The organism is Pseudaminobacter soli (ex Zhang et al. 2022) (assembly GCF_014595955.1).
Classification (GTDB): domain Bacteria; phylum Pseudomonadota; class Alphaproteobacteria; order Rhizobiales; family Rhizobiaceae; genus Kumtagia; species Kumtagia pseudosoli.
The window spans coordinates 55,968-167,835 of the sequence record NZ_JABVCF010000007.1 but is presented as its reverse complement, the minus strand read 5'-3'; the positions used below and the strand labels follow the sequence as shown (position 1 = coordinate 167,835).

Genomic DNA, 111,868 nt, shown 5'->3' with positions numbered 1-111,868 from the left:
CAACTCCTCGGTGAGATAGCTGTACATGTGGTAGTTGCGCTTAAAGGGCTCCTGCGTCGCGTCGAGATAAAAGCCGGCCCCGCAGCCGAACTGCCAGTTGTCCTTCTCGTCCGGCACAGTCTCGCCCCGCGGGCTGGTGTCGGGGCAGATCACGATGAGGCCGAGTTCGCTGGCGAGCCGGCGGTACTCGCCTTTCTCCATGACGTTGGCATGGGTGCAGGTAAGCCCCGAGAGGTACCAGAGAACGGGGCGGGGACCCTCATTCGCCTGCGGCGGCACGAAGACCGCAAAGGTCATGTCGCACGCGGTTGTTTCGGACGCATGCGAATAGACGCCCTGCACGCCGCCATGGGACTTCGCGGTGGATACAACCTTCATCAGCCTACCTCTCTGCTCAAATAGGCCCGGCATAGAGGTTGGGGGCGGCCGCCGCAACCCGAAGACAAGCGCCCCGGCCTGGAGCGGGAATCTGGTGCGTCCTTCGAGGCTCGCCTGCCAAGGTGTCCCCCTCCATTCCAACGCTCTGCAGGCTCGCTCCTCAGGATGAGGACCGTTGTGCGAGCAACGCTAACCATCAATGCCGGCGCGGATATACGCGCATCTGAAGATCGGGTCGGGGGAGTGCATGCTTGGGCCACGCTGCCAGACGGTGGTGATTGGCGACTGCAGCCGCCAACCTCCTTTATCCTGAGGTGCTCGCCCCCGGGATGTTTGTGAGCTTCGAAAGACCTCTGCGGGCAAGCCTCGAAGGACGCACCTGTTCATAAGCCTCCGGACATGTCCTGCTACCGCTCCGGATCGATCGCCAGCGCCGAGATCGGCACGATCTCCATACCGCGCTTCCTGGCCTCACTCACCCAGGCCGAGACCGCATCGACGGTCTCGCCGAAGGCGGAGCCGATGCCGATTGCGAAGCCCTTGGCACGCGCGGTGCGCTCGAGCTCATCCAGCTTCTTCATGATCTCGCCGCGTTCCCGATTGGCATCGAGCGTCGCGTCGGCGGCCGCGAAGGGCACCCCGTTCTTCAGTGCCAGCTCCGGCGCGACGCTGCGCGCCGACGAGCCATCGTCAAGGTAGAGCAGGCCGCGCTTGCCGAGGTCGGCGAACAGAGGCTGCATGGCCTCGGCATCCGCGGAGAAGCGGGCGCCCATGAAGTTCATGATGCCGGTGTAATTGGTGGTCCGCGAAAGTGCCCAGTTGAGCTTTCCGACGTTTTCCTGCGCGGACGCTTCGGTTGTGAGCGTGTTTTTGCCGGGGTCCACGTTCGGATAGTCATAGGGCTCGAGCGGCACCTGCATGACGATCTCGTGCCCCTTGCGGCGCGCCGCTTGCATCCAGCGATCGATGCTGTTTCCCTGCGGGGAGAATGCCAGGGTGATTTCTGCCGGCAGCTTCTCGATCGCTGCCTGCGTGCCTGTCTGGGAGATCGCCAGGCCGCCCAGAACGATGGCGACGCGAGCGCCGCGCGCCCCTGACCAAGGCCGGGCATAGACGTCGAACGGCCGCCGGCCGTCGGCCGCGCGGACCGGCAGCGGCCCGGTATCACTCTCCTCGATCAAGTCGCGGTCGGGGAGATGAGCGACCCGGAGGTTCTGTCCGAGAGCCGAGGGATCGCGGATGACGATGGCGCCCTGGCCGGGGTTGTCGCCCGGCTGCACCTTCAGGATTCTTGGCCCGCCGGAAGGCTGGGACGGGGCCTCTGCGGGTGCGTCGCTGGAACCTGCCTCAACAGTTCGAGCCGACGTTGCGTCGCTTTCCGTCCCGTTCTCGGCCGGTTCGACTGTCGCCACTGCGACCGGAGCAGGATGGCGGAACGGCCTTTCGCGCAGCGCGATAGCTGTGGAGCTCCCGAGTATGACGAGCGCGACGACCGTCGAAAGGACCGAGTTAAGAGTGAGATTTAACTTGCGAGAGCCGCGGCCCTTAGTTCCCTGCCCGAGAGGCCGGTCGATCTCCCTATCGTTCAGCGACAAGGCTTGCCCCTCTGCCCGTTTCCCCACTCAGGCAAATTCCGCCGCGCTGAATCGGCGGATACGCTTTGCCGCTCGAGGCGGCGTTTCCGCCGCCTCATTCGCCACTGTTACTGGTTGTTGAGGACGGCCTTGTCCGGGCTCGGCGGGAACGCCGGGTCGGTCTTCACGCCGCGCAGCAGATCGAGCGCATAGTTGAGCTGCACGTCGTCCTTGGCCTCCGGCGGCACATAGGCGGGCGAACCCGAGCCCTCGGAGTTCTCCTCCACGCCCTTGATGTGGCCCTTCAGCTCCGATTCGCCGCGCGACACGTCGGCGCCCTTGAGGTCCTCGGGCAGCGGCTGCTCGACCTTGATGTCCGGCGTGATGCCCTTGCCCTGGATCGATTTGCCGGAGGGCGTGTAGTAGAGCGCCGTGGTCAAGCGCAGCGCACCGCTCTCGCCCAGCGGTATGATGGTCTGCACGGAGCCCTTGCCGAAGGACCGGCTGCCGACAACGGTCGCACGGCGATGGTCCTGCAGCGCGCCGGCCACGATTTCCGAGGCGCTCGCCGAGCCGCCGTTGACCAGCACGATCAGCGGCTTGCCCTGGACATCGTCGCCGGGACGCGCATCGAAGCGCGTCACGTCCTTCGGATCGCGGCCGCGTGTGGAGACGATCTCGCCACGATCGAGGAAGGCGTCGGAGACGCTGACCGCCTGATCGAGCAGGCCGCCGGGATTGAGCCTGAGGTCGAGGACATAGCCCTTCAGCTTGTCGTCCGGCACCGCCTTCTTGATCGCGGCGATGGCGTTCTCGAGATCGTCGTAGGTCTTCTCGGTGAAGGAGGTCACCTTCATGTAGCCGACGTCGTTCTCGACGCGGAACTTCACCGCCTTCACCTTGATCACGTCGCGGACGACGGTGAGGTCGATCGGCTTGTCGGCGCCCTCGCGCAGGATCGTCAGCTTGATCGGCGTGTTGACGAGGCCGCGCATCTTCTCGACTGCCTCGTTGAGGGTCATGCCGCGGACTTCGGTACCGTCGATCTTGGAGATGTAGTCGCCGGCGCGCACACCGGCCTTGGCCGCCGGGGTGTCGTCGATCGGCGTGATTACCTTGACCAACTCATTCTCCATGGTGACCTCGATGCCGAGGCCGCCGAATTCGCCCTTCGTCTGGACGCGCATGTCCTTGGCCGCATCCGGGTTGAGGTAGGACGAATGCGGATCGAGCGAAGTGAGCATGCCATTGATGGCACTCTCGACCAGCGACTTCTCATCGGGGGGCGTCACATACTGGGCGCGCACGCGCTCGAAGATGTCGCCGAAGATGGCGAGTTGCTTGTAGGTGTCGGAACCCGCCGCAATGGCGGCCGTGCCGCCGGAATTGTAAACCAGGCTCATGGCGGACGCACCCATCAGCGCGCCGGCAAACAGAAGCGACAATTTACGAACCATTTCCTGCCCTTCCAGCAACACGTTCCGCCCACCAGGGTGAGGGATCGACGGGTTTTCCATCCTTTCGGAACTCTACATAGAGCTCCGGACCTTTCGCCACAGTGCCAGCCTGGCTGCTCGCCGCCCTGGCCTCGCTCATCGCACCTACCGGCTCACCTGCCATCACGGAACGGCCGAGCGCGACAGTGATTCTGCCCATTCCCGCCAGGACGACATGATAGCCATCGCCAGCGTCGAGGATCAAGAGTTGTCCATATGACCGGAACGGCCCCGCATAGAGCACATTTCCATCGGCAGGAGCCGTGACGATGGCTCCTGATTGTGTCGCAAGCGTGTCTCCCTGCATCACGCCGCCGTTACCGTCCTTGCGCCCGAATCGCCCCTTGAACCTGCCGTTGACGGGCAGCGCCAGTTGGCCCTGAAGAGCCGAGAACGACAGCGAGCCAAGGGCGCGGTTGTTCTCCGGCAGCGCGGCAATCTCCGCCTCGCGCTTGTCCGCCGTCTCTTCGGCGGGCTTCGCCGCCGCGGCCGCGGCGCGGTCCTTGGCTGCCTGATCCTCCAGCGTTGCGATCAGTTCCTTCAGGCTGCCCGCCTTGGCGGCAAGTTCCTCCGCGCGCTTGCGCTCCTGCGCCAGTGCGGCTTCCGTTTCCGCCTGGAACTGCTTCTTGGCCTCCAGCAGCAAAGCGAGACGCTTCTTCTCGGCGAGTTGCTCGGCAACGGAGGCCACCAGACGGCCCTTCTCGGCCTCGATCGAGCCCGTCACCCGCGAGAGTTCGGCCATGTCGGCCATCAGGACCTCGGTCTGCTCACGCAGCTCGGGAACGACGGCGCCCAACAGGATTGCGCTGCGAACCGAAGAGAGCGCGTCCTCCGGTTTCACCAGGATCGCCGGCGGAGGATTCAGCCCCATCCGCTGCAGCGCCGCGAGCACTTCGGCAAGAACGCCCCGCCTTTGCGCAAGGGAGTCGCGTATGGCGTCCCGCTGGCCTTGCAGGACATCCAGCCGGGCGGAGATGTCGTCTATGTCCTCGGACAGCTTCTTCTCGGTCTTGGCCGCCTGGATCAACGCCGCCGTGATCGAAGCGTGGTCGCGCTTGACGCCGGCGATCTCGGCGGACAGCTTTCCGATCCGCTCCTCGGAAAGCTGGACCTCTCGAGTGACGGCCTCGTAGGCGCTTCGGGTGTGATCAAACTCACCCGCGGGATCCTGTGCGTCGGTTGCCTTCGCGCCGGTCGAGACAGCAAGCAGCAGCGCCGCAGCAAAGCTGCGGCTGAGCAGGCCTGCCATGCTTCCGGCCCGTCGTGACATCATCCCCGATAGCTCTTGCACGGTCCAAATACTAGGCAATGGTCGTTAACGAACCATCAACCATAATTGACGCGACCTCTAAACGGCATCTTTGTCCAGAATTTCGCAAGGGTGCCGGACTTACGCACGGTGGTACGGGTGCCCAGAAAGAATCGTCGCGGCTCTGTAGAGTTGCTCAGCCAGCATCACGCGCACGAGTTGGTGCGGCCAGGTGAGCGCACCGAAGGACCAGACCAGTCCCGCCTTGTCGCGCAGGCGCGGGTCGTGCCCGTCCGGCCCGCCGATCGCGAACACGGATGTCCGCTTGCCCTGGTCACGCCATGAGGCGAGATTCTCGGCGAAGGCCTGCGACGTGAGATTGCGTCCGCGCTCGTCGAGCAGCACCAGCACCGCATCGCCAAGCGATGCGCCAGCCAGCCGGTCGGCCTCCTCCCGTATGCGGTCAGGCCCCCTCGCGGCCTGGCTCTCCGGGATTTCGGTCAGGCCGGAGAATTCCAGGCCGACGGCGGGCCCCGCCTTGGCGAAGCGGTCGAGATAGCGTGCGGCCAAATCCTTCTCGGGGCCGGCCTTCATCCGGCCCACGGCATGGATGGCAATCTTCATCATGCTCCGTCCTCCGGCTCACGCCGGTAACGGCGCCACAGCGTCTCAGATCAGTGGATCGTCTCTTCCTCCAGGTCCGGCGCCTGCCACATCTTTTCCAGATTGTAGAACTCGCGGACCTCGGGGCGGAAGATATGCACGATGATGTCGCCCGAATCGATCAGGACCCAGTCCGCGGCGGCGAGGCCCTCTACGCGGGCATTGCCCAAGCCCGCATCCTTCAGCGCCTTCAGCAGTTGGTCTGCCACTGCGGAGACGTGACGATGCGACCGGCCCGACGCCACGACCATATGGTCGCCGAGGCTGGACTTTCCCTGAATATCGATTGAGACGATGTTTTCGGCCTTGGAGTCCTCGAGACTGGCAAGGACTGTTTCGAGGGCGCGGGACACGGAGTCCATTCCGCTCATCCCGGCCGGCGAAGGCATGGGGAATGCCTTCTTCCGTAGTGCTGTTCTCAGCTTCGTTCCTTTCGCGACTAGAACAACGAGTGATCCGCAAATCAGCGGACAAGTCAAAGATAGGCAGAGCTGCGTTAAGGTTTCAAGACATCGCCCTCACCTCTCGTGAACTATCTGCCGCGACACGGGCAGCGGACTTGGAACGCAACACGGCGTCGCGGGTTTCACGCCTTTGAGAACAGGAGGGGTGGCAGGATGGGGAACGAGGTTCAGCGCGCGGTCGCGTTCGTGGGAGACGGTCTCGACACAATCTGGGCTTTGATCATCACCTACTCGCTCTCCGTCGTCGGGGCGATCCTCCTTCTGATCATCGGCTATCTGGCGGCAGGGCTGATCGAACGGGCGATACATGCTGCACTGGGTGGCATCCCGCATTTCGACCGGACCTTGCGCCAGTTCTTCGCCACTGCGGCCCGTTACGGCATCTTGGCGCTGGTGCTGGTCATGGTGCTCGGCCAGTTCGGGGTTCAGACGGCCTCGATCGTCGCGGCCATCGGCGCGGCCGGTCTGGCGATCGGCCTGGCCTTGCAGGGAACCCTTCAGAACATAGCTGCCGGCATCATTCTGCTGGTGCTCAGACCCTTCCAGATCGGCGAGTATGTCGAGGTCGGCGCAGTGGCGGGCGAGATCGAGGAGATCGGACTGTTCGCCACGCGACTGCGTGGTGTGGACGGAATCTACATCCTCGCGCCGAACTCAACCCTCTGGAATCAGCCCGTCCGCAACTTCGACCGCAACGGCCGGCGCCGTAACGACATCGCGGTGACCATCCCGAAGGACATTCCCGCCGCCGATGCGGAACGGATCCTTCTCGATCTCGCCCGCCAGGACGCACGCGTGTTGGCCGAACCACAGCCGAGCGTGCTGTATTCGCAGGTCGGTGGCGCGGCCGCGACGCTCACGCTTCGCTACTGGACGAGGTCGCCGGACTATATCGCCGCGGCGACAGAGCTCAATCAGCGGGTCAGGGCAGCGCTGGAGCGGGGCGCCTTGGCCTTGGCTTAGGAAGGCGTCGCAGGCCTAGTGCGCGGTGTATGCGCCGTCGACGAGATGATAGCTGCCGGTGATGAAGCTTGCCTGGTCCGAGAGCAGAAAGCAGACCAGATTGGCCACTTCCTCGGGGGCTCCGAGCCGGGCCATCGGCTGCATCGCCATCAGGCGGCGGGTCGACGCCTCCTCTGCCTGCTGGGTCCACAGCGGAGTCTCGATCCAGCCGGGGCCGACCGCGTTGATCCGGATTCCGGACCTCGCATATTCCATCGCGGCAGCCTTGGTCAGGCCGACGACCGCATGCTTGGCCGCCGTGTAGGCGGGCGCGGTCGGCAGGCCGACGCTACCGAGAACCGAAGCCATGTTGACGATTGCACCGCCGCCTGCCCGCATGGCAGCGATTTCATGCTTCAAACAGTAGAAGACGCCGTTGAGATTGATGTCCATCAGCCTGTGCCACTCGTCCAGCGGGTAGTCCGCCGTCGCCTTGCGGATGCCGCTGATCCCGGCATTGTTGACGGCAAGGTGCAGCCCTCCCGATTCCTCAACCGCAAATCCGACCAGTTCCTCCACCGCAGCCGGATCGGCGACATCGGCCGCGAAGGGATGGGCCGTGCCTCCCAGCGAACCGATCTCGACGGCGACGCGTTCGGCGGACGCGGGGTCGATGTCGGATACGATTACCGAGGCACCTCGTTGGGCGAGTTGCCTAGCGACGGCGGCGCCGATCCCGGATCCCGCACCCGTCACGATCGCTACTTTTCCTTCGAACTCCGACTTCACGAAATTTTGTCCTTGTAGTTACCAGGCCTGCAAAAATGCGGGGCAGCGGGCCGAAGGCGATGGCCAGGGTATTCGCCGATTGCTAGGTGAACGGGTTAGGGCGAAAAACTGCTCCTGTCACCTCAATGCCGCGAGCGCTGTCGATCTGCGCTCTCGCATACCACCTGGGCAAGAGGCAAGCTTGGCGACCGGGAAGCGATATGTAACATAAAGAACAGCCGGCACGTTTGCCGGATCAGGAGTGGGGACAGCATGAAAAGGTGCAGTATTGCGCGTCGGACCTTCCTGTTGGGTCTCGTCGCCACAAGCGTTTCGGGCTGCGGCTACCCTCTGGCACTTGGAAGCCCCCGCGTTTCCTACACCGTGCGTCGAACCGTCGATCCGAGATACAGGCGGACACGCGTCGCGTATAAGACCGATGAGTCACCGGGAACCATCGTGGTCAACACGGAGGAACGCTATCTCTATGCAGTCGAGCCCGACGGCTGGGCGACGCGATACGGCGTCGGCGTCGGCGAGCAGGGGCTTACGCTCAAGGGCGTAGCCAAGATTGGCAATAAGGCGGAGTGGCCGTCATGGCGGCCGACCGAAAGCATGATGAGGCGTAAGCCGCGTCTTGTGCAATATGCGGACGGCGTGCCCGGCGGCCCGGAGAACCCGCTCGGAGCGCGGGCGCTTTATCTTTATCAGGGCGGACGGGACACCATGTTCCGGCTCCATGGCACAAACGAGCCCTGGACGATCGGAACGGCGGTGTCGAGCGGTTGCGTTCGGTTAACCAACGAGGACATCATCGACCTATATGATCGAACGCCGGTGGGAACCAAAGTGGTGCTCATTTGATTGTAGAACGTTGCCACTTTCTATTGGCAGCCAGCAGAGTATGGGGGAAATCCGCACCGGGTGTCGTTAACCGAATTATAAGTGTGTCCTTCCTGCACTTGGCTTCAGGCACATTCACAGTTAACTTCCGGTTGTCCACTATATTCCGTGGTCACGTGCTTAGATAAACCTATTCCACATCCGGGGAAAGGATTGCTTCATGAGCCGAGTTCTGATTGCAGTAGTTGCCATGGCCGCCGTCGCCAGCCTCAGTGGCTGCGGGACGTGGGACATCGGTAAGGGGAAGGGTAAAGCGCCGCCGCCTGCACCTGTCGTCGAGCAGCCGGTCATCGTCAAGTAAGGCTGACCAAACCACAACGGGGGAAGGGGCGAAATCTCCTCCCCCGTTCGTCCAAGCGATCAGGACGAATTCATGAATATCGACGCCACTAGCGGGGGGCGTGGCGAAGGTGGATTGATTTGTCGGACGGGCTCACTCGAAGTGAAGAGAGCACGCAAATGACATTCAAGGGCGTCCATCGTCTCCTGCTTTTGGTTTTCATGGGACTTGCACTGGCGGGGTGCCAGACCGAAGACACACCGGCCAAGCCGCAATTCGTGTCGACCACTAGCGACAGCAGAAACTCCAACTATTTCATTGAGTTCCGTTCCCGCTATGCGCTCAGCTACGGGCACACCTACGTGGTCTTCGGGCGCACCGACGGATCGGGCCAGATGATCAATCCGGAGGTGGCGGGGCTCCACCCGAAGTCCACGAGCGCTGTCCCCTATGTCATCGGCCACTTCGTTCCCGTCCCGGCCGAGACCGGCTGGAGCGACGGCGATCTCGAGGAACCGTACCGATCGGCAAGCTGGCGCGTGATGCTCAGCCAGGCCGAGTACAACAAGGTCGTCAGGAAGATCCGCGATCTGCAGGCCAACTCGAAATTCTGGCAGGCGGCGCTCTACAACTGCAATGCTTTCACCGGCGACGTCGCCCGCTCGATGGGCTACAGCGTCCCCCCGATTCAGCTCAGGCCGCAGGAGTTCGTCACGAAGCTCCGGGAGATGAACGAAGGTCGCCGCTCGGTTTCACCCAGCCGTGTTCTCACGGCGTCCTAGAGCCGGACACAGTTGATACACTCCGAATTGGTGATACTGATTCGGGGCGAACTGGCCCTCAGGATGTCATGAGACGGGGATGAGCATTTCCACAGCGTTGGCCGCCAAGATCGTCTGGCTGCTCGGCATCGTTGCCTGGTACGTCATCCGCTACCCGTTCGAGCGCCGGGCCAAGCGCGTGCGCGTCGTCACTGACCGTCGCTCGCTGCTCGACAGGGTCGGGCTCGTGTCAGCCGTGCTCGGCATGGCGGTTCTGCCCGCGATCTACGTTTTCACCGGCTTTCCCGATACTGCCGACTATCCGGCCAGATGGTGGGCTGTCGTGCTCGGCGCTGCGATCGTAGTCGCCGGGCTTTGGACCTTTCGCCGGTCGCATAAGGAACTCGGCCGCAACTGGTCCATCACCCTGGAGATCCGCGACGAGCACCGCCTCATCTCCAGCGGGCCCTACGCGCTGGTCCGCCACCCCATGTACACCTCGTTCTTCCTGATCGCTCTCGGCCAGTTGTTTCTCCTGCCGAACTGGTTCGCCGGGCCGATCGGCCTGGTGGGCTTTGCCGTCCTGTTCTTTGTGCGCGTGGCGAAGGAAGAGAGGATGATGCTGGAGACCTTCGGGCCACAGTACACTACCTACATGGGACGAACGAAGCGCCTGATCCCCTACATCTATTGAAGGCTGAAGCATGCGAGGCCGACCTCTGAAGCTCTCGGCGCCCCGGCGCCTCGTCAGCGACCTGATGCACTTTTCGATCGGGATTCCGAGGGTCACCGTGCAGCGCCGGATGAACCTCGGTCCCCTGATCCGCGCCCGGGCGGCCCTGCACCCGCGGCCTTCCTGGACGGTACTTTTCCTCAAGGGATACGGGCTCCTCTCCGCCGCCACCCCGGAACTCCGGCGCGCCTGGGTGAAACTGCCGCGGCCGCAACTCTACGAATATCCGCAGAGCGTCGGCTCGATCGCCTTCGAGCGCGAGCACGAGGGGGAGCAGGCCGTGATGCTCGGGCTCATCAAGGGGCCGGAAGAACACTCCATCCCCGAGCTGTCGGCCTGGGTCGAAAAGATGCGCTCGCGGCCGGTAATGGAGGTGAAGGAGTTCCGCCGCGCTCTGAAGACAGCCCGCCTGCCGGCGCCGCTCAGGCGCGTGATGATGTGGCTCGGCCTCAACATCGGACGGCAGCGGGCGAACTATTTTGGCACGTTCCAGTTCTCCGTCTACTCGGCGCTTGGCGCGGAATCGCTCAATCCGCTCACGCCGCTCACCACCCTCCTCAATTACGGCCCGATGGACGAGGACGGTTACGTGAACGTCCGCATCCTCTACGATCACCGGGTCATGGACGGCGCCAATGTCGCGCGGGCGCTGGGCCGCTTTGAGGACATCCTGAACGGCGAGGTGGCCGAGGAGTTACGCAGCCTCGCCCAGGCCGCCCGTGCCGAAGCGGCGCGGCGGCTCTAGCCTCTTCTCACCGGCCATTTCTTGACTGGCTTGGCCAATCGCTCCACCAGGTTCATGTCCAACCGTCGCCGCCCGGAAATCGCCCGTGAGAGATGAACCGCTTCAATCCCGAGACGCCAGTTCCAGGCCACCAACTCGGCCTGCCACGGTCGTAACCGGCGCGTCCTCGGGCATCGGCAGGGCGCTCGCACAGGTCATCGCGCGCGAAGGCGGCCCCATCGTCCTCATAGGACGGTCGCCCGAGGGGTTGAGCGCTGCGGCCGCGGAGGTACGCAAGGCCGGCGGCGAGCCGTTCGTGCTCGAGCTCGATCTTTCTTTAATCGATGCACCGCAGAAAATCGAAGACTTCGTGGCCGCACACGGCCTCTTTTGCGACGTTCTCGTCAACAGCGCCGGCTATGGCCTGAGAGGCGCGGCCGCGACGCTTCCGATCGAGGATCAACTCGGCATCGTCGACCTCAACATCCGCGCGCTCACCGATCTGACGCTGCGCCTCATTTCGGGAATGGCAGCGCGCAGGCGCGGCGGAGTCATCAACCTGAGTTCCGTGGCAGGCGCGCTGCCCGGGCCGTACATGGCGCTCTACTACGCCAGCAAGGCGTTCGTGCGCTCCTTTTCGCTGGCGCTGCACCAGGAACTGGCGCCGAGCGGCGTGACTGTCACCTGCGTCGCCCCCGGGCCCGTGCGCACCCGGTTTCTGGACCGCGCGGGGGCGGGCACGGCGGGGCTCTTCAGGATCCTGCCCGAACTCGATGCCGATGACGTGGCCGAGCAGGCATGGCGCGGCTTCAAGTCCGGCAAGCGGCTGATCGTCCCGGGAATCTCGGCCAAGCTGACGACGCTCGCCGCATCGCTGATCCCTTCCGCCGCCATGCTGCCGCTGGTCGGGCGGCTGCAACTCAAGGGTGGCGACCCGTGCCCCTGCGGCTCTGGCAAGAAGTTTAGGAAATGTTGCGGGGCGTCCCGATTTCAGCGTCGACGCAGCGCTTCGTGATGGACTCACGATCGTTTTAATTCGCCTTCAGCACTGAGCGACCGCCCCGTGGCTTTTGCTGTTGTCTCGTCTTCCGTGCTGCGTCGGGCGCTGTGCGTTGCATGTGGCGAATAGTTCGGCGATACGGAGATGGAGCGAGCACCACGAATCCACTCGACGGATGCATCCATGGTTCAGGTGAAGAAGGCGGAGGTCCGGGACGCGATTCTAGAAGCGGCAGCTCGGCTCTTTGAAGAGAAGGGCTATGTCGGCACCTCGATCAGCGAGATCGGCCAGACCGCCGGCGTGGCGTCGTCGGGCATCTACATCTACTTCGGCTCCAAGCTCGATCTCTTCTATACGATCTTCAGCCCATGGCTGATGGAACGGCTCGATCGGCTTGACAGGGAGCTGAAGGCGGTCGACGGCCATCGCAACAAGGTGCGCCGGATCGTGGACACGCTCTGGGTCGAAATCCCCAACGAGTCGAATTTCTTCGCCAACAACCTGATGCAGGCCGTCTCAACGGTCACCAAGGCGGATCATTACAATGGCGACCTGCTCGAATGGTGCGAGCAGCGGGTCGCCGGCATGCTGCGAGAGGCGGCGCCGAGGGCCAGCCGGCGCGTGGATTATGTGAGCCTCGCCCACATCCTCTTCATGTCCTTCAACGGCTTTGTCGCTGGAGCCTATCTCGGCGTACGCGGCGACAAGGCGGACCCCGCCATCGAGGCGATGACCGACCTGATCGTGGCTGCGTCGGCCCCGACCCTTGTTCCACTTCGGTCCTGACGGGCGGCTCGCGCCGGCTACACGGCCTCGCTCGAATCGACGACATCCGCCAGCATCGCCATGGCCGCAAAGGATGCCTCCGCGGCCTTTGGATTGGCGGAACCGCAGCAATCCCGCAGCATGGTGACGGCATAGCCGAGGTCGGCTGCATGGCGCACCGTATGTTCCACTGAATACTGCGTGGCCAGCCCCATCACCGCCACCTCGCGAATTCCCCGCTCCTCCAGCATCCTTTCGAGCCCGGTCCCCTGAAATGCATTGTTCCAGCGGTGCGTAAGCAGGACGTCGTCGCGCACCGGCTCGAAACCCTCCATGGCGGCGGCGCCCCAGGAACCTTCCTTTACCGCCCCCAGGGTCTCGACCGCACGAAAAAGCGAGCAGTTCCGGGGCAGGTCCGAATAGTCCGGCGCAAACGCGATATGGACATGCACGATCATCCACCCGCTTGCGCGCGCCTTGGCGATCGTGTCCCGGCAGCGGCTCAGGAAGCTGTCCGCATCGCCCGACGAGCGGTCGACCGCGAATGGAACGCGCCCGTCCGGGTGACAGATGTCGTTCTGGAAGTGAAGCGCGATGAGCGCCCTCGCCATGCGCTCAGCCCTTGTCCGCAAAGTACCTGATCGCGAAATCGATCCACTCCGGCGAATCCCAGTCCGGGTGCTCCGCCCGTACCTGCGGGGCGAGCGTGGCGAGAATCTTGTCCACGCTCTCGCCGGCAGCCGTGCGTTCCGCGACCCGCGTCTTCAGATCGAGAATATAATAACGCACCTGATGCAGGATCTCTGCCCCTCCGACGGAGCCGTGTCCCGGAACGACGATCGCGGGCCTTGTCGCTTCTAGATCCTCAAGCACCCGCGCCCAGTTGTCGGCGTCCAGGTCGGCATCGCCAGGCGGAAACCAGGGGAAGATGGGAAAGATGCGCTCCTCGGCGAGATCGCCGGTGAATACCACTTTGGCGTCGGGCACCGTCACCACCTGATCGCCGCGCGTATGCGCGAGCCCGAAGGTGCTCAATTCGACGACGCGGCCGCCGAGGTCCAGCCGCTTCGTCGCCTCCGCATAGGTTTCGTCGGGATCGACCAGAACAATGTCCTCCAGTGCAGCCGCCACACCCGGCCCGAACGTCCGGAACATGCTGAGATAGGCCTCTCCCTTGGCCGCGAGTTCGTCGCGCTGCGCCGTGTTGTAGAGGATGGTGGCCCTGCCCTTGAATTCCTGCGCACCGAAGCCGTGCTCGGGGTGGAAATGCGTCAGCGTCAGGATAAGGCGGCGGCCAGCGGCAATTCGCACCGCGGCTTCATAGACTCGGCGCCCGTTCTCTGGTCCCATGCCGGTGTCGACGACCAGCACCGCCTCGTCTCCCGTGACGATCCCGATGTTGGGGACCAGAGGGACGCGGCGGTCGGAGATGACGTAGACACCCTTGGCGACCTCGGACATCGCTGACGGGTCGACCATCGGTGCGGGCGGGCTGGAATTGTCGTTCATGCGGTTCCCCGGGTCAGGAGTTGTGGCCGTCGGCGGCCGGTTGCGAGAGTTTCAGCTCTTTGGGTCCACGTGCCCAGGCGAGTTCGCGCCCGCCCGAAATGCCTTTCGGCCTGAAGAGGATGATAGCGAGCATGAGAAGCGCGAGGACGGCGTCCCCGAGCCCGGCAGGCGCCGCGATGACTGTCGTGCCGATCGGGACACCGACCTCGATCTGGCGCAGCAACTCAGTCAGCGCGGTGATGACCAGCGCTCCGCTGACGGCGCCGGTCAGGCTGCCGGTGCCGCCGATGACAAGCATGGCGATGATCAGGAAGGTAAGGTCCAGATAGAAGGTCTCGACCCGGACGGTACCAAGAAAGTGCGCCAGGAGCACGCCGGCGATGCCCGACAGGAAGGCGCTGATCACGAAGGCGAGGAAGCGGTTCCAGACCACGTTGACACCGCTGGCCGCCGCGGCAACCTCATCCTCTCGCGAGGCCCGCAGCAGCAGGCCCGATCGCGATTCCTGGTGGAAGAAGGCGATGACGATCGCGACCACGGCCCAGACCGTGGCCGTCCAGATCCCAACATAGATCGGCAGTCCCATCAGCGAGTTCTGGCCGCCGGTGACCGACGTCCAGTTGCCGAGCACGACGTAGCTTACTACCAGGATCGCAAAGGTCGCGATGCTGGCGGAAATGCCCGATAGCCGCATCAGCGGGAAGCCGGCGACAGCTCCGACGAGGGCGGCCGCCGCACCTCCGGCAAATGCGCCGGCGGCAACCGGCAGTTCGGCAGCCGCTAGGAATGGCGGCAGGTCGGGAAGGAAGACGCCCTTGGCCGCCGGGGCCATGGTCAGGAGGGCCGAGACGTAAGCGCCGATCCCCATGAAGGCGACGTTGCCGAAGGACAGCACACCCGAATTGCCGACGAACACGTAGAGGCCGACGACGGCGACCAGATTGATGAGGCCCTGGGTAATGCGGCGCTGCACGACAGCCGGCGCGAGTTCGGCCGCGCCCGCAACCAGGAGCACGACCGCGACCAGCATCAGCAGCGGCGCCAGACGCGCGACCCTTCCTTCATCCCGGCCTTTCGGAACCGCCATCATCACACCCGCGCTTTTAGACCGGGAGCCGGGATGAGGCCCTGAGGCCTCAGCAGCAGGACCAGCGCCACCGCGACGAACAGGAAGACCTCGCGGAACACGCGAAGCTCGGCAGGCAAGAGCGTCTGCAGGAGTATCGTCGCGGCGCCGACGAGAAATCCTCCCAGTGCTGCGCCCGGCAAGCTGCCCAGCCCGCCGATCACGCTGCCGACAAAGGCGATGACGACGAGTTGCAGGCCCATGCGCGGCTGGACCAGGCCTGTCTGCGCGACGAACAGGCAGGCGACGGCGGCCGCAAGGATGCCGCTCATTGCGAACGCGACGGCAATGACGCGGTTGGCACGGACGCCCAGCACCTGCGCCATGCGGAAGTTCTCGGCCGCCGCCCGCATTTCAAGCCCGAGCTTGGTCGACCGCAGGAACCAGGTCGTCGCGATGAGGAGCGCGCCACTGACGGCGATCGTCACGATCTGCAGCAATTGCAGCCTCACGCCTGCGACCTCGATCTGCCGCGCGAGCTCCGGAAGGAAGTCGACGCCCTTGGGCCTCGATCCGACGAGCATGATCATGGTCTTTTCGATGAAGAAGCTGAGCGCGAAGGAGGCGATCAGCAGTGTCGCGGGATCAGCGTCCCGCAGCGGACGGAACACCACTCTTTCGGTGCCGAGCGCCAGCAGGATGGCGACAACCGCCGCTGCAGCGATGGCGAGCGGCACGGATTGGCTGAAGAGGACCAGGATCGCATAGCCGGCCATCATGATCAGTTGCGCGTGCGCGAAATTGATCAGCCGCATCACGCCGAAGATCAACCCGATCCCCAGCGCAGTGAGTGCATAGAGGCCGCCGACGCTGACGACATCGACCAAGGTTTGCAGCACCCGCTCGATCATGCCGGCGCTCCGCGGTCGGCATAGGCTGCCCCAAAATAGGCTGCGTCGAAATTCGTGTCGGCTGCTATCGCGTCAGGCGCACCGGAAAGCTGGATGGCTCCATGGCCGAATATCGAGACGCGGTCGGCCAGTCCGAAAGCGCGCGTGGCGTTCTGCTCGACCACGAGCAGGGCGACGCCCTGCTGCTTGATGTCGGCGAGAAGTTCGTAGACCCCGTCGACGACCATCGGCGCGAGCCCGAGCGACGGCTCGTCGAGCATGAGCAGTCTCGGACGCGAGAGCATGGCGCGGGCGATCGCAAGCATCTGCTGTTCGCCGCCGGAGAGCTGGCCGGCGTGTTGGCTGCGCCTCTGGCCAAGTATGGGAAAGCGCTGGAAAATCTCGTCGATGTCCGGCGCGATGCGGTCGTCCTTGCGCGGCGTGGCGCCCAGTCTCAGGTTCTCAGCCACGGTCAGGCTGCCGAAGATGTTGCGCCCCTCAGGAACCAGCGCCACGCCTGACCGCACGACGTCGGCAAGGCCGATACGGGCAACGTCCAGACCGTCAAGCACGACCTTGCCAGCGGCAGGCCGCACGAGGCCGGCGATCGCCGAGACGAGGGAGGTCTTCCCAGCCCCATTCGGACCGATGATCGCGACGCATTCGCCCGCGCCGATTTCGAGATCGACGCCCCGCAATGCCGTAATCGGACCGTAACGAACGACCAGTCCCTGCACGCTGACGAGGGCACGGCGGTCGGGTTTGGCCTCCAAGACTGGGCCTGCCCCGATCATCCGAGTTCCTTCCCGCCCAGATATGCGGCACGGACGGCCTGGTCGGCCCTCACGGCCTCGGGCGTGCCGATCGCGATGGTCTTGCCGCTGCCGATGACGTGGACACGATCGCAGAGGCTCATCACCAGCGCCATGTTGTGTTCTATGACCAGGATCCCGCAGCCATAACGATCCCGCAAGGCAAGGATCGTCTGGCGCAGTTCCTCCGCTTCCGCAGCGGCCAAACCCGCCGCCGGCTCGTCGAGCAGCAGGAACCGCGGCTCGAGTGCGAGCGCCCGCGCCAGTCCGGCTCTTCGTTCCTCGCCGTAGCTCAGTGCATTGGCAGGATGGTGGGCCTTGTGGTGGAGGTTGAGTTCCTTCAGCAGGGAGAGCGCCCTCTCCCGGGCCTGCTGCCGTCCCGATCCGCGGCTGACGAAGCCGACCTCGACGTTTTCCGAGAGCGTCATTCCCCTGAACAGGCGCACGGACTGAAAGCTGCGCACGATGCCGCTTCTCGCGAAGCTGCTTGCCGGCGACCCAGCCATGGATCTCTCGCCCAGTCTGAGCGATCCCCTGGCGATGGCCTGGAATCCTGCGAGCACATTCACGAGAGTGGTCTTGCCGGCGCCGTTGGGACCGATCAGGCCAAGCACCTCGCCCGGCGAGATGGCGATCGACACGTCGTCGATCGCCACCAGTCCGCCAAAGCGCACGGTGACGTGCTCGGCCGCAAGGTCCAAAGCCTGTCCCTCCCTGACGAACGGTGCCTCAGAACTCCGGGTATTTTTCCACCGAGAACCTGCCCTCCGCAGCGAACTTCCCGTCCTTGACGCCGATGATCGCCATCGGGCGGGTAGCCTCGATATGTCGTTCGGCCGTCCATGTGGTCGGGCCGACCACCAGCGGTTCCTTGTCGAAGGTGTCCAGGATCGCGGCGACCTTGTCGCCGTCAAGCGATCCAGCCTTGTTCGCCGCGATCGCCCACGCCTGGACTGCCGAGTATCCACGCAGGCCGTAGGACACGTCCGCCTTCTTGCCGAACTTCTTCTCGAACCGCTCGAAGAAGGCATTCACCTCCGCGCTCGGATCGTCGCCGTATTTCGACCCGTAGTTGACGACATAGAAATTGCTGAGGCCCGGCACGCTGCCGATCCAGTAGTCGCCGTCCATGGACTCGCCGGTCAGCACGGCGGCATCAATCCCGGCGGCGCGCATCTGCCGGATGGCGCTCGGACCGCCTGGAGCATAGGAACAGAGGAAGACCAGGTCCGGCTTCTCCGCCAAGCTCGTACTGCGAGTGACCTGCGATGCGATCGAAGGATCGCCATTGAGGAAAGTGTCCTCTCCGAGGAGGGCACCCGCCCCGGCAATTTCCTTCCAGCGCTCGGCGAAGCTGCCGCACAGCGACTTCGTGTAGGAGATCGTGTTGTCGAGTAGGACATAGGCCTTGCGCCAGCCCTTCTCCTTGTAGGCCCACTCGGCCATCAGCGCGCCTTGCGCCTGTCCGGCGTTCGACACCGAATAGGCAAGCGGCCCAATGCCTTTTGCACCGAACTTCGGATCCGATGCCGCCGAGAAGGCAACGACATTCTTCTGCTGGGCAATGAACGCGCCCGGAGCGCCGAAATCGAAGTCGGACGGGAAAAGGATCGCCTTGGCACCCTTGTCGATGACGTCGATCGCCCCGTCGGCCCCCAGCGGGGGTTCCGATTTATTGTCGAATTCGACGATCTCGATCGGCTGGCCCAGCACCCCTCCCGCCGCATTGATGTTTTCGACTGCAAGCTTTGCTCCGGCAATCGTATCGGCGTCGATCGGCTGGAACCAGCCGCTGAAGGACATCACCAGGCCGAAGACAGGCTTGTCAGCCGCTGCTGAAGGCAAGGCAAAAACCATGGCTGCAGCCGAAAAGGCCGCCGCCTTCATCATTCCCGTGGTTTTCATTGTGGGCTCCCATTCCCCTCGATACGCTCGGCGGCACGTTCCTCTCATGCCTTCGGGCGGCGGCGTTCAGCCAAAACGAAACGCTAATCGCTTTTGATCAGGATGCAAGTGCTTCTTCGGCGGCGAAAGGCAAAATCACAGTCACGCAATGCACTCCTCTTTGAGGAAGTGAATTGTTCTGCAGCGATCATCTCAATCCTGCTGTGGCACGGCCCAATTGTCATGATCCGATATCGTCGCCGCTTTCACACAGCATCATCCAGCAAGCTGGCATCGACATAAATGGACCCCAATCCAGGCAACCCGCTACGACAAGACTGCAAGATCCTGGCTCGCCTTCGTCAGTTTCGACTCGGCTAAGATGTGGATGCCTGTGACAACGAACCTAGAAGCCCACATCCCGACCAAGGGCTGAGTTGAAAGCGTGCCGCGAGGGTTTGGCCTGCCGGTCACGGGAACCCACTAAAAACCCGTGCTCTGGATTCTTCCGAACACCACGTTAGTTACATGTGGTGCCGGCAGAGCTGCCGGCTTGAGAAGGAGCCCGACATGGTCGCCGTATCCGATCCAGCGCCCGTGAGATCACTCCACCCGCTTCACGCGATCCTTCTCGCTTTTCCGTTTCCGCTGTTCCTCGGCGCTCTGGTCAGCGACATCACCTACTGGAACACCTTCCAGGTTCAGTGGGCGAATTTCTCCTCATGGCTGATCGCCGGAGGACTGCTGGGCGGCGGCTTTGCCATGCTTTGGGCGCTGATCGACCTGCTACGGTTCCGGACGGGGCGGACCTTCTTATATTTCATCGTGTTGCTGGCCGTGTGGGTGCTCGGCTTCGTCAACGCCCTCGTGCACGCGAAGGATGCCTGGGCGATTATGCCGGAAAGCCTATATCTGTCCTTGGTCACGACGCTCCTTGCGCTCGTTGCGGCATGGATCGGTTATTCGGGCTTCCGCTCATGGAGGTGACCATGATCCGCCCCTTCCTTCTGCTTGTCGCCTGCGCTGCTATCCTCTCCGGCTGCAGCGACGAGGCCGCTTCTCCGCTGCAATTTGGTGCCGACCCGAACCTGCCCGCACCACGGCGAGGCCTCCTGCCCGATATGACGATCGCGCTTCCGGCTGATCGGGGCGAAGAGCTCCCAACGGTGCCGCAGGGGTTCAAGATCCAGCCCATCGCCACCGGTCTCGCGATACCCCGTCAGACGCTGGTCCTTCCGAATGGAGACATACTGGTGGCGGAGGGCTCCGGCGGCAGCGCGCCGGCATTGCGTCCCAAGGATCTCATCGCGAACCGCATCAAGTCGATGGGCAAGACCAATGCGAAAGGCGGCAACCGCTTGACGCTGCTGCGTGACACTGACGGCGATGGAACCTACGAGACGCGGAGCATCTTCGCGGACAATCTCAATGCGCCCTATGGCCTCGCATTCGTGAACGGGGCCATCTACGTGGCCAACCAGGATGCAGTTGTCCGCTTCGATTACCGCGACGGTGAGACCCAGGCGAGCGGACCGCCGGTGAAGGTCACCGACTTGCCCTCGGCGATCAATCATCATTGGACCAAGGCAATGACGGCCAGCGCCGACGGCCGCTTCCTCTACGTAGGCATTGGATCCAACAGCAATATCACCGAACGCGGGATGGACGCGGAGAATGACCGGGCGATGGTGTGGCAGATCGATGCCCAGTCGGGAGCGCACAAGCCTTATGCGACTGGTCTTCGCAATCCCACTGCGCTCGCCATTCAGCCGGGAACCGGCCAACTCTGGGCCGTTGTGAATGAGCGCGACGAGATCGGTCCCAACCTGGTTCCGGACTACCTGACTTCAGTGCGGGAGGGCGCCTTCTACGGTTGGCCTTACAGCTATTGGGGCCAGAACGTCGATCCCCGCGCGCAACCGCAGAATCCCGAAAAGGTGGCCTCCGCGATCCGCCCCGACTACAGCCTCGGCTCGCATGTCGCGGCCCTTGGCCTGGCGTTCTCGGCCCCTGTCATGGGCGCGGATTTTGCGGACGGCGTATTCGTCGGCGAACATGGCAGTTGGAACCGCAACCCGGCTGTCGGCTACAAGGTGGTGTTCGTACCGTTCCGTGACGGCAGGCCCGCTGGCGATCCGATCGATTTCGCCACCGGTTTCCTAACTGAAGATGGCAAGGCGCGCGGACGGCCGGTCGGCGTGACGCTGGACCCGCGCGGCGCGCTGATCGTTGCCGACGATCTGGCAAACACGGTGTGGCGGATATCGGCCAGCCAGCCGGCGTCGGTGTCCGCTACAGGGCAAAGCGAGCCTCCGGAAACCCGCTGACCTTCGCAGGAAAATGAGCTGATCGAGTTGCCCGCTCAGGCGCGCAAGGAGGCCGAGAGAACGGCGGAGACAACACCAAATGCGATTGCCAGGACTCGCCGGAATTTCACCAATCTCCTTCTACGGGTCCGCAGCAATCTCGCTGGGCCTGATCCTGTTTGCAATTATCGCCCCGAAGGCTGCAGCTAGCCTGTTTCAAGGAGCCAACGACTGGATCGTCGCCGAGGCCGGATGGTTTTACATGCTGGCTGTCGGCGGCTTCGTCATCTTTCTCCTGTGGCTGGCCCTGAGCGGATTTGGCAACATCAAGCTGGGTCCCGATGAATCTGTCCCGGACTACACTTTCGGGACCTGGGTGGCCATGCTGTTCAGCGGCGGGATGGGTATCGGCATCGTCTTCTACGGCGTCGCCGAACCGATCACTCACTTTTCCACGCCGCCAGACGCTCCTGCCCGTTCAGCGCAGGCTGCCCGCGATGCGATGGAGATCACCTTCTTCCATTGGGGCGTACATGCCTGGGCGATCTATGCCGTCGTAGGCCTAGCGCTCGCCTATTTTGGCTATCGCAAGCGCGAGCCGCTGGTGATCCGTTCGGCGTTCACGCCGCTCCTGGGAAGCCGGGTGAAGGGACCGATCGGCGATGTGATCGACATCTTCGCCGTGGTCGGAACTCTGGCAGGCTTGGCCACCTCGCTCGGCCTCGGCGTCGCGCAGCTCAACGCCACCGGTTCCTATCTCTTCGGCCTCGAACAGAACCTTGCGACGCAAGTCGTGCTGATTGCCATCGTCACCGCGCTGGCAACGGTCACCGTCGCAACAGGACTGGACAATGGCATCCGGCGCCTCAGCGAGATGATCATCATCGTCTCCTTCGTGCTGATGGGCCTTATCCTGTTTCTTGGCCCGACGCGCTTCCTGCTACAGGCCTTCGTCGAGAATATCGGCCTTTATCTCAACGGCTTCGTTTCGCGTACCTTCCACATCTACGCCTACGAACCGACCGACTGGGTGGGCACCTGGACGCTGTTCTACTGGGGCTGGTGGATTTCCTGGTCGCCATTCGTGGGCATGTTCATCGCGCGCATATCGCGCGGGCGAACCATCCGGCAGTTCCTGTTCGGGGTGCTGTTTGCTCCTGCCGGGTTCAGCTTCATCTGGTTCACCATCTTCGGCGACGTGGCGATCTGGCTCGACCTCCACGTAGCGGACGGCAATATTTCGCGGACGGTGGCCGAGAACATGCCGATCGCACTCTTCACTGTATTCGAATATCTCCCCTGGTCGAACTTGCTGGCATGGATGACCGGCCTGCTGGTCGCCGTCTATTTCGTGACCGCTTCCGATGCCGGCGCCCTGGTGATCGCGATGATCACGTCGGACGGGGATGAGGAGCCGGTGCTGTGGCTGCGTGTCTTCTGGGCGCTCGTCTGTGGGGGGGTGGCAGCCTGCTTGCTGCTGGCGGGCGGGCTCGGCGCGGTGCAGATGGCGGCGGTCATCGCCGCCCTCCCGCTTTCCATTGTCATGGTGCTGATGTGCTACGGCATCTGGAAGGCGCTTTACGATGAGGTCGCGCTCGCAGCCAGCGCGGCCCTGCCGGCCGCCCCACTTGTTTCCCACGAAGGCGTTTATGTCTGGCGGCGGCGGCTGGGCACCATTCTCGGCCACGCGAGTCGCCGGCAAGTCGCCGACTATCTCGACACCACGGTCGCCAAGGCGTTCGATGCCGTGGTGTCGGAACTGAAAAAGCGGAACATCGCGGCAACGATCGACAGACCCGAGGACGGTTTGCGGCTGACGGTGGACCACGGCGAAGCTGCCGACAACTTTGTCTATGAGGTTCGTCCGGTGAGCCAACCCATTCCCGCTTTCGCGCTGGTGGACTCGGCGCGCCCGGCAGGCGAGCGCAACAACTACTTCCGCGCGGAAGTGTTTTTAGCCCGGGGCGGGAAGGGCTACGACATCTATGGATACGATGTCGACCAGGTCATTGCGGACGTGATCAATCATTACGACCGCTTCCGGCACTACCTTTCGGTAACGGGATGATTGCAGTCACGTGCTGCGGGTCGAATTCGACCACACAATGGCTGGCCCCTTGGGCTGCCTCCGCCCACCCCGTCACTCCACTCGCCCTCAGGGAAAAATCAACGCCCAAAGCGAACGCAGAATTGGTTAGAAGCTTGGGACAACGTCAACCCTATGGAAATCCGATCGCCTTAGTCCGCCGACGTAGCGGCCTCGGAATGGTAGAGTTTGTTGTAGGTTTCGCGCAAAACGTTCTTCTGCACCTTGCCCATGGTGTTTCGCGGCAGTTCGTCCACGAAGATCACGCGCTTGGGCTGCTTGTAGCGCGCCAGCGTGTCGGAAAGCGAGGCGACCACGGTTCTTTCATCCAAGTCGGCCCCCTTCTGCCTCACGACGATCGCCGTAACCCCCTCTCCGAAATCGGGATGCGGAAGACCGATCACCGCGCTTTCGACCACGCCCGGCAGTTGATCGATCTCCGTCTCCACCTCCTTCGGATAGATATTGAAGCCGCCGGAAATCACGAGATCCTTTCCGCGGCCGACGATGGTGACGTAGCCGCGGGCATCGATCGTGCCGAGATCGCCGGTGATAAAAAAGCCATCCTCGCGGAACTCGGCCCGGGTTTTCTCGGGCATGCGCCAATAACCTTTGAAGACGTTCGGCCCCCTCACCTCAATCATGCCGGTCTGTCCGGTCGGCATCGTGCTGCCGCCTTCGGGATCGACCACGCGCAATTCCACGCCGGGCAACGGGAGGCCCACCGTGCCGGCGGTGCGCTCGCCGCTATAAGGATTGGAGGTGTTCATGTTTGTTTCGGTCATGCCGTAGCGTTCGAGGATGGCGTGGCCGGTGCGCTCGCGAAAGTCACGATGGGTGTCGGCCAGAAGCGGCGCCGAGCCTGACACGAAGAGCCGCATGCCGGCGGCAATTTCCCGGTCGAGGCCCGGATGCTGAAGCAGCCGGACATAGAATGTGGGCACGCCCATCATGGAGGTCGCTCGACTCATCAGGGAGAGAATCTGCCCGGCATCGAATTTGGGCAGGAAGAACATCGACGCGCCGCTCGTCAGGATGACATTGCCGGCAACGAAGAGCCCATGCGTGTGATAGATCGGCAACGCATGGATCAGCCGGTCGCTCGAAGTGAAGCGCCAATACTCCCTCAGCGTCAGCGCGTTGGAGAGAAGGTTGTCGTGCGACAGCATCGCGCCCTTGGAGCGGCCAGTCGTGCCGGAGGTGTAGAGAATGGCCGCGAGATCATCCGGGCCGCGCGCCACGTCGGCGAATTCCTTATCGGCCTTCGCCGCTTTTTCTGTCAGGGTACCGCCGCCATGCTCGTCCAGCGTTTCAAAGAGCGCGCCGTGGCTTTCGGCGAGTTTCCGAATACCCTCCGCCGCTCGCGGAGAACCGATGACGACGCGCGGTTCCGCATCACCAACAAAATAGTCCAGTTCAGTCAGGGTATAGGCGGTGTTGAGCGGCAGATAGACTAGGCCGGCACGGAGGCACGCGAGATAGAGCATGAAAGCCTGCGGGCTCTTCTCGACCTGAACGGCGACCCGGTCGCCCGGCTTTGCGCCGGGGGCGACCAGCGTGCTGGCGAGTCGGCCAGAAAGCGCGAGCATATCGCCATAGGTCCAGACGCTCCCGTCCGCCGTTTCAATGAGAACCGCACTGTCGGATGTGATTGCAGCGCGGATGGCGCTGAACATGTGATTGCTCATTCAGTCAGTTCCCTAATCAATCTTGCGGTGCCGCCCGCGGACTCCATGGCCGACGTGATCCCCGTTGCGTATACACCGAGAGTGACCTGACGCAGCCAGCCGCGTTCGACGAACATGGTTCGAACGCGTGGAATCGGGTCAGGAAGAACTCTTGGCCTTAACCGGCACCATGCCTCCCGGCATGAAGCTGGCCAGTGCAACATCGAGCATCGCCGGTTTCCTGCCGAGATCCTCTGCCGCCTCACGGCGGGCGAGCGCCGAACGTACGACGCGTGCGCCGACGTAACGGAACGGCTCGCCGGGAAAGCGTTCGGCCCTATAGTCGACGAGGGGCAGGCGCGCATATTCGTCGTCGAGCCCAAGGCTTATCGACGCAAGGATGCGCCCTCCGAGATGCGACGGACCAACGCCATTGCCGGAATAGCCGAATGCGTAGAACACATGTCCCGGACCTTCCAGTCGGCCGAAGATCGGAAGGCCGGTCATCGTCCGGTCGATTGGCCCGGTCCACGACTTAGTCTTCGGAACCGAGCCGAACTCGGGGTAGAACCACTCCAGCGTTCTCGTGACCTCCTTTTCGAAGCGCGACGCGCCCCCGAAGAGGGTTCCGCAATCATTGCCGAACGCGAAAGACCCGCCACCCTTACCGAACACCATCCGGCCATCCAGGGTGTTGCGATAATAGTTGGTGAAGAGCCGTGAATCCGAAATCGCGACACCCGATCGCAGGTTCAGCCGCTCCAGCAATTCCGGACAGGGTTCGGTCGCGACGATGTCGCTTCCGACCACCAATATGAGGCGGTTCAGTTCCCGGAGCAGCCCGCTCCAGGCATTCATCGCAAGTCCCACACGCGCGGCACGCACCATGCCATTTCGTGTGACGACTTCCGTCGTGCTGGCTCGCTCGAGCCGAACCATGGGCGACTGTTCGAAGACGCGTACTCCCTTGGCGATCGCGGCACGTCGCAGGCCCCTGACCAGCCGTGCGGGCTGGACGGTCGCCGAGTTCGGCGCGAAAACACCGCCGATTTGCCGGAGGGAGCCGGTGCGATGTTGTACCTCATCGCGGGGAAGCTCCTCGAACAACGACAGCCCCGCCCTTTCGAGTGCCTCGGTGGTGCTCAGCCAAGATCCGAGTTGTGCATCGTTGCTGGCAGTCCACAGCCAGCCATCGCGCCGATAGTGCGCATCGATGCCGTGCTCTGCGCAGAAGCTGCCCATCTGCGCGACTGAAGCCTCGCCGAGTTCGACGATGCGGCGCGCATCCTGCGTGCCGAACAGTTTCTCAAGCGTGAGGAACTTGGCTGCCCAGGTCAGGACGAAGCCGCCATTGCGGCCGCTTGCACCGCCGCCACAGATGTCGGCCTCGACGACGACGACATCTGTGGACGGATCAAGTGTCTTGATCGCAATTGCCGCCCAGAGTCCGGTGAACCCGCCGCCGACGATGCAGACGTCGCACGACACGTCGCCGCGCAAAACCTCAAGGGTGTCCGCCTCGGCGGCGAGCGCCTCGTCAAGCCAGAGACTACGCATGGAGAGCATTGCTGCGATCTTTGTTTGCCGGATTTGAAAGCCCAGCCGGGACGTGAGGCATGGCAAGCACGCGAAGCTCGACTTCATCGCCGGGACGGATGCCAAGAACCTTGCGCCCGAACTCGTCTAGCGGAATGCTCTCATCGCCGTCGTCGACCAGCTTCACCCAGGCTCGCAACGGCGCGGGATTGCGTCCGTGCAGTTCGACCAGCGTACCTTGGTCGGCACCGAGCGTCCGGGCTTGCTTCTGCGAAAGGCTCAGCATGCGGTGCCGACCGCGGCGCCCCTCATAGGGGTCGGACTCGTCCCCGCGAACCGTCCACTTCAGGCGTGCAGCCGCAATCTCGGCGCGGCGAGCGGTCGTCGCGCTCTGGTCCACCCGACCGTCGCCGCTGAAGACGACGCCATACCGTTCACTGGCGCGCTCCCGGCTGACATAGCCGCCTTCGACGTCGGCGCGGACCTTTTCGGGATCGCGGGTAAGCGGATCGCCGTAGCCGCCGCCGCCGGCCGACTCCATGATGACAATGTCGCCTTCGCGAAGCTTGAGGCCGGTCGTCTTGCCCGGTGTCGCAAGCGGCCGTTCGTCGCTTCCGCGCATGATCGAGGCACGGACCTGATGCGAAGCGTGCGCGCGCGACATGCCGAAGGGCGGGATGACGGCGCGGTCGCTGAGCACGGAGTACTCGGCCTCGGTGTCGAGCAGGCGCAATTCACGGTGCATGCCAAGACCACCGCGGCTGGCGCCCTCGCCTCCCGAATCCCTGCGCAGTTCACAGCGCTCCACTAGGAAGGGAATTGTCGCTTCCAGGTTCTCGACCGTTTCGATCGACCGCACATTTCCGTGGTCGACATTGACGAAAGCGCTCGACCCGTCATGCTCCGCGAAGCCGCCATTTCCGCCCGCCGGCACCTCCAGATAAACGTAGTTGCGGCGATCGGCGCTGTGATAACCGCCCATGTTGTTCGGGAACGACGTGCCGCACAGATCTCCCGACACATGTTTCAGGGCCACCTGTGACAACGCCCCCAGCATTACGGACAGCGAGCGCTTGCGCACTTCGGCATGGGCGCCGGCCGGGGCGTCGGGCTTCACGTCGACGATCGACGCCTCCGGCGCGGTGAAACTGATCGGCCGGAACGAACCGCCGTTGACGGCTCCGCCCGGATCGAGCGTTGCTTTCAGCGCCACGAAGACGCCCGCCCCTGCGACAGCCAGCGACGAGTTGACCGGGCCCGGGACCTGTGGGTTCGAGCCTGCGAAGTCCGCCACGATCTCGTCGCCCCGGATCGACAGCTTGAGTTTCATCAGGACCGGGTCGAGGACGCCCTCGTCGTAATATTCGAGATAGTCCTCGTAGACATAGTCGCCGTCCGGAAGCGCCGAGATCTGATCGCGCATCCTGCGCTCGGCGCGGTCCAGATTGAGGTTGATGCAGGCCTTGACAGTGTCCTTGCCGTACTTCTCGATCATCTTGCGCAAGCGGCCCTCGGCGATGCGGCAGGCGCCGATCTGCGAATTGAGGTCGCCGAGGCGTTCCGACGGGATGCGCATGTTGCAGAGAACGAGGTCGAGCACGCCCTTGTTGAGTTTGCCGCGATCGTAGAGCTTGAGGGGCGGAATGCGCACACCCTCCTGGAAGATGCTCTGCGCAGTGCCCGAATAGCTGCCCGGCGACATGCCGCCGACATCGGCCCAGTGCGTCCGGACGCCTGGGAACATGAACAGCTCGCCGTCGACGAACATCGGCACCAGCACGGTGACGTCGTTGAGATGCGTGCCGCCTCGATAGCTGTCGTTGAAGAGGATGACGTCGCCGGGAGCGAGGTCTCCGCCGAGGTCTTCCATCACGCAGCGCACGCCCCAGGGCATCGGGATGATGTGGCTAGGCAGGTCGTTGTATTGCGCCACAAGCTCGGCATCGATGCTGAACAGAGCGCAGGAGAAGTCGTCGAGTTCGTAGACTGCAGCCGAATAGGAGGTGCGCACCACGTTCGCCCGCATCTCGCGGACGATGGCAATCAGGCCCTCGGTCACGACCTCAAGCGTGATCGGGTCGATCTTGGTCTTGATCTGCATGTCCATGACTATTGCTCCTTGGTGAGGATCATGACGCCCAGGCGATCGACCGAGCCGTTCCACTGCTTCGGGATGACGGTGACGGAGCCGGATTCCTCGACGATTGCCGGGCCGCTGAAGGTCGCGCCGACTGGCAGTTTTGCCCGGTCATAGACCGGCGTCGCCACGAACTCGCCATCGAACAGGACGTCGCGGCGGCTGGTCTCGGCCTGCTCGAAGCTCCCGCCGAGCGTCCATTCCGGCAGGGACGGCTTGGACATCAGGCCGATGACGGCCAGGCGAAAATTGACGATCTCAAGCGGATCATTCTCGGCCGAATGGCCGTAGCGCTGCTCATGCAGCGTGTGGAACGCCTTGGCATAGGCCGCGAGGTCGATGGGGCCGGCAGGCAGTTCGACCGAAAGCTCCCAGGATTGGCCGACATAGCGCATGCCGCAAAAACGGCGCATCTCGACCTTGCCGGCCTCGATCGCTTCGGCCTCAAGCCCGGCCGCGCCCTCTGCTTCCATCTCGGCGAAGATGCGCTCCATCTCCGCGATGTTTTCGTCGGCGAATGCCATCGGATGGGTGCGCACATAGTCGTGGCGCACGTCGGACAGGATGGCGCCGTAAGCTGAGAAATTACCGGGGTTCGGGGGGACGATCACCTTCGGAATCTCGAGCTCCTCGGCGATCGCCACTGCATGCAGGGGACCTGCACCGCCGTAGGCAAGCAACGCGAATTCGCGCGGGTCGTGACCCATGCCGATCGAGATTTCCTTGATGGCGCTGACCATGCGCGCCACCGCGATCCGCACGATGCCTTCGGCAAGCGAGTGCCTGGTCAAGTCCGCCATGCGCGACACCACGGCGTCTATGGCCGCCTCCGCGAGGTCCGGACGCATGCGGACGGAGCCGGCGAGCAGGCCGTTGGGGTCGATACGAGCCATCACCACGTTGGCGTCCGTCACGGTCGGCTCGGTGCCGCCGCGATCGTAGGAGGCGGGGCCGGGCTGTGCGCCGGCGCTCTGGGGGCCGACGCGCAGGATCGGGCCTGCATCCAGCCAGGCGATCGAGCCGCCGCCGGCGCCGACCGTGTTGATCTCGATCTGCGGCGTGCGATTGGGGAAGTCGGAGATGAACTGCTCGTTGGTGACGGGGACCTGCAGATCCTTGAGCAGACAGACGTCCGTGCTCGTGCCGCCCATGTCGTAGGTGATCAGGTTGCGCTCGCCGATCGCCTCGCCGAGCGCGACGGCTGCCGCGACGCCGCCAGCAGGACCCGACAGGATCGTGTTCACAGGGAAACGGGACGCGCGATCGGCCGTGAAGACGCCGCCGTTGGAGGTCATGATGAAGACGGGCTTCTCGTAGCCGCGTTCGTCGAGCGCCTCGTCGAGCGAACTGAGATAGCGGCTGACGCGTGGCCCGGTATAGGCGTTGAGCACGGCCGTCGAATAGCGCTCGTACTCGCGATATTCGGGCAGCACGTCCGCCGAGGTCGTCACGAAGCAGTCCGGCAGCGCGGTCTCGATCGCCTTGGCGATGGTGCGCTCGGGCTCGGGATTGACGTAGCTATGCAGCAGGCAGACGGCGACCGCGCGCGCTTCGGCCTTGCGTAGCGTCTCGATGACGCTGGCTAGTTCCTCCATGTCGATCTCGCGCAGCGTCGAGCCGTCGCGGAGGCTGCGTTGGCTGACCTCCAGGATGCGGCTGCGCGGGACCAGCGGCGCGGCCTTCAGCGTCTTGATGTTGTAGAGGATCGGGCGGTTGGTGCGGGCGATCTCCAGCGTGTCGCGGAAGCCACTGTTCGTCACGACCCAGACATCGGCCCCCTTGCGTTCCAGAACCGTGTTGGTGCCAAGCGTCAGCCCGTGGATGAGCCGCTCGGCGCTGCTCAGTTTGATGCCGAGCTTTTCGAGCGCGTCGAGCACGCCCTGCTGCGGCTTCGAGGGAGTGGTCGGCGCCTTCTCCGATCTCAGTTCGCCGCGCACCGCGTCGTAGGCAACGGCGTCGGTGAAAGTACCCCCTACATCAATTCCAATCCAGCTCATCTTCGTCCGCTCCAGGATGCGTGATCTTGATTAGGTTGCGCGAGTCTCCACGCGCCGTATCGTCGCTGTCTCATTGGGTCGCGTGCTCCATCTGCCGCTCCGGAACGGCCGGAGGCGCATGCAGAACCTTTCCGGGATTCAGGCTGCCCGCGGGATCGACGGCCAGCTTGATGGCGCGCATCAGGTCGATGCCGACCGGCGTCGTGTAGCGCAGCAGCACGTCCCGCTTCAGAAGGCCTATGCCATGCTCGGCGCTGAAGCTGCCGCCGCGCGCCATCACCGCGTCGAAGACGATCTCCTCGATCGCGTGCTGTGCGGCTGCGAACTCAGCCCGATCCATGTCGGCGGCGCAGACGTTGAAATGAATGTTGCCGTCGCCGACATGGCCGAACGCCACGACAGCCGCCGACGGATAGGCAAGTTCCAGCGTCACCTTTGTGCTCTCGATGAAGCCTGGGATCGCGCTGATCGGGACGGAAACGTCGTGTTTGTAGCTCGGGCCGGCGATGCGCTGCGCTTCGACGCAGCCTTCGCGGATGCGCCAGAAGTCCTGGGCGTCGCCAAGGCTGCCCGCTACGACGCCGTCCGCGATGCGGCCGGCTTCGAGGTTCCGCTCCAGCAGGTCCACCAAGAGGTCGCCGAGGCCGACCCGCGTCTGGCTGGACGACAGTTCGAGCAAGACATAGTACGGGTGCGGTTCGGCGAACGGATCGGCCACGCCGGGAACGTGCTGCATCGCCATCGTAAGGCCGATTCGGGGCGTCAGCTCGAAGGCCGTGAGGAATTCCTGGGCATGCTCGCGCGCATCGAGATAGAGCGCGATCACGTCGTCCAGGCTCGCCAGCGCAAGCAGCGCTGTCTCGATCTGACGGCGCGCCGGGAACAGCCGGAGCGTCGCGCCAGTCACGATGCCAAGCGTGCCTTCGGAGCCGATGAACAGCTGCTTGAGATCGTAGCCGGAATTGTTCTTGCGCAAGCCGCGCAGGTCGCTGAACACCGAACCATCGGGCAGCACGGCCTCGATGCCGAGGATGAGCTCGCGCGTGTTGCCATAGCGCAGCACGGCATTTCCGCCGGCATTGGTGGCGATGTTGCCGCCGATCTGGCATGATCCTTCGGCGTTCAGGCTGAGCGGAAAATAGCGATCGGCCTCAGCCGCCGCCGCCTGCACGTTCTGCAGGATCATGCCCGCATCGACGGTCATGGTGTCGTTGGCAGGGTCGACAAGCCGGACCTTGTTCATCCGCTCCAGGCTGACCACGACGTCGCGCCCGTCGGGGCCGGGCGCGGTGCCACCGCATAGGCCGGTGTTGCCGCCATGCGGCACGACCCCGCAGCCGGCATGGGCGCAGGCAGAGACGACAGCCGATACCTCGGCGGTGGTGGCCGGCTTTACGACGGCCGCCACGCTGCCGGTGAAGAGGCCGCGCCCGTCACTCGCATAAGGCGCGGTGTCGGATTGTGACGATAGGCAGTTGCCGGCCCCGACGATGGCGGCCAGCTCTGCTATCAACTCGTCTCCGTTCGCGAACCCCTTAGGCCCGGACATGACTCTCCCCTTTGCCGGACGTGCCGGCATTCAACAGGTCGGGATTGTGGAGTTGCTGTTGCGGTTACACTTCGGACGCTCGAGTCCCGAGGATCGCCTCGATGCAGCGTGCGTGGTACAAGAACGCGGCGTCCTCGTTGACGAAGCCGACAACCTGCAGACCGACCGGCAGGCCGCGCGGGCCCCGCGCAACCGGCAGCGTGATCGCCGGGTTGTGCAGCAGCGTCCAGAGCCGGATGAAGGCGTTGCTGCCTGTGTCGGTGATGTCGGGGGCCTCGCCCAGCGTCGCCGGCGTGATCAGAACGTCCACATCGCGCGCCACGTCGTAGAAGGCGCGGCGGCGCTGGTCGGCGGCCGTGAGGACGCGGCCGTAATCCTCCGCGCTGTAGGTATCCCCCAGGTCGAGATAGGAGATCAGATCCGGGTCGCACTTGTCCAGGTGGTCGCGGCGGATCTCCTTGAACGAACGGGCGAGGTCGTAGGACATGATCACGTCATGTTCCTCGGCGGCGACGTCGAAGTTCTCCGGCATCTTGAGCTCGACCACCTTCACGCCGGCCTTTTCCAGGCGGCGCACATTGTCGTCGAAGACCTGGTGGATGATCGGCTCGCAATCCTCCCAAGGCTTCGGACGCCAGACGCCGACGCGGAAATCCTTGCGCACTGGCGCCGTGGGATCAAAGCGCGGGTCGCTCATGATCTCGCCCATGACCAGCGTCGTGTCCTCGACGGCACGGCTGATGAGGCCGACCGTGTCGAGCGGACGCGAGTAGCGGCGCAGACCGGCATAGGGCAGCGAATCGATGGTCGGCTTGTAGCCGACGACGCCGCAGAAGGTGCCGGGGCGCACGATGGAGCCACCGGTCTGGGTGCCGATCGAGATCGGCGTCATGAAGTCGGCGACCGACGCACACGAGCCGGCGGAGGACGCGCCAGGGGTGCGCGACAGGTCGTGGGGGTTGCGCGCCGGGCCAGGCAGCATGATCGAGTGGCGCGAGACGGTGTTCTTGCCGAGGATGGAGAAACCCATGTTGCGCGCCATGGTGACGACGGCGGCGTCCACAGTCGGCTGGCGGCCAGGGAAGATTTCCGGGTCGCCGAGCTCGGTCGGCATGTCGGCGGTGTCGATGATGTCCTTGATGCCGAGCGGCACGCCGTCGAGCGGACCCTTGCGCGGGCCGCGATCTGCGCGGCGGGCGTTTTCGAGCGCGCGCTCGCCATTGACGAAGACCCAAGCCTTCACGTCGTCATTGCGCTCCTCGATGCGCTCCAGGCAGCCACGCACCCAGGCTTCGAACGTCAGCCGGCCCGAATCGATTTCCTTGAGTGCCTGGACCAGCGTCAACGCGGCGATCTTGGAGGGCGCCGGCCGCTTCGCCTGGATCTTTGTCTGTTGGATGTTCATGAAATCTCCTCCTGTTGGCTCGGCTATGACGCCTGCACTGGTTCGACGGGTTTACTGCCGAGATAGAGTTCGGCCATCTTTTCGTTGGCCAGCAGCGCGCTGCCTGTGTCGGTCAGCACGATCTTGCCGGAATCGAGAATGTATCCGCGATCGCTGAAGGCGAGCGCCTGACGGGCACGCTGCTCGACCATCAGCACCGCAGCGCCGGTTGCCGGGAGCTTGCGCACCTCGGCGAAGACCAATTCGGTCAGCGCCGGGGAAAGGGCGGCGGATGGCTCGTCGAGCAGGATGAGACGCGGTGACGACATAAGCGCGCGGGCGAAGGCGAGTTGCTGGCGCTCGCCGCCGGAAAGATTGCCGGCCTGGGTGCGCCTGCGGCTCGCGAGCGCCGGGAACATGTCGAACATCTCCGCGATGCGCTTCCGGCTGTCGGCGACCTTCTCGACGACCTGCAGGTTCTCCAGGACGGTCAGCGTCGAGAAGATGTTGCGCACCTGGGGAACGTAGGAGATGCCTATGCCCGCCCGCTTCTCGGTCGACAGGGACCTGAGATCGTGGCCGTCGAACTCGATGCGTCCCGACAGGCGCGGCAGGTAGCCCATCACGGCCTTGATGAGGGTCGATTTGCCGGCGCCGTTGGTACCGGCGATGGTAACGATCTCCCGGGCGTCGACATGCATGTTTATGCCGGTGACGATGTCGACGTCGCCATAGCCGCCAGCAACGCCGGAGAGAGTCAGAAGGCTCATATGACCCCTCCCATATAAGCTTCGCGCACACGCGGGTCGGCGAGCACTTCGGATGGCTTGCCTTCGGCGATGATGCGTCCCCGGTCCATGGCGTAGAGCCTGGGAACGAGACGGGAGAGGCTTGCAAGATCGTGCTCGATGATGAGCAGCGTTATGCCGCGCTGGTTCAGTTCGACGATGCGCTGCGACAGTTCCTCGACAAGCACGGGGTTTACGCCCGCGAATGGCTCGTCGAGCATGATGCAGCTCGGTTCGAGCATCAGCAGGCGGCCCAGTTCCAACAGCTTTTTCTGGCCGCCGGAAAGGCTGCCCGCGGGCGTGTCGGCCACCCTCGCGAGATTGAGGAACTGCAGCATCGAATCGGCGCGCTCGGCCAACTCGGCCTCCTGCCGGCGTACACGACCTGGAGTGATGAAGAGCTTAGCCAGGCTCTCGCCCGCCTGGTTTGGCGGCGCAGCCATCAGGTTCTGGAACACGCTGAGCCTGCTGAACTCGCGCGGCACTTGGAACGTCCGACTTAGCCCCTTTTCCACGCGTTTTTCGATCGATAGCGGCAGCATGTCATGGCCGTCGAACTTCACCTCGCCGCTACTCGGCGTGATGTAGCCGGTGATGGCCGAAAACAACGTGCTTTTTCCGGCGCCGTTGGTTCCGATGAGACCGGTCAGCGAACCCTTCGCCAATTCGATGTCCACGCCGTCGAAGGCGGTGAACGCCCCGAATCTCGCCGAGAGGTTTTTTACGGAAAGCAGCGACATCTCATTTCCCCTTGGAGAACTTGTCGGGGAACAGGCCGTTCGGCCGATAAAGGATCGTGCAGATCAGCGCCATGCCTATGATGAAGAAGCGGACGCTGGCGAGTTGCACCTCGGAGACTCCTCCGACGAAATCCCGCATGAATCGCGAGCCTTCCAGGAAGGTGAGCAGGATGATCGTGCCGACGACGATTCCGAGGATGCGGTTCGGACCACCCACGATGATCGCAATCCAGACGTAGAAGGTTATCAGCGGGACGAACTGTTCCGGCGCGATGAAGGTCACGTAGTGGGCCTGGAAGGCACCGGCGAGACCCGCCAGCGCCGAGCCGAGCATCAGCGAGCGCGTCTTGAAGGCGGCCGGATTCTTTCCGAGCGCGCGAACCGCCACCTCATTGTCGCGGATCGAGGCTATGATGCGGCCGAACGGGCTGCGCACGAGATAGGCTATCAGCGCGAAGACGGCTATGTTTACGACCAGAAGCAGAAGCAGAAGGGTCAGATCCCCGGACGATACGCCCGCCCAGTCGTCGAAGACGCGCGGGAGCCCTGGCACTCCGTGAACGCCGCGCGTCAGCCAGTCCTCCTTCATCAGCAGGATACGGACTGTTTCGGAGAACCCCAGCGTGATGATGGCGAGGTAATCGCCGCCGAGACGCAAGGTTATGATGCCGAGCGGGTATGCGAGCGCTCCGGCGAGAAGCATCGCCGCGAGGAAGGAAACCGGAAGCGGCACGCCCTGCAGCGAGAGCAGACCGGATGTATAGGCTCCAATCGCGAAGAACCCGACATAGCCGAAGTTGACGAGACCGGTGAACCCGTACTGGAGCGAGAGCCCGCTTGCCATCAGCATGTAGATCAACACGCTGATCGAGATCGCGATGAGGTAAAATTCCATCGGATCACCTCACCGCTATGATCTTGCCGAACATGCCCTGGGGCCTGATCAGCAGGACCAGAAGGAGCACGACGAAGGCGAGGACAAGCTTGTAGGATGCACCGACGTAGAGTGATGCTATTTCCTGCGATATCCCGAAGAGGATCATGCCGCAGACCGCACCCACAGGGCTGCCGATGCCGCCCAGGATGACGGAGGCGAAGATCGGAAGGATGAGTTCCCATCCGAGTTCGGGAAGCACGACGGCCTTGAAGCCCATCAACATGCCGCCAAGCCCGCAGAACGCGCCGACGATGACGGACAACGTGATCATGACCTCACGCACCCGTATCCCGCTAGCCGCAGCGAGCTCGGGATTGTCGGCGACCGCGCGCATGCGGCGGCCAAACGCCGTGAAATGAAGCATGAAGAACACGGCGGCCAGCGCGAGGACCGCCGTCGCGGCGACGTACAGATCGGTTGGGAGGATGCGTACGCCGCTGAAGTTCCAGGCTCGGACCAGGGGTGCTTCGATGACGTATTGCGACTGTCCTGCAAAGAAGGTGATGACGCTGCGCACGGCAAAGGCGACGCCGATCGATGCGATCAGGCTCGATACAGGTGATCGCTGCGACAACGACCTAAACACCCAGGCGTAGAAGAAGAGCGACAGGAAGGCTGTGGCCGCCGAGGCAATCAGTGCGGCGGCCACCAAGGAAGCCGACATGAAGGACTGGACCAAAATGGCCGTGTAGGCGCCAAATGTCATGTAGTCGCCGACTGCCGCATGCGGAAAGCGTGCGATACCGAACACCAGGGTTACAGCCAGCGCCGGAAGCGCCAGCAGCAATCCCAGGACAATGCCGTTGATCGCCGCGTTGGTTATGTTGATCCAGTCCATTATAGTCCGCCCTCGACGATCAGGACTTGAGCGTCATGACTTCCTGAAGGGCGAGCTTATTGTCCTCGAAGCCGAAGATGCCGAATGCGGGAGTGGTCTGCCCCGCTTCGCCGAACTCCAGCGGAGACGATGCGCCCTCATAGTCGATCTCCTCGCCTCGTTTCAGCGCAGCGAGTCCTTCGGCGAAGGTCGAGACCTTGTTACCTGGCGCATTGGTTACATTGCGGATTTTGGCCGAGATCTCGGTGCCCTTGGCGCTAGCGCCCGCGAGTTCGATCGCCAAGGCCAGCACGATCACCATATCGTAGGCTGCGGTGGCGAACATTTCCGGCTGCCGGCCGGTCCGCGCGACGAATGCCTCGTGGAAAGCCTTGTAAGCTTCAGTGCTGCTTGCCGGTACGTTGGAGATGGTAGTCGCCTGCGCGCTGACTTCCGGGCCGAGGGCATCTGCGACCGCCTGGGTGATGGACCAGCCGGGCGATATGAGTTTGCAATCGTAACCGGACTGGTACCATTCTTTCAGGATGATGGTGACGTCAGGCGTGTACGAGCTGAGTACCAAGATATCGGGGTTCTTCGACAGCGCCCTGTCCAGTTCCGTGCGATAGCTGGTCTGGTTCGGTTCGTAGACGATGAAGTCGGCAACCTCTCCGCCGCCCGCTTCCCACGTCGACCGGAAATTCTCGGCTTGGGCGACCATCGTCGCATTGTTGTACGCCAGCACCGCCGGATTTTTGAAGCCGCGCTTCTTCGCCACCTCGGCGAAGACAGCCCCGATCACCTTGTTCGATGCGTAGAACTGGAAGACGAGATCCTTGTCGTCCAGGGTCTCGAGTTCGGGCGCGCCACAGACATTGAAAGAAGGCACATTGGCGGCGTTGGTGATGGGCAGGGTCGCCAATTGCACCGACGAGGGCCAGATGCCGACGACAGCCTCGACGCGGTTGATCTCGACCAGCTTCTTGACGGCAAGCACGGCAGCGTCTGGCTTGGTCTGATCATCTTCGGCGAACAGTTCGAACTGCCTGCCCGCGGCGCCGCCTGCGGCATTCACCTCGGCGACGGCGATCTGGATCGCTTCCAGCATGCCGGGTCCGTAGGCGCCGCCAGCGCCCGTGATCGAGTTCAGTGCGCCGAGGCGGAACGCTTCTGCCGCGCCGGCAGTGTTGGAGAGTACGGCGCCCGCCGCAACGGCCGCTGCCAACTTGGCGAACTGACGGCGATCGATCCTGTAGCTCATGTCTAATCCTCCATTGTTTGACGCCGCGGCGCCAATTCCCCTCTCTTTGCCAGTGCTGCCTTGCTTTGTTTTATGGGCGGCAGCCCCTGCGGCCAGTCACCTATTGGACAACCCCGCTCACACGTAGGTCCTTGATCTGCTCCGGCGTGAAGCCAAGGTCCTCTAGGACAGCATCGGTATCGCGGCCCATTGTCGGCGCCGCGAGGCGTATGTCTCCCGGCGTCTTCGAAAATTTCGCCGGGATACCGATTACCTTCATCCGGCCAAAGACCGGGTGATCGACTTCCATGACCATGTCGCGCGCGAGATAGTGCGGATCGTTCATCGCCTGGTGGAAGTCGTTGATCGGCCCGCAAGGAACACTGGCGGCAGTGCACAGCTCGATCCAGGTCGCGGCGTCCCGCTTGGCGAATTCCGCCTCGAGGATCGGCTCCAGTTGATCGATATTGTCCATGCGTTCACTATTGGTGAGGAAGCGCGGATCCTCGACCAAGTCAGAGCGCCCGAGAACGTCGCGGCAAAGACGTTCCCAGCTCCGCTGGTTGGCGGCACCGAGCACTAGAAAGCCGTCGCCGGTCTTGAAGGCTTGGTAGGGTGCGTCGAACCTGTGGCGGCTGCCGGTCGCGCGCGGCACGATGCCCTTCGTGAAATACGCCGCGGCTTCCCAGGCAAACCATGGCAGGCCGCATTCGGCCAGCGAGATGTCAATGTGCTGTCCTTCGCCCGTCTGCAGCTGATGGATGCGGGCCGCCAGGATCGAATAGGTCGCGGTGAGCCCGGCGCCCACGTCGTATATGGCGATGCCCGACTTCAACGGGCGGCCGTCCGGCTCCCCCGTGATGCTCATGATCCCGGTAGCACCCTGCGCGACAAGGTCGAAACCGCCCTTCTTGGCATAGGGCCCGGTCTGGCCGTATCCGGAGATCGAGCAGTAGATCAGCCTGCGATTCAACGCGCTCAGCGTCTTGTAGTCGACGCCCAGTCTCTCGGTGACGCCGACACGGAAATTCTCCACGACGACATCCGCCTCGCGCGCCAACTGGTGGACAATCTCGCGACCGCGCTCGGATTTGATGTCGAGGACGACACCCAGCTTGTTGCGGTTGATATGGGCGAAAGAGGCAGATTCGCCGTCGACATAAGGCCCCATCTGTCGGGAGTCGTCGCCGGAGCCCGGCTTTTCGATCTTGACGATCTCGGCGCCCAAGTCGCCCAGCACCATGGTGCAATAGGGTCCCGCCATGATCTGCGAGAGGTCCAGCACCTTGAGGCCTGCAAGCGGTCCGGTTGCCTTCTTCTGCTTGGCAGTCATTCTTGCCCCCATGATTCAGCGACCGACGAAGTTGGGGCGCAGTTTGGCCGCGAAGGATCGGCGGCCGATTTCATAATCTTCGGATTCGAAGCACGCATAGGCTTCGGCAATTTCGCTTTCGTCGAGCTGGCCAGGCTGCTGCAGGCGACGAACGAACTTCTTGTGCCAGCGATTGACCAGCGGGGCCGAGCGCGCGATGCGCTGCGACGCAGCGTCGGCTTCGGCAACCACCGCAGCATCATCGACGACCCGCGTGACGAGCCCTATCCGGAGGGCCTCCTCCGCTCCGAAGATACGACCCTCCAGCAGCATCTCGAGCGTTGCCGTGCGCCCGATGACCGCCATCAGGTCAGCGAGCTCGGCATGGTCGAGGGTGATCCCGATACGGTTCACAGGAATGCCGAAGCGGGCGCTGTTTCCGGCGATGCGAATGTCACAGACCGAAGCAATTTCTAGCCCCCCGCCGACGCACACGCCCTCGATGCAGGCGACTGTCGGATGGCGGAAGTCCCTCAGGGTGCGAACCATCGCAACGGTGAAGTCCGCGTACTCGCGCGCCAGTTCCAAGCCACTGCGGTTGCCGTCGAAGCCGCCAATGTCGCTGCCGGCACAGAAATCTCCATTCGCGCCTTGGACGACAAGGCAACGGACCGCGTCACTTCCATCAAGCTGCTTAAGCGTCGCACCGAAGTCGCGATACATGTCTAGCGTCAGTGCATTCTTCTTGCCTGGATTGCTCATGGTGAGGCGGAAAAGTCCCTCGCCCTCCTCCCTCAAGCTGATGCCAGATGTCTCGCCCACGTTCATTCCATCTTCCTGCTCGTGCAATCGGCGAACCGCAGGCATGCAACCACCCTCGACGGCGGACACACCGTCCTGAACCGGCTCAGTTGGGGGGGCAGCTAGCCTTGATTGCGTTTCAACGAAATTAGTAATTCATAATTATGGACTGTCAACGGCTGGGGCGGAAATTTTTCCCCGCCCGCGGGACATCTGGGCCCTACCTCCCGCCTAACCCATTGTTGCCACACGCCTTAAGGTGGGCTATGACGCTTGATATATAATTATGCATCGCTATATCGGGGGAGAATTTGGTACGCTGCCCTTGAGCTTCGGAGGAACGCAAAATTGGTTGTGAGGTCGAGATCGGCAGGCGCGAACAAGGCGGCTGCAGTTGGTTCAGCCCGCCGCATCAGTCGCGGCACCCTGCATGAAGAGGTTGCGATCCGGCTTCGCGACATGATCCTTGTCGATGAGCTCAGTCCCGGACAGATCATCCCGGAGATGCAGCTCTGCGAGGAGTTTGGCATCTCGCGCACGCCTATGCGCGAGGCTCTCAAGGTCCTTGCGTCGGAGAACCTGGTTGAACTTCTGCCCGGCCGGGGCGCGGTGGTCGTCCAACCCAGCGCAGACGATGTGATGGGCATGCTTTACGCGATCGGCGCAATCGAAGGTGTCGCCGGTCAACTTGCCTGCCAGTTCATCTCGCCGCGGGAATTTGCCGAAATCCAACAGTTGCACGATCGCATGCTCGCCTACCACGCCGCCGGCGACCGGCTCAAATATTTCGATATGAACCAGCGGATCCACAAAAAGATCGTGGCGGCCAGCAAGAATGTCTTTCTGATCGATCTGCATGACAAGCTAAACATGCGCTCACGGCGTATGCGCTACGTAAGCAACTCGCAGCGGCAATGGTGGGATCAGGCGATCCGCGAGCACGAGCAGATCCTGGCAGCCCTGGAGCGACGCGATGCCGAAGCTCTGTCGGAACAACTCCGGGCGCACATGATGGGATCGTGGAAGGACGTGAAGGGCGTGCTGGCGTCGGACGAAGCCAATCCATAGACCCCGTCCGTTTTCACTTCATAATATTGCAGTGACGGGCTGATCTTTCGAAGCGCATATAGTAGATAAAAGCCTTCTTGGTCACCTCTGAGCGCCGACTGAACCCATACTCAGAGAGGATGGATCAGCGGCAGATGCCGCCGGCCTACCTCACAGCCTTACGCGAAGCGCGGCAAGGTGCCCTCGATATAATCGCCAGCTTCAAATGGGTGAAGGGAGTAGAGCCCCAGCCAAACACGGCGGTGGATCGTGCCATTCGCGGAGTGCGCCGCTTGGCAAGCGAAAAATTGTTTCGTCGCTGCAGTTCACCCCCCATTTTCTAATCCCTCACAAGGGCGACACAGGGAGAAGATCGGGCCGATTCTGGGGCTAAGATTTTCCGAATACTGCAGACGCCGTTATCTCACGCACAGTCAGACTGGTGAACTTGTAACCCCGCGGTAAGCGCGACGTATTGGGTGGTCTCAGCCATCTACGATTCCAACCGCCCGGAAAACACAAAAGCCGCAGAGTTCCGCGGCTTTGAAGGACTTTGGACTTTGGAGCGGGCGAAGGGATTCGAACCCTCGACCCCAACCTTGGCAAGGTTGTGCTCTACCCCTGAGCTACACCCGCTCGCGCGGCGCAAGCGCCGCAAGCCGCGCTTATATGGCCGAAGCGCTTGCCGATTGCAACAGGGAAAAACGAGGAAGGTCCATGCCGCCGCGTCAGGGTGGGCGATACGCCTATGCGGTCTTTCGATCCCGCTCCGCTTGCGAACATCTGGCGCGACTGCCCGGTCCTCTCCTCCTACGGCAGTTCGGGTGTGCACCACCGGGCCCATCATTGATCGTCCGGCCTATCAGTATCTCGATGACACTGGCCATAAACGGCCGCGTTGGCGGCGGCGGTCCATTTTGTCGTGTTCTGGTCGTGCCTCTACACTCCATGGCAGTATGGCCGTATCGGAAAGCATACCCAATGCGGCCGGCATGCTCTGCTGTTCCGAAATTCTCCAATCGGGCTGCACCTTTGACATGGACCGCGCCGTTGTGCATTCCGGAGTGGAGCCTCAATTCCACTCCTCCAGCCAATCCGCAGATCTCGAGCATGCCGAAAACCAGAGCCGATCTCTTCGCCTTCCTCGAATCGCTGGGGATCGAGACCACCACCATCGAGCATCCGCCACTGTTCACCGTCGCGGACTCACAGGCGTTGCGCGGCGAGATCGCGGGCGGGCATACCAAGAACCTGTTCCTCAAGGACAAGAAGGACAGCTATTTTCTCCTCACGGTCGAGGAGGATGCGGTGGTCGACCTGAAGCAGATCCATCACCAGATCGGTGCAGCCAGCCGCGTCTCCTTCGGCAAGCCCGAAGCGCTGATGGAGCTTCTTGGAGTGATCCCGGGCGCTGTCTCATTGTTCGGCTTGATCAATGATAGCGAGCAGCGGGTCAGGTTTTTCATCGACGAGGCGCTGATGGCCCATGACGTCGTCAACGCCCACCCTCTGACCAACGATGCGACGACTTCGATCGGCAGCACGGACCTGTTGCGCTTCGTTCGCGCCACCGGGCATGAGCCGACCATCTTGAAACTGTCCGAATGATAGCCACATGCTGGCCTGCCGGTTGCGGCGAATGGCCACGCAAGCAAGCAGCGGAATTGGGTGAGATGAACAGAGACGACAATCCTTTCGCAGGCGCAAGCGGCGGCTACTCGACCAACGTCCAGTACGGCGGAGCCCCGGGCGGCAATGGCGCGGCCGCAGGAAACGCTGAGATCAAGGACGTGACCACGGCGAGTTTCTCGGCCGACGTGCTGCAGGAATCGCGGCGCCAGCCTGTGCTCGTCGATTTCTGGGCGCCCTGGTGCGGCCCGTGCAAACAGCTCGCGCCGGTTCTGGAAAAGGTGGTCGGCGCCTCCGCCGGAAGGGTCAAGCTGGTCAAGATGAACATCGACGACCATCCTGCCGTCGCCGGCCAACTCGGGATCCAGTCCATTCCGGCCGTCATCGCCTTCAAGAACGGCCAGGCCGTCGACGGCTTCATGGGGGCCGTTCCGGAAAGCCAGATCCGCGACTTCATCGACCGAGTGGCGGGCAAAGGTCCGGGCCCGCAGGCCGCCGAAATCCTTACGGCGGCCACCCAGGCCCGCGAAACCGGCGACCTCCAGACGGCCGTAAACCTATACGAGACGGTTCTGGCCGAGCAGCCGGACAATCCGGAGGCGCTCGGAGGCCTGGCTGACCTGCTGCTGGAGGCCGGCGATCGCGCCGGCGCCGAAGAGGTGCTTGCCAGCGTGCCGGAGGACAAGAAGGACGCGCCGCAGGTTGCGGCGGTGCGCACCAAGTTCGCGCTGGCCGACCAGGCCGCCGCCCTGGGCGATCCGGCCGAGTTCGAGCGGCGGCTTGCCGCCGATCCGGACGACCATCAGGCCCGTTTCGATCTCGCCATGATCCAGAACGCCCTTGGCAAGCGCACCGAGGCGGCTGATAACCTTCTCACGATCGTGAAGCAGGACCGCAGCTGGAATGACGATGGAGCGCGGGCGCAGCTTCTGAAGTTCTTCGAGGCCTGGGGCATGATGGACGAAGTCACCTTGGCCACGCGGCGCAAGCTGTCCTCGCTCCTCTTCTCCTGAGCAAATCGGCCTTGCGGATCCAGCCTGCTGCTCCAGATTAGGAGTGGCGCAACGGAGAGATGGATGCAGGCGGGAAACGCCCACTACCGGCGCGCGTCGGACATCCCGACGACCATTCCGGTCTTCCCCTTGGCTGAAGCCCTGCTTCTGCCCGGCGGGCGCATGCCCCTCAACGTGTTCGAGCCGCGGTATCTGCAACTGGTCGACGATGCGCTGAAGAGCGACCGTATCGTCGGAATGGTCCAGCCGGCGCTGGATGGGCGCAAGCGCGACGACGAGGAGCCGGAGCTCTGCGAGGTTGGCTGCATGGGCCGCATCATCTCGCTGGCCGAGACCGGCGACGGCCGCTACCTGATTTCGCTGCAAGGCATCTGCCGCTACCGGATCCTGGAAGAATTGACGGCCAAGACCCCGTTCCGCCAGTGCAAGATCGCGCCTTTCGTGGCGGATCTGGAAGAGGACCGCGGCGCAGGCGAAGTGAACCGGCCCGGCCTGCTCAAGGCGTTTCGCGCTTACCTGCAGGCCAATGATCTCGAGGCCGACTGGGATAGCGTCAGCCGGGCCGACAACGCCATGCTCGTCAATGCGCTGTCGATGATGGCTCCCTATGGCGCGGCCGAGAAGCAGGCGCTGCTGGAAGCTCCCGATCTGAAGACCCGCGCCGAGACCCTGATCGCCATCACCGAGATGACTCTCGCGCGCGACGGCGACGATTTCGGGCCCGGGCTGCAATAGAAGGCGCGCGGGATACATCCCGAGCACCTCGCCGGAGCGCCAGAGATTGCGCTTGAGCCAGATCAAGGAGCCCGTTCCTCGCTCGTGAAATGAACGGTTCCAAGCCGTATCCCAAAGGAAGCGGCCATTCTCGATGAGGAGGCGGCCGATGAAGATCGAAGCGTTCCTTCCGCTCGTCACCTATCCCGAGGCCAATTCCGATGCGGTAGCCGCCAACGCGGCCTCGGTTGCCGGGCTCATCGATGCCGAACTCAACGCCCTTGCGATCGAGGTCGACATCCCGTCGGTCTCAAGCCCGCTCTCTCGATTGCTGACGGATGTGCCGGAGATGATCCGGGATGCGGAGCTCCAAAGCCACGAGCGCGGGGAGCATCTGCTCGCCAGGGTGACCGAGCAGGCGGGCGAAAGGGGGGTACCGGTGACAGTCAGGACCTCCAAGTCGCTCGGAGCCCTGCTCCCGGACGTGGCCACCGAGAATGCCCGCTATTACGATCTCACCATGCTTGGCTGGGAGGCCGGGAACGAGACGTCCAGGATGGTCGCGGAAGCAGCTGTTTTCGGTGCCGGCCGGCCCGTTGTTCTGATGCCGGAATTGACCGGCATCTCGTCGCTTTCCCGGATTGCCGTCGCCTGGGATGGCAGCCGGGTCGCCGCCCGAGCCCTGGCGGATACCGCCGTGTTCCTGAGACAGGCCTCAATCGTGGACGTGCTGACGGTCGTCGATGAGAAGGCGCTCAATGACAAGGACATTTCCGAACGGCTTGCCGAGATTCTTCGTCGGAAGGGGCTCGTCGTGGATACCCATCGCCTCAATTCGGAGGACTGCCCGATCGGGGTCGCTCTCCAGGACCATGCGATCGAGTTGGGCGCGGAATTGCTCGTGATGGGCGCCTATGGTCATTCGCGGCTTCGCCAATTCGTCCTCGGCGGCGCCACCAGGGATGTTCTCGGCGATCTTCGGCTGCCGACGCTGATGTCGCACTGAGGGTCTAGCCTGCCTCGCCGTTCTCTAGCCAGCGCCAAAATGGCGTCACGGCCGTGCCCCTACTGGCTCCTGCGCAGACAAAGCCGCCCGCGAAAGGGAACCGGAGCGATGTCTGAGCGTTGCCTGGAGTTGACCTCGCGGAATGTGGGTGGACATATGGCACAGCAGGAACCTGCGATGACGCGCGACAAGCTCGCTTCGCTACTGAACGAAGATCTGGCTCGTGAGTATCAGGCGATCATCGCGTATGTCGTCTATTCCCAGGTGCTTAAGGGCGCCGAGTACATGAGCATCGCGGATCAACTTCAACAGCACGCCGCCGAGGAGTTGAAGCACGCTCTGACCATATCGCAGCAGATCGACTATCTCGGCGCGATGCCTACGGTGGAGCCGAAACCCGTAAAGGTCTCCGACAGCGCGGAAGAGATGTTGCGCGCAGACCTTCAGAACGAAGCCGATACGATCAAGAACTACCGCGAGCGTGTTCGGCAGTGTGAGGCTATGGGCGAGTTCGCCATAGCCGAGCACATCCGCGAGATCCTGCTTGACGAGCAGGACCATCTGATTGATCTCGCCACCGCTCTTGGCGAGGACGCACCAGACCTAAGCAAATAGTGCTCTCATAGCGGCTAACCCCATGCGACCGCATCAGCGCAGCGCGACGCATGGTGCCGCGCGGCATCATCTCGGCTTGGGTCATAGCTCCAAAATCTGCGCAACGTGCCTGACCAAGTCGTCAGAGCTTAGTTAAGAGCATAGTAGGCCAAAGGATTCTGCGCAGCGCCAGGCGTCCTTGATGCGCATCAAGGCGGCGCACCTACGCCTGGAGAAAGCTGAAATTCAATCCGAGCGATCATCGCCCGCTCGACATTTTTGGCCGCTGGATCAGCCGGCCTCAGCTTCGACCGGGTGAGTGAATCCGGCGAATCGCGGTTTCCGCCAATCCATCCCGGAGAATGACATGGCCATCCTCCCGACCGGTTGTCCGGATTCGCACAGGAAACCGGCCGAACGGACGCTACCCCTCGGTGCTCTGACAGCCTTCGTAGTCTTCTCGATCGTGGGGTCCGGCGTGTTTATTCTCTCCCAGAACATGGACATCGATGCCTGGTGGCTTCCGATCGTGGTGGGCTGGGTAGGGACCGCTGCCGGCATTCTGGCGCTGGTCCTAGTCTATCAGCCCCGCGCCGTACGCCGGGGGGAATGCACTCGAGAGCATGCCCCCGACCAGGGAGGCTCCCGGCAATCCGCGACTTGGAAGGGTCTATGGCGCATCGTTCTGATACTGGCAGCCACCGCCTACGGATGCTTGGCGATCTACGCGGTCGGCCCGGGGTTTCTCCTGATGTGCGCGGTTCTGTCCGTCCCTGGCATACTGTTCTTTATCTGGGCCCGCCGCGAAACCGGGCAGCACGCGATTGGCCCGCTCGAAGCGCTTCTCACGGCAACGATCGTCGTCATCTGCCTTCTCGCGACCTTCCATATGTGGACCGGGGTAGTCAGTCCTCCCTGAGCGAATCCCTGCGATTCCCTGATCTCCGAACCGATTTCTGGGTGCCTGGCATGGTAGGCTGCGGATGCCCCGATTCTTCTAGGGAGTTCGTATGCCCCGCCGCAGCGCCGGCATTCTGGCATTCCGTAGTACGGGTAAGCAGCCCGAAGTCCTGCTCGTCCATCCGGGCGGACCGTTCTGGCGCGTTCGCGACGCCGGCGCTTGGTCGATCCCGAAGGGCGAGCATCTGGAGGCTGAGGAGCCTCAGGTGTCCGCGATCCGTGAGTTCACCGAGGAAACCGGATGGATCCTGCAGTCGGAGTTGATCCCGCTTGGCCAGGTTCGTCAGAGCGGAGGCAAGATCGTGACGGCTTTCGCAGCCGAGGCGGACTTCGACACGAGCACCCTCAACAGCAACCTGTGCGATATCGAATGGCCGCCCCGCAGCGGCCGCTCGGTCACGATCCCCGAGGTTGACCGGGCGGAATGGTTCACCCTGCCGCTCGCGCGGGAGAAGATCATCGCCGGGCAGCTTCCGCTAATCGATCGGCTGCAGGAGATCATCGGTGCGATCCCTCTGCCGGACGACGAGTAGAACCGGACTATTGCATTATCAGAAGTGCACGCCGGTTCGGAACGGCCCGAAACGTATCCCGGCGGCGATGAGATAAGCGGTAGACCACCCGATCATCAGCAGCCCGTTCACGCCTTCCAGCGCCGCCATCATGCGCCAATGCGGTTCCGGCACGACGTCGCCATAGCCGATAGTGGAGAAGGTGACCGCCGAGAAATAGAGGGCGGTCTCGAAATCGGGGAGCACGCCGAGGATACGGTAGGCGATAGCCCAGATCCACACCTGCGCCGACAGCACCATGAACGCGCCGATCGAAACGCTCAGCATGGCAACCACCTTGCTGCGGCGGCCGTGCATGCGGAACCGATCGACCAGCGTCGCCATCACGTGCGTCACCGCGATGAGGCCGAAGGTGTGCACGAGGATCGTCAGGATGATGACGAAGGTTCCGGTGGCGAGATTGACGAGCATGAGCCCTCAGGTGGCCCGGTTACGCTTTCTACGGTCCGGACCTTCGAAAGGCATATCCAAGTGTGGGGTCATTGCCAATCGGGCTGGCGGCCTGCATCAATCCTCAAGCCTGGCCCGCCGCGCCCTCCACGTCGCCGGCGTCTGCGGCTTGACGAAGACGGTGACAAGTTCCGGCACGCGCTTGCGAAGTGCGGCCTCCAGGCGCAGCACGCAGGCTTCGATCTCCGGTGCCGTTGCTGCGTCCTCGAATTCCAGGCTGAGCGCAGCAATGATCTGAGTCGGGCCGAGATGGACGCTGATGACGCCGTTTGCGCTTCGCACGATCGGATCGGCGCCTGCTATGGACAGGATGGTCTGCTGCAGGGCCGGTTCGGCGGCCTCGCCCATGAGCAGCCCCTTGGTTTCGCGCGCCAGCATCGCAGCGGTAAGGGCGAGGATGAGACCAATCCCGACCGACGCGACGCCGTCGAACTCAGGACGTTCGAAATATTGAGCGGCCGCTATTCCGGATGCGGCCACGAAGAGGCCGAGCAGGGCAGCGGTGTCCTCGAACAGGACGGTGAAGACGCTCGGGTCCTTGCTGCGCTCGACGGCCTCGAGATAGCCCAGGCGGCCCTTGGTCGTGCGGAACTCCTTCAGGGCAACGAGCCACGAGAAGCCTTCGAAGAGCATCGAGAGCCCCAGGACCACATAGGTGGCGGTGAAGTTCTCGATCGGCTCAGGCTCGAGGATGTGCAGGACACCTTCGTAGAGCGAGACCCCCGCTCCAAGGGCGAAGACGAGCAGGGCGACGATGAAGCTCCAGAAGTAGACTTCGCGGCCGTGGCCGAAGGGATGCGTCTTGTCCGCCGGCCGTGCGGCGCGGTGCATGCCGTAGAGGAGCAGCCCTCCATTGCCTGTATCGACCAGCGAATGCACGCCTTCCGAGAGCATGGCCGAACTGCCGGTAAAGAACGCCGCGACGAACTTCGTCGCCGCGATCAGCAGATTGCCGGCCAACGCCGCATAGATGACGGTTTTGGATCCGGTTCTGGCTGCCAACGGATCGTCTCCCGATCGACAGCAGCCGAACGACTGAAACGCCTGCCCGTTGCATGGCTCGCGACATTATACCGATGGCCGGACGGCGAACCCCGCACTCAGCTCAGCGGGATGTCGTTGTCATCCTTGCTGCGCTGATAGACGTCGGAGAGTTCGGCGTAGCGCCGCGATATCGTGTCGATGCGGCGTTCCAGTCGCGTTCGGTCCGGCTCCGGCAACTCGCGGACCAGCTTCTGGATCGCATAGCTCCGCCAATAGGCGTTCTCGGCGTTGTAGCCGCCCGGATCGAGGGTGAAGACCTCCTTCAGGATCCGCAGATCGTGGGGAATGGCGAAGCTGTCGCGGGAATCCTCGTGGCTGAAGAGGAAATAGAAATTATCGAACCCTGCCCAGGTGATCGCCGACAGGCACAGCGAGCAAGGCTCGTGGGTGGACAGGAAGATGCAGTCCTTCGTGTCGGGCCGGTCGGCTCTGGTCAGTTCATAGAAGCGCTTCAGGCAGTGCACCTCGCCGTGCCAGAGCGGATTCTCGATCTCGTTGTTGGTCTCGGCCAGCACCAGCGATCGGTCGCCCTTCCTCAGGATCGCGGCCCCGAAGATCTTGTTGCCGGCTGCCACGCCCTGCGCGGTCTTCGGCAGGATGTCGCCTTCGATCACGTCGAAGAGGCGGTCGATGAGAGACGCGTCGGCCATGATGGTCAGCTTTCGGGCAGCCTGACTTCGTACGGCTGCTCGAAGAAGAATTCCTCGAGATTCGTCCCCTGTCCGCCACGATCGACGATGGCAAAATCCTGCGGCTCGCCGATGGGCGTCAGAACGCCGTGCCAGGTGTTGATCGGATAGTTCACGCCCTGGCCGGGACCGGCCAGGAAGGCGTGCGGCTCGCCCGGCCGGCCGTTCTCGTCATGACACACGACGACGAGGAAGGGGCGGGGCTGCAGCGGGATGAAGGCTTGGCTGCCGAAGGGATGGCGCTCGACCATCGTGAGCTTGAGCGGCAACTCGTAGGGCGTGCCGCGCACCGTGGAGATCAGGACGTGACCCTCCGGCCCTGCCGCTTCAGCCTTCGCCTGCGCATGGTAGCGCTCCGCCTTGCCCCCGTTGATCGGGTAGTGATTGTCGCCGCCGATCTCGATGACCTGGCCGAAGGGGACGAAGGCCTCGCGGGAGAGGGGGCGGGCGATGATGACGCGGGTCATCGGGCAATCCCCAGCTTCGGGTGCCTGTTCACGTCCTTGTAGAGCAGATAGCGGAAACGCCCCGGTCCACCGGCGTAGCAGGCCTGCGGGCAGAAGGCGCGCAGCCACATGTAGTCGCCGGCCTGCACCTCCACCCAGTCCTGGTTAAGCCGGTAGACCGCCTTGCCCTCCAGTACGTAGAGCCCGTGTTCCATCACGTGGGTCTCCGGGAAGGGAATGATCCCGCCCGGCTCGAAGGTCACCACCGTGACATGCATGTCGTGGCGCAGGTCGGCGGGATCGACGAAGCGCGTCGTCGCCCAGCGGCCCTCGGTGTCCGGCATCGGCAGCGGCGGGATGTTGTTCTCGTTGGCGAAGATCGGCTCCGGCGCCGCGATGCCCTCCACCGCCTCGTAGGCCTTGCGAATCCAGTGGAAGCGCGCGGTGGCGGCGCTGGCATTGCGCAGGCTCCAGCCGCTGCCTGGCGGCAGGAAGGCATAGCCGCCCGGGGTCAGGCGATGCGCGGCGCCGCCCAATGTCACCGTGACCTCGCCCTCGACGACGAAGAGCACGCCCTCGGCGCCTGCGTCCGGCTCGGGCCGGTCGCTGCCGCCACCCGGCTCGACCTCCATCACATATTGCGAGAAGGTCTCTGCGAAGCCGGAGAGCGGCCGGGCGATGATCCACAACCGGGTCCCGTCCCAATGCGGCAAGTAGCTGGCGACGATGTCGCTGAACTCGCGGCGCGGGATTACCGCATACGCCTCGGTGAAGACCGCACGGTCGGTGATCAGGTCGGTCTGCGGCGGTAGGCCGCCCCTCGGCGCATAATAGCTGCGTTCCACCATCTTGATCGAGTCCATGGGTTTGGCCGCCTATTGCGGCAGGATGTCTTTCAGTCGCAACAGCGCGATGCGCTCGACCTGCTTGCACGCGGTCTCGAATTCGGTCCCGCGATCGTTGGCGATCCGGGTCTCGAACGCGGCGAGGATCTCGTCCTTGGTCCGCCCTTTCACTGCGATGATGAAGGGGAATCCGAATTTTTGGACATAGGCGCTGTTGAACTCGGTGAAGCGCTGGCGCTGCGCATCGGTCAGGGCGTCGAGACCGGCGGACGCTTGTTCCTTGGCCGACTCCGGGGTCAGCCGCTTCGCCTGTGCGAGCTTACCGGCGAGGTCGGGGTGCGCCTTGAGCACGGCGAGCCGCTCGTCCTCGCTGGCCGAGCGGAAGGCGCGGCAGAGCGCATTGTGCACGCCGCCGGCGCTGTCGTGCGCGGGTCCGAGTTCGAGCGCGAAGGCGCGCTCGGCGACCCAGGGCGAGTGCTCGAAGATGCCGCCGAATTTCTGCACGAACGCTTCGCGGTCCATGCGCGACGGCCGCAGCGCTGGTGCGCTGTAGGGATGCGTCTCGCGCCAGTGCCGTGCGATGTCGACACGCCGGGCGAGCCATACGCGCTCATGCGACTTCACATAGTCGATGAACCGCTGGAGCGCCGCGGCGCGCCCAGGCCGGCCAACCAGTCGGCAGTGCAGGCCGATGCTCATCATCGCCGGACGCCCCCGCCGTCCCTCCTGGTAGAGCGTGTCAAAAGAGTCCTTCAGATAGGCGTAGAACTGGTCGCCGGTGTTGAAGCCCTGCGCCGTTGCGAAGCGCATGTCGTTGGCGTCGAGCGTATAGGGGATGACGAGTTGCGGCGGGATCGGATTGCCGTGACCGTCGTGATCGAGCCAGTACGGCAGATCGTCGTCGTAGGTGTCGGAGACGTAGTCGAAGCCTTCTTCGGCCGCGAGCCGCACCGTGTTCGCCGAGGTACGGCCGGTGTACCAGCCGGATGGGCGCTGGCCGGTGACCTCCGCGTGCAGGCGGATCGCCTCCGACATATGGGCGCGCTCTTCCTCCAGGCCGTATTCGCGGTAATCGATCCACTTCAGCCCGTGCGAGGCGATCTCCCAGCCGGCCTCCTGCATGGCGGCGACCTGGTCGGGCGAGCGGGCGAGCGCGGTGGCTACCCCATAGCTGGTGACCGGGACGTTGGCCTCGGTGAACATGCGGTGGAGGCGCCAGAAGCCGGCGCGCGCGCCGTATTCGTAGATCGACTCCATGTTCCAGTGGCGCAGGCCGGGCCAGGGCTGCGCGCCGACGATCTCCGACAGGAAGGCTTCGGAGGCGGCATCGCCGTGAAGCACGCAGTTCTCGCCGCCCTCCTCGTAGTTGACGACGAACTGGACCGCCACGAAGGCGCCGCCCGGCCAGCGGGGATCGGGCGGATTGGCGCCGTATCCGCGCATATCCCTGACGTAACGCTTTGGAGTCATGGTCTGGTCTTGCCGAGCCTCGAGCCGATTGCGGACGGCAGGATAAACGAGGGTGGCGCGCCGCCAATCCCCTTCAAAAATTTGAAAGTCTTTTCGTGGCCTTATGCTTTCGCGCATAATAGCCATGGCCTTTAATCCATTACCGCTGGGCAAACCCTTTCCACAGCGGCAAGTTCGGGAGGAGCGCCGGATGGCGAATGCCGGAAGCGGGCGGCTGACCACACATGTGCTGGATACGGCGATCGGCAAGCCGGCCGCCGGCCTCGCGATCTCGCTCTATCGCATCGAGGGTGAAACGCGCGTCCATTTGAAGAGCGCGATCACAAACGCCGATGGCCGCTGCGACGCGCCACTGCTGGAAGCCGAGTCGTTTGCGCCCGGCGAATATGAGCTGGTGTTCTCGGCGGGCGACTATCTGCGGGCGCGCGGGGCGGAGTTGCCGAACCCTCCATTCCTGGATGTCGTCCCGATCCGCTTCGGGATTTCCGAACACGCGCACTACCACGTGCCGCTGCTTCTCTCGCCTTTCGGCTATTCGACTTACAGGGGGAGTTGAGTGAGCGCCACCGCAATGCCGCAACCCGCTATCCGCTCCGAACTCCGCTTCATCCTGAACGGCGAGGACGTCGCCCTTTCCGATTTGCGGCCGGACGAAACGCTGCTCGACTTCCTGCGGCTCTCCCGCTCGCTGCGCGGCACCAAGGAAGGCTGCGCGGAGGGCGATTGCGGCGCCTGCACGGTGCTGGTCGGGCGCCTCTCGGGCGGGCAGCTCGTTTACGAGACGGTGAATGCCTGCATCCGCTTCATGGGCTCGCTGGACGGAACGCATGTCGTCACCATCGAGCATCTGAAAGGCGCCGACGGCAAGCTGCACCCCGTTCAGCAGGCGATCGTCGATTTCCACGGCTCGCAATGCGGCTTCTGCACGCCCGGCTTCGTGATGTCGCTCTATTCGCTCTGGATGCGCGATCCGCAGCCTTCCGATGCCCGCATCGAGAAGGCCCTGCAGGGCAATCTCTGTCGCTGCACCGGCTACGAGGCGATCATCCGGGCGGCGCGCGCAATCTCGCACTACGGCCAGACGGGGAAGGATCTCTTGGCGACGGAGCGCGAGGCGATCATTGCGCGCCTCTCCGCGCTTCGGGACGGACGCCGCGTCGAGATCGGCGGTGAAGCTGGGCGTCTGGTCGTGCCGGCATCGCTGGACGATTTTGCCAGCCTCTACGAAGCGGAATCGCGAGCGACGATCGTCGCCGGCTCGACCGATGTCGGTCTGTGGGTGACCAAGCAGATGCGCGACATCTCCCCGGTCCTGTTTATCGGCGGCCTCGACGAACTCAAAAGCATTTCGGAGCATGGCAGCGCGATCACCATCGGTGCCGGCGTCACCTACACCGAGGCGTTCTCGTTGCTGGCGAAGCGCATACCGGCGCTCGGGCCGCTGATCGACCGCATCGGCGGCGAGCAGGTGCGCAACATGGGCACGATCGGCGGCAACATCGCCAACGGCTCTCCGATCGGCGACACGCCGCCGCCCTTCATCGCGCTGGGCGCCACGCTGGTGCTGCGCAAGGGCCGCGAGCGGCGGACCATGTCGCTGGAGGATTTTTTCATCGCCTATGGCAAGCAGGACCGCCGACCAGGCGAGTTCGTCGAGAGCGTGACGGTGCCGCTGCCGGAGCCGGACGAGAGGTTCGCGGTCTACAAGGTTACCAAGCGGCGGGACGAGGACATCACCGCCGTGCTCGGCGCCTTCCGGCTTTCACTGGCGGCGGACGGGTCGGTGGCTTCGATCTCGGCCGCGTTCGGCGGCATGGCGGCAACCCCGAAGCGCGCCAGTGCCGTCGAGGCCGCTCTGATCGGCCAGCCGTGGAGTCAGCTTGCAATCGAAAGGGCGGCGGCGGCCTTCGAGAGCGATTTCACGCCGCTCACCGACATGCGCGCCAGCGCCGAGTATAGGATGCTGGTGGCGAAGAACTTGCTGCAACGGTTTTTCCTGGAGACGAGTGGCGCGGAAGCCCAGGTCGGGCGGAGCGAGGCGGCGTAAGATGACCCAGCACACGCCCAACCTGAAGGCCGAAAAAATCGTTGGCGGGGTGGCCGTCGACCAGCGGCACGATTCCGCCCACAAGCATGTGACCGGCGAGGCGATCTATATCGACGACATCCCAGAGCCCGCCGGCACTCTGCATGGCGCGATGGGACTGTCGACAGTCGCTCATGGCGCGATCCGCTCGATCGACCTGTCCGCGGTCAAAACCGCGCCGGGGGTGGTCGCGGTGCTGACGGCCGAGGACATCCCCGGCGAGAACGACATCTCGCCCACCGGCCGCCATGACGAGCCGATCCTTGCTTCCGGCAAGGTGGAGTTCTTCGGCCAGGCGATCTTCTGCGTGATCGCCGAAACGCGAGAAGCGGCCAGACGCGCCTGCCGCCTCGCCCGGATCGTTTATGACGAGCAGCCGGCGATCCTCGACGTCTGGGATCTCGACCCGGCCAAGGACCGGCTTGTCACCCCGCCCCTCGAACTGAAGCGCGGCGATGCTGCGGGAACGATCGCGGCAGCGCCGCACCGTCTCAAGGGCCGCATGCGCGTCGGCGGCCAGGACCATTTCTACCTCGAAGGCCACATCTCGGTCGCCGTGCCCGGCGAGGACGGCGATGTGACCGTGCATTGCTCGACCCAGCACCCGAGCGAGGTGCAGCACATGGTGGCGCATGCGCTTGGCCAGCCCAGCCATTCCGTCACCATCGAGGTGCGGCGCATGGGCGGCGGCTTTGGCGGCAAGGAGACTCAATCCAACCAGTTCGCGGCCCTCGCTGCAGTCGCCGCCAAGCGGCTCGGCCGTGCGGTAAAAATCCGGCTCGACCGCGACGACGACATGACGATGACGGGCAAGCGCCACGATTTCGTCGTCGACTACGAGGCGGGTTTCGACGACGAGGGCAACATCCTTGGGGTCGACCTCACCTATGCCGCGCGCTGCGGCTACTCGTCGGACCTGTCGGGGCCGGTGACCGACCGCGCGCTGTTCCACTGCGACAACACCTATTTCTGGCCCGCTGCGCATGCGCGTTCGGCGCCGCTTTACACCAACACCGTCTCGAACACCGCATTCCGCGGCTTCGGCGGCCCTCAGGGGATGATCGGCGCGGAGCGGCTGATCGACGAGGTAGCGTTCGCGGTCGGCAAGGACCCGCTCGAGATCCGCAAGCGGAATTTCTACGGCACGACAGCCCGCAACGTCACGCCCTACCACCAGACGGTCGAGGACAACATCATCCACCGCATCGTGGCGGAACTGGAGGAGAGCTCCGATTACGCGAAGCGGCGCCGGGAAATCGCCGCGTTCAATGCCGGCAGCCGGGTCATCAAGCGCGGCATCGCGTTGACGCCGGTAAAATTCGGCATCTCCTTCACGGCGACCCACTTCAACCAGGCCGGCGCGCTAGTGCATGTCTATACGGATGGTTCGGTGCACCTGAACCATGGCGGCACCGAGATGGGGCAGGGCCTCAACGTCAAGGTCGCGCAGGTGGTCGCCCATGAGTTCCAGATCGACATCGGCCATGTGAAGATCACCGCCACGACGACCGGCAAGGTGCCGAACACCTCGGCGACGGCCGCCTCCTCCGGCTCGGACCTCAACGGCATGGCGGCGCAGAACGCGGCGCGGCAGATCAAGAAGCGGCTGATCGACTTCGCCGCCGACAAATACAGCGTGCCGCACGACCAGGTGGTGTTCCTGCCCAACCGGGTGCGTATCGGCAACCAGGAGATCCCCTTCGCCGATCTTATCAAGCAGGCATATTTCGCCCGCATCCAGTTGTCGGCGGCCGGTTTCTACAAGACGCCAAAGATCCACTGGAACCGCGACGAGGGCCGCGGCCACCCCTTCTATTATTTCGCCTATGGCGCCTCCTGCTCGGAAGTGTCGATCGACACGCTGACGGGCGAATATGTGGTGGAGCGCGCCGACATCCTGCACGATGCCGGCCGCTCGCTGAACCCGGCGATCGACCTCGGCCAGGTCGAAGGCGGCTTTGTCCAGGGCATGGGCTGGCTGACCACCGAGGAGCTTTGGTGGGACGAGAAGGGCCGGCTGCGCACGCACGCTCCGTCCACCTACAAGATCCCGCTCGCCTCCGACCGTCCGCGCATATTCAACGTGAAGCTGGCCGACTGGCCGGAGAATCGCGAGCCGACGATCCACCGGTCGAAGGCAGTGGGCGAGCCGCCCTTCATGCTGGCCATGTCGGTGCTGCATGCGCTCTCGGACGCCGTCGCAAGCGTGGCGGACCACAGTATCTGCCCGAGGCTCGACGCACCGGCGACGCCGGAGCGGGTGCTGATGGCGGTCGAGAGGTTGAGGCGCGAGGCGGCAGGGGCATAGCGTCTTTCGCGCTCGCGTGCTCCCGCCGTCGTCATGCTATAAGGGCTCGCATGATGTCAGTGATGTGTGCCGCGCCATGACCGGCCGGTTGGCAAAGCTCCGCTCCTTCATCGAATCCGGCCCCACCGCGCTGGTCGAGGTGGCAGAAGCCAAGGGCTCGACGCCACGAGAGCGGGGCACCTGGATGCTGGTCTCAGCCAAAGGCATCTTCGGCACCATTGGCGGCGGCCAACTCGAATTCATGGCGATTGCCCGGGCACGGGAGATGCTGGGGGGCTTGTCCCCCCTCGAGGAGGAGATGTCGCCGCAGGCGACAGAGGCGGTTGGTGCGGCCGCGCGCGACACAACTAAACGGCCGAGAACGGCCGCAACGACCCCTCCCGGCGGCTCCGCCGCCACCCTCCCCTCAAGGGGGAGGGGAGCGCGGCTATCCATCCCCCTCGGCCCGGAGATCGGCCAGTGTTGCGGGGGGTTCGTAGAACTCTCGATCCGACTGGTCGACGAGGATTTAACGTCGGCACTGCTGCAGAAGGCGGCCAAAGAGGAAGCGAAGCTACCGCATGTCTATATTTTCGGCGGCGGCCATGTCGGCCATGCCCTCGGCGCCGCGTTCGCACTGCTGCCGGTGCACGCGACCGTGGTCGAGACGCGGGCCGAAGCGCTGGAGGATATCGCCGGGACGATCCCGACCAGGCTGACGCCGGTGCCGGAGGAGGTCATCCCCGCCGCACCGCCTGGTTCGGCCTTCATCGTGCTCACCCACGATCACGCGCTCGACTTCCTCATAACGGCCGAGGCACTGAAGCGTGAGGATGCGGCCTATGTCGGCATGATCGGGTCGAAGACCAAGAAGGCGACGTTCCGCAGCTGGTATTTCAAGACGGCCGGCGGCACGGAAAGAGCGTTCTCCCGGCTGGTGTCGCCGATCGGCGGCGATGCGGTAAAGGACAAGCGCCCGGCCGTGATCGCGGCACTCGCGGCTGCCGAGGTGATGATCGCGCTGGCTTCGTTTGCCGAGCGAAACGACACGGCTTCGACTGCCGGAGCGCGGCACTAGCACGCGCTGCCGACCGCGCTTGCTCGAAGAAGCTGAGCCCTATTTCCACATGTTCCCGCTCACGCCGAAGTCGACACGAAACCCGCCCGCCGAGTGACCCGGAGGCGGGCAAAAGCCTCGAACGGCAGTCGTCCTCAACCTCATCGGAGCCGCCGAAGCAGCGGAAACTTCAAGTATTTTGGCGAATGTGGGAACTTTGTTCCTTCATTCTGGTTGTGGCGTGCAATGCAGCCTTACGGGAGGTTTTCATGCACGGCATCATCTACTTAGTCGGCCTCGTCGTCATCGTTCTCGCGATTCTCTCACTGCTTGGGCTGCGCTGATCCAGGTGGATCAGTACCCGCCCAACATCAGTCAGGAGCATCCCGATGACACTCGCCGACAATCCATCCGTTACGACTGCGGCCGTCGTGGCCGAAGAGACTCGAAGCTATGTCGACTGGCCCGCGATCTTCGCCGGCACCCTGATCGCGACCGCGATCTCCTTCGTCCTGATCACTTTCGGTTCGGCGCTCGGCCTGTCGCTGACCTCCGCCTACAAGGGCGAGGGCATCTCCCTTCTGGGGTTCGCCATCGCAGCCGCCCTCTGGCTGCTGTGGGTACAGATCTCCAGCTTTTTCGCCGGCGGCTATCTGACCGGCCGCATGCGACGCCGCGTCGGCGATGCGACCGAGCATGAATCCGACATCCGCGACGGCTCGCACGGGCTGGTCGTGTGGGCACTGGGGCTGCTGATCGGGGCGGCAATCGCCTATTCCGGCGTGAGCGGCGCTCTTTCCACTGCAGCCAACGCGGTCGGCTCGGCGGGCGGCGCGGCGGCGAATGCCGCATCGAACGTCGCCGGCCAAGCTCTCGACCAGAATGCGCTTCTGCTCGATCGCCTGGTACGGCCGGGAAATCCGCCGGCAGCGCCAAATGCCCCTGCCGACCAGCAGGCAGGCGCGGAGCGCGACGCACTCGGCCGCATTCTCATGAGCGCGGTCAGCGATCAGGGCATGAACGATGCCGACCGGCAGTATCTCATCCAGACAATCGCGGCCCGGGCTGGCATTCCGCCGGAAGAAGCGCAGAAGCGCGTCGATGAGATCGTCCAGCAGGCGAAAGACCTCGAGGCCAAGGCGCGCGCCGCGGCCGAGCACGCCCGCAAGCTGGCGATGCTGGCGGCCTTCATCACTGCCGCCTCGCTCTTCGTCAGCGGAGCGGCCGCCTATTACGGCGCCACGCTCGGCGGCAACCACCGCGACCGGCAGACGGTGTTCCCCGACTGGTCGGGCCGCTGGCGGCTCTGAAAACTTCGGCTCTGGGGCCAGAACTGCGGGCCGCGATCAGCGGCCCGCAAGGATGTCGCGGATAAGCCGTTGGCAGCGCTCGGCCATGAAGTCGAGCAGAAAGCGCACCTTCGGATCCTGCAGCTTCTTGTGCGGATAGACGGCCGCCAGTTGCACGGGCGAGGGCGGGCTATCGGCCAGGATCACTTTCAGGCGCTGGTCGCGGATGAAGCGCTCCACTTCGAAACGCGGCTTGTTGATGATGCCGCGCCCTGCCAGCGCCCACTCGGTGAGCACATCGCCGTCGTCCGAATCGAACGGCCCCCTCACCTCAAACTTCGCCGGACCGCTTGGGGTGTTCAGCGTCCAGTAATGCTCCCGCACGCCGGGGTAGCGCAGCATCAGGCAGTCATGGCCGTCTTCGACCAGTTGCTGCGGTAGGCTGGGCTCGCCCCGCGCCGCCAGATAATTGGGCGAGGCGACCAGCACGCGCTCGCACTCCATGATGCCGCGCATCCTGAGGCTCGAATCCTCCAGGAGGCCAAGCCGGAAGGCGACGTCGATCCCTTCCTTCATCATGTCGACATTGTGGTCCGACAGGCGCAGCCGCACCTCGATCTGCGGATAGCGGTCGCGGAATTCCGGTATGCCCGAGGCGATAAGGCGCCGGCCGAGCCCGAGCGGGGCGGTGACGCGGATCGTCCCGCGCGGCTGGCCGGACAGGGCACTTACGGCTGCCTCGGCCTCGGCGACGGCGTCCAGTACGCGCTTGGCCCCTTCATAGAACACAGTGCCCTGTTCGGTCGGCATCAACTGACGGGTGGTGCGGTTGAAGAGCCGCACGCCGAGATGCTTTTCGAGCTCCTTGATGCGGTTGGAGGCGACGGCGGGCGAGACCCTCAGGTCGCGCCCGGCGGCCGAGAGATTGCCAAGCTCGACAACTCGGACGAAGACACTCAGATTATCCAGGTAGGCCATTCAGGAACCAGCTTCACCAGCCATCCGAAATCGATGATAGCAGCACATTATTTTCCAGATTTTTTTGAAAGTCATCGTGCATCATTCCCCTTTGCAGGCGCGATGGAAGCCGCGACAATCGCCGCGTGGGCGAGGTGCTGAATGCTGGACGTTGCGATCTTCTGGGAGTGGCTGAGCTTTGCCGTGCGCTGGCTCCACGTCATCACCGCCATCGCCTGGATCGGCTCCTCCTTCTACTTCGTCGCGCTCGATCTCGGGCTGCGCAAGCGGTCGGGCCTTCCCGCCGGCGCGCATGGCGAGGAATGGCAGGTCCACGGCGGCGGCTTCTACCACATCCAAAAATATCTGGTCGCGCCGGCCGAACTGCCGGAGCACCTGACCTGGTTTAAGTGGGAGTCCTACGCCACCTGGATGTCGGGCTTCGCGATGCTGGCGGTCGTCTATTATGCCGGCGCCGACCTCTTCCTGATCGACCGCAACGTGCTCGACGTCTCTGCACCGGCCGCGATCGGCATCTCGATCGCCTCTCTGGCGCTCGGCTGGATCGTGTACGACCAACTCTGCAAGTCGCCGCTGGGCAAGAACGACACGCTTTTGATGATCGTGCTCTATGCGGTCGTGGTGTTCATGGCTTGGGCCTACACGCACCTCTTCACCGGCCGCGCCGCCTTCATCCATCTTGGCGCCTTCACGGCAACGATCATGTCGGCAAACGTCTTCATGATCATCATCCCCAACCAAAAGATTGTTGTGGCCGACCTTATCGCCGACCGCACGCCCGACCCGAAATATGGCCGCATCGCCAAGACGCGCTCGCTGCACAACAACTACCTGACGCTGCCGGTGCTCTTCCTGATGCTGTCGAACCACTATCCGCTGGCGTTCGCGACCGAGTTCAACTGGATCATTGCCTCGCTGGTGTTCATCATCGGCGTGCTGATCCGCCACTATTTCAACACCATGCACGCCGGAAAGGGGGCGCCGAGCTGGACCTGGGCGGCATCCGCCATCCTGTTCGTCATCATCATCTGGCTCTCCACCGTTCCGAAGGTACTGACCGGCGACCAGGCATCCGCGCAACCGAATGCAGGCCATCAGGCGCTCGTGGCGTCAGCACACTTCCCCGCCGTGCGTGACACCGTTCTCGGGCGCTGCGCCATGTGCCATTCGGCCGAACCCTACTATGAAGGCATCTACCTGCCGCCGAAGGGCGTGGTGCTCGACAACGATGGCGAGATGGCCCGCCACGCCCGGGAGATCTACCTGCAGGCCGGCCGCAGCCGCGCCATGCCGCCCGGCAACGTCACCCACATCACGCCGGAAGAGCGCGCGCTGCTGGTGGCGTGGTATGAGGGGGTGGAGAGGTCGAGGTGATCTCGGTTAAGGGGGTGCTTCACCATTCGCAGACGCGGAGCTGCCCATGACTGCCACCCTCCTTCGCGGCCGCATCCTTTCCTTCCTGCGCTGGCCGGAGACGGCCGAGGACATGGCCGCATGCCGCTACGAGGAGGACGGCGGGCTGCTGCTGCGCGACGGCGTGATCGCCGACGCGGGCCCGTTCGATGAAGTGAAAGCGCGGGCGGGTGCAGATGTGCCGGTCATAGACCACCGGCCGCACCTTATCCTGCCGGGTTTCATCGACTGCCATGCGCACATGCCGCAGATGCAGGTGATCGCCTCCTACGGCACGGAGTTGCTCGGCTGGCTCAACACCTACACCTTCCCCGAGGAATCGAAGTTCGTGGACGCGCAGCATGGGCGGCGCATCTCGCGGCTCTTCCTGGACGAGGTGATCCGGCACGGTACGACGACAGTCGTCGCCTACTGTTCGGTGCACGAGCAATCGGCGCAAGCCTTCTTCGCCGAATCGCACGAGCGCAACATGCTCAACATCGCCGGCAAGGTGATGATGGACCGCAACGCGCCCGAGGCGCTCCGCGACACGCCGCAGTCGAGCTATGACGACACCAAGGCACTGATCGCCGAGTGGCACGGACGGGGACGCCAGCACTATGCGGTGACGCCGCGCTTTGCCATCACCTCTACGCCCGAACAGATGGAGATGGCGCAAGCGCTGATGCGCGAGCATCCGGACCTGCACCTGCAGACGCACCTTTCGGAGAACCGCGCCGAGATCGAGTTCACCCAGGAGCTATATCCGTGGTCGCGGGACTACACCGACATCTATGAGCGCTATGGGTTGCTAGGGCCGAAGAGTCTCTTCGGCCACTGCATCCATCTGTCGGAGCGCGAGGCGGACGCCATGTCGGAGACGGGGTCGGTGGCGGTGTTCTGCCCGACCTCCAATCTCTTCCTCGGCTCCGGCCTGTTCGATTACCTCCGCTATCGCCGGCGCCCGAAGCCGCTGCGCATCTCGGTGGCGAGCGACGTCGGCGGCGGCACCAACTACTCCATGCTGCGAACCATGGACGAGGGCTACAAGGTGATCGCGCTCAATGGCGAGAAGCTCAACCCGCTCGCCTCGTTCTGGCAGCTGACGCGCGGCAATGCCGAGGCGCTGTCGCTGTCGCACCGGATCGGCACACTGGAGAAGGGTACCGAGGCCGACATCATCGTGCTCGATTCATCCGCTAACCCCGGCATGCGGCTCAGGATGGAGACGGTGCGGACGCTGGCCGAGGAGCTCTTTTTGCTGCAGACGCTGGGGGACGATCGCGCGGTAGCCGAGGTCTATGTGGCAGGGAAGCCGGCGAAGAGCGTGTTGGGCACGAAGTAGGAAAGGGCCGCGACACATCAGAGATAGGCTTGGGGTGCTGGGCCAAGAGAACCATCCGACTTGACTGCCGCAGTCATTCGCGTAAGCCGCAGCCATGCGCCCCAAGGTGCAAAAACAGGGGATGACCTTGAGCACAGACGCCGACCTCCGCATCATCGCCGAGCAGGAAAAGGAACTCGTCTTCGAGAGCTTTGACGAGGCGACCGCGTTCGAGCTTGGGGCGCTGATCCGCAGCCGGGGGATTGACGAGAAGCTGCCCATCATCATCGACATCCAGTTGTGGGACCGGCCGCTCTTCTATGCCGCGCTGCCTGGCTCCACGGTGAATAACGCCGATTGGGCGCGGCGCAAACGCAATGTCGTCCGGGTGTTCCACAGAAGCACCTATGGGCTGGCGCTCGAAAAGGCGACGCCGGACGGCCTGTTCCCGGCCCGTTACGGCCTCGACCCCGCCGATTATGTGCTCGCCGGTGGCGGTTTTCCGATCCGCGAGAAGGGAGCCGGGGTGATCGGAGCCGTCTGCGTCTCCGGCCTGCCGCAGCGCGACGACCATGCGCTGGTCGTGGCGGCGCTGTGCGAAAAGCTTGGCAAGGACCTTGGCTCGCTTGCCCTGCCGCAAGCCGCGTCCTAACGGACGATCGCAGAAAGTGGATTGATGCTCGATCCGAAAGAATTTCTTGCGTCGCTGTTTCGCGCCGCCGTTGCGGCCGCGGATCCCGAACTGACGATCAGAAAACACCTTCCGAAGAAGCCGAAGGGGCGCACCATCGTTGTCGGCGCCGGAAAGGGATCGGCGCAGATGGCTGCGGCCTTTGAGAAGGCCTGGGACGGGCCGCTCGAAGGTGTGGTCGTGACCCGCTACGGGTTTGGTGCCAAATGCGACCGGATCGAGATCCTAGAAGCCGCCCATCCGGTTCCTGACGAGGCAGGATTGACCGCTTCGACTCGTCTCCTGAAGGCGGTATCCGGGCTGACGGAAGACGACCTCGTCGTCGCGCTCATCTCGGGCGGCGGTTCCGCCCTGCTGCCCTCGCCTCCGCCGGGCCTGATGCTTGCCGATGAGATCGCAGTGAACGAGGCCCTGCTTGCCTCCGGCGCGCCGATCAGCGCCATGAACACGGTGCGCAAGCACGTCTCCGGGATCAAGGGCGGCCGCCTCGCGGCGGCGGCCCACCCGGCGCAGGTGGTCACACTGGTTGTGTCGGACATACCCGGCGACAATCCGGCGATGGTCGCTTCCGGCCCTACGGTTCCCGAGGCGTCGACCCGCGCCGATGCGCTGAAGATCGTCGAGACCTACCGCATGAAGCTTCCGGACGCCGTCATGGCGCACCTGGCTTCCCCGGCCGCCGAGGCGCCCAATCCCGTGGACGAGCGCTTTGCCGGCAACGAGGTGCATGTGATCGCCTCGGCGGCCGTGTCGCTGGAGGCCGCCGCCGAAGAAGCGCGCCGGCAGGGCACGGAGGCGGTGATCCTGTCCGATTCCATGGAGGGCGAGGCGCGCGACGTCGGCGCGGTGCATGCGGCGATCGCCCGCGAGGTCGCGCTTCGCGGCAGGCCGTTCACGCGGCCGGTGCTGATGCTTTCGGGCGGTGAGACGACGGTCACGCTGCGCGGCAAGCCGGGCAAGGGCGGCCGCAACAGCGAGTTCCTTCTGTCCTTCGCGATCGGCATAGACGGCGTCGACGGCGTCCACGCGCTCGCCGCCGACACCGACGGGATCGACGGCAGCGAGGACAATGCCGGCGCCTTCGCCGATGGCGGCAGCGTCGCCACCATGCGTGCGGCCGGCGTTGACGCGAAATCCCTGCTGGCGGGAAACAATGCCTGGACCGCCTTCGAGGCAGCCGGCGGCCTGTTCGCGCCGGGACCGACCGGCACCAACGTGAACGATTTTAGGGCAATCCTCGTTGGCCTGCCGGAAGAGATCAGGCAGCCATCAGCTTCCTGACGCTGATCATGTCGGCGCGGAAGCGGGCGCGCTCGGCCTCCTTGTCGGCCGGCTCGCGGATGCGCAGGATGAAGGACGGGTGGACTGTGATGAACACCCTCAGCCCGTCCTCGCGCTCCAGCACCTGACCGCGCATGCGGGTGATCGGGACCGCCTTGCCGAGCAGCGATTGCGCCGCAGTCGCGCCGAGCGCCACCACCAACTCGGGCTCGATGATCGCCAATTCCTTGTCCATCCACCATCGGCAGGCGCTGATCTCGCCCGCATTGGGCTTGGAATGGATGCGGCGCTTGCCGCGCGGCTCGAACTTGAAGTGTTTCACCGCGTTGGTGACATAGACCTTCGTCCGGTCGACCTCGGCCTCGTCAAGGATTGCATCGAAGACGCGTCCGGCGGGACCGACGAATGGGCGCCCGGCCAGATCCTCCTGGTCCCCCGGCTGCTCGCCGACGAAGATCACGCGCGCGTTCTCTGGGCCTTCGCCAAACACTGTCTGGGTGGCGTTCGCCCAGAGCGGGCAGCGCCGGCATCCCTCCGCCGCAGCGCGCACCGCCGGGATGGTGGTCGCATCAGAGCCGTCGCTGGTGGCAAACGGTAGTTCCGCGTTCCCGCGCCTGGCCCGTACGCCTGCGTGATGTGATGCGGTCGGCATCTTCCATTCCGGTCTGCATGGCCTTCACCATCAACCGGGCGGTGTCGAAGATGTTCCGAGAATCGGCTCACCCTTTCTCCCGTTGCGTCCTCGACGGTCGCTTTGTCGCTCACCCTGTCCCGCGCGCCAGGGCCATCGCTATGGACGCTTTGACGAGCTTGAGCGGCCCTGCCGCCGCTCAGACTTCGTGCAGATATAGGTGGTAGTCGAGTTCGCTCACCGTCCGGGCGACGCGCATGTATTCGGCGCGCTTGATCGCCGTGAAGGTGCTGTGAAGGTCCGGGCCCAGCGCGGCCTTCAGGAATTCCGACGCGCTTGCGGCTTCGATCGCCGAGCGCCAGTCCGCCGGCCCGCTGTCCAGGTGCGGCGCCGTCTCGTAGCCATTACCGGTCGTCTCGGGGCCTGGGTCGAGCTTTTCGTCGAAACCCTTGGCGATCGCGGCAAGCACCGTCGCCGCCACCAAGTAGGGGTTGGTGTCCACGCCCGAGACGCGGTGCTCGATCCTGCGCGCCTTGACGCCGCCCGCCGGAACCCGCAGCGCCACCGAGCGGTTGTTGACGCCCCAGGTCGGCGCCAGCGGCGCATAGGACTGCGCCACGAAGCGCCGCCAGGAGTTCGCGTGCGGGGCGAAGACAAGCATGGATTCCGGCATGGTCGCCGCCATGCCGCCGAGCGCATGGAGCAGCGCTTCGTTCCAGGTCCCTTCCGTCTCCTCGGCGAAGACGTTGCGGCCCGCCTGGTCCGGCATGGAGATGTGGAAGTGCATGCCGGAGCCCGCGTATTTTTCGATGGGCTTGGCCATGAAGCAGGCGGTGACGCCATTCCTGCGGGCCTGCATGCGCACCAGCCGCTTCAGCAAGACGAGATCGTCCGCCGCCCGCACCACGTCGTCGCGGTAGTGCAGCGTCAGCTCGTACTGTCCGGGCGCGTATTCGGAGATCAACGTTTCGGTGGGAATGCTTTGCGCCTTTGCGCCGGCATAGATGTCGGAAAACAGCGGCTCCATGCCGTGCAGATGGTCGACCGAATAGACCTCGGTCTTTCCGCTGTGGCGTCCGTCGAGCACCGCATGAGCCGGCTGGACGCGGCCCTCGGCGTCGCGTTCGTTCTTCAACAGGAAGAATTCGAGCTCGAAGGCGCCAGCGGGCTTTAGGCCGCGCGCCGCAAACGCCTCCACCTGACGCACCAGCGCGTGGCGCGGGTCGGAGCTCATCGGCGTGCCATCGAGATGGTACATGGACAGGAGCACCTGCCCGCGGGCTGGGCTCGTGCCGTGCAGCGGCAAGAGCGTGCCGGGGATCGGCCAGGCGCGCAGGTCGCCGTCGCCGGAATCCCAAATCAGACCGGTCTCGTGGACATCCTCTCCGGTGATGTCGAGGCCGAGGATCGAGATCGGCATATGCCGGCCGCCTTCGTAGATCGCCATCAGTTCGTGCCGGCGGATGATCTTGCCGCGGCCGATGCCGTTCACGTCGGTGAGGACGATGTCGAAGGCCTCGATCTCGGGATGCGCCTCGAGAAATGCGGCGGCTTCTGCTGGGGAGGATCCGGACGGAGAGGTCATGACATCACAACTGAAAGGCGGGTGCTTGTCTCACGCCGCGAGTTCGGCTGCAACCTCGCCGAAGGCGGCGACCAGCCGGTCGACTTGGCCCCCCGTCGTGGCGGGCGAGATCAGCATCATGTTGTGGAACGGCGCGATCAGCACGCCGCGGTTGACCAGCGCGACGTGGATGGCCGCCTCGAGTTCGGGGGCTTGGGCGGCATAGGCCTCGCTGCCGTTGCGCAGCGGCCCGGGCGCACAGATGAACTCGACGCGGGCACCCACCCGCGCGACGTGCCAGGGCAGCGAATGGTGGGCGATCACGTCCAGCAGCCGCGCCTGAAGCCGGACGGCAAGCCCTTCCATGTGCTCGTAGTTCTCCGCGGTCATCACCTTTTCCAGGGTCGCGCGCATCGCCGCGAACTGGAGCGGGTTGGCGGAAAGCGTGGTGCCGATGCCGGAATAGCCCGGCTCCTTGGTCGACAGATAGCGCTCGTAGCGCTCCGCCACCTCGGCGCTGAGGCCCCAGACGCTCGCCGGGACGCCGCCGGCGACCGGCTTGCCCAGCACGAAGATGTCGGGCTCCAGCCCGTGCCTGCGGGTGTAGCCGCCGCGCGCGGTGGAGATGGTGTGCGTCTCGTCGATCAGCAGCAGCGTGCCTGCCGCCCGCGTCACGCGTCTCAGGTCCGCATGAAAACCGTCTTCGGGGAGCACCATGCAGGAGTTGGTGAGAACCGGTTCGGTGATCACGCAAGCGACGTCGCCTCCGCTCAACGCCCGCTCCAGCGCCGGAGTGTCGTTGAACTCCACGACCTCCGTGTTTTCGGTGAGATCGCGGAACTCGCCGGCGAGCCCTGCCTTATTGGCCGGCTGTCCGCTCTTCAGGCGGACGAAGGTCTCGTCGACCGCACCGTGGTAGCAGCCATTGAACACCAGGATCTTTGGCCGACCGGTGACGGCGCGGGCGACCCGCAGCGCGAAGCGATTTGCGTCGCTTGCGGTGGTGGCGATCTGCCAGAAGGGCAGGCCGAAGGTCTCCACCAGAAGGCGGCCCACGGCGGCCGCATCTTCCGTCGGCAGCATGTAGGTGAGCCCGCGCTCGCTCTGGCGCCGGATCGCGGCGACCACCGGCGCGGGCGAGTGCCCGAACATCGAGCCGGTGTCGCCCAAGCAGAAATCGGCAAGAACATTGCCATCAATGTCCGTGATCGTCGCGCCCTTGGCGCACTCCGCCATGATCGGAAAGGGCGTCGGCCAATCGTTCATCCAGTGCATCGGCACGCCGCCTAAAAAACCGGTCAGCCCGCTGCCAAAACTCTTCTCGGATTTAGGACGGGCGGCGCGAAAGGCGGCCGCCTCTCTTTCGCGCAGCCCTGCGATGTGCTCGCGGTGGATGCCGCCCTGAATTGTCGAGACGTTGTCCAAGACCGCCCCCCTCTTTGAAGGTTGTCTAGCCAATGGGGAACGCGGAAGGCAACTGGGGTCGAGGTGCTTCACGCGCTCGCCGCAATTTGCCAGGGACGGCGGTTGACTCCTTCCGACAGCCGGGCTGCGATCGGCCTGAATCAATCGCGGGAATCAGATGCGCATTCCAATTCTGCTGGCGGCAACGCTGGCGACCGCTCCGGTCCAGGCTTCGGGCGGGATCTGGTGCAGCAGCGAGGACGGCCCGGTGAAGATCGAACTGCAGGCGGGCGTGACACACGGGATGGGATTTGCTGTGTTCGATCTACGGGCGACCGCCGAAACCGAGGACAAGAAGGTCCGCGAAGACCTGCGCAACAGCAGCTTCGGCAAGTCGGAGCTTGCGCAATACTGGTTCCGCGATGGCGAGATCCGCGTGGGGTTCTATCGCGAGCAGGCCACCGATCCGTTCGGTTCGGTAGAGGTGGTGATCCGGGCAAACGCCGACGACGAGCCGAGCTACTCGGGAGACTATACCTTTACGGCCTATGACAATGCGGGCGGCAAGGGCGTGGAGGTCGTCCACAAGGGGAAGATCAACTGCGGCGCGGAGTGAGTTCAAAACGCTTCAGCTACGAAAAGCGCGTTCGCTTCGGGGAAGCGCCTCAAACATTTCCGGGCGTCGACATCGCGAGCCTGCAAGGGACGACGCAGGGCGCAATCCGCGCCGAACATATCTTCACGAGCGAGCGAGCCGGCGTTGATCGGTGTCAAGGACCGGGTGCCAACCCGTACTATGCTGTTTCGAGCTCAAATCGAGGAAACCCCAATGCAAGAACAAGAACGATGTAGCTGGGAGCAAGCGGCGACAGCCATGCCGTTCCTGGCAGCCGGTCAGAAGATGGCGATCGCTGCGGCACGGCTGAACGCCCAGGCCCTTAAATCGGTGATGTGGTACCAGATCGAAGTTTTGGGCTTCATGCAGCATCGTTTCGAGCAGAACCTAAAACTCCTGGATGATCTGATCGAGAGTGGCGAGTACAACGATGCCTTCGACGTGTGCTCCGTTTTCGTGGAGAACGCCGCGTGCGAATTCAACAGCGAAGCCGGCAGGATGGCAACGATAGGGTCGCGGCTTGCCGTCGAGACGGCTAGCCGCGTCCGCAAGGAAGCGGACACAAGGATCGAGGACATCATGGCGGCGAGGATCGCCGCTTAACGTGAGAAGTTGTTCGGCCAGTGACAACCAAGAATGCGGGCGATAGGCTGCTTCGCAGTGGAAGGGCCGGAGAGTCACACGCTTACTTGGCCATTAGCGAGAAGTCATGGACCATCAGCAGGAAAAGAACAGGATCGATCCCAAGCTTCTCGAGTTGCTCGTATGCCCGCTGACGAAAGGCAAGCTCACTCTGGACAAGGATCGTGGCGAGTTGGTCTCGCGCGCCGCGAAACTTGCCTATCCGGTGCGGGACGGAATCCCGATCATGCTCCCCTCTGAGGCGCGATCCATCGGCGACGAAGGAACGCCAGGCACATAGTTGCTGGCATGCCCTGACTCGAACTGCGGTGTGTCGGCACATCGTGAACCTTGCACGGGGTAGGTCGTTTAACTCATCGCGCGCCTCCATGAGATTTCATGGCGCTCACTGGAAATTGCGGCCCTTCGGAAGAACCGTGCTTGTGCGGCGGGAGAGCGCCACCAGATCCTGCTCGGCATCTGAAGCCTTGCCCACCAGCCGCGTGGCCCGCGGATGCGAGCCGACCTTTCCAGGTCCGAGCCCGGCCGGCTGCTGGTTTTCTTCCTGCCGCTGTGGGCCGTGGAGCAGCGCCGCCTCCTCGGTCAGCGTTCCGAGCCAGGCCGTCAGGTCCTCTATCCTCTCGGCAACCACGTGAATCACACCGGATGCGGACTGCAGTTTGCCATGCACCCGGACAAACCGCGCGCCGAGGACGATCGGGCGGAAGCGCTCGAACGTCTTCTTCCAGACGATGATGTTGGCGATGCCGGTCTCGTCCTCGATTGTCATGAAGATGACGCCCTTGGCCGAGCCGGGCTGCTGGCGCACCAGAACCAGCCCGGCCACCGAAACCCGGCGGCCCGAGGCGATCTGCTCGAGCGCATTGCAGGGCAGCACGCACTCCTTTGCCAGCCGCTCCCGCAGGAAGGAGACGGGATGCGCCTTGAGCGAAAGGGACAGCGTTCGGTAGTCGTGGATGACGTGTTCGCTGAGCGGCATCGAAGGCAAGCGGGTTTCCGGCTCGTTGTCCGCGAGTTGCAGCGCCGGGCGCTCGAACAGCGGCAGTCGCTCGGCAGCGCTTCCGGCATCGAGGGCACGGACCTCCCATAGGGCGCGGCGCCGATCCAGCCCGAGCGAACGGAAGGCATCGGCGGCGGCGAGACGCTCGACCACGCTGGCCGACAGCCCGCTACGCAGCCAGAGATCGCGCACCGAGGCATAACCCTGTCCCCGTTGGGCAACGAGTCGCTTCATGTCCTTCTCCGACAAGCCCTTGATCTGACGGAAGCCGAGGCGCACCGCATGGCGGCTCCGGATCACGGGACGCATGGTCGCATGGCGCTTCGCCACTCTCGTCGAATCGAAGGTCGCTTCCTCAAGGAGGCAGTCCCAGGCCGAAAAGTTGACGTCCACCGGACGCATATCGAGACCATGTTCGCGGGCATCGCGCACCAGCTGCGCCGGCGCATAAAAACCCATGGGCTGGGAATTGAGGATCGCCGCGCAGAACACGTCCGGATAGAAGGTCTTGAACCAGCAGGAGGCATAGACCAGCAGCGCGAAGGAGGCTGCGTGGCTTTCCGGAAAGCCATACTCGCCGAACCCCTCGATTTGCCGGAAGCAGCGCTCGGCGAAATCGCGCGGATAGTCGCGCGAGACCATGCCTTCGATCAACTCGTCCTGCAGCTTGCTGATGGTGCCGACGCGCCGGAAGGTCGCCATGGCGCGGCGCAGCTTGTCGGCCTTGGCCGGCGAGAAACCGCCCGCCACGATCGCAATACGCATCGCCTGCTCCTGGAAGAGCGGCACGCCGAGAGTCTTCTTGAGGATCGCCTCGAGCTCCGGCTTTACATATTCGGGCTTCTCCTTCTCCTCCCGTCGGCGCAGATAGGGATGCACCATGTCGCCCTGGATCGGCCCGGGGCGCACGATCGCGACTTCGATGACGAGATCGTAGAACTCCCGCGGCTTCAGCCTCGGCAGCATGGACATCTGCGCGCGGCTCTCGATCTGGAAGACGCCGAGCGTATCGGCCCGGCAGATCATGTCGTAAACGGCGGTCTCGCCTTCGGGGATCGCGGCCAGGCTGGTGGCTTGCTCTTCCGGATAATGCGCCTTGAGAAGCTCGAAGCAGCGTCTCAGGCAGGAGAGCATGCCGAGTGCCAGGATATCGACCTTGAACAGGCCGACTGCATCGAGGTCGTCCTTGTCCCACTCGATCATCTTCCGCTCGGGCATGGCGGTCTTCATGATCGGCACGATCTCGTCCAGCCGGTCGCGGGTGATGACGAACCCACCCACATGCTGAGACAGATGGCGAGGAAAGCCCTGGATCCCATTGGCATGGGCAAAAAGGTGCTTCGTCAGTGGGTGGCCCATGTCCAGTGCGGCCGACTTCGCTTCGCTCTCGCCGAGCCCGGATGAAGACCAGCGCGAGGTCGCCGAGGCAAGCGCCGTTATCGTGTCCTCGGACAGGCCGAGCGCCTTGCCGACCTCGCGCATGGCGGAGCGGGAACGGTAGGTGACGATCGCCGCGGCAAGCGACGTGTGCTTCTCGCTGTATTTCTTGTAGATGTAGTCGATGACCTCGTCGCGCCGGTCGTGCTCGAAATCGACGTCGATGTCGGGCGGCTCGCCTCGCTCCTCCGAGATGAAGCGCTCGAACAGCGTCTCCATCCGGTCCGGGCCGACATCGGTGATTTCCAGGCAGTAGCAGATCAGCGAATTGGCCGCCGAACCCCGCCCTTGGCAGAGGATCCCTTGCGCGCGGGCGAACTTCACGATGTCGTGGACGGTGAGGAAATAGCCGGCGTATTTGAGCTTACCGACGAGTGCCAATTCCTTTGTAATCGTCGCCCAGTGGGAAGCGTCGAGCCCGCCAGGAAAACGCTTTGCCGCTCCTTCCCAGGTCAGCCTTTCCAGTTCCTCCTGGGGCGTGGCGCCGCCGCGTGTCGGCTCGTCCGGATAGTTATGAGAAAGTTCGCCCAGCGAGAATTTCAGGCTTGCGGCGAAACGGAGCGTCTCGCTGATCGCATGGGAATGGCCGCGGAACAGTCGCGCCATATCCAGGGGAGGCTTGAGATGGCGTTCGGCATTTGCCTGCAGCTCATAACCCGCCTCCGCCACCGTGACGCCGAGCCGGATCGCGGTGAGCACATCCTGGAGCGAGCGGCATTCCGGAACGTGGTAGAGAACATTGTTGACGGCCATCAAGGGCACGCCGGCCGCTTCGGCGAGCGCCGCCGCCTGCTCGATCCAGAACCGGTCGTCGCCGCCGAAATCCGGCGCGACGGCGAGGCGCACCGCCGCGCCGAAGCAGTCGCGGAGGAGCGTCAGCAAGGAAAGGCTCTCCTCCGGGTCGACCTGCGGGTCGGCGAGCACGGCGAGGGAAAGACGATCTCCCCATTTGAGGAGGTCACTCCGGTAAAGGCGCGGAATTCCCTTCTCGCTCTCCTCGCGCAGATTGGCCTCGGTGAGCATCCGGCACAGATTCCCCCAGCCCTGACGGTCCTGCGGATAGGCAAGTAAATCCGGCGTGCCGTCCCAGAAGACCAGGCGGCATCCCGGATGGTATTCGATGCCGGCCTCCTCGGCCATCTTCCAGGCCCGCACCACGCCCGCCACCGTGTTGCGGTCGGCCAGTCCGATCGCGGAGTAGCCGAGATCGGCCGCGGTCTTCACCAGATCTTCGGCAGCCGATCCGCCTTGCAGGAAGGAGAAATTCGACTGGACGGCGAATTCCGCATAGGCGGGAGAGACCGGAGCGTTCATGCAAAGACCCCGTGCAGAAACCAGCGGGGCGCATTCTCGCCGCCATTGGCCTGCCGATAGAGCCAGTAGCGCCGTCCCTCCTCGTCCTCGACCCGGAAATAGTCCCGCGGCTCGGTTTCCGCCTCTCCGCGCCACCATTCCGGCGCGATGCGTTCGGGCCCTTCGGAGCGGGCGATCCGGTAGGAGGCGCGCCGCCAGCGGAAGTGCATCTGCGGCCCCTTTGCCGCTTCCTCGAAGCCGACCTCCACGCATTCCGGCCGCTCGAGCAGGCGCACGGGTCGTTCCTTGGCCGTCGCACACGCCGATTGATCAGCCGACTTAGCAGAATTTGGGCGAGACGAGGGGCTGATCGATGGCTTCGGCTTCTCCATTGCCGAGAACGGCTCCGGAATGGCTGCACGCTCGGGAAGATGGCTTCCCACCAGGCGGGTCCCAAGGATCGCCTGGTTCCCGAGCCGAGCCCTCACGCGGTCGGCGAACATCGCGATGTCCCCACCCTGGTCGCCTCCTTCGCCATTGAGATCTGATTGGATCGCGTCGAACCGGGCCACGACGGGAACCGATAGTCGCACGACATCGAAACCGTAGCCGGCATCGATGTCCTTCTCCACGGCCGCCAACCTCTCATGGAAGAGTTTCTGGATCAGTTTTGGATCCCGCAGCGGACGCGAAGCGCCGACGCTGATGCGGCTGACCGCGCCGTCGACGCGGAAGAGGTTGAGCTGCAGGCTTTCAGCCCCCTCTCCCCGCCGCTCGAGATCGATCCTGAGCTGTTTTGCAAGGAGCCCGACGAGCGCTTCTATGTCGTCGAGCAGCCCGATCGGCTCGGCAAGGGCTCGTTCTGCGGACAAAGACGGCACCGGCAGGCGCGGTGAGATCGCCTCCTCCACGCGTCCCAGAGCCTGGTCGATCCTGAGCACGACCTGCCGGCCGAAGCGGCGCACCAGCGGCGCGCGTGGCGCCGACATGATTGCGCCCGACGTCCGCAGGCCGACGCTTTCGAGCCCGGCCCTGGTCACGGCGTCCAGCCGCAGGGCGACGAGCGGCAAGGGCGCCAGCAGATCCTCTTCCTGTCCGGGATCGACCAAGGGACTGTAGCCGAAGCGTGCGGCCGCCCACGCGGCGCCGGGCGTCGAAGCAATGCCGGCACGGACATCGAAGCCCTGATGGAAGAAGCGGGCGAGCACGTCGTCCAACATGCACCGCTCCCCCCCGAATAGATGCACACAGCCGGTAATGTCGAGGAAGAGCCCGTCTTCTCCGTCGAGCGCGACCAGCGGGGTGTAGCGGTCGCACCAATCGGCCAAGCTTTCCAGCAGCCGGCGATCGGCCACAGGATCGGCCTCAACGATGTCGAGAAAGGGATGCATGGCCCGCGCCTCGGCGACGCCCATTCCGATCCTCAGCTGTAAGTTCCTAGCCCGCTCGTCGAGCGCGGCGATACGCTGGGTGTTGTTCTCGCGCCGGCTGAAGACCAGCGGCCGATCCGGAAAAAATTTCTCTGCGCGCCATCCCCTCCCCAGGCGCTGCCGAAGCACCCGGTCGGCCGGAAGGAAGGGGAACCACAGGGACAGAATCCTCTGAGGTAGGCGCTCCTCTTTCGCGAAAGGCAACATCGTTCCACTCCAGCGTGAACGCGGCGGGGATTGCGGTACGGCTCTTGCTGATGGTGACGTGAAAGCCAGGGGGACCGATCGAGCCTTCGAGCGGCCCATGTAAGGTCCGGCGGGGCGCGGCCGGGGCAGGGGAGACGAGCAGCCGCACGGAGGCGGCGGTCGGCGACGGCTCCGCGGCCGTGCGGATCATGTAGAGCGGCCGGCCGCTGACCAGCGCCCGGCTATGAAGACGCTGCGTCTGCGTGAGTTCCAGCTTGCCGCCGCGGATCTCGAGCAGAACCGCCAAAAAGCAGTCGAGCCGGGCGGCTTCCTCCGCCACCCACAGCGCGTCGGTGAACTTGCGGGCTTCGCTGACGAGGAGAAGCTCCGGATCAAGGCCGAAACGCGCCGCCAAACCCGGCGCATAGGGCCGGCCGGCCTCGCGGAACATTTCCGACATTCCGATCCACAGCAGCGGGGCCGGTTTGCCTGCGGCGGCAGAGAGACGGCAGAGCGCCAGCGCGAAGGCGGCGGTCGCGCCGGCGTCACGGCTGGCGCGCCCGTGAATCTCGACCAGCCCCGCCCTGGGCAGCCCACCGCCGAGAGCCCTGTCGAAGCGATCCGCCCCGATGCAAAGACGTCCAGCCTTCGCCCCTGCCGGAACCGGCGCGTCAGCGTCGTCCAGGCGTTCGGCGAGACGGCCTTCGATCTTTGCGATTTTATGACGCAAGGCGCAAAGTGCGTCCCGCGTCGTGGCGCTGGTCGCCATGACGTTCACGTCCGATCCGTGTTCCTGTTATGTTCTCATAGATTCCAGAGCCTCCCGGGAGAGTCAAGCGGACTCAGCAAGAATTTATTCCTCAAAACGATCCCGAATGACCTGCCGATCGCAAGCCCCTCGAAACTGCGCGGTCAAAAAGCTATATGGCCCCGGAAAGGACAAAGAATGGCCCGTATCTACCAGACTCGCGACTGGCACGATCAACACTCGCCCTCCATCGAGGAGTTCGAGCTTCTGGCGCTGGAAGCCTATGCTCATCTGCCGGAGGAATTCCGCAAGCTGACGGGGGAAGTGGTCATCCAGATCGCCGAGTTCCCGACCGAGGACATCATGGACGATCTCTCCCTGGAGACGCCGTTCGACCTGCTCGGGCTATTCGAAGGCCGCGGCATTGCGGAACGCTGGAACCCGGCCACCGGCGAGGGACCGAACCGCGTGACGCTCTACCGCCGCGCCATCCTCGATTACTGGGCCGAGAACGAGGAGACACTAGGATCGATCGTGAATCACGTGCTGATCCACGAGATCGGCCACCATTTCGGCCTGTCCGACGACGACATGGAGAAGATCGAGGCGAGCGTCGAGTAGGGATCGTCCTACTCCCCGCCGAAAACCCGCTTCCTCCGAAGCTCAATTCATCAGCCCAACGTTTCCGCAATTATTGCTCGCGGCTCGGTGCAGGGCCCGCCTTCCGGTCTCGCCCGCGTTGGTGTAACCAGCGGCCATGGCTCAGCTCAAGGCACATGAGGTCGACGCGTGGCTTGCCCGCCAGTCGGCTGGGACGTCGATCGTGCTCGTCTATGGTCCGGATCGTGGCCTTGTCTCCGAGCGCGCCACCAAGTTCGCGGAAAAGGCCGGGGTCGACCTGAACGACCCGTTCTCGGTCGCGCGCCTTGATGCTGCTGACCTCGACAAGATGCCCGGGCGGCTGCTGGACGAGGCCAACACCATCCCGATGTTTTCGGGCAAGCGTCTGCTGTGGGTACGCAACGCTCAGGCCCAGAAGTCGCTGGCCGAGGACATGAAGGCCCTCTGCGCAGCGCCGCCGGCTGACGCGGTCGTGGTGATCGAAGCCGGTGACCTGAAGAAGGGAACCGCGCTGCGGTCGGTTGTGGAGGCGGCGCGGTCGGCGATGGCTTTGCCTTGCTACGCTGATGACGCCCGCGCCATGGACGGCATCATAGACGACGAGTTGCGCAATGCGGGTCTTTCGATCGACCAGGATGCGCGCGCGCTGCTGAGGCGGAATCTCGGCGGCGACAGGCTGGCCAGTCGGGGCGAGGTGGCAAAGCTCGCACTGTTCGCGATGGGGCGCGGCTCCATCGCGCTAGAGGACGTGAGGGCCCTCACGGGCGACGCCTCAGCGACCTCCGCGGATGAGGCAGTCGATGCGGTCCTTGCGGGCGATCTGTCCGCCTTCGATACGGCGTTCACCCGCCAGGCGCTGGGCACGAGCCAAGCCTACACTGTGCTTTCGGGGCTGCAGCGCCAGCTCTTGTCCTTGCAGGTCATGCGGGCGGCGATGGAAAGCACGGGAGCGACTGCCGGTTCCGCAGTTGCGGCAGCGAGGCCGCCCGTCTTTTTCGCCCGCCGAAAACTGGTCGAGGCCGCACTGGAGCGCTGGAACAGCCGCACCCTGGCGGAGTTCCTCGACCGGGTTCAGCAGACTGTTCTCGAGACGCGGCGACGGCCCGATCTGGCCATCGCTCTGGCGCACGAAACCCTGACGCGGATCGCAATCGCGGCTAAGCGCGGACGATGAATTCCTGCCGCTGATGAATTAAGTCTTCAGCCGCCGGCAGAGGTCGTCTAGCTGGTCCAGGCTCTTATATGCGATCCTGAGCTCGCCGCCCTTTTCCTTGTGTTTGATCGCCACCCTCAACCCAGTAACGTCGGTAAGCAGCTTTTCCAGCGCAACCGTGTCGGCATCCTTCTCAGGTCGGCTCACATTCGCAGCTTCTGAGGAGACTTCCAGCGGCTTCTGCGCAAGCAGTTCCGCCTGGCGGACCGAAAGCCCCTCCTCGACGATGCGTCTGGCGAGCGCCGCTGGATCGGGTGCAGTGATGAGCGCGCGGGCGTGACCGGCCGACAAAGCTCCGTCGACCAGCATGTCTCGGACCTCGTCCGGCAGCTTCAAAAGGCGAAGCGTGTTGGCGACATGGCTGCGGCTCTTTCCGATCACCTGTCCCAGGTCGGCTTGGGTATAGTTGTGATCCTCGATCAGCTGCTGGTAACCGAGTGCCTCTTCGATCGCGTTTAGGTCCGTGCGCTGGACGTTCTCGATGATTGCGAGCTCGAGCGCAGTGCGGTCGTTAACCTCCCGGACGATCGCCGGAATTTCGACCAGTCCGGCGCGCTGCGCGGCCCGCCACCGCCTCTCGCCGGCAATGAGCTCATACCGCCCGGCTTTGCCAGGAGAGGGCCGCACGACCACGGGCTGTACCAGTCCGTGCTCCTTCACAGACTGCGCCAGATCCGTGAGGTCCGCATCGGCGAAAGTGCGACGCGGGTTTCGCGGGTTGGGCTCGATGAGCTCGATGGGAAGCTTCGCATCGCCCTGCACAGGCTCCTGCCGTGGCGTGGTCGGCTTGTCGATTTCGCCGATGAGCGCGGCAAGACCTCTGCCAAGGCGCCGTCGAGAAGGATCGTCATTCATTGGATTCGCCGCCGATTTGGAACTCATGCCGCCCGAAGCCTGCGCTCCTGCCTGATCACTTCGGATGCAAGCTGGAGATAGGCCTGACTTCCCGGGCACTTCAGGTCATAAAGAATTGCGGGCTTGCCGTATGAGGGTGCCTCGGAGACGCGCACATTGCGCGGAATGATGGTGTGATAGACCTTTTCGCCGAGATGCGTCCTCACATCCTCCACCACCTGATTGGCGAGGTTGTTGCGGCCGTCATACATGGTCATCACGATTCCCTGGATAGCCAGGCCGGGGTTGATGGTCCTCCGGACCTGATCGACGGTGTCGAGCAACTGACTGAGACCCTCAAGGGCGAAGAACTCGCACTGCAAGGGAACCAGCACCGAATCCGCAGCGGCCATAGAGTTCAGCGTCAGCAGGTTCAGGGAAGGCGGACAGTCGATGAGAACATAGCCATACCTGCCCTCGGGCGTCGATTGCCTGAGTGCGTTCCGCAAGCGTAGGACCCTGTCGGATACGCTCGCGATCTCCATCTCGACGCCGAGAAGGTCCATCGTCGATGGAATGATCGAGAGATTCGGCACCGCGGTCTCGAGCGCCGCCTGCTCTACCGTAAGCTCCCCGAGCAGCACATCGTAGGACGAGGTGACCCGGTCCCGCTTGTCGATGCCGAGCCCAGTGCTGGCGTTCCCCTGCGGATCAAGATCGACCAGCAGGACGCGTTCCCCGATAGCCGCAAGTGCGGTGGCGAGGTTGATCGCCGTCGTGGTCTTGCCCACTCCGCCCTTTTGATTGGCGATGGTGATGATCCTGGGTGTCTGCTGCATGCGTCACGACGTCCTTGCCGTTCAGATTCGGCGAAGATTGCGGATTTCGAGAACAACACTGTCGTTCTGAATCACACTCTCATGCTCTACCAGCTCGAATCGCCAGCGCAGACTACTTTCTTTCAATTCCTCTTTGAATCCCCTGCCTTTATGAAAAAGCCCTATTGCAGAGGTGGACAGCCATGGTTCCGCAAGTCTTAGCAGTTGAGGGAGAGAGGTCAGCGCCCGGGCGGTAACCACATCTGCCTCTAGAGTTCGATCGATGTCCTCAATGCGCTTGGCATGGACCTTTGTCGGGAGACCGTAGAGGCCGACGATACGGTTGAGAAATGCAGCTTTCTTGCGGTTTGATTCGACCAGGTGAACCTGAGCACCCGGACTCTCTCTGAGAAGAATGGCCACAACGAGGCCCGGGAATCCGCTCCCTGACCCCAGATCAAGCCACCTGAGCGCTCCGCGAGATAACGGAAGGAGCTGGGCGCTATCGAGGACGTGGCGGTTCCAGATGTCGGGGACGGTCGATTGGGCGACCAGGTTGGTCACCCGGTTCCAGCGCTGGAACTCCTCTACGAAGCTGTGGAGGATTGTGTGTGTTTCACGTGAAACATGGCCGGCGACCTTGACAATATCCTGCAAGCCCCCGTCATTCGCCTGCATGGTCGAGCCTCTCAAGCTCGCGCGACCGCGCGGCTATGATTGCCAAGGCGGCCGGCGTCATTCCCTCTATCCGCTCTGCCGCCGCCAAAGATCCCGGCCTCCGCAACGAAAGCTTATGCTTGAGCTCATTCGAAAGCCCGGGCAGCGTCGCGTAGTCCAGCGCCGTCGGGATACTGCGGGCCTCCTCGCGCCGCAGTTGGTCGATGTCCTTTGCCTGGCGCTCCATGTAGACAGCGTACTGAGCCTCGGTCTCCAGCCGGTCCACTGCCGTGGCGGGTAGGGAACGAAGCTCCAGCCAGATCTCGCTAAGGCGCTGGATCGTCACCTCTGGGTAGGAGAGCAGTTCGTAGGCAGTCCTGCGCCGGCCATCCTTATTCACGTTCAGGCCGTAGCGGGTCGCCTCATCCGGCGTCATGGCGCGTGATTGTAACAGAGCTAGTCCGGCCTGGAACTCGGACTGGGCACCTCGATAGGCCTGCAACCTTCGCTCCGAAACGATGCCGAGATTTTCCCCCAGCGGGGTGAGCCTGCGATCGGCATTATCAGCACGAAGAGACAGACGGAACTCGGCGCGCGATGTGAACATCCGGTAGGGCTCCGAAACGCCCCTGCTGGTCAAATCGTCGATCATGACGCCGATGTAGGCTTCGGAGCGGCTGAGAATGACTCCGTTCTGGCCTCCGACTGTTCGTGCCGCATTGATCCCGGCCAGGATTCCCTGTGCAGCGGCCTCCTCGTAGCCGGTCGTGCCGTTGATCTGCCCAGCCAGGAATAGGCCAGCAACCTTCCTGGTTTCGAGGGTCGGCGCCAACTCACGGGGGTCGATGTGATCGTACTCTATTGCGTAACCCGGCTGCAGGATTGTTGCCCGCTCAAGACCGGGTATTGACGCCACGACTTCTCTTTGAACCTCTTCGGCAAGCGATGTCGATATCCCATTAGGATAAATGGTGTTGTCGTCCAGCCCCTCCGGCTCCAGAAAAACATGGTGCCCCTCCCGATCGCCAAACTTGACGATCTTGTCCTCGATCGAGGGACAGTAGCGCGGGCCGATGCTCTCGATCGACCCAGAATACATTGCCGAGCGGTGCAGATTCCGCCTGATGATCTCATGGGTGGCAGACGTAGTGCGCGTGATCCCACACTCGATCTGAGGACATTCTATCGTGCTAGTAAGCAGTGAGAACGGCACCGGCTGTTCATCGGCTGACTGCCGATCCAGCCCAGACCAGTCGATGGTGCGGCCATCCAGACGCGGCGGGGTGCCTGTTTTCAAGCGCTTCAGCGTAAAGCCGATTTTTGCGATTGAATCAGAAAGGCTTACTGAGGCCTTTTCATTCACTCGGCCAGCAGGAATGCGTCGTTCCCCAATGTGGATAAGTCCCCGAAGGAACGTTCCGGTGGTGAGCACCACGGCGCCGCACGCAATATCCTCGTCACCGACTCTGACGCCACAGATCCGGTCGTCCCGGACACGCAGTTCGGTCGCTTCGCCCTCGATGACAGTGAGATTTTCCTGCTCGGCGATAAGAGCCTGGATTGCCCGGCGGTAAAGCTTGCGGTCGGCCTGCGTTCGGGGTCCCCGAACCGCCGGACCCTTGCGGCGGTTAAGAAGGCGGAACTGAATGCCCGCGCGATCCGCAGCGACACCCATCAGCCCGTCGAGCGCGTCGATCTCCCGGACAAGCTGGCCCTTCCCGATCCCGCCGATCGCCGGATTGCAGGACATCACGCCGACCGCGTCGCGGCGCATGGTTATCAGCGCCGTTTTCGCGCCCGCACGTGCCGCGGCAGCTGCCGCTTCGCAGCCCGCGTGTCCACCACCTATGACAACAACATCGTATTTCATCGCAAACCTCTGCCGAGGCATGTAGTCCGGCTCACACGATGTCAATGCTCCTCCGCTTTCCGGAAGTCGCATGTTTCACGTGAATCACTTGCCGATACAGAACTGCCCGAAGATCACGTCGAGCAGATCCTCGACATCGATCGAACCTGTTATGGTCCCGAGTGCGTTGGCTGCCAATCTCATCTCTTCCGAGCGGAGCTCCAGGGGCAGCCGTTCACCCTCCACAGCTCTCCTGAGATGCCCGACGGCTTCGGCCAACAGTTCCACGTGGCGCAGACGCCATGGGATTAGTTCCCCGGCCACAGGCTCCGCGGCCTTGGCGGCATCGCCCATGGCTCGCGCAAGTTCGGTCAGGCCATCCCCTGTCAAGCAGGAGACCAGATGATCGTAGCCATTGGGTGGCCTTCCGTCGCAAAGGTCGATCTTCGTCCCGATCCGAAGAAATGGCTTGCCTTTAGGCAGCACAACTTCTGGCGAGTCCAAACCGACATCTTCGAGAAGCAAGACGAGCTGCGCCCGCGACGCCCGCTCCCGAGCTCTCTGGATGCCCAGTTGCTCGACCTTTCCGGTTGCATCTCGGATACCAGCCGTGTCCGTGACACGCACTTTCGAGCCTTCGATGTCGAGCACCACTTCGATCAGGTCGCGCGTGGTGCCCGGCTCATCCGTGACAATCGCTGCCTCGCGTTGTGCCAAAGCGTTGAGCAGACTGGATTTTCCGGCATTCGGGGCGCCGAGGAGAACAACGTCGAATCCCTCCCTGACGATCTCGGCCTTCTTGAAGCCATCGATGTGGCGATCTATCTCGCCGACGAGGGCATCGATGTCGCTCCAGACCGCCTGAGCAGCGGCATCTGGCACATCGCTTTCGTCGACGAAGTCGAGTTCTGCCTCCACGAAGGCGCGAGCCCGCAACAGCCGCGTCCTCCAGCTTGCATAAAGCTCACTGTTCCGACCCTGGCTGTTGGCGACGGCAAACCGGCGTTGTGCTTCGGTCTCGGCTGATATGATATCGGCGGCAGCCTCGGCGGCCAGCAGATCCATCTTTCCGTTCAGAAAAGCCCGCCGTGTGAATTCGCCGGCGGAGGCGAGCCTGCAACCCGGAAGCGAGGCGACATGCTTCAGCAGAGCTTGGACAACTGCACGTCCACCATGCAGCTGGAATTCCGCGCAATCCTCCCCCGTGAAACTTGCCGGGGCAGGGAAGTAAAGGACGAGCCCGCAGTCCAGGACCGACCCGTCAGGCAGGTGCAGAGCTGCGTAGCACGCCGTTCGAGGGGGCGGCACCGATCCTACGAGCTTGGATACTACGTCTATTACAGCGGGGCCGCTGAGCCGGACGACGGCGACCCCGGCCGGAAGCGCGCCACTGGAGAGTGCTACGATTGTATCGGCAAACATCAGAACCAGATCCTGATAGGTCAATCCCGTCGGGCGGGACAATACAACCTATCACCAATCACTGGTGGAAAATCGCGCCCCCGCTAACTCCCCCTGGAACTCGGCCCCCTATCGCTGAGCAAAGGCTCAGGTGTTCATCGAATCGAAGAACTCGCCGTTCGACTTCGTCTGCTTCAACTTGTCGATGAGGAACTCGATCGCATCGGTGGTGCCCATGGGCGCCAGGATGCGCCGCAGCACGAACACCTTCTGCAGATCCTGCCGCGGAACCAGCAGATCCTCCTTACGGGTACCCGACTTGAGGATATCCATCGCCGGGAAGATGCGCTTGTCGGCCACCTTGCGGTCGAGCACGATCTCGGAGTTGCCGGTGCCCTTGAACTCTTCGAAGATCACCTCGTCCATGCGGCTGCCGGTGTCGATCAGCGCGGTGGCGATGATGGTGAGCGATCCGCCCTCTTCGATATTGCGCGCCGCGCCGAAGAAGCGCTTTGGCCGCTGCAGCGCGTTGGCGTCGACACCGCCCGTCAGCACCTTGCCGGAGGACGGAACGACCGTGTTGTAGGCGCGTCCGAGACGCGTGATCGAGTCGAGCAGGATGACAACGTCACGACCATGCTCGACCAGGCGCTTCGCCTTCTCGATGACCATCTCTGCGACCTGCACGTGCCGTACTGCCGGCTCGTCGAAGGTCGAGGAGATCACCTCGCCCTTAACGGAGCGCTGCATGTCGGTCACTTCTTCCGGCCGCTCGTCGATCAAGAGCACGATCAGATAGCATTCGGGATGATTGGTGGTGATCGAGTGCGCGATGTTCTGCAGCAGGACGGTCTTACCGGTGCGCGGCGGCGCCACGATCAGGCCGCGCTGTCCCTTGCCGATCGGCGCCACCAGATCGATCACGCGCGGCGAGATGTCCTTGGTCGTCGGGTTGTCGACTTCCATCTTGATCCGCTCGTTGGGATAGAGCGGGGTCAAGTTATCGAAGTGGATCTTGTGCCGGATCTTCTCCGGATCGTCGAAATTTATGGTGTTGACTTTGAGCAGCGCGAAATAGCGCTCGCCTTCCTTGGGGCTGCGGATCGGCCCCTCGACCGTGTCTCCCGTCTTCAGCGAAAAACGCCGGATCTGCGAGGGGGAGATGTAGATATCGTCCGGACCCGGCAGGTAGTTGGCATTGGCCGAGCGCAGGAAGCCGAACCCGTCCTGGAGAACCTCGACGACGCCATCGCCGATGATCTCGACATCCTGCGAGGAGAGCTTCTTCAGGATCGCGAACATCAGCTCCTGCTTGCGCATGACGCTGGCGTTCTCGACCTCGAGCGATTCGGCGAAGGCGATCAGATCGATCGGCTTCTTGTTCTTGAAATCCTGAAGCTTCATTTCCTGCATTAGGAGGCCTTGGCGGGTAGAGGGATGCTATCGGCGGATGCGATGAGCGCGCCTGACGCGACCGGGAGCTACGAATGGACGGATAGCGTGTGGCGGAGAGGAGGACCCTGTATTTAGCGGCAACAGGATAAAAGAGCAAGGCGCCTTTTCGGTTCCGCTCAGAACGGCTTCACGATCACCATGATGACGATGAAGATCATCAGCACCGTCGGGATCTCGTTGACGATCCTAAAGTGCCGTGCCGGCTTGTCGTTCCGGTCTTCAGCAAACTTGCGAAGCGCTCCACCGAGATAGCCGTGCACGCCCGACAGGATCAGCACAGCCGCGATCTTCGCGTGCAGCCAGCCTCCGGAGAAACCGAAGCCGGTCCAGGCAAGCCATAGTCCCAGCACCCAGGTCGCGATCATCGCGGGGTTGATGATCGCGCGATAGAGGCGGCGCTCCATGACTTTGAAGGTCTCGGACTGGACGGAGCCGCGTTCGGCGTCCGCATGATAGACGAACAGCCTCGGCAGATAGAGCATGCCCGCCATCCAGGAGATCACTGCGATCACATGGGCTGCCTTGATCCAGAGATAGTGGCCGACCGGGTTCCACCAGAAGAGCAGGGCGACGGCGATCGCCAGGACAAGCATCGCAACCACGGCGCGGGTAGCCGCCATGCTGCCGCTCCGCTTGGCTGCACCACTCATGTTCTCTGTCATTCAGGAGCCCCTTTGATGGCGAGCAGGATGCGTTTCCCAGTAGGCGGAGCCGGTTTTCCCGGCTCCCTTTCTTAAAACCAATTCCTTCTAAACCGAATTTCTGATTCTACGACTCTGTTGGAATCGTGGGTTTCGGGTTTTCCAGAGCCGACCCTCGAAATCAGGGACACATGTGGCCCAACGCTGCAGGCCGTTCGGTCAGCAGAACTCTGGGGATCGTTCCAGGAACTCTCGGAGAATCATGTAGTTAGGTAGCTGGTGATCGAGCCGGGTTGCATCGCTTGCCTTGCACAAACTTCCCTGATCCCCACACTTTTCCAGAGCCGCTCGCGGCATCCAAACGCGCGGTGAATTGTGGATGACCGGGGGTTCGATACAATGGGCCGATGGCATCAGTGCCAAATCCCGCCCCTTATCCACATCGGCTAACACCCGCCGGATCGCGCTGTGAACAAACCCCAGAACTTCTTCCATCTGCACCTCGTTTCCGATGCCACCGGCGAGACACTGCTCGCCGCGGGCCGTGCCGCGTCCGCCCAGTACAAGCACACGAGGGCGATCGAGCACATCTATCCCTTGGTTCGGACGGAGAAGCAGCTGATCAAGGTGTTCGAGGACATCGAGGAGCAGCCCGGCATCGTGCTCTACACGATCGTCGACCAGCATCTCGCGGCCATCGTTGACAAGCGTTGTGCCGAACTGGGGCTTCCCTGCGTATCAGTCCTGGAGCCCGTGCTCACCGTGTTCCAGTCCTATCTCGGCGAGCCCGCGGGTCGCCGCGTCGGCGCCCAGCACGTGCTCGACGCCGAATATTTCCGGCGCATCGAAGCGCTGAATTTCACCATGGAACATGACGATGGCCAGCTCCCGGCCGATATCGAGCAGGCCGACATCGTGCTGATCGGCATCTCGCGGACCTCGAAGACGCCGACCAGCATCTATCTCGCAAATCGCGGCATCAAGACCGCGAACGTCCCGATCGTGCTCGGCGTACCCATACCCGACAGCCTGGTGACTGCCCAAAGTCCGCTGATCGTTGGCCTAGTGGCAAGCGCGGAGCGGATTTCACAAGTTCGCCAGAACCGCCTGCTTGGATCGACCGTTGGGTTTGAAGCGCAGGACTATGTCGATCGTGCTACGATTGCCGAGGAACTCGCCTATGCGCGGCAGATATGCTCCCGCCATGGCTGGCCGATGATCGACGTTACCCGCCGCTCCATCGAGGAGACCGCTGCGGCGATCGTTGCCCTGCGCAACAAGACACGTTAGGCGCATCATTCAGAAAGGGTTGGTGCCATGACCTCGCCCATCATCCTCGCTTCCGCGAGCCCGTTCCGCCTTGCCATGCTCGTGAACGCCGGCCTCGAAGTCGTATCCGTGCGGCCGCAGATCGACGAGCGGGCCGCGGAGGCTCCGCTTCTGGATTCGGGGGTAGCACCCGAAGAGGTCGCCCAGATCCTGGCCGAAGCCAAAGCGATCGACGTCAGCCAACGTCAGCTTGGGGCGCTGGTGCTTGGCTGCGACCAGACGCTTAACTTGGGAGACGAGATATTTCACAAGCCTGCTGATATGGAGGCCGCCCGCCGGCATTTGCTGAAACTGTCCGGCAAGACGCATCACCTGAACAGCGGCGTGGTGCTGGCTCGCGACGGACAGGTGCTGTGGCGGACCGTTTCCATCGCCACCATGATTATGCGCAAGCTCGACCCCGGCTTCATTGGCCGGCATCTTGCCCGCGTAGGGGACAGGGCGCTGCAGAGCGTCGGCGCCTATCAGATCGAAGGCGAGGGAATTCAGCTCTTCGAAAAAATCGAGGGCGACTATTTTACGATCGTCGGGCTGCCGCTCCTGCCTGTCCTTGCGGCCCTTCGCGAACTCGGAGCCATCGATGGCTGAGCAGCCACGCCGCTCCTTCGTCTGCGGTCACCCGATCAAGCACTCGCGATCGCCGAAGATCCATGGTTACTGGCTGGAACGTTACGGGATCGGGGGCAGCTATGTCGCGGTCGACGTTGCGCCGGAAGAGTTTTCCACCTTTGCCGCGGCCATAAAGGCCGGTGACTATGTCGGCGGCAACGTTACCATCCCACACAAGGAGGCGGCCTTCCAGGCGGTCGACCGGCGCGACGAAGCTGCCTCGGCGATCGGCGCGGTAAATACGCTCTGGGTCGAGGACGGGCTGCTCCACGGTTCCAACACGGACGCCTATGGTTTTGCGGCCAATCTCGATGAAAGAGCTCCCGGGTGGGCGAATGGGGGCGGAACTGCCGCGGTCCTCGGCGCCGGCGGTGCCGCGCGGGCGGTGCTTTTTGCGCTCAAGCAGCGGGGTTTTTCCGAAGTTCGGCTTTTCAACAGGACCGTGGAGCGGGCAGAGGCGCTGGCACGCGAATTCGGGCCGATTGTTTCTGCTCATCCGCTCGACCATGCGAACGACCGCGTCTCCGACGCAAGCCTTCTGGTCAATACGACCTCGGCAGGCATGCATGGCCAGCCTGAGTTGGATCTCGACCTGACCCGTCTGCCCGCGGACGCCCTGGTCACGGATATCGTCTACGTGCCGCTCGAGACTCCGCTCCTTGCCGCTGCCCGCCGCGCGGGCCTGAAGACCGTCGACGGCCTCGGCATGCTGCTGCATCAGGCGGTGCCGGGGTTCGAGCGCTGGTTCGGCAGGAGACCGGAGGTGACTGCCGAACTGCGGGACCTGATCGTCGCCGACCTGGAGCCTGTGACGGCATGATCGTGCTCGGCCTGACCGGCTCGATCGGCATGGGCAAGTCGACGACGGCGCGCATGTTTGTCGAAGCCGGCATCCCCGTGCATGATTCGGACGAGGCGGTGCATCGCCTCTATGCGGGAATAGCCGCGCCGCTGGTGGAAGAGGCTTTTCCCGGCACGGTCAAGAACGGAAAAGTCGACAGGACCGAACTCGCCACGCGCGTTCTCGGAAAACCCGAAGCTCTGCGGAAGCTCGAAGCCATCATTCACCCGCTCGTGCGGGCGAACGCGGATGCGTTTCTCGCCAGGCATAGGGAAGCCGGGGCACCGCTCGCCGTCCTGGATATCCCGCTACTGTTCGAGACAGGGGGGCGGGGAAGGGTGGACAAGGTAGTCGTCGTGACTGCTTCACCTGACATCCAGCGGCAGCGTGTCCTGGCGCGGACCGGAATGACTGAGGACAAGTTCCAGGCGATTCTCTCGAAGCAGGTGCCCGATTCAGAGAAGCGCCGATTGGCCGACTACGTCATCGACACCGGGCACGGCATGAAAGCCGCACGCCGCGCCGTCGCCGCCATCGTTGCCGAACTGACGGGGAAAACCCCCACTTGACCTCCCCGTCGCCTTGCCCCGCAAGCCGGTTTTGCGGAAAAACTCCCTGAGTGTCAGCGGCGATACCGGATTCCATGCGCGAGATCATATTCGATACTGAAACCACGGGCCTGGACGCGCGCGAGGACCGGGTGATCGAGATCGGCGGCGTGGAGCTCGATAATCGGTTCCCGACCGGTCGGACGTTTCACGTCTACATCAATCCGCAGGGACGGCCGGTCCACCCGGATGCGCTCGCCGTCCATGGCATCAGCGATGCTGATCTTGCGGGTAAGCCGACCTTTTCCGAGATCGTCGGGGATTTCATCGCCTTCACCGAAGGCGCGAGGCTTGTGGCTCACAATGCCAATTTCGACCTCGGCTTCATCAATGCCGAGTTTGCCCGCCTCGGCCTGCCACCTGTCGGCCAGGACAGGATCGTTGATACGCTGGCGCTGGCCCGGCGGAAACATCCGATGGGCCCGAATTCGCTCGACGCGCTCTGCCGCCGCTACGGCATTGACAACAGCCGACGCACCAAGCACGGCGCGCTGCTGGACTCCGAATTGCTGGCCGAGGTCTATATCGAGATGATCGGCGGCCGTCAGGCCGCACTCATCCTCGAGACAGTGGAAGTCACGAGCGCCGAACTCACGATCGACCTGTCCGAGACTGTGATCCGAACCAGGCCGCGGCCACTGCTGGAGCGTCTGAGCTCGGAAGAAATCGAGGCGCATGCGCGTCTCGTGTCAAAGCTTGGGGAAAAGGCTCTGTGGCTGGAGGCCGGCATCTCGGTGCCGGCCGAGTAGGTCAGCGAGGGGGCGAAGCGCCTCAGACCACGTTCACCTTCGAAGCGGCCTGGTCCTCGGCGAGCTTTTGCTGGAACATCTGCGCGAAATCGATCGGATCGAGCATCAGCGGCGGGAAGCCGCCATTGCGCGTTGCATCGGCAATGATCTGGCGCGCGAAGGGGAAGAGGAGGCGAGGGCACTCGATGAAGAGCAGGGGCAGCATGTGCTCCTGCGGGAAACCCTCAATCCGGAACACGCCGCCATAGACCAGTTCGACATTGAACAGCACGTCTTGGTCGGCGGAGGCCTTTGCATTGAGCGTGAGGTTGACGTCGAACTCCTTGTCGGAGAGCGGATTGGCGCCGACGTTGACGTTGATGTTGATGTTGGGCGCCTTGTCGCGGCCGCGCAGCGAGTTGGGTGCGCCAGGGCTCTCGAACGACAGGTCCTTCACATACTGGGCGAGCACGTTGAGCGTGGCTCTGGCCTGCTGGGCATTTCCGTTTCCGGCTGTTCCTGCCGGCGTGCTCTCGTCGTTGGCCATGGGCCGAGATCCTCGCTTTGGGGCCTGTCAGGCCCGTTCCGAAATCGCGGGTTCGCTAGCATGACAGGCCAGCCAAGACAAGTTTGCGCGCCTTAGCCGCGGTCGTCCAGCCTCCGCCACGGCGATTCCGGGTCACGCGCGCGGGAATAATCCTCGGCATCAAGATCGATGGTGGGTCCCCCGCGCCCAGGCCCGCGCGCCTCGTATCCCTGTCGGAACACTTTGAACTCGGCGAAGCCGATCCGGCTGCGCAGGATCGTCCAGGCGAAATCCCTGACCGGTGGCAGGAAGAGCAGAAGACCGATGATGTCGGTGAAGAAGCCCGGAATGATCAGCAGGATGCCTGCAACGAGGATCATGGTGCCATGTGCCAGTTCGCGCCCCGGATTGCGCCCGGCTGCGATCTCCTGCTGGATCCGACCGAGCGCTCCGAAACCCTGGAGGCGCAACAGCACGGACCCCAGGATCGTGGACAGGATCACAAGGCCGATGGTCGGCAGGACGCCGATTGCACTGCCGACGAACGCAAATCCGGCGATTTCAATCAGCGGCAGGCCGATGAAAAAGAGGGGCAGCAGCAGTCGGGCCACGTAAGCTCCAGATCGAGAACGGGGCGCGCCTGTTGGCGCGACACCCCACACATAAGTATGCAGGTGTTTGATTTGAATGATCGGCGCCCCCGATCTATATGATTAATCTGCACGTGAGCGCCGCCCGCGCGCCTGCGGCAGGGCGCTCTCAGGAATCCTTGGCGGAAAAAGATGCAGTTCTTCGACTTCGGCACGATTTTTTTTCTGGTTGCGGCAGTCGTGATCTTTTTCCAACTGCGCAGCGTGCTCGGCCGCCGTACTGGAAACGAGAGGCCGCCTTTCGATCCATATACCGCTGGCCGCACTCGCGAGAAGGAAGCGGCCAAGGACAATGTCGTCTCGCTGCCGCGCAAGCGTGCGGCGGGCGAAACCGGCGATGACGCCTATGCGGACATCGATGCCGTCGCGCCGCCGCCGGGCGACCTCAATCGCGGGCTGCGTGCGATCAAGGACGCCGATCCCTCCTTCGATCCGAAGGGCTTCGTCGAGGGTGCAAAGATGGCCTACGAGATGATCGTGATGGCCTATGCCGACGGTGACAGGAAGACGCTGAAGAACCTGTTGTCGCGCGACGTCTATGACGGCTTCGTGGCCGCGATCGGAGATCGGGAAAGTCGGTCGGAGAAGATCCAGTCGTCCTTCGTCGGGATCAACAAGGCCGATATCGTCGGCGCGGACGTGAAGGGCGGTGAGGCTCACATCACGCTTCGCATTGTGAGCGAACTCATCTCGGCCACCCGCAACAAGGCCGGCGAGGTGATCGATGGCGACCCCGAAACCGTCGCCGAGGTGAAGGACGTCTGGACCTTCGCGCGCGACACACGCTCCAAGGACCCGAACTGGAAGCTGGTCGCGACAGAGGAAGAAGACTGACGCGAGCAGGCGCCATGCCGCCGCTGCTTTCCGCCTTTGAACCTGTTACCTATGACGATCTGCCGGGCTGGTCACAGGACAACCACGCGCCGGCTTTCGAAGCCTTCCAGCGTTCCGCTCGTCATGTGCTCATCAAGCCGTACCGTACCGGTTCGCTCGGCGTGGATTTTTCCTCATTCGAGCCGGCCTATCTTGAAGCGCGAACGATCGAGTTCGCAGACAGCACAAATGCCCTGTCCTTCTTCGAGCGCCACTTCTTCCCGGCCCGGGTGAGACCTGAACGCGGCGGCAGCGGATTCGTCACCGGGTTCTACGAGCCCGAGGTTGCCGCCTCCCCGGTTCGCACGGGCGAGTTTAGTGTGCCTCTGCTGCGACGCCCATCCGATCTGGTCGACTTGGATGATTCCAATCGCCCGCCTGCTCTCGATCCTTACCTGGCGTTTGGTCGACAGACAGCAGTGGGGATCGTCGAATACTATGATCGCCGGGATATCGAACTGGGCGCCATCGACCGGGAGAGCTTGGCGATCGCCTGGGTGGCGGACAAGGTCGACGCTTTCTTCATTCACGTCCAGGGCGCTGCCCGCCTGGTGATGCCGGACGGAACCGTTCGCCGGATCACCTATGCGGCAAAATCCGGACAGCGTTTTACGGGCCCGGGCAGGCTACTCGCCGACCTCGGCGAAATTCCGCTCGCCGATGTGACCATGCAGTCGATCCGGGGCTGGTTCGCGGCGCATCCGGATCGCATCGACGAAATCCTCTGGAAGAACCGTTCCCACATCTTCTTCAGGGAGGCGCCCGTCGAAGATCCGTCCCTCGGTCCCATAGCCGCAGCCAAGGTGCCGCTCACGCCGGGCCGCTCCGTTGCGGTCGACCGACTTCTTCACATCTTCGGGACGCCGTTCTTCATCCATGCCTCGGACCTCACCGCCTTCGATGCCAAGCCCTTCGCGCGACTGATGATTGCCCAGGACACCGGTTCGGCCATCGTGGGCGCTGCCCGCGGTGATCTGTTCGCCGGGTCCGGACCCGCCGCGGGCGAGATTGCCGGCGTCGTGCGCCATTCGGCCGACTTCTATGCGCTTCTCCCACGAACCCTTGCGTCGGGAATCCTGCCGTGAACCGCCGTGCCGGAAGGACGCTCACGGAAGAGGACCGCATCCTGTGGAGCCAGGTCGCTCGGACCGCCCGGCCGCTGAAAGGCCGTGCACATCCCACCGTGCCCGAGCCGCAGCCTGTCTCGATGGCGGAAGCGCTCTCGGAGGCTCGGCCCGAACCGGCAAAGTCTGCCGCATCATCGCCGCCAGTTTCGCGCCCAAAAACGCTCGCGCAGAGCGCGCTCGATCAGCCGACGCACGACAAGCTTGCGGCCGGCCGGCTGCCGATCCAAGGCAGGGTGGACCTGCACGGGCTGACGCAGGACGAGGCCTACTCGCTGCTGTTCTCCTTCCTCCACCGAGCCCACGCCAACGAGATGCGCTATGTGCTAGTCATCACCGGCAAGGGCTCCTCCTCCGGCGGTGACGGCGTGCTGCGACGCTCCGTGCCGGCGTGGTTGGCGACAGCGCCATTCAGGCCACTGGTTAGCAGCCACCATCACGCCGCGCGTCATCATGGCGGCTCGGGCGCGCTCTATGTCCGGCTGCGAAGGAAAAAGCCGTGACGCCCTTTGGCGCCAGGCTGCGGGCGCTGCGGGCCGAACGCGGCATCAGCCAGAAGGAGATGGCTGCCGCGATCGGCGTCAGCCCGGCCTATCTTTCCGCCCTTGAGCATGGCCACCGCGGCGCGCCCGGCTGGGCGCTGGTGCAGAAGATCATCGGCTATTTCAACATCATCTGGGATGAGGCCGAGGAACTCGAGCGTCTCGCGGCCGTCTCCGACCCGCGCGTGGTCATCGACACCGCTGGCCTGCCGGAACAGGCAACGGAACTCGCCAACCTCCTTGCCGAGAGGATTCGTGGGATGGAAGCGGAGGAGATAGACGATCTCCTGGCTCGAATTCGCGAGGCCGCAGCGCGCGCGTGACCCACCCTCAGTATCCCTGAGAAAGGCGCGCTCAGTCGAGAAGCGCTTTCAGTTCGGGCAGCTTGTCGTTCACAAGCCAGCCGTAATAGTTCTCTTCGGGCAGGCGCGGCTCCTTGCGTTCTGCGATGCGCGCATCGTTCTCGGCCTTGAGCGCGTGTGCCCGCTCGGCAGGGTTGCCGACATTGTAAAGCGTGGCGGTGATGCCCGGGTTCTGCGAAATGTCGAAACCCGCGATCTCGCGGTAGACGTCGATCGACGTCTTCAGGGTAGCGGCGACGTAAGCCAGCGTCAGGTCCGGGTCCATGATGGTCTCATAGACCTTGTTCGGGTTTGAGGCGTCCAGGGGCGGAATGCCCGAGACGCGGCTCACCAGATCGCTCATCTGCAGCGCGGTCAGCGGGTTGAGCTGGCCTATCCCGAAGGTCTGGCCCGCATAATAGGGCTGGAAGAAGGTGGCGCTGAAGCGGTCGTTCGGAAATGACTGACCGTCCACGCTCCGGCCCCGGAACTCCGAGTCCCACACCCGCTCGCGGCAGGTCCAGAGCGCGTAGCTGTCGGTTTTTCCCTCACACACCTGGAACTGCGGCCGCTGCACGAAATCGGCGACATCCTCTCCACCGTATTCGAAGCGGAGCTTGCTCGAGAGGTAGGAGACCGCCTTTACATAATAGGTCTGCAGCCGGTCATAGGCATCGACATTGTAGGTATGTTCGCCGACAAGAGCCCCGACGATGTGGATTGGATCGAGGCTGTAGGCGGTCGCCTGTTCCTTGATCTTGGCGCGCAGTTGGGCGTCGCTCTGCAGGAGCTTGTAGACCTTGCGGTACTTGCGCTCGAAGGTCGAGCCTGAAGACTTCGTGCGCCTTGCGGATGCCCCCGGAACCGGCGGCTGCTCGGAGTGGCGGTTTCCGGGCGGCACCGGCACCTGAGCAGATGCCTCGACCGGACCGCCCACCGTTACGGCCCAGATCGCGAGCGCGATGAGAGATGTCCGCAGAAGATGCCGCAAGTGCCCCGCCCCTGACTTTCGTCGTGAAACTAGGAGACACGCCTGCGCCCGTCGAGTGCTTTCTCCGTGGGCGCAGAATCGCTTGCCTCGCCTGGGGTGCTGCCCCCTTGCGGCGGCTGCTTAGAGGATGAAACGCGACAAATCTGTGTTCTTCGCCAGATCTCCGACGTGGCTCTGCACGTAGGGAGCGTCTATCGTCAGTGACTGGCCGGACTGGTCGGGCGCGGCGAAGGAAATCTCGTCCAGCACCCTCTCCATCACCGTCTGCAGACGACGCGCGCCAATGTTCTCGACGCTCGAATTGAGGTCGACCGCGATCTGCGCCAGATGTTCGATCGCATCATCGGTGAACTCGAGCTCGACGCCCTCGGTCCTCATGAGCGCGACATACTGCTTGATCAGGCTGGCTTCGGTCTCGGTGAGGATTCGGACGAAGTCCGCCTTCTCCAGGGGGCGCAACTCGACCCGGATGGGCAGGCGGCCCTGCAACTCCGGCAAGAGGTCGGAGGGCTTTGACACATGGAACGCGCCGGAGGCGATGAACAGGATGTGGTCCGTCTTGATCGGTCCGTACTTCGTCGCCACCGTGGTGCCTTCGACTAATGGCAGCAAATCGCGTTGCACGCCCTCACGCGAAGGTCCACCGGAAATATCGCTGCGGGCCGCGACCTTGTCGATCTCGTCGAGAAAGACAATGCCGTCGTTCTCGGTCGATTCCAGGGCGCGCCGCACCACTTCGTCCTGGTCGAGCAGCTTGTCGGACTCGTCGTTGATGAGGAGTTCGTAGGACTCCTTCACGGTCGTCTTGCGGGTCTTGGTGCGCTTGCCGCCCATGGCCTTGGTCAGCATGTCGTTGAGATTCATCACGCCGATATTGGCGCCCGGCATGCCGGGAATCTCGAAGCTCGGCATGCCGCCCGTGCCGGTGTCGGATACCTCGATCTCGATCTCTTTGTCGTCGAGCTCGCCGTCGCGGAGCTTCTTGCGGAAGGAATCGCGGGTCGCCGGGCTCGCGGTACGGCCGACAAGGGCCTCCAGCACCCGCTCCTCCGCGTTCACATGTGCGCGTGCCTTCACGTCCTCGCGCATCTTCTCGCGAGTGAGCCCGATCGCCACCTCGACCAGGTCGCGCACGATCTGCTCGACGTCACGGCCGACATAGCCGACCTCGGTGAATTTCGTTGCCTCGACCTTGATGAACGGGGCACCGGCGAGCCTCGCCAGGCGGCGCGAGATTTCCGTCTTGCCGACGCCGGTCGGCCCGATCATGAGGATGTTTTTGGGCATGACTTCTTCGCGCATCTGCCCTTCGAGTTGCTGGCGCCGCCAGCGGTTGCGCAGCGCGATTGCGACGGCGCGCTTGGCGTCCTTCTGGCCGATGATGAAGCGGTCAAGTTCCAAAACGATCTCTCTCGGGGAAAACGTCGTCATTGTTGTCAAATTCCACTTTGCCACTGCTTCACCGCCTCGAGCGGGTACAGCAGCATGATGATGTTGAGCGTGAGATTGTTGCGGCTTCGCCGAGCTCGAAGACGATCGCCAGTGCTACGGTCATCCATATAGGAAGCCAGGCCGTCGCCACAAAACCAACTGCGATCCCGGATCGAATGCCGCTGTCGCAGAGCAAAGCCGGATGCCCCAGCCGGTACGATCGTCATTCGAGTTCGCCCTCGTTGTTGCGCGCCATCAGCATGACATGGCCGTATTGGGACGTGCGCTCGCCGATCGGCATGAACCCGGCCTTCTCGTAGCAACGGATCGCGCGCTTGTTGGCGGGGTCGGGATCGATAACGACGCGGAGCGTGCCTTCGGCAAAGAGTTCGTCCACCAACTGGCGCAGCATGGCAGAGCCGTGCCCCTTGCCGAGCAGTTCCAGAGGGCCGATCGAAAGATCTAGTCCCAATGTGCCGAACGGCTGGTCGTTGTAGGGATGGTCGTCCTCCAGATGCGGATCATAGGTCTGGAGATATGCGATAGGCTCACCGTCGAGCTCAGCGATCAGCGGCTCGACCGAGATGCTGTCGATCGCTTCGCGAATTTCGGCAACGGCCTCCTGCGGATCGTTCCACCATTCCGCCCAATGCGGTGCGGCGATCCAGTCGGCAAGCATCGGAAGATCCTCTTCCGTGACCTCGCGGAAGGCGTAGCTCGGTCTATTACTCGGCATCGAGCGTTTCCACGACGAAATTGCTGTTCGTGTAGACGCAGATGTCCGCCGCGATCTGCATCGCCCTGCGGGCGATCTCCTCGGCATCCATGTCGCTGTCCATCAGCGCGCGGGCCGCCGCCAGGGCATAGTTGCCGCCGGAGCCGATGGCCATCACGCCGTGCTCGGGCTCGAGCACGTCGCCATTGCCGGTGAGCGCCAGCGAGACGTTCTTGTCGGCGACCAGCATCATGGCTTCAAGGCGCCGCAGGTAGCGGTCGGTCCGCCAGTCCTTGGCCAGTTCCACGCATGCCCGGGTCAGTTGGTCGGGATACTGCTCCAGCTTGGTCTCGAGCCGCTCCAGCAGGGTGAAGGCATCGGCGGTGGCGCCGGCGAAGCCCGCGATCACGTTGCCCTTGCCGATACGGCGAACCTTCTTGGCATTGCCCTTCATGATCGTCTGGCCGAGGCTCACCTGGCCGTCGCCGGCGATCACGATTTTCCCCTCTTTGCGCACCGACACGATCGTTGTGGCGTGCATGGTCAGTTCGTTCGACATGTGCTGCTCCGATTCCGCGCGCTCCCGGCAAGTGGCAAGCCGCGCGATACGAGAATTGAAGGCTGTTATGTATGCCCGTCTGGCGGGAATGCAATCGGCGCTGGAATGGCCCAGCAACCGCAACTTTCCATGCCGCGGCCATGCTGTTACAAGGCCCCCCGTTCCGTGCCGCCCGAGGATCAGCCATGGCTACCCGCTCCGCCAATGTCAGCCGTTCCACTAAGGAGACCCGCATCGCCGTCTCGCTCGACGTCGACGGGACCGGCAAGTCGCAGATCGTGACGGGCGTCGGCTTCTTCGATCATATGCTCGACCAGCTTTCGCGCCATTCGCTGATCGACATGACCGTGCAGGCGGAAGGCGACCTGCACGTCGACGATCATCATACTGTCGAGGACACCGGCATCGCGCTCGGCCAGGCGCTCTCGAAGGCGCTGGGTGAACGCCGCGGCATCATGCGGTACGCCTCGATCGACCTTGCAATGGACGAGACCCTCACCCGTGCGGCGATCGACGTTTCGGGCCGGCCTTATCTGGTGTGGAACGTCCCGTTCTCCTCGCCGAAAATCGGCACCTTCGACACCGAATTGGTTCGCGAGTTCTTCAACGCATTTGCCCAGAACGCCGGTATCACGCTGCACGTGACGAACCACTATGGCGCGAACAATCACCACATCGCCGAGACCTGCTTCAAGGCCGTGGCGCGCGTGCTGCGGGCGGCGCTGGAGCGGGATCCGCGCCAGCCGGAGGCGGTTCCGTCCACCAAGGGCAGCTTGAAGGGCTGATCATGGCGCGCTTCGTCGTATTCGAACGAGGAGAGGAGTCCGGGCCCGACCGACTCGCCAAGACTCGCATCCTGCGTGACGGCTTTCATTTCTGGGCCTTCCTCTTCTCGCCCATCTGGCTGCTGTGGAACGGGCTGTTGATCGAGGCGGTCATCATCTTTGCCGCGGAGTTCGGATTGGCTGCACTCGGCGAAGTGACAGGCTATGGCTTTACCGCTTCTCTCCTCTCGCTGTTGGTCGCGATCTATATCGGGCTCGAAGGGGTGACCCTGAAGGCGGCCTCCCTGCGCCGGCGTGGCTGGCGCGAGTCGGGTGTGGTTGAAGCGGACAATCTGGCAGACGCCGAGGTTCGGGTCGGCGTCGACATGGCCGGCGAAGAGAGCAGTGCCCCTGGTCCTTTGAGCGATACTCGGCCGATGCTGACCTGGACCCAGCCCCGGACAGGCGCAACACCCGCGCTCGGTCTTCTCGGCTACACTGGGAGGGCCTGATATGCGCGTTGCCATCATAGACTATGGATCGGGCAATCTTCGCTCCGCGACGAAGGCATTCGAGCGCGCCGCACGCGGGGCCGGGATTGCCGCCGAGATTGACCTCACCGCGGATGCGGAGCGGGTCCGCTCGGCCGACCGTCTGGTCCTGCCCGGAGTGGGCGCCTATGCGGACTGTGCAGCGGGCCTCCGTGCCGTGGAAGGCATGTGGGAAGCGGTCGAGGAAGCCGCAATCGAGCGTGCAAAACCGTTCTTCGGCATCTGCGTGGGCATGCAACTGATGTCGGAGCGGGGCCTAGAGAAGACCGTCACCAGCGGCCTTGGTTGGATTCCGGGCGACGTGAAGGAAATGACCCCGTCGGATCCCTCGCTGAAGATCCCGCAGATCGGCTGGAACACGATTCACGTGAAACATCCGCATCCACTCTTCGAAGGCATCCCGACGGGCGAGGCAGGGCTGCACGCCTATTTCGTGCATTCCTACCATCTCGATGCCACCCGGCCGGAAGACGTGCTCGCCGTCACCGACTATGGCGGGCCGGTGACCGCGGCAGTCGCTCGTGACAACCTCGCCGGTACCCAATTCCATCCAGAGAAGAGCCAGGCGCTCGGTCTGGCCCTGATCGCCAACTTCCTGAGGTGGCGGCCATGAGCAAGAAGGGATTCTGGATCGCGCTCGTCGACGTGACCGACCCTGAGGCGTACAAGAAGTACATCGAGGCCAATGCAGCCGCGTTTGCCAAGTATCAGGCGCGGTTCGTCGTGCGAGCCGGGCAGTACACCAATCCTGAAAGTCCGACCGGCAACAGGCATGTCGTGCTCGAATTCGAGTCCTACGAAAAGGCAGTCGAGTGCTACAACTCGCCCGAATATCAGGAGGCGTCGAAACACCGCCTTGCCGCGTCAACTGGGCACTTCGTGATTGTCGAAGGCGTGTGATGATCCTTTTTCCCGCGATCGACCTCAAGGACGGCCAGTGCGTACGCCTCAAGCTCGGCGAGATGGCGAGCGCGACCGTCTACAACGCCAACCCGGCAGCCCAGGCCAGAGCTTTTCAGGAGCAGGGCTTTGAATGGCTGCACGTCGTCGATCTCGACGGTGCCTTCGCGGGTGAGAGCCGGAATGGCGAAGCCGTCGAAGCGATCCTTGCAGCCACCAGCAACCCGGTGCAACTCGGCGGCGGCATCCGCACGCTGGCTCACATCGAAGCCTGGCTCGCGAAGGGGCTCGCCCGCGTCATCCTTGGCACCGTTGCGGTGCGCGACCCCGAACTGGTCAGGCAGGCCTGCCGCCTCTTTCCGGGCAGGGTCGCGGTCGGCATCGACGCGAAGGGAGGAAAGGTCGCCGTCGAGGGTTGGGCCGAATCCTCCTCGCTCGGCGCCATCGAACTGGCCCAGAAATTCGAGGGCGCCGGCGTCGCCGCCATCATCTACACCGACATCGACCGTGACGGCGTTCTGGCCGGCATCAACTGGGACGCGACCATCGCGTTGGCTGACGCCGTATCGATCCCGGTCATCGCCTCGGGCGGTCTGGCTTCCATGGACGACATACGCCGCATGACCATGGCCGACGCGCAAAAACTCGAAGGCGCGATTTCAGGCCGGGCGCTTTATGACGGCCGCATCGACCCGACCGAGGCGCTGGCGCTCTTGCGGGACTCACGCGTCTGACCTGGGTCTGCTAGATTGACGCCATGAACATCCAGTCGAAACTGCCGACCACTCCGGACGAATTCCTGCGCTGGAACGAGGGGCGCGAGGGCAAGCGGGAGTTCGTGCGCGGGAGGGTGGTGGAGATGATGATCAATGTGACGCGCAATCACTGGCGGTTGGCGAGCCGCCTTGAGCGCCGGCTCGCCGATCAGTTGGATGACAGGCTCTACGATATTGGCACCTCTGACTTTGGCGTCAGGACGCCTGACGGGGTGCGATTTCCTGATGTGATGGTTGTCCCATTCGAGAGCGACGGGAAAGCTCTGGTAACCAGTTCGCCGCTTTTCATTGCCGAGGTGCTGTCTCCCAGCAGCATGGCAGACGACTTCGGGCCCAAGGCACAGGATTATCTCCGCATCGCCAGCTTGCGATATTATCTGGTGGTCTCTCAGGATGAATACCGCGTTTGGCTGTGGGAGCGCGGGGCCGACCGCCAATGGCTGAAACCGACCATGATCGAAGATCAGGCTTTCGAACTTCGTTTCGATGATGTTGTTGTCCATATCCACATGGACGAGCTTTTCGACGGGATAGCGAGCCCTGCCGCTAAGTCCTGAAATGCTATGCGCTGGAAGCCTACATCATGACCCTCAAATACCGTGTCATCCCCTGCCTCGACGTCAAGGACGGCCGCGTGGTCAAGGGCGTCAACTTCGTCGACTTGATCGACGCCGGCGATCCGGTCGAGGCCGCCCGCGCCTATGATGCCGCGGGGGCCGACGAGCTCTGCTTCCTCGACATCACCGCCTCGTCCGACAACCGCGACACCATCTTCGACGTGGTGGCGCGCACTGCCGAACAGTGCTTCATGCCGCTGACGGTCGGCGGGGGCGTTCGTCAGGTCGCCGACATCCGCAAGCTTCTTCTGGCCGGCGCCGACAAGGTGTCGATCAACACGGCGGCGGTGAGGAACCCTGATTTCGTGGCAGAAGCGGCCGACAAGTTCGGCAACCAGTGCATCGTCGTCGCCATCGATGCGAAGAACGTGAGCAGAGCCGGCGAGACCGATCGCTGGGAAATCTTCACCCACGGCGGCCGCCAGCCCACCGGCATCGACGCGGTAGACTTCGCCCGAAAAGTCGTCGACCTCGGCGCCGGCGAAATCCTGCTCACCTCCATGGATCGCGACGGAACCAAGGCCGGCTACGATATTGCGCTGACGCGCGCGGTTGCGGATGCCGTTCGTGCGCCGGTCATCGCCTCGGGCGGCGTCGGCACCCTCGATCATCTGGTCGAGGGTATTCGCGATGGGCATGCGACGGCAGTCCTCGCTGCTTCGATCTTCCACTTCGGCACCTATTCGATCACCGAGGCCAAGGCGTATATGGCCAAGGCCGGGCTGCCGATGCGCCTGGACATCGTTCCTCAACCGGCATAGAGCGCGCGCCATGACCGGATTTTCTCTGACCGACCTGGAAAGAATCGTCTCTGAGCGCGTCCATTCGGCTGATCCGGCCGCGTCTTGGACAGCGAAGCTCGCTGCCGCTGGTCCGGCGAAGGCGGCAAAGAAGCTGGGTGAGGAAGCGGTCGAGACGGTCATCGCATCGCTTGCCGGCGACCGCGAAAACCTCGTCGCGGAAAGTGCTGACCTACTCTATCACTGGCTTGTGGTTCTGAACCTTGCCGGGGTGAGTGTAGAAGAGGTGATGCGCGAGCTCGAACGCCGCACCGCGCAGTCGGGCATCGCCGAGAAGGCGTCTCGCCTCGCCTAGAGCATGATCCCGAAAAGTTGCAGACTTTTCGGACAAGATCATGCGGCAAACTACTCGCACTGCAAGGGACAAGGGACCAAGATTGGACCAGTTCGCCCCCGTCGAAAAGTATTCCCCCTACCGCTTCTTCTCGGCCGAAAAGTGGGCGGGCTTCCGCGCCGACACGCCGCTGACACTTACCGCGGAGGAGGTCAAGCGGCTGAGTTCCCTCAATGATCCTGTCGATCTGGATGAGGTCCGGCGCATCTACCTGTCGCTTTCGCGGCTGCTCTATGCGCATTTCGAGGCGAGCCTGCTGCTCTATCGGCAAAGACAGGTTTTCTTCAACGCAACGGAAGCTGTGAAGACGCCCTTCATCATCGGCGTCGCCGGCTCGGTTGCCGTTGGAAAATCCACCACCGCACGACTGCTGGAGGTGCTGTTGCGGCGCTGGCCCTCGAGCCCCAAGGTCGATCTCGTCACCACCGACGGCTTCCTGTTTCCGAACGAGATCCTGCGCCGCGAAGGGCTCATGGAGCGCAAAGGCTTTCCGGACAGCTATGACGTCGGGGCGTTGCTGCGCTTCCTCTCCGCGATCAAGTCCGGCCAGCGGGACGTCCGCGGCCCGGTCTATTCCCACCTCACCTACGACGTGGTGCCGGGCGAGTTCGTTACCATCGACCAGCCGGACATCCTCATCTTCGAGGGGCTGAACGTGCTGCAACCGCGCGATCTGCCGAAGGACGGCAAGTTCGTGCCCTTCCTATCCGACTTCTTCGACTTCTCGATCTTCATCGACGCGGACGAGGAACTGATCCACGACTGGTACATCGCCCGCTTCATGCGCCTGCGCGAGACCGCCTTCCGCAATCCCGCCTCGTTCTTCCATCGCTATTCGGAGCTGTCGGAAGATGCCGCCCGCGCCATCGCCGAGGGCCTCTGGACGAACATCAACCTGAAGAACCTGCGGGAGAACATACTCCCCACGCGTCCCCGGGCCGACCTCATCCTGCGCAAGGGCGCCGACCATCTGGTGGAGCAGGTGGCGCTGAGAAAGCTATAGGCCGCGGCTCCGACATATCGTCACCACGCTTAATCCAGATCAGTCCGGCGACTCTGCGCCGCATCTCGGCGACGCCCTGGACGGATTGTTCTTAGACAGCGCCGATCCGCGTGAACTGGCCTGCCTGCCTGAAGCGCCAGAGATAGGAGGGTATGATGGCGCCGACGGTTTCGGGACGGATGTCCAGCGCAGCGAAGGTGCGGCGCTCACTTTCCGCTTCCGCCGAGACGACATTGTCCGACCTGAGCAGCGTCACCTGGTCCTTCGTCAGCAGCGGCTTCGGCAGAAGGCCGAGGACCGCGGCCTGCAGATAGGCCAGCGACCAGGGGACCGGCGCGAGATAGCGCTTGCGGTCGATCACCTGCAGCATCTCTTCCATGCACTGGCGGAAGGTGAGCACCTGCGGCCCGCCAAGCTCGTAGATCTTGCCGCCCTGCACCTTCCCGTCGACCGACCGCGCGACGGCCTCGGCCACATCGCCGACATAGACCGGCTGGAACTTCGTATGGCCGCCGCCGATCAGCGGCAGGACTGGAGAATAGCGTGCCAGGTTGGCGAAGCGATTGAAGAACTGGTCCTCGGGACCGAAGACGATGGAAGGCCGATAGACCACGGCGTCCGCAACCGTCTCCAGGACGGCCGCCTCGCCCAGAGCCTTCGTTCTCGCATAGTTCGACTCTGAGTTCAGATCGGCCCCAAGCGCGGACACATGGGTGAGATCCGCTCCCACGGCCCGGGCGGCTTCCGCCACGGCGCGCGCACCGAAGTCCTGCACGGCCGGAAATCTCTGCCGGCCGGATTCGTACAGTATACCCACCAGGTTGATCACATGATGCGCATCCTGCACCGCCTGGTCGACGGACCAGCGCACCCGCAGGTTTGCCTGCATGACCTGGATCTGCCCGACGTTGCCGAGCGGCTGCAGGAAGCCGGCCAGGTCCGGCCTGCGGCAGGCGACCCGCACCTGGTAGCCCCTTTTGGCAAGCGCACGAACGACATGCCGGCCGACAAAGCCTGATCCGCCAAATACAGTGACGAGCTTCGGGATCTGCAAAATCTCGGTCATCTGGGGGCTCCGATGAGGTTGTCCGTGTCATAATCGGTTTCGTCGAAAAGGCAACGCGGCGAAGCGGACAGCAATGGCCTCGGGCAAGTCGGGCTCAGTGCTCCACGCTGTCGTGGAAAAGCATTGATCTTTTTTGCAGATCGACATTCACCTGCTAGGCACGGTAGGTGCTCGTTTGAGCATAGCGCATTCCATCCGCCGCTAGCGCCAGGCAGCCGTCCCATGAACCTCGCTCTCGACATTGCAGATTTGAAGGAAATCGCACGCCGGCGCGTCCCGAAAATGTTCTTTGACTATGCCGACTCCGGGGCCTGGACCGAGAGCACCTATCGCGCCAACGAAGAGGATTTTCAGAAGATTAAGTTCCGCCAGCGCGTTCTGGTCGACATGGCGGGACGCTCGCTCGAGAGCACGATGATCGGCGAGAAGGTCAGCATGCCGGTGGCGCTCGCACCGACCGGCCTGACGGGCATGCAGCATGCGGACGGCGAGATCCTCGCTGCACAGGCGGCAGAGGAGTTCAACGTTCCCTTCACCCTGTCGACCATGAGCATATGCTCGATCGAGGACGTGGCCGCCGGCACGAAGAAGCCGTTCTGGTTCCAGCTCTACGTCATGCGCGACAAGGACTTCGTGCTGAACCTGATCGATCGGGCCAAGGTGGCGAACTGCTCCGCTCTCGTGCTGACGCTCGATCTGCAGATCCTTGGTCAGCGTCACAAGGACGTGCGCAACGGCCTTACGGCGCCGCCGCGCATGACCCTTCCGAACATCGTCAACATGGCGCTCCGGCCGGAATGGTGCCTGTCCATGCTGCGCACCAAGCGCCGCACCTTCGGCAACATCGTCGGCCATGCGAAGGGCGTAGAGGATCTCAGCTCACTGACGAGTTGGACGAACGAGCAGTTCGACCCGACCCTCTCCTGGAAGGACGTCGAGTGGATCAAGGAGCGCTGGGGCGGCAAGCTGATCCTCAAGGGCATACTCGATCCGGAGGACGCTCGGCTTGCCGCCGAGACCGGAGCGGACGCGATCATCGTTTCCAATCACGGCGGACGCCAGCTGGACGGCGCGCCCTCCAGCATTTCCGTCCTGCCGAAGATCGTGGACGCAGTCGGAGACCGGATAGAGATCCACATCGACAGCGGCATCCGGTCCGGCCAGGATGTGCTCAGGGCGCTCTGCCTCGGCGCGAAAGGCACCTATATCGGGCGGCCCTTCCTCTATGGGCTTGGCGCGATGGGCAAGAAGGGTGTGAAGCTCACGCTCGACATCATCCGCAAGGAACTGGACATTACGCTGGCCTTGTGCGGCAAGCGGCTGATATCGGAAGCCGGACCCGAACTCCTGTATCGCGATTGACGGTCGGGTCCCCACCCAAAGCAGCAAGCCGCCAGAGGATTTCCTATGTCTCCCACCCTTGCCATCGTCCGGCTGCCGCATTCCGATGGTCTCGAACTGCCCGCCTATGAGAGTGCTGGCGCAGCCGGCATGGATCTGCGGGCCGCGGTTCCGGAGGATCGGCCGATCCTTATCCTGCCGGGCAGACGTGCGCTGGTCCCGACCGGCTTGGTCCTGGAGATTCCAGATGGCTTCGAGGGGCAGGTTCGCCCCCGCTCCGGCCTGGCGCTCCGCCACGGCATCACCTGCCTCAACACGCCGGGCACGATCGATTCCGATTACCGCGGCGAGGTGGGTGTTCTGCTGATCAATCTCGGCGAAGACGATTTTACCGTGACGCGCGGTATGCGCATCGCTCAACTGGTCATTGCGCCGGTCGCACGTGCTACGATCGAAGAACGCAGCCTCGCCGGCGAAACCAGCCGCGGATCGGGCGGCTTTGGTTCCACCGGGACCAGATAGGTTCTCTGTCCGAAGGCTGTTTACCCAAGGCTGCAAAATCAGCCGACCGGTCGCATCTCCTTCGCGGTGATGGCCTTGTGAAGATGGACCATCATGGCGCAGGCAAACAGCGGCGTCAGCAGATTGAGCAGCGGCACGGCCATGAAGCCGGCTATCACCAGGCCGGCAAGAAACACGGTTCCGGCGTTCCGGCGTCTTACTTGCTTGGCATCCTCTTCGGGCCGGAACCGCATCCCCGCGAATTCGAAGAACTCCCGGCCGATCAGGTAGCCATTGACCAGGAAGAAGGCGCCGATGTTCACCCCGGGAATGAGGAGCAGGATCAGCGCGAGAAGATTAGCTAAAACGACCACGCCGAAGAACTTCAGCGACAGCACGATGCTCCGGACGGCCGGAACGGGGCGGCCCGGCGGATCGGAAGGGAAGTCCGCCTTCTCAACCAGTTCGGCAACATCATCGAGGAAGAAGCCGGCGACGATCGCCGTGACGGGCGCGATCAAGAACGCCAACCCAAGTGCCAGCCCGATGCCGGCTAAAATCGCGGCCAGCGTGCCGGCCCAGCCTGTCCAGTCAGGCATGTCCGGAACGAGCGCCTGCAGCCAGGGCAGCGCGAGCCATTCGAAAAGCTGTGTCAGGCCAAACCAGACAGCGATTAGTGCTAGCAGCGTCAATCCGAGCGTCTTGAAGAAGACGCCCCGGAAGGGAGCGCTGAACAGATGTCCAGCCGCCGCGCGGGCCGCATCCAGGATCATGCCGAACGTTCCTCTCCAGCTATTCCTGTCGCACGAAATGGGGAGGTAAGCCGTCCACGACAAGTCAGCCGCGGGCCGCTCTCAGCCTCTGGACCGGGGAGCATCCCGCATGCAACAAGGCGAGTGTTTTGCCCGGCGGAGTTTCCTTAATGAGCCAATATGACGTGCTGTGCATCGGCAACGCGATCGTCGACATCATCGCGCAGGCCGATGAGGCATTCCTGCTCGAGCATGGCATCATCAAGGCGGCGATGAACCTGATCGACGCCGACCGGGCCAACCTGCTCTACGACCGCATGGGCCCCGCGATCGAGACTTCAGGCGGCAGCGCCGGCAACACGGCGGCCGGAATCGCCAGCTTGGGCGGACGCGCCGCCTTCTTCGGCAAGGTCGCCGAGGACACGCTCGGCAATATCTACTACCACGACATCCGCGCCCAGGGCGTTGCATTCGACACGAAGCCGCTGGTGGGTTCGCCGCCGACCGCGAGGTCGATGATCTTCGTCACGCCCGATGGCGAGCGCTCGATGAACACCTATCTGGGGGCCTGCGTGGAACTCGGACCGGAGGACGTCGAGCCTGAAAAGGCGAAGGGATCGCTCGTCACCTATTTCGAGGGGTATTTGTGGGACCCGCCCCGCGCCAAGGACGCGATCAGGCTAACGGCCGAACTCGCGCACGCGGCAGGGCGAGAGGTCTCGATGACCCTGTCCGACTCCTTCTGCGTCGACCGCTACCGCGACGAATTCCTCGACCTGATGCGGTCGGGCGCGGTGGACATCGTTTTTGCCAACACCCACGAGATCAAGTCGCTCTATCAGACCAGTTCCTTCGAGGCCGCGGTCGATGCGATCCGCAAGGACTGCAAGCTCGCCGCGGTCACCCGCTCGGAGAAGGGATCGCTGATCGTGTGCGGTAACGAGACGATCGAGATCGATGCGATCCCGGTCGAAGAGATCGTCGACACGACCGGCGCTGGCGACCTCTACGCCGCCGGCTTCCTGTACGGGTATACCAATGGCCGGAGCCTGAAGGAGTGCGGCGACCTGGGCTCGCTCGCAGCCGGACTGGTCATCCAGCAGATCGGTCCGCGCCCCCGGCAGAACCTCCGGCTCGAGGCGGAGAAGGCGGGGCTGCTTTAGGGCCGATGAGGCCAGTCAGTTCGTCGCCGACTTCTTCTTGTCCTCGGCCTTGATCTGGCTCCATGCATTCTGCTGTGCCAGCATGCTGCGCAGATAGGCCACGTTGGCTTTCGCCTGGTCTGGCGAAAGCTCCTGGCTGGCGATCTTCTCGGCTTCGTCGAAGCGGCCCTGCAGGCCGATGACCAGGGCGTAGTTCTGGCGCACGCGGCTGTCTGCGCCGGGCGCGTTCATGGCATCGCGCATATAGGTCTCGGCGGTCTTGAGATCGCCTTCCAGAACGTAGGACATGCCGAGGTTCGACAGCACGGAAGGCTCGTTCGGCTTGAGGTCGAGCGCCTTGCGGTAGAGTTCGCGGGCCTCTGCCTTCTTGCCGATCTGGTCGAGAATGGCGCCTTCGGCGGAAAGCAGTTTCCAGTCCGGGTATTCCGGCGTCTGCGCGCGGCGGATCGCGTCTAGCGCCGGCTCGAGCTGGCCGGCGGCCGCGAGCGATTTGCCGTAGGCCGCAAGCACCGGGCGATCCTTCGGGTGGTCGATGACGAGCTTGCGCATCACGGCAAGCGACTGGTCGGTCTCTCCCTGCATCTGCAGCACGGTGGCGTAGCGCAGCGCGACGTCGCGGTTCTTGGTATCCTTGGTATAGGCCTTGCCGAGCGAGGAGGCGGCACCCGCAAGTTCGCTGTTCGAGAGCTGCTCGATGGGCTTGCCAGCGCCTCGAGAGATGGAGCCGGTGGTTTCGCGCGAGGTGCCACACCCGGCGAGGCCCACTGCGAGGGAAAGCGCGACAAACGTGCTCGCCAGACCGATTCGCCTCTTGCGTGCCTTGTTCGTCACCATCATCAAAGCAGTGCCTCCTTTTTTGCGGCCGCCCCAGGCTGCTTATGGAGGCGAGAAATATTCTGTTAACCCTAACGGATCGTAAACGCTTTCCGGGAAAGCATCCCCATGCCAGTCGAATTGCTCGAACATCGGCCGGAGGCCTCGCTGCCGGTCCACCTCATTTCCTCGGGCGGCCTCGACGACGCCGGACTCCCCGACCAGATGCGAAACTGGGCCGAGGCCAACGGCTTCACCGGCAAGCCAGCAAGCGTGCTGGCCGTCCCAGGCGCGGATGGAGCGCTCGCCGGCGCCCTGCTCGGCATCGGTGACGGTGGCCAAGCCGCGCTCTCTGCGGGCGCCTTGGCAAGGTCGCTGCCTGAGGGAGACTGGCACTTCGCCACGCCGCCGACCAACCCGGAGCTCGCATCGCTCGCGCTCGTACTCGGCGGCTATGTGTTCACCCGATACGGCAAGAAGCCCGGCAGGACGATCCGCTTCAGCCTTCCGGAAGGAGCAGATGGACGAGCGGTCAGAAGGATTTCGGAGGGCGTTTTCCTGACCCGCGACCTGATCAACACACCGACCAACGACATGGGGCCGGACGCGCTGGAGCATGCCGCTCGCGAGCTTGCCGGAAGGCACGGCGCGAACGTGTCGGTCACCAAGGGCGACGCGCTGCTCTCCGAGAATTTCCCGATGATCCACGCGGTCGGTCGCGCATCCGCCGAGGCGCCGAGATTGATCGACCTCACCTGGGGCAGCGAGTCGGTGCCGAAAGTCACCCTGGTGGGAAAGGGTGTCTGCTTCGACACCGGCGGCCTCGACATCAAGACCGCGAGCGGCATGCTCCTGATGAAGAAGGATATGGGCGGCGCGGCGAATGTGCTCGGCCTCGCCTCGATGATCATGTCGGCCGGGCTGAATGTCCGCCTGCGCGTGCTGATCCCGGCGGTCGAGAACGCCATCGCCGGAAACGCCTTCAGGCCCGGCGACGTGCTGGCGAGCCGCAAGGGCATCTCGGTCGAGATCGGCAACACCGACGCGGAGGGGCGGCTGATCCTCGCCGACGCACTTGCGCTGGCCGACGAGGAGGAGCCGGAGCTTCTGGTCGACATGGCCACGCTGACCGGCGCCGCCCGCGTGGCGCTCGGCCCCGACCTCCCGCCGTTCTACACCGACGACGACGCGTTCGCTTCCGAGATCGCCCAGGCGGCCGCAGAGGTCGAGGATCCGCTCTGGCGCATGCCGCTCTGGAAGCCTTACGCGTCCAAGCTGTCGTCCAAGATCGCGGACCTAAACAACGTCACCCCCGACGGCTTCGCCGGCTCGATCACGGCGGCGCTGTTCCTGCAGCGTTTCGTCGAGAAGGCGAAGAGCTGGACCCATTTCGATATTTTCGGATGGAATCCGTCCGATCGCCCGCATGGCCTCACCGGCGGGGAGGCCCAGGCGATCCGCGCCCTGGAGCAGGTGATCGGGCAGCGGTACGGGAGCTAGGCGGCTCTATGGCGCTCGATTGCGCGATGCTATCTATTGCCGAAATGGAGACTTCGCCTTGACGCTTCGCGACCCGCGCCTTCATGCCTATCGCCCTGACCTGGCCGACCTGCGTCTGAAGGGGCTAGTCGAGGCGGAGCGCTTCGTCGAGGGACGCCCCGCAACGGTATCCGCCCCGGTCGCCGACATGCGCGCCGCGTCACGGCCGGATTCCGGGATCAACACCCAGCTTCTGCGCGGCGATACCGTCACCGTGTTCGACACGTCGGAAGGCTACGCCTGGGTGCAGGCCGATTTCGACGGCTATGTCGGCTATCTCGCCGAAGGGGACCTGTCCCCGACTGGGTCTCAGCCCACGCACCGGGTGATCGTGCCGCGGACCTTCCTCTACCCTGGTCCCGACCTGCGGTTCCCCCGCATAGAGGCGCTGACGATAGGCAGCGAACTCGGCGTGCTTGCAACGGCGGAGACGCGCGGAACCCGCTACGCCCAACTCGACTCTGGCGGATGGGTGGTGGAATCCCACCTCGGCGCGAAGGATTCGTTTGCGTCCGACTACGTCGCGATTGCCGAGACGCTTCTCAACACGCCCTATCTGTGGGGCGGGACTTCGGCGTTCGGCATCGACTGCTCCGGCCTCGTGCAGCTCTCGCAGCGCCTCGCCGGCCGCAGCGCGCCGCGCGATTCCGACATGCAGGCCAACGGCCTCGGTTCGCCGCTGGAGCCGGGCCCGGATTACCGGAATCTGTCGAGAGGCGACCTCGTGTTCTGGAAAGGCCACGTCGCGATCATGACCGATCCCGAAACCATAATCCACGCGACAGGCAGCACGATGATGGTGACGCGCGAGCCGCTGAAGGAGGCTATAGAACGCATTCGACGGTTCTATGGCGACCCGACAGGGTTCAGGCGCCCCGAACTTGCCTGACCCACCAAAGGCAATGCTAGCGCTAGCGGCCTAGGTCTCCACGAGTGGCAGCTCGATCACCTCCCGTTCGATAAGGTGGAGGAAGCGCACTTTCCGGGTTTCGAGGTACCACGCCTCGAAGGATGACAGGGCGGCGCGAATCTCCTCGGACTTCGCCTCACCTGGAGGCTCCCGAGCGTCTCCGCGCTCCTCCTCTCGCCGACCTGCCTTCCACACCGCCATCACTATGGGGGAAAATCGCTCCGCCACCTCCCTTTGCGGTGGCGTATCCCCACTCCAGCCCACTTCGCGCAGGAAAGCCGCGCAGCCGAGCTCGCCCGCCTGATCCTCGTCCTCGCAGGCGGCGACTGCCCTGCCGATGGCGCGCAGCAGGTTCAATCGCCGAAAGGCGAAGGCCCGTTCGGTCTTGAGTTCCTCGGCGCGAACCGCCGCGTCACGGCGGAACTCTTCTTCAGCGATGCTGGCGGCCCGCGCCGTCCGCTCAAGCTCGACGAGGTAAGTCGCGAATGCCGTCATCGCGCTCCCCGAAAAATTGCTGGCGGAAGAGAGTGGGAGTCGAACCCACCAAGGACGTTCTCACGGCCCCATTCCCGGATTTGATGTCCGGGCGCCCATCGGCAGCACGTCTCTTCCGAGTTCATCGACTGATCCAAGCATAGGCTCTGCCTCCGGACTGCGAAAGGGATCGAGCCGGTGGGCGCAGATCCCCTCGCCTGATCGTGACCCCTTG

The 111,868-nt window shown here is 63.7% G+C and carries 113 protein-coding genes, 2 tRNA genes and 1 pseudogene (1 of these 116 running past the window's edge); 56 read left to right on the top strand and 60 right to left on the bottom strand.

Annotated elements, in window-relative coordinates:
- The 6 genes from fghA to rsfS form a co-directional block, all read right to left on the bottom strand.
- Positions 1-378, bottom strand: the 5' portion of a protein-coding gene (gene fghA / locus HUI96_RS14635; RefSeq protein ID WP_188255400.1) for an S-formylglutathione hydrolase. Its footprint begins 456 nt before the window's first position; only the first 378 of its 834 coding nucleotides appear in the window; the start codon lies at positions 376-378; the stop codon falls past the left edge of the window.
- 407 nt (positions 379-785) lie between these two features.
- Positions 786-1,973: a divergent polysaccharide deacetylase family protein gene (locus HUI96_RS14630; RefSeq protein WP_188255399.1), complete on the bottom strand. Its 1,188-nt coding sequence runs from the start codon at positions 1,971-1,973 to the stop codon at positions 786-788.
- Between the two features lie 107 nt (positions 1,974-2,080).
- A complete protein-coding gene (locus HUI96_RS14625; protein WP_188255398.1) occupies positions 2,081-3,409 on the bottom strand; it encodes a S41 family peptidase in 1,329 nt (442 codons plus the stop codon).
- Positions 3,399-4,757: a murein hydrolase activator EnvC family protein gene (locus HUI96_RS14620; protein WP_425299221.1), complete on the bottom strand. Its 1,359-nt coding sequence runs from the start codon at positions 4,755-4,757 to the stop codon at positions 3,399-3,401. The genes HUI96_RS14625 and HUI96_RS14620 overlap by 11 nt, the downstream gene beginning before the upstream one ends.
- 81 nt (positions 4,758-4,838) lie before the next feature.
- Positions 4,839-5,321, bottom strand: coding sequence for a 23S rRNA (pseudouridine(1915)-N(3))-methyltransferase RlmH (gene rlmH / locus HUI96_RS14615; protein WP_188255565.1), 483 nt, complete (start codon positions 5,319-5,321; stop codon positions 4,839-4,841).
- Positions 5,322-5,371: 50 nt separating this feature from the next.
- Complete coding sequence (gene rsfS, locus HUI96_RS14610; protein WP_188255397.1) at positions 5,372-5,749, bottom strand: ribosome silencing factor; 378 nt, start codon at positions 5,747-5,749, stop codon at positions 5,372-5,374.
- A gap of 228 nt (positions 5,750-5,977) precedes the next feature.
- On the opposite strand from rsfS, the gene HUI96_RS14605 reads away from it, so the two are divergent.
- Positions 5,978-6,787: a mechanosensitive ion channel family protein gene (locus HUI96_RS14605; protein WP_188255396.1), complete on the top strand. Its 810-nt coding sequence runs from the start codon at positions 5,978-5,980 to the stop codon at positions 6,785-6,787.
- Between the two features lie 15 nt (positions 6,788-6,802).
- On the opposite strand, the gene HUI96_RS14600 is transcribed toward HUI96_RS14605, so the two are convergent.
- A complete protein-coding gene (locus tag HUI96_RS14600) occupies positions 6,803-7,555 on the bottom strand; it encodes a glucose 1-dehydrogenase (RefSeq protein ID WP_188255395.1) in 753 nt (250 codons plus the stop codon).
- A gap of 252 nt (positions 7,556-7,807) precedes the next feature.
- Between HUI96_RS14600 and HUI96_RS14595 the strand changes: the two genes are divergently transcribed.
- From HUI96_RS14595 to HUI96_RS14565, 7 genes are all read left to right on the top strand, one after another.
- Positions 7,808-8,398, top strand: coding sequence for a L,D-transpeptidase (locus HUI96_RS14595; RefSeq protein WP_188255394.1), 591 nt, complete (start codon positions 7,808-7,810; stop codon positions 8,396-8,398).
- A gap of 199 nt (positions 8,399-8,597) precedes the next feature.
- A complete protein-coding gene (locus HUI96_RS14590; RefSeq protein WP_188255393.1) occupies positions 8,598-8,738 on the top strand; it encodes an ABC transporter in 141 nt (46 codons plus the stop codon).
- Positions 8,739-8,896: 158 nt separating this feature from the next.
- Positions 8,897-9,499 carry a hypothetical protein gene (locus HUI96_RS14585; protein ID WP_188255392.1) on the top strand — a complete coding sequence of 201 codons (603 nt, stop codon included), beginning with the start codon at positions 8,897-8,899 and terminating at the stop codon, positions 9,497-9,499.
- Positions 9,500-9,578: 79 nt separating this feature from the next.
- Positions 9,579-10,172: a protein-S-isoprenylcysteine O-methyltransferase gene (locus HUI96_RS14580; protein ID WP_188255391.1), complete on the top strand. Its 594-nt coding sequence runs from the start codon at positions 9,579-9,581 to the stop codon at positions 10,170-10,172.
- 10 nt (positions 10,173-10,182) lie between these two features.
- The gene (locus HUI96_RS14575; RefSeq protein ID WP_188255390.1) at positions 10,183-10,956 is read left to right on the top strand and encodes a hypothetical protein; all 774 of its coding nucleotides are present in this window, start codon (positions 10,183-10,185) and stop codon (positions 10,954-10,956) included.
- An 85-nt stretch (positions 10,957-11,041) separates the two neighbouring features.
- Positions 11,042-11,950, top strand: a complete 909-nt coding sequence (locus HUI96_RS14570; protein WP_188255389.1) for an SDR family NAD(P)-dependent oxidoreductase — start codon at positions 11,042-11,044, stop codon at positions 11,948-11,950.
- Between the two features lie 168 nt (positions 11,951-12,118).
- Positions 12,119-12,721, top strand: a complete 603-nt coding sequence (locus tag HUI96_RS14565; RefSeq protein ID WP_188255388.1) for a TetR/AcrR family transcriptional regulator — start codon at positions 12,119-12,121, stop codon at positions 12,719-12,721.
- 17 nt (positions 12,722-12,738) lie between these two features.
- On the opposite strand, the gene HUI96_RS14560 is transcribed toward HUI96_RS14565, so the two are convergent.
- From HUI96_RS14560 to HUI96_RS14530, 7 genes are read right to left on the bottom strand one after another with little or no spacing between them, the layout of a single operon-like run.
- Positions 12,739-13,311 (bottom strand): cysteine hydrolase family protein, encoded by a 573-nt coding sequence (locus HUI96_RS14560; protein ID WP_188255387.1) that lies wholly within the window; start codon positions 13,309-13,311, stop codon positions 12,739-12,741.
- Positions 13,312-13,315: 4 nt separating this feature from the next.
- Positions 13,316-14,209: an MBL fold metallo-hydrolase gene (locus HUI96_RS14555; RefSeq protein ID WP_210320176.1), complete on the bottom strand. Its 894-nt coding sequence runs from the start codon at positions 14,207-14,209 to the stop codon at positions 13,316-13,318.
- 13 nt (positions 14,210-14,222) lie between these two features.
- The gene (locus HUI96_RS14550) at positions 14,223-15,296 is read right to left on the bottom strand and encodes a branched-chain amino acid ABC transporter permease (protein WP_188255386.1); all 1,074 of its coding nucleotides are present in this window, start codon (positions 15,294-15,296) and stop codon (positions 14,223-14,225) included.
- Positions 15,297-15,298: 2 nt separating this feature from the next.
- Positions 15,299-16,186, bottom strand: a complete 888-nt coding sequence (locus tag HUI96_RS14545) for a branched-chain amino acid ABC transporter permease (protein WP_210320175.1) — start codon at positions 16,184-16,186, stop codon at positions 15,299-15,301.
- Positions 16,183-16,959 carry an ABC transporter ATP-binding protein gene (locus HUI96_RS14540; protein ID WP_188255385.1) on the bottom strand — a complete coding sequence of 259 codons (777 nt, stop codon included), beginning with the start codon at positions 16,957-16,959 and terminating at the stop codon, positions 16,183-16,185. The genes HUI96_RS14545 and HUI96_RS14540 overlap by 4 nt, the downstream gene beginning before the upstream one ends.
- Positions 16,956-17,678, bottom strand: coding sequence for an ABC transporter ATP-binding protein (locus HUI96_RS14535; RefSeq protein ID WP_188255384.1), 723 nt, complete (start codon positions 17,676-17,678; stop codon positions 16,956-16,958). Before HUI96_RS14535 ends, HUI96_RS14540 begins: the two co-directional genes overlap by 4 nt.
- A 28-nt stretch (positions 17,679-17,706) precedes the next feature.
- Positions 17,707-18,882 (bottom strand): ABC transporter substrate-binding protein, encoded by a 1,176-nt coding sequence (locus tag HUI96_RS14530; protein ID WP_188255383.1) that lies wholly within the window; start codon positions 18,880-18,882, stop codon positions 17,707-17,709.
- A gap of 549 nt (positions 18,883-19,431) precedes the next feature.
- Here HUI96_RS14530 and HUI96_RS29090 point away from each other — a divergent pair.
- From HUI96_RS29090 to HUI96_RS14520, 3 genes are all read left to right on the top strand, one after another.
- Positions 19,432-19,848, top strand: a complete 417-nt coding sequence (locus tag HUI96_RS29090; protein ID WP_210320174.1) for a DUF2231 domain-containing protein — start codon at positions 19,432-19,434, stop codon at positions 19,846-19,848.
- Between the two features lie 2 nt (positions 19,849-19,850).
- The gene (locus tag HUI96_RS14525; protein ID WP_237684138.1) at positions 19,851-21,188 is read left to right on the top strand and encodes a PQQ-dependent sugar dehydrogenase; all 1,338 of its coding nucleotides are present in this window, start codon (positions 19,851-19,853) and stop codon (positions 21,186-21,188) included.
- Between the two features lie 79 nt (positions 21,189-21,267).
- A complete protein-coding gene (locus HUI96_RS14520) occupies positions 21,268-23,235 on the top strand; it encodes a BCCT family transporter (RefSeq protein ID WP_188255381.1) in 1,968 nt (655 codons plus the stop codon).
- Between the two features lie 170 nt (positions 23,236-23,405).
- Here the strand turns inward: HUI96_RS14520 and HUI96_RS14515 are convergent, their stop codons facing one another.
- From HUI96_RS14515 to HUI96_RS14455, 13 genes are all read right to left on the bottom strand, one after another.
- Complete coding sequence (locus HUI96_RS14515) at positions 23,406-24,941, bottom strand: malonate--CoA ligase (RefSeq protein WP_188255380.1); 1,536 nt, start codon at positions 24,939-24,941, stop codon at positions 23,406-23,408.
- 138 nt (positions 24,942-25,079) lie between these two features.
- Positions 25,080-26,477, bottom strand: a complete 1,398-nt coding sequence (locus HUI96_RS14510; protein WP_188255379.1) for an FAD-dependent oxidoreductase — start codon at positions 26,475-26,477, stop codon at positions 25,080-25,082.
- Entirely contained in the window at positions 26,470-28,563 is a 2,094-nt protein-coding gene (locus HUI96_RS14505) for a hydantoinase B/oxoprolinase family protein (protein WP_188255378.1), read from the bottom strand. Before HUI96_RS14505 ends, HUI96_RS14510 begins: the two co-directional genes overlap by 8 nt.
- Before the next feature lie 2 nt (positions 28,564-28,565).
- On the bottom strand, positions 28,566-30,590 hold the full coding sequence (locus HUI96_RS14500) for a hydantoinase/oxoprolinase family protein (RefSeq protein WP_188255377.1): 2,025 nt from the start codon (positions 30,588-30,590) through the stop codon (positions 28,566-28,568).
- Positions 30,591-30,660: 70 nt separating this feature from the next.
- Complete coding sequence (locus tag HUI96_RS14495; protein ID WP_188255376.1) at positions 30,661-32,139, bottom strand: FAD-binding oxidoreductase; 1,479 nt, start codon at positions 32,137-32,139, stop codon at positions 30,661-30,663.
- Positions 32,140-32,203: 64 nt separating this feature from the next.
- Complete coding sequence (locus HUI96_RS14490) at positions 32,204-33,484, bottom strand: amidase (RefSeq protein WP_210320172.1); 1,281 nt, start codon at positions 33,482-33,484, stop codon at positions 32,204-32,206.
- An 83-nt stretch (positions 33,485-33,567) separates the two neighbouring features.
- On the bottom strand, positions 33,568-34,293 hold the full coding sequence (locus tag HUI96_RS14485) for an ABC transporter ATP-binding protein (protein WP_188255374.1): 726 nt from the start codon (positions 34,291-34,293) through the stop codon (positions 33,568-33,570).
- Positions 34,290-35,051 (bottom strand): ABC transporter ATP-binding protein, encoded by a 762-nt coding sequence (locus tag HUI96_RS14480; RefSeq protein ID WP_188255373.1) that lies wholly within the window; start codon positions 35,049-35,051, stop codon positions 34,290-34,292. Before HUI96_RS14480 ends, HUI96_RS14485 begins: the two co-directional genes overlap by 4 nt.
- Before the next feature lies 1 nt (position 35,052).
- Positions 35,053-35,946 carry a branched-chain amino acid ABC transporter permease gene (locus tag HUI96_RS14475; RefSeq protein ID WP_188255372.1) on the bottom strand — a complete coding sequence of 298 codons (894 nt, stop codon included), beginning with the start codon at positions 35,944-35,946 and terminating at the stop codon, positions 35,053-35,055.
- 4 nt (positions 35,947-35,950) lie between these two features.
- Positions 35,951-36,826 (bottom strand): branched-chain amino acid ABC transporter permease, encoded by an 876-nt coding sequence (locus HUI96_RS14470; RefSeq protein ID WP_188255371.1) that lies wholly within the window; start codon positions 36,824-36,826, stop codon positions 35,951-35,953.
- Positions 36,827-36,845: 19 nt separating this feature from the next.
- Entirely contained in the window at positions 36,846-38,066 is a 1,221-nt protein-coding gene (locus HUI96_RS14465) for an ABC transporter substrate-binding protein (protein WP_188255370.1), read from the bottom strand.
- Positions 38,067-38,166: 100 nt separating this feature from the next.
- On the bottom strand, positions 38,167-39,378 hold the full coding sequence (locus tag HUI96_RS14460; protein ID WP_188255369.1) for a CaiB/BaiF CoA transferase family protein: 1,212 nt from the start codon (positions 39,376-39,378) through the stop codon (positions 38,167-38,169).
- Between the two features lie 15 nt (positions 39,379-39,393).
- Complete coding sequence (locus tag HUI96_RS14455; protein ID WP_188255368.1) at positions 39,394-40,185, bottom strand: enoyl-CoA hydratase-related protein; 792 nt, start codon at positions 40,183-40,185, stop codon at positions 39,394-39,396.
- Between the two features lie 327 nt (positions 40,186-40,512).
- Between HUI96_RS14455 and HUI96_RS14450 the strand changes: the two genes are divergently transcribed.
- Positions 40,513-41,226 (top strand): GntR family transcriptional regulator, encoded by a 714-nt coding sequence (locus HUI96_RS14450; RefSeq protein ID WP_337918385.1) that lies wholly within the window; start codon positions 40,513-40,515, stop codon positions 41,224-41,226.
- A 540-nt stretch (positions 41,227-41,766) separates the two neighbouring features.
- Here the strand turns inward: HUI96_RS14450 and HUI96_RS14445 are convergent.
- Positions 41,767-41,841 (bottom strand) — tRNA-Gly (locus HUI96_RS14445).
- Between the two features lie 474 nt (positions 41,842-42,315).
- On the opposite strand from HUI96_RS14445, the gene HUI96_RS14440 reads away from it, so the two are divergent.
- The 7 genes from HUI96_RS14440 to HUI96_RS14410 all read left to right on the top strand — a co-directional run bounded on the left by HUI96_RS14440 (position 42,316) and on the right by HUI96_RS14410 (position 47,654).
- Positions 42,316-42,813 carry a prolyl-tRNA synthetase associated domain-containing protein gene (locus tag HUI96_RS14440; protein ID WP_188255366.1) on the top strand — a complete coding sequence of 166 codons (498 nt, stop codon included), beginning with the start codon at positions 42,316-42,318 and terminating at the stop codon, positions 42,811-42,813.
- Positions 42,814-42,878: 65 nt separating this feature from the next.
- The gene (gene trxA, locus HUI96_RS14435) at positions 42,879-43,847 is read left to right on the top strand and encodes a thioredoxin (protein ID WP_188255365.1); all 969 of its coding nucleotides are present in this window, start codon (positions 42,879-42,881) and stop codon (positions 43,845-43,847) included.
- 63 nt (positions 43,848-43,910) lie between these two features.
- Positions 43,911-44,582: an LON peptidase substrate-binding domain-containing protein gene (locus tag HUI96_RS14430; protein WP_188255364.1), complete on the top strand. Its 672-nt coding sequence runs from the start codon at positions 43,911-43,913 to the stop codon at positions 44,580-44,582.
- A 148-nt stretch (positions 44,583-44,730) separates the two neighbouring features.
- The gene (locus HUI96_RS14425) at positions 44,731-45,567 is read left to right on the top strand and encodes a universal stress protein (protein ID WP_188255363.1); all 837 of its coding nucleotides are present in this window, start codon (positions 44,731-44,733) and stop codon (positions 45,565-45,567) included.
- A 177-nt stretch (positions 45,568-45,744) separates the two neighbouring features.
- Positions 45,745-46,182, top strand: a complete 438-nt coding sequence (locus tag HUI96_RS14420; protein ID WP_210320171.1) for a ferritin-like domain-containing protein — start codon at positions 45,745-45,747, stop codon at positions 46,180-46,182.
- 346 nt (positions 46,183-46,528) lie between these two features.
- Entirely contained in the window at positions 46,529-47,080 is a 552-nt protein-coding gene (locus tag HUI96_RS14415; RefSeq protein WP_188255362.1) for a hypothetical protein, read from the top strand.
- A 91-nt stretch (positions 47,081-47,171) separates the two neighbouring features.
- Positions 47,172-47,654 (top strand): NUDIX domain-containing protein, encoded by a 483-nt coding sequence (locus HUI96_RS14410; protein WP_188255361.1) that lies wholly within the window; start codon positions 47,172-47,174, stop codon positions 47,652-47,654.
- 18 nt (positions 47,655-47,672) lie between these two features.
- Here HUI96_RS14410 and HUI96_RS14405 read toward each other — a convergent pair whose 3' ends face one another.
- The 6 genes from HUI96_RS14405 to puuE all read right to left on the bottom strand — a co-directional run bounded on the left by HUI96_RS14405 (position 47,673) and on the right by puuE (position 52,637).
- Positions 47,673-48,104, bottom strand: coding sequence for a potassium channel family protein (locus tag HUI96_RS14405; protein ID WP_188255360.1), 432 nt, complete (start codon positions 48,102-48,104; stop codon positions 47,673-47,675).
- Between the two features lie 96 nt (positions 48,105-48,200).
- Positions 48,201-49,145 carry a cation diffusion facilitator family transporter gene (locus tag HUI96_RS14400; RefSeq protein WP_188255359.1) on the bottom strand — a complete coding sequence of 315 codons (945 nt, stop codon included), beginning with the start codon at positions 49,143-49,145 and terminating at the stop codon, positions 48,201-48,203.
- A 98-nt stretch (positions 49,146-49,243) separates the two neighbouring features.
- On the bottom strand, positions 49,244-49,837 hold the full coding sequence (locus HUI96_RS14395) for a nucleoside deaminase (protein ID WP_188255358.1): 594 nt from the start codon (positions 49,835-49,837) through the stop codon (positions 49,244-49,246).
- Between the two features lie 5 nt (positions 49,838-49,842).
- Entirely contained in the window at positions 49,843-50,343 is a 501-nt protein-coding gene (locus HUI96_RS14390; protein ID WP_188255357.1) for an ureidoglycolate lyase, read from the bottom strand.
- On the bottom strand, positions 50,340-51,167 hold the full coding sequence (locus tag HUI96_RS14385; protein ID WP_188255561.1) for a bifunctional allantoicase/(S)-ureidoglycine aminohydrolase: 828 nt from the start codon (positions 51,165-51,167) through the stop codon (positions 50,340-50,342). Before HUI96_RS14385 ends, HUI96_RS14390 begins: the two co-directional genes overlap by 4 nt.
- A gap of 30 nt (positions 51,168-51,197) precedes the next feature.
- Positions 51,198-52,637: an allantoinase PuuE gene (puuE, locus tag HUI96_RS14380; protein ID WP_237684136.1), complete on the bottom strand. Its 1,440-nt coding sequence runs from the start codon at positions 52,635-52,637 to the stop codon at positions 51,198-51,200.
- A 190-nt stretch (positions 52,638-52,827) separates the two neighbouring features.
- On the opposite strand from puuE, the gene uraH reads away from it, so the two are divergent.
- The 5 genes from uraH to HUI96_RS14355 all read left to right on the top strand — a co-directional run bounded on the left by uraH (position 52,828) and on the right by HUI96_RS14355 (position 59,377).
- Positions 52,828-53,193, top strand: coding sequence for a hydroxyisourate hydrolase (gene uraH / locus HUI96_RS14375; RefSeq protein ID WP_188255356.1), 366 nt, complete (start codon positions 52,828-52,830; stop codon positions 53,191-53,193).
- A 15-nt stretch (positions 53,194-53,208) separates the two neighbouring features.
- Positions 53,209-54,684 carry a xanthine dehydrogenase small subunit gene (gene xdhA / locus HUI96_RS14370; RefSeq protein ID WP_188255559.1) on the top strand — a complete coding sequence of 492 codons (1,476 nt, stop codon included), beginning with the start codon at positions 53,209-53,211 and terminating at the stop codon, positions 54,682-54,684.
- Position 54,685: 1 nt separating this feature from the next.
- Positions 54,686-57,031 (top strand): xanthine dehydrogenase molybdopterin binding subunit, encoded by a 2,346-nt coding sequence (gene xdhB, locus HUI96_RS14365; protein ID WP_188255355.1) that lies wholly within the window; start codon positions 54,686-54,688, stop codon positions 57,029-57,031.
- Between the two features lie 76 nt (positions 57,032-57,107).
- Entirely contained in the window at positions 57,108-58,088 is a 981-nt protein-coding gene (gene xdhC / locus HUI96_RS14360) for a xanthine dehydrogenase accessory protein XdhC (RefSeq protein ID WP_188255354.1), read from the top strand.
- A 368-nt stretch (positions 58,089-58,456) separates the two neighbouring features.
- Positions 58,457-59,377: a hypothetical protein gene (locus HUI96_RS14355; protein WP_188255353.1), complete on the top strand. Its 921-nt coding sequence runs from the start codon at positions 58,457-58,459 to the stop codon at positions 59,375-59,377.
- A gap of 36 nt (positions 59,378-59,413) precedes the next feature.
- On the opposite strand, the gene HUI96_RS14350 is transcribed toward HUI96_RS14355, so the two are convergent.
- The gene (locus HUI96_RS14350; RefSeq protein ID WP_188255352.1) at positions 59,414-60,334 is read right to left on the bottom strand and encodes a LysR family transcriptional regulator; all 921 of its coding nucleotides are present in this window, start codon (positions 60,332-60,334) and stop codon (positions 59,414-59,416) included.
- Between the two features lie 141 nt (positions 60,335-60,475).
- Between HUI96_RS14350 and HUI96_RS14345 the strand changes: the two genes are divergently transcribed.
- The 4 genes from HUI96_RS14345 (at position 60,476) to HUI96_RS14330 (ending at position 65,022) form a co-directional block, all read left to right on the top strand.
- Positions 60,476-61,708: a urate hydroxylase PuuD gene (locus tag HUI96_RS14345; RefSeq protein WP_188255351.1), complete on the top strand. Its 1,233-nt coding sequence runs from the start codon at positions 60,476-60,478 to the stop codon at positions 61,706-61,708.
- 46 nt (positions 61,709-61,754) lie between these two features.
- Complete coding sequence (gene guaD, locus HUI96_RS14340) at positions 61,755-63,071, top strand: guanine deaminase (RefSeq protein ID WP_188255350.1); 1,317 nt, start codon at positions 61,755-61,757, stop codon at positions 63,069-63,071.
- A gap of 127 nt (positions 63,072-63,198) precedes the next feature.
- Positions 63,199-63,702 (top strand): heme-degrading domain-containing protein, encoded by a 504-nt coding sequence (locus HUI96_RS14335; RefSeq protein ID WP_188255349.1) that lies wholly within the window; start codon positions 63,199-63,201, stop codon positions 63,700-63,702.
- A gap of 24 nt (positions 63,703-63,726) precedes the next feature.
- Positions 63,727-65,022: a glycerate kinase type-2 family protein gene (locus tag HUI96_RS14330; RefSeq protein WP_188255348.1), complete on the top strand. Its 1,296-nt coding sequence runs from the start codon at positions 63,727-63,729 to the stop codon at positions 65,020-65,022.
- Here HUI96_RS14330 and HUI96_RS14325 read toward each other — a convergent pair.
- The 3 genes from HUI96_RS14325 to HUI96_RS14315 form a co-directional block, all read right to left on the bottom strand.
- A complete protein-coding gene (locus HUI96_RS14325) occupies positions 65,000-65,674 on the bottom strand; it encodes a UdgX family uracil-DNA binding protein (protein WP_188255347.1) in 675 nt (224 codons plus the stop codon). The genes HUI96_RS14330 and HUI96_RS14325 overlap by 23 nt on opposite strands.
- 178 nt (positions 65,675-65,852) lie before the next feature.
- Positions 65,853-67,238, bottom strand: a complete 1,386-nt coding sequence (locus HUI96_RS14320) for a glutamine synthetase family protein (protein ID WP_188255346.1) — start codon at positions 67,236-67,238, stop codon at positions 65,853-65,855.
- A gap of 30 nt (positions 67,239-67,268) precedes the next feature.
- Positions 67,269-68,642, bottom strand: coding sequence for an aspartate aminotransferase family protein (locus tag HUI96_RS14315; RefSeq protein ID WP_188255345.1), 1,374 nt, complete (start codon positions 68,640-68,642; stop codon positions 67,269-67,271).
- Positions 68,643-68,799: 157 nt separating this feature from the next.
- On the opposite strand from HUI96_RS14315, the gene HUI96_RS14310 reads away from it, so the two are divergent.
- The 3 genes from HUI96_RS14310 (at position 68,800) to HUI96_RS14300 (ending at position 70,159) form a co-directional block, all read left to right on the top strand.
- Positions 68,800-69,237 (top strand): hypothetical protein, encoded by a 438-nt coding sequence (locus HUI96_RS14310; protein ID WP_188255344.1) that lies wholly within the window; start codon positions 68,800-68,802, stop codon positions 69,235-69,237.
- 144 nt (positions 69,238-69,381) lie between these two features.
- The gene (locus HUI96_RS14305) at positions 69,382-69,840 is read left to right on the top strand and encodes a phasin family protein (protein ID WP_188255343.1); all 459 of its coding nucleotides are present in this window, start codon (positions 69,382-69,384) and stop codon (positions 69,838-69,840) included.
- Between the two features lie 106 nt (positions 69,841-69,946).
- Complete coding sequence (locus HUI96_RS14300) at positions 69,947-70,159, top strand: Trm112 family protein (RefSeq protein WP_188255342.1); 213 nt, start codon at positions 69,947-69,949, stop codon at positions 70,157-70,159.
- 105 nt (positions 70,160-70,264) lie between these two features.
- On the opposite strand, the gene HUI96_RS14295 is transcribed toward HUI96_RS14300, so the two are convergent.
- The 3 genes from HUI96_RS14295 to HUI96_RS29405 are packed head-to-tail and all read right to left on the bottom strand — an operon-like array spanning position 70,265 to position 75,994.
- Positions 70,265-73,630, bottom strand: coding sequence for an error-prone DNA polymerase (locus HUI96_RS14295; protein WP_188255341.1), 3,366 nt, complete (start codon positions 73,628-73,630; stop codon positions 70,265-70,267).
- Positions 73,627-75,072 carry a Y-family DNA polymerase gene (locus tag HUI96_RS14290; RefSeq protein WP_337918384.1) on the bottom strand — a complete coding sequence of 482 codons (1,446 nt, stop codon included), beginning with the start codon at positions 75,070-75,072 and terminating at the stop codon, positions 73,627-73,629. Before HUI96_RS14290 ends, HUI96_RS14295 begins: the two co-directional genes overlap by 4 nt.
- On the bottom strand, positions 75,047-75,994 hold the full coding sequence (locus tag HUI96_RS29405; protein ID WP_237684135.1) for an ImuA family protein: 948 nt from the start codon (positions 75,992-75,994) through the stop codon (positions 75,047-75,049). The genes HUI96_RS14290 and HUI96_RS29405 overlap by 26 nt, the downstream gene beginning before the upstream one ends.
- Before the next feature lie 177 nt (positions 75,995-76,171).
- On the opposite strand from HUI96_RS29405, the gene HUI96_RS14285 reads away from it, so the two are divergent.
- Complete coding sequence (locus HUI96_RS14285; protein WP_188255339.1) at positions 76,172-76,594, top strand: metallopeptidase family protein; 423 nt, start codon at positions 76,172-76,174, stop codon at positions 76,592-76,594.
- 136 nt (positions 76,595-76,730) lie between these two features.
- Entirely contained in the window at positions 76,731-77,768 is a 1,038-nt protein-coding gene (gene holA, locus HUI96_RS14280; RefSeq protein WP_188255338.1) for a DNA polymerase III subunit delta, read from the top strand.
- A gap of 18 nt (positions 77,769-77,786) precedes the next feature.
- On the opposite strand, the gene HUI96_RS14275 is transcribed toward holA, so the two are convergent.
- From HUI96_RS14275 to hemJ, 7 genes are all read right to left on the bottom strand, one after another.
- Positions 77,787-78,662 carry a ParB/RepB/Spo0J family partition protein gene (locus HUI96_RS14275; RefSeq protein ID WP_188255337.1) on the bottom strand — a complete coding sequence of 292 codons (876 nt, stop codon included), beginning with the start codon at positions 78,660-78,662 and terminating at the stop codon, positions 77,787-77,789.
- 23 nt (positions 78,663-78,685) lie between these two features.
- Positions 78,686-79,480 carry a ParA family protein gene (locus HUI96_RS14270; protein WP_188255336.1) on the bottom strand — a complete coding sequence of 265 codons (795 nt, stop codon included), beginning with the start codon at positions 79,478-79,480 and terminating at the stop codon, positions 78,686-78,688.
- 21 nt (positions 79,481-79,501) lie between these two features.
- The gene (gene rsmG / locus HUI96_RS14265; protein WP_188255335.1) at positions 79,502-80,137 is read right to left on the bottom strand and encodes a 16S rRNA (guanine(527)-N(7))-methyltransferase RsmG; all 636 of its coding nucleotides are present in this window, start codon (positions 80,135-80,137) and stop codon (positions 79,502-79,504) included.
- On the bottom strand, positions 80,124-81,986 hold the full coding sequence (gene mnmG / locus HUI96_RS14260; protein ID WP_188255334.1) for a tRNA uridine-5-carboxymethylaminomethyl(34) synthesis enzyme MnmG: 1,863 nt from the start codon (positions 81,984-81,986) through the stop codon (positions 80,124-80,126). The genes rsmG and mnmG overlap by 14 nt, the downstream gene beginning before the upstream one ends.
- Positions 81,987-82,070: 84 nt before the next feature.
- Complete coding sequence (gene mnmE, locus HUI96_RS14255; RefSeq protein ID WP_188255558.1) at positions 82,071-83,390, bottom strand: tRNA uridine-5-carboxymethylaminomethyl(34) synthesis GTPase MnmE; 1,320 nt, start codon at positions 83,388-83,390, stop codon at positions 82,071-82,073.
- 123 nt (positions 83,391-83,513) lie between these two features.
- Positions 83,514-84,779, bottom strand: a complete 1,266-nt coding sequence (rho, locus tag HUI96_RS14250) for a transcription termination factor Rho (protein ID WP_188255333.1) — start codon at positions 84,777-84,779, stop codon at positions 83,514-83,516.
- 158 nt (positions 84,780-84,937) lie between these two features.
- Complete coding sequence (gene hemJ, locus HUI96_RS14245; protein WP_237684134.1) at positions 84,938-85,483, bottom strand: protoporphyrinogen oxidase HemJ; 546 nt, start codon at positions 85,481-85,483, stop codon at positions 84,938-84,940.
- Positions 85,484-85,930: 447 nt separating this feature from the next.
- On the opposite strand from hemJ, the gene HUI96_RS14240 reads away from it, so the two are divergent.
- The 5 genes from HUI96_RS14240 to dnaQ all read left to right on the top strand — a co-directional run bounded on the left by HUI96_RS14240 (position 85,931) and on the right by dnaQ (position 89,598).
- The gene (locus HUI96_RS14240) at positions 85,931-86,752 is read left to right on the top strand and encodes a pyruvate, phosphate dikinase/phosphoenolpyruvate synthase regulator (RefSeq protein WP_188255332.1); all 822 of its coding nucleotides are present in this window, start codon (positions 85,931-85,933) and stop codon (positions 86,750-86,752) included.
- 27 nt (positions 86,753-86,779) lie between these two features.
- The gene (locus HUI96_RS14235; protein ID WP_188255331.1) at positions 86,780-87,379 is read left to right on the top strand and encodes a Maf-like protein; all 600 of its coding nucleotides are present in this window, start codon (positions 86,780-86,782) and stop codon (positions 87,377-87,379) included.
- Positions 87,372-88,220, top strand: coding sequence for a shikimate dehydrogenase (locus HUI96_RS14230; RefSeq protein WP_188255330.1), 849 nt, complete (start codon positions 87,372-87,374; stop codon positions 88,218-88,220). Before HUI96_RS14235 ends, HUI96_RS14230 begins: the two co-directional genes overlap by 8 nt.
- A complete protein-coding gene (coaE, locus tag HUI96_RS14225; RefSeq protein WP_188255329.1) occupies positions 88,217-88,810 on the top strand; it encodes a dephospho-CoA kinase in 594 nt (197 codons plus the stop codon). The genes HUI96_RS14230 and coaE overlap by 4 nt, the downstream gene beginning before the upstream one ends.
- A gap of 74 nt (positions 88,811-88,884) precedes the next feature.
- Entirely contained in the window at positions 88,885-89,598 is a 714-nt protein-coding gene (gene dnaQ / locus HUI96_RS14220) for a DNA polymerase III subunit epsilon (RefSeq protein WP_188255556.1), read from the top strand.
- A gap of 22 nt (positions 89,599-89,620) precedes the next feature.
- On the opposite strand, the gene secB is transcribed toward dnaQ, so the two are convergent.
- Both secB and HUI96_RS14210 read right to left on the bottom strand, forming a co-directional pair.
- A complete protein-coding gene (gene secB / locus HUI96_RS14215) occupies positions 89,621-90,124 on the bottom strand; it encodes a protein-export chaperone SecB (RefSeq protein WP_188255328.1) in 504 nt (167 codons plus the stop codon).
- Positions 90,125-90,216: 92 nt separating this feature from the next.
- Complete coding sequence (locus tag HUI96_RS14210; RefSeq protein WP_188255327.1) at positions 90,217-90,714, bottom strand: FxsA family protein; 498 nt, start codon at positions 90,712-90,714, stop codon at positions 90,217-90,219.
- 171 nt (positions 90,715-90,885) lie between these two features.
- Between HUI96_RS14210 and HUI96_RS14205 the strand changes: the two genes are divergently transcribed.
- Genes HUI96_RS14205 through HUI96_RS14190 form a run of 4 tightly spaced genes read left to right on the top strand, consistent with a single transcriptional unit; the run spans position 90,886 to position 93,615 of the window.
- On the top strand, positions 90,886-91,587 hold the full coding sequence (locus HUI96_RS14205) for a Tim44/TimA family putative adaptor protein (protein WP_188255326.1): 702 nt from the start codon (positions 90,886-90,888) through the stop codon (positions 91,585-91,587).
- A 14-nt stretch (positions 91,588-91,601) separates the two neighbouring features.
- Complete coding sequence (gene mltA, locus HUI96_RS14200) at positions 91,602-92,711, top strand: murein transglycosylase A (protein WP_188255325.1); 1,110 nt, start codon at positions 91,602-91,604, stop codon at positions 92,709-92,711.
- A complete protein-coding gene (locus tag HUI96_RS14195) occupies positions 92,708-93,253 on the top strand; it encodes a Smr/MutS family protein (protein ID WP_188255324.1) in 546 nt (181 codons plus the stop codon). Before mltA ends, HUI96_RS14195 begins: the two co-directional genes overlap by 4 nt.
- Positions 93,250-93,615, top strand: a complete 366-nt coding sequence (locus HUI96_RS14190; protein WP_188255323.1) for a helix-turn-helix domain-containing protein — start codon at positions 93,250-93,252, stop codon at positions 93,613-93,615. The genes HUI96_RS14195 and HUI96_RS14190 overlap by 4 nt, the downstream gene beginning before the upstream one ends.
- A 31-nt stretch (positions 93,616-93,646) precedes the next feature.
- Here the strand turns inward: HUI96_RS14190 and HUI96_RS14185 are convergent, their stop codons facing one another.
- The 5 genes and pseudogenes from HUI96_RS14185 to hslV form a co-directional block, all read right to left on the bottom strand.
- Positions 93,647-94,612: a DUF1402 family protein gene (locus HUI96_RS14185; protein WP_425299223.1), complete on the bottom strand. Its 966-nt coding sequence runs from the start codon at positions 94,610-94,612 to the stop codon at positions 93,647-93,649.
- 132 nt (positions 94,613-94,744) lie between these two features.
- Positions 94,745-96,055 (bottom strand): ATP-dependent protease ATPase subunit HslU, encoded by a 1,311-nt coding sequence (gene hslU, locus HUI96_RS14180; protein ID WP_188255321.1) that lies wholly within the window; start codon positions 96,053-96,055, stop codon positions 94,745-94,747.
- Positions 96,056-96,060: 5 nt separating this feature from the next.
- Positions 96,061-96,221, bottom strand: a pseudogene (locus HUI96_RS14175) (DUF2585 family protein); the annotation flags it as partial.
- A 57-nt stretch (positions 96,222-96,278) separates the two neighbouring features.
- Positions 96,279-96,791, bottom strand: a complete 513-nt coding sequence (locus tag HUI96_RS14170; RefSeq protein ID WP_188255320.1) for a GNAT family N-acetyltransferase — start codon at positions 96,789-96,791, stop codon at positions 96,279-96,281.
- A complete protein-coding gene (gene hslV / locus HUI96_RS14165) occupies positions 96,781-97,329 on the bottom strand; it encodes an ATP-dependent protease subunit HslV (protein WP_188255319.1) in 549 nt (182 codons plus the stop codon). Before hslV ends, HUI96_RS14170 begins: the two co-directional genes overlap by 11 nt.
- A gap of 185 nt (positions 97,330-97,514) precedes the next feature.
- Between hslV and hisB the strand changes: the two genes are divergently transcribed.
- From hisB to coaA, 9 genes are all read left to right on the top strand, one after another.
- On the top strand, positions 97,515-98,114 hold the full coding sequence (gene hisB, locus HUI96_RS14160; RefSeq protein ID WP_188255318.1) for an imidazoleglycerol-phosphate dehydratase HisB: 600 nt from the start codon (positions 97,515-97,517) through the stop codon (positions 98,112-98,114).
- Between the two features lie 2 nt (positions 98,115-98,116).
- On the top strand, positions 98,117-98,605 hold the full coding sequence (locus tag HUI96_RS14155; protein ID WP_188255317.1) for a DUF2628 domain-containing protein: 489 nt from the start codon (positions 98,117-98,119) through the stop codon (positions 98,603-98,605).
- Between the two features lies 1 nt (position 98,606).
- The gene (gene hisH / locus HUI96_RS14150) at positions 98,607-99,257 is read left to right on the top strand and encodes an imidazole glycerol phosphate synthase subunit HisH (protein WP_188255316.1); all 651 of its coding nucleotides are present in this window, start codon (positions 98,607-98,609) and stop codon (positions 99,255-99,257) included.
- Positions 99,254-99,544, top strand: a complete 291-nt coding sequence (locus HUI96_RS14145) for a DUF1330 domain-containing protein (RefSeq protein WP_188255315.1) — start codon at positions 99,254-99,256, stop codon at positions 99,542-99,544. Before hisH ends, HUI96_RS14145 begins: the two co-directional genes overlap by 4 nt.
- On the top strand, positions 99,544-100,278 hold the full coding sequence (hisA, locus tag HUI96_RS14140; protein ID WP_188255314.1) for a 1-(5-phosphoribosyl)-5-[(5-phosphoribosylamino)methylideneamino]imidazole-4-carboxamide isomerase: 735 nt from the start codon (positions 99,544-99,546) through the stop codon (positions 100,276-100,278). Before HUI96_RS14145 ends, hisA begins: the two co-directional genes overlap by 1 nt.
- Positions 100,279-100,301: 23 nt before the next feature.
- Positions 100,302-100,877 (top strand): Uma2 family endonuclease, encoded by a 576-nt coding sequence (locus tag HUI96_RS14135; RefSeq protein WP_188255313.1) that lies wholly within the window; start codon positions 100,302-100,304, stop codon positions 100,875-100,877.
- A 26-nt stretch (positions 100,878-100,903) separates the two neighbouring features.
- Positions 100,904-101,698, top strand: coding sequence for an imidazole glycerol phosphate synthase subunit HisF (gene hisF / locus HUI96_RS14130; protein ID WP_188255312.1), 795 nt, complete (start codon positions 100,904-100,906; stop codon positions 101,696-101,698).
- A 10-nt stretch (positions 101,699-101,708) separates the two neighbouring features.
- Positions 101,709-102,032 (top strand): phosphoribosyl-ATP diphosphatase, encoded by a 324-nt coding sequence (locus HUI96_RS14125; RefSeq protein ID WP_188255311.1) that lies wholly within the window; start codon positions 101,709-101,711, stop codon positions 102,030-102,032.
- Between the two features lie 82 nt (positions 102,033-102,114).
- Positions 102,115-103,074 (top strand): type I pantothenate kinase, encoded by a 960-nt coding sequence (gene coaA, locus HUI96_RS14120; RefSeq protein ID WP_425299220.1) that lies wholly within the window; start codon positions 102,115-102,117, stop codon positions 103,072-103,074.
- A gap of 91 nt (positions 103,075-103,165) precedes the next feature.
- Here the strand turns inward: coaA and HUI96_RS14115 are convergent, their stop codons facing one another.
- Positions 103,166-104,140 carry a complex I NDUFA9 subunit family protein gene (locus HUI96_RS14115; protein WP_188255309.1) on the bottom strand — a complete coding sequence of 325 codons (975 nt, stop codon included), beginning with the start codon at positions 104,138-104,140 and terminating at the stop codon, positions 103,166-103,168.
- A gap of 222 nt (positions 104,141-104,362) precedes the next feature.
- Between HUI96_RS14115 and HUI96_RS14110 the strand changes: the two genes are divergently transcribed.
- Complete coding sequence (locus tag HUI96_RS14110) at positions 104,363-105,502, top strand: alpha-hydroxy acid oxidase (RefSeq protein WP_188255308.1); 1,140 nt, start codon at positions 104,363-104,365, stop codon at positions 105,500-105,502.
- 45 nt (positions 105,503-105,547) lie between these two features.
- Entirely contained in the window at positions 105,548-106,003 is a 456-nt protein-coding gene (gene dut / locus HUI96_RS14105) for a dUTP diphosphatase (RefSeq protein WP_188255307.1), read from the top strand.
- Between the two features lie 38 nt (positions 106,004-106,041).
- Here the strand turns inward: dut and HUI96_RS14100 are convergent, their stop codons facing one another.
- Positions 106,042-106,755 carry a sulfate transporter family protein gene (locus HUI96_RS14100; RefSeq protein ID WP_188255306.1) on the bottom strand — a complete coding sequence of 238 codons (714 nt, stop codon included), beginning with the start codon at positions 106,753-106,755 and terminating at the stop codon, positions 106,042-106,044.
- Positions 106,756-106,904: 149 nt separating this feature from the next.
- Here HUI96_RS14100 and HUI96_RS14095 point away from each other — a divergent pair, with 149 nt between their 5' ends.
- Positions 106,905-107,897: an adenosine kinase gene (locus tag HUI96_RS14095; protein WP_188255305.1), complete on the top strand. Its 993-nt coding sequence runs from the start codon at positions 106,905-106,907 to the stop codon at positions 107,895-107,897.
- A gap of 15 nt (positions 107,898-107,912) precedes the next feature.
- Here the strand turns inward: HUI96_RS14095 and HUI96_RS14090 are convergent, their stop codons facing one another.
- Complete coding sequence (locus HUI96_RS14090) at positions 107,913-108,731, bottom strand: tetratricopeptide repeat protein (protein WP_188255555.1); 819 nt, start codon at positions 108,729-108,731, stop codon at positions 107,913-107,915.
- A gap of 108 nt (positions 108,732-108,839) precedes the next feature.
- Here HUI96_RS14090 and HUI96_RS14085 point away from each other — a divergent pair, with 108 nt between their 5' ends.
- On the top strand, positions 108,840-110,210 hold the full coding sequence (locus HUI96_RS14085; RefSeq protein WP_188255304.1) for a leucyl aminopeptidase family protein: 1,371 nt from the start codon (positions 108,840-108,842) through the stop codon (positions 110,208-110,210).
- A 58-nt stretch (positions 110,211-110,268) separates the two neighbouring features.
- Positions 110,269-111,138: an NlpC/P60 family protein gene (locus tag HUI96_RS14080; protein ID WP_188255303.1), complete on the top strand. Its 870-nt coding sequence runs from the start codon at positions 110,269-110,271 to the stop codon at positions 111,136-111,138.
- A gap of 30 nt (positions 111,139-111,168) precedes the next feature.
- Here HUI96_RS14080 and HUI96_RS14075 read toward each other — a convergent pair whose 3' ends face one another.
- Together HUI96_RS14075 and HUI96_RS14070 are read right to left on the bottom strand one after the other, a co-directional pair.
- Entirely contained in the window at positions 111,169-111,654 is a 486-nt protein-coding gene (locus HUI96_RS14075; RefSeq protein WP_188255302.1) for a hypothetical protein, read from the bottom strand.
- 20 nt (positions 111,655-111,674) lie between these two features.
- Positions 111,675-111,771, bottom strand: a tRNA-Sec gene (locus HUI96_RS14070).
- Positions 111,772-111,868: the final 97 nt, after the last annotated feature.

What these genes read in the sequence shown, in the direction of transcription:
- hisB (WP_188255318.1), top strand. Translation starts at nt 97,515, where the DNA reads ATGGCTACCCGCTCCGCCAATGTCAGCCGTTCCACTAAGGAGACCCGC.
- holA (WP_188255338.1), top strand. Translation starts at nt 76,731, where the DNA reads ATGGCTCAGCTCAAGGCACATGAGGTCGACGCGTGGCTTGCCCGCCAG.
- HUI96_RS14475 (WP_188255372.1), bottom strand. Translation starts at nt 35,946, where the DNA reads ATGGAATTTTACCTCATCGCGATCTCGATCAGCGTGTTGATCTACATG.
- HUI96_RS14540 (WP_188255385.1), bottom strand. Translation starts at nt 16,959, where the DNA reads ATGATCGGGGCAGGCCCAGTCTTGGAGGCCAAACCCGACCGCCGTGCC.
- HUI96_RS14110 (WP_188255308.1), top strand. Translation starts at nt 104,363, where the DNA reads ATGAACCTCGCTCTCGACATTGCAGATTTGAAGGAAATCGCACGCCGG.
- HUI96_RS14595 (WP_188255394.1), top strand. Translation starts at nt 7,808, where the DNA reads ATGAAAAGGTGCAGTATTGCGCGTCGGACCTTCCTGTTGGGTCTCGTC.
- HUI96_RS14330 (WP_188255348.1), top strand. Translation starts at nt 63,727, where the DNA reads ATGCTCGATCCGAAAGAATTTCTTGCGTCGCTGTTTCGCGCCGCCGTT.
- HUI96_RS14135 (WP_188255313.1), top strand. Translation starts at nt 100,302, where the DNA reads ATGAACATCCAGTCGAAACTGCCGACCACTCCGGACGAATTCCTGCGC.
- HUI96_RS14585 (WP_188255392.1), top strand. Translation starts at nt 8,897, where the DNA reads ATGACATTCAAGGGCGTCCATCGTCTCCTGCTTTTGGTTTTCATGGGA.
- HUI96_RS14520 (WP_188255381.1), top strand. Translation starts at nt 21,268, where the DNA reads ATGCGATTGCCAGGACTCGCCGGAATTTCACCAATCTCCTTCTACGGG.
- xdhC (WP_188255354.1), top strand. Translation starts at nt 57,108, where the DNA reads ATGACCGGCCGGTTGGCAAAGCTCCGCTCCTTCATCGAATCCGGCCCC.
- HUI96_RS14470 (WP_188255371.1), bottom strand. Translation starts at nt 36,826, where the DNA reads ATGGACTGGATCAACATAACCAACGCGGCGATCAACGGCATTGTCCTG.
- uraH (WP_188255356.1), top strand. Translation starts at nt 52,828, where the DNA reads ATGGCGAATGCCGGAAGCGGGCGGCTGACCACACATGTGCTGGATACG.
- HUI96_RS14090 (WP_188255555.1), bottom strand. Translation starts at nt 108,731, where the DNA reads ATGGTGACGAACAAGGCACGCAAGAGGCGAATCGGTCTGGCGAGCACG.
- HUI96_RS14390 (WP_188255357.1), bottom strand. Translation starts at nt 50,343, where the DNA reads ATGACCCGCGTCATCATCGCCCGCCCCCTCTCCCGCGAGGCCTTCGTC.
- HUI96_RS14395 (WP_188255358.1), bottom strand. Translation starts at nt 49,837, where the DNA reads ATGGCCGACGCGTCTCTCATCGACCGCCTCTTCGACGTGATCGAAGGC.
- HUI96_RS14430 (WP_188255364.1), top strand. Translation starts at nt 43,911, where the DNA reads ATGCAGGCGGGAAACGCCCACTACCGGCGCGCGTCGGACATCCCGACG.
- HUI96_RS14320 (WP_188255346.1), bottom strand. Translation starts at nt 67,238, where the DNA reads ATGACCTCTCCGTCCGGATCCTCCCCAGCAGAAGCCGCCGCATTTCTC.
- HUI96_RS14515 (WP_188255380.1), bottom strand. Translation starts at nt 24,941, where the DNA reads ATGAGCAATCACATGTTCAGCGCCATCCGCGCTGCAATCACATCCGAC.
- guaD (WP_188255350.1), top strand. Translation starts at nt 61,755, where the DNA reads ATGACTGCCACCCTCCTTCGCGGCCGCATCCTTTCCTTCCTGCGCTGG.
- HUI96_RS14590 (WP_188255393.1), top strand. Translation starts at nt 8,598, where the DNA reads ATGAGCCGAGTTCTGATTGCAGTAGTTGCCATGGCCGCCGTCGCCAGC.
- HUI96_RS14480 (WP_188255373.1), bottom strand. Translation starts at nt 35,051, where the DNA reads ATGTCGCTGCTTTCCGTAAAAAACCTCTCGGCGAGATTCGGGGCGTTC.
- HUI96_RS14525 (WP_237684138.1), top strand. Translation starts at nt 19,851, where the DNA reads ATGATCCGCCCCTTCCTTCTGCTTGTCGCCTGCGCTGCTATCCTCTCC.
- puuE (WP_237684136.1), bottom strand. Translation starts at nt 52,637, where the DNA reads ATGACTCCAAAGCGTTACGTCAGGGATATGCGCGGATACGGCGCCAAT.
- HUI96_RS14565 (WP_188255388.1), top strand. Translation starts at nt 12,119, where the DNA reads ATGGTTCAGGTGAAGAAGGCGGAGGTCCGGGACGCGATTCTAGAAGCG.
- HUI96_RS14530 (WP_188255383.1), bottom strand. Translation starts at nt 18,882, where the DNA reads ATGAAAACCACGGGAATGATGAAGGCGGCGGCCTTTTCGGCTGCAGCC.
- HUI96_RS14235 (WP_188255331.1), top strand. Translation starts at nt 86,780, where the DNA reads ATGACCTCGCCCATCATCCTCGCTTCCGCGAGCCCGTTCCGCCTTGCC.
- HUI96_RS14495 (WP_188255376.1), bottom strand. Translation starts at nt 32,139, where the DNA reads ATGTCCGGGCCTAAGGGGTTCGCGAACGGAGACGAGTTGATAGCAGAG.
- HUI96_RS29405 (WP_237684135.1), bottom strand. Translation starts at nt 75,994, where the DNA reads ATGGCGACCAGCGCCACGACGCGGGACGCACTTTGCGCCTTGCGTCAT.
- HUI96_RS14580 (WP_188255391.1), top strand. Translation starts at nt 9,579, where the DNA reads ATGAGCATTTCCACAGCGTTGGCCGCCAAGATCGTCTGGCTGCTCGGC.
- HUI96_RS14465 (WP_188255370.1), bottom strand. Translation starts at nt 38,066, where the DNA reads ATGAGCTACAGGATCGATCGCCGTCAGTTCGCCAAGTTGGCAGCGGCC.
- dnaQ (WP_188255556.1), top strand. Translation starts at nt 88,885, where the DNA reads ATGCGCGAGATCATATTCGATACTGAAACCACGGGCCTGGACGCGCGC.
- HUI96_RS14275 (WP_188255337.1), bottom strand. Translation starts at nt 78,662, where the DNA reads ATGAATGACGATCCTTCTCGACGGCGCCTTGGCAGAGGTCTTGCCGCG.
- HUI96_RS14295 (WP_188255341.1), bottom strand. Translation starts at nt 73,630, where the DNA reads ATGAACGCTCCGGTCTCTCCCGCCTATGCGGAATTCGCCGTCCAGTCG.
- HUI96_RS14405 (WP_188255360.1), bottom strand. Translation starts at nt 48,104, where the DNA reads ATGCTCGTCAATCTCGCCACCGGAACCTTCGTCATCATCCTGACGATC.
- HUI96_RS14085 (WP_188255304.1), top strand. Translation starts at nt 108,840, where the DNA reads ATGCCAGTCGAATTGCTCGAACATCGGCCGGAGGCCTCGCTGCCGGTC.
- trxA (WP_188255365.1), top strand. Translation starts at nt 42,879, where the DNA reads ATGAACAGAGACGACAATCCTTTCGCAGGCGCAAGCGGCGGCTACTCG.
- HUI96_RS14205 (WP_188255326.1), top strand. Translation starts at nt 90,886, where the DNA reads ATGCAGTTCTTCGACTTCGGCACGATTTTTTTTCTGGTTGCGGCAGTC.
- HUI96_RS14455 (WP_188255368.1), bottom strand. Translation starts at nt 40,185, where the DNA reads ATGAACGTGGGCGAGACATCTGGCATCAGCTTGAGGGAGGAGGGCGAG.
- coaE (WP_188255329.1), top strand. Translation starts at nt 88,217, where the DNA reads ATGATCGTGCTCGGCCTGACCGGCTCGATCGGCATGGGCAAGTCGACG.
- HUI96_RS14285 (WP_188255339.1), top strand. Translation starts at nt 76,172, where the DNA reads ATGGCCCGTATCTACCAGACTCGCGACTGGCACGATCAACACTCGCCC.
- HUI96_RS14270 (WP_188255336.1), bottom strand. Translation starts at nt 79,480, where the DNA reads ATGCAGCAGACACCCAGGATCATCACCATCGCCAATCAAAAGGGCGGA.
- hisF (WP_188255312.1), top strand. Translation starts at nt 100,904, where the DNA reads ATGACCCTCAAATACCGTGTCATCCCCTGCCTCGACGTCAAGGACGGC.
- HUI96_RS14170 (WP_188255320.1), bottom strand. Translation starts at nt 96,791, where the DNA reads ATGCCGAGTAATAGACCGAGCTACGCCTTCCGCGAGGTCACGGAAGAG.
- hisA (WP_188255314.1), top strand. Translation starts at nt 99,544, where the DNA reads ATGATCCTTTTTCCCGCGATCGACCTCAAGGACGGCCAGTGCGTACGC.
- HUI96_RS14555 (WP_210320176.1), bottom strand. Translation starts at nt 14,209, where the DNA reads ATGAACGACAATTCCAGCCCGCCCGCACCGATGGTCGACCCGTCAGCG.
- HUI96_RS14350 (WP_188255352.1), bottom strand. Translation starts at nt 60,334, where the DNA reads ATGGCCTACCTGGATAATCTGAGTGTCTTCGTCCGAGTTGTCGAGCTT.
- rsmG (WP_188255335.1), bottom strand. Translation starts at nt 80,137, where the DNA reads ATGCAGGCGAATGACGGGGGCTTGCAGGATATTGTCAAGGTCGCCGGC.
- HUI96_RS14460 (WP_188255369.1), bottom strand. Translation starts at nt 39,378, where the DNA reads ATGACTGCCAAGCAGAAGAAGGCAACCGGACCGCTTGCAGGCCTCAAG.
- HUI96_RS14440 (WP_188255366.1), top strand. Translation starts at nt 42,316, where the DNA reads ATGCCGAAAACCAGAGCCGATCTCTTCGCCTTCCTCGAATCGCTGGGG.
- HUI96_RS14230 (WP_188255330.1), top strand. Translation starts at nt 87,372, where the DNA reads ATGGCTGAGCAGCCACGCCGCTCCTTCGTCTGCGGTCACCCGATCAAG.
- rlmH (WP_188255565.1), bottom strand. Translation starts at nt 5,321, where the DNA reads ATGAAGATTGCCATCCATGCCGTGGGCCGGATGAAGGCCGGCCCCGAG.
- HUI96_RS14505 (WP_188255378.1), bottom strand. Translation starts at nt 28,563, where the DNA reads ATGGACATGCAGATCAAGACCAAGATCGACCCGATCACGCTTGAGGTC.
- HUI96_RS14345 (WP_188255351.1), top strand. Translation starts at nt 60,476, where the DNA reads ATGCTGGACGTTGCGATCTTCTGGGAGTGGCTGAGCTTTGCCGTGCGC.
- HUI96_RS14560 (WP_188255387.1), bottom strand. Translation starts at nt 13,311, where the DNA reads ATGGCGAGGGCGCTCATCGCGCTTCACTTCCAGAACGACATCTGTCAC.
- HUI96_RS14075 (WP_188255302.1), bottom strand. Translation starts at nt 111,654, where the DNA reads ATGACGGCATTCGCGACTTACCTCGTCGAGCTTGAGCGGACGGCGCGG.
- HUI96_RS14420 (WP_210320171.1), top strand. Translation starts at nt 45,745, where the DNA reads ATGACGCGCGACAAGCTCGCTTCGCTACTGAACGAAGATCTGGCTCGT.
- hslV (WP_188255319.1), bottom strand. Translation starts at nt 97,329, where the DNA reads ATGTCGAACGAACTGACCATGCACGCCACAACGATCGTGTCGGTGCGC.
- HUI96_RS14415 (WP_188255362.1), top strand. Translation starts at nt 46,529, where the DNA reads ATGGCCATCCTCCCGACCGGTTGTCCGGATTCGCACAGGAAACCGGCC.
- HUI96_RS14145 (WP_188255315.1), top strand. Translation starts at nt 99,254, where the DNA reads ATGAGCAAGAAGGGATTCTGGATCGCGCTCGTCGACGTGACCGACCCT.
- xdhB (WP_188255355.1), top strand. Translation starts at nt 54,686, where the DNA reads ATGACCCAGCACACGCCCAACCTGAAGGCCGAAAAAATCGTTGGCGGG.
- xdhA (WP_188255559.1), top strand. Translation starts at nt 53,209, where the DNA reads ATGCCGCAACCCGCTATCCGCTCCGAACTCCGCTTCATCCTGAACGGC.
- HUI96_RS14300 (WP_188255342.1), top strand. Translation starts at nt 69,947, where the DNA reads ATGGACCATCAGCAGGAAAAGAACAGGATCGATCCCAAGCTTCTCGAG.
- HUI96_RS14485 (WP_188255374.1), bottom strand. Translation starts at nt 34,293, where the DNA reads ATGAGCCTTCTGACTCTCTCCGGCGTTGCTGGCGGCTATGGCGACGTC.
- rho (WP_188255333.1), bottom strand. Translation starts at nt 84,779, where the DNA reads ATGCAGGAAATGAAGCTTCAGGATTTCAAGAACAAGAAGCCGATCGAT.
- HUI96_RS14115 (WP_188255309.1), bottom strand. Translation starts at nt 104,140, where the DNA reads ATGACCGAGATTTTGCAGATCCCGAAGCTCGTCACTGTATTTGGCGGA.
- HUI96_RS14155 (WP_188255317.1), top strand. Translation starts at nt 98,117, where the DNA reads ATGGCGCGCTTCGTCGTATTCGAACGAGGAGAGGAGTCCGGGCCCGAC.
- hslU (WP_188255321.1), bottom strand. Translation starts at nt 96,055, where the DNA reads ATGACGACGTTTTCCCCGAGAGAGATCGTTTTGGAACTTGACCGCTTC.
- hisH (WP_188255316.1), top strand. Translation starts at nt 98,607, where the DNA reads ATGCGCGTTGCCATCATAGACTATGGATCGGGCAATCTTCGCTCCGCG.
- HUI96_RS14095 (WP_188255305.1), top strand. Translation starts at nt 106,905, where the DNA reads ATGAGCCAATATGACGTGCTGTGCATCGGCAACGCGATCGTCGACATC.
- rsfS (WP_188255397.1), bottom strand. Translation starts at nt 5,749, where the DNA reads ATGCCTTCGCCGGCCGGGATGAGCGGAATGGACTCCGTGTCCCGCGCC.
- HUI96_RS14410 (WP_188255361.1), top strand. Translation starts at nt 47,172, where the DNA reads ATGCCCCGCCGCAGCGCCGGCATTCTGGCATTCCGTAGTACGGGTAAG.
- secB (WP_188255328.1), bottom strand. Translation starts at nt 90,124, where the DNA reads ATGGCCAACGACGAGAGCACGCCGGCAGGAACAGCCGGAAACGGAAAT.
- HUI96_RS14100 (WP_188255306.1), bottom strand. Translation starts at nt 106,755, where the DNA reads ATGATCCTGGATGCGGCCCGCGCGGCGGCTGGACATCTGTTCAGCGCT.
- HUI96_RS14310 (WP_188255344.1), top strand. Translation starts at nt 68,800, where the DNA reads ATGCGCATTCCAATTCTGCTGGCGGCAACGCTGGCGACCGCTCCGGTC.
- HUI96_RS14355 (WP_188255353.1), top strand. Translation starts at nt 58,457, where the DNA reads ATGACACTCGCCGACAATCCATCCGTTACGACTGCGGCCGTCGTGGCC.
- HUI96_RS14550 (WP_188255386.1), bottom strand. Translation starts at nt 15,296, where the DNA reads ATGGCGGTTCCGAAAGGCCGGGATGAAGGAAGGGTCGCGCGTCTGGCG.
- mltA (WP_188255325.1), top strand. Translation starts at nt 91,602, where the DNA reads ATGCCGCCGCTGCTTTCCGCCTTTGAACCTGTTACCTATGACGATCTG.
- HUI96_RS14425 (WP_188255363.1), top strand. Translation starts at nt 44,731, where the DNA reads ATGAAGATCGAAGCGTTCCTTCCGCTCGTCACCTATCCCGAGGCCAAT.
- HUI96_RS14510 (WP_188255379.1), bottom strand. Translation starts at nt 26,477, where the DNA reads ATGCGTAGTCTCTGGCTTGACGAGGCGCTCGCCGCCGAGGCGGACACC.
- HUI96_RS14325 (WP_188255347.1), bottom strand. Translation starts at nt 65,674, where the DNA reads ATGCCGACCGCATCACATCACGCAGGCGTACGGGCCAGGCGCGGGAAC.
- mnmG (WP_188255334.1), bottom strand. Translation starts at nt 81,986, where the DNA reads ATGAAATACGATGTTGTTGTCATAGGTGGTGGACACGCGGGCTGCGAA.
- dut (WP_188255307.1), top strand. Translation starts at nt 105,548, where the DNA reads ATGTCTCCCACCCTTGCCATCGTCCGGCTGCCGCATTCCGATGGTCTC.
- HUI96_RS14125 (WP_188255311.1), top strand. Translation starts at nt 101,709, where the DNA reads ATGACCGGATTTTCTCTGACCGACCTGGAAAGAATCGTCTCTGAGCGC.
- HUI96_RS14625 (WP_188255398.1), bottom strand. Translation starts at nt 3,409, where the DNA reads ATGGTTCGTAAATTGTCGCTTCTGTTTGCCGGCGCGCTGATGGGTGCG.
- HUI96_RS14545 (WP_210320175.1), bottom strand. Translation starts at nt 16,186, where the DNA reads ATGATCGAGCGGGTGCTGCAAACCTTGGTCGATGTCGTCAGCGTCGGC.
- HUI96_RS29090 (WP_210320174.1), top strand. Translation starts at nt 19,432, where the DNA reads ATGGTCGCCGTATCCGATCCAGCGCCCGTGAGATCACTCCACCCGCTT.
- HUI96_RS14605 (WP_188255396.1), top strand. Translation starts at nt 5,978, where the DNA reads ATGGGGAACGAGGTTCAGCGCGCGGTCGCGTTCGTGGGAGACGGTCTC.
- HUI96_RS14500 (WP_188255377.1), bottom strand. Translation starts at nt 30,590, where the DNA reads ATGAGCTGGATTGGAATTGATGTAGGGGGTACTTTCACCGACGCCGTT.
- HUI96_RS14575 (WP_188255390.1), top strand. Translation starts at nt 10,183, where the DNA reads ATGCGAGGCCGACCTCTGAAGCTCTCGGCGCCCCGGCGCCTCGTCAGC.
- hemJ (WP_237684134.1), bottom strand. Translation starts at nt 85,483, where the DNA reads ATGACAGAGAACATGAGTGGTGCAGCCAAGCGGAGCGGCAGCATGGCG.